This is a genomic window from Massilia sp. BSC265 (assembly GCF_000740675.1).
In the GTDB taxonomy this organism is placed as follows: domain Bacteria; phylum Pseudomonadota; class Gammaproteobacteria; order Burkholderiales; family Burkholderiaceae_D; genus Telluria.
The window spans coordinates 342884-458226 of record NZ_JPXI01000029.1; the positions used below are offsets into that span (position 1 = coordinate 342884).

The 115343-nt window shown below is 66.0% G+C and carries 96 protein-coding genes and 5 tRNA genes (2 of these 101 running past the window's edge); 47 read left to right on the top strand and 54 right to left on the bottom strand.

Annotation, left to right across the window (positions count from 1 at the left end; translation table 11 throughout):
• The 3 genes in view from MA09_RS08710 to MA09_RS08720 are tightly spaced (at most 30 nt apart) and all read right to left on the bottom strand, a layout consistent with a single transcriptional unit that may run on beyond the window.
• A protein-coding gene (locus MA09_RS08710; RefSeq protein WP_036246954.1) for an SDR family oxidoreductase crosses the window boundary here: on the bottom strand, nt 1–690 show its 5' portion. 240 nt of this gene lie to the left of the window's left edge; only the first 690 of its 930 coding nucleotides appear in the window; the start codon lies at nt 688–690; its stop codon lies off the left edge, out of view.
• Between the two features lie 30 nt (nt 691–720).
• Complete coding sequence (locus tag MA09_RS08715; protein WP_036246956.1) at nt 721–1503, bottom strand: SDR family oxidoreductase; 783 nt, start codon at nt 1501–1503, stop codon at nt 721–723.
• 2 nt (nt 1504–1505) lie between these two features.
• Complete coding sequence (locus tag MA09_RS08720) at nt 1506–1808, bottom strand: Dabb family protein (protein ID WP_036246958.1); 303 nt, start codon at nt 1806–1808, stop codon at nt 1506–1508.
• A 269-nt stretch (nt 1809–2077) separates the two neighbouring features.
• On the opposite strand from MA09_RS08720, the gene MA09_RS08725 reads away from it, so the two are divergent.
• Nucleotides 2078–3778 carry an MFS transporter gene (locus MA09_RS08725; RefSeq protein ID WP_036246960.1) on the top strand — a complete coding sequence of 567 codons (1701 nt, stop codon included), beginning with the start codon at nt 2078–2080 and terminating at the stop codon, nt 3776–3778.
• 77 nt (nt 3779–3855) lie between these two features.
• On the opposite strand, the gene MA09_RS24840 is transcribed toward MA09_RS08725, so the two are convergent.
• From MA09_RS24840 to MA09_RS08735, 3 genes are read right to left on the bottom strand one after another with little or no spacing between them, the layout of a single operon-like run.
• Nucleotides 3856–4008 carry a hypothetical protein gene (locus MA09_RS24840; protein WP_161783210.1) on the bottom strand — a complete coding sequence of 51 codons (153 nt, stop codon included), beginning with the start codon at nt 4006–4008 and terminating at the stop codon, nt 3856–3858.
• On the bottom strand, nt 4005–4541 hold the full coding sequence (locus tag MA09_RS08730; RefSeq protein WP_036246962.1) for a DUF2939 domain-containing protein: 537 nt from the start codon (nt 4539–4541) through the stop codon (nt 4005–4007). Before MA09_RS08730 ends, MA09_RS24840 begins: the two co-directional genes overlap by 4 nt.
• 1 nt (nt 4542) lies before the next feature.
• Nucleotides 4543–6630: a 3-hydroxyacyl-CoA dehydrogenase NAD-binding domain-containing protein gene (locus MA09_RS08735; protein WP_036246963.1), complete on the bottom strand. Its 2088-nt coding sequence runs from the start codon at nt 6628–6630 to the stop codon at nt 4543–4545.
• A 148-nt stretch (nt 6631–6778) separates the two neighbouring features.
• Here MA09_RS08735 and MA09_RS08740 point away from each other — a divergent pair, with 148 nt between their 5' ends.
• The 12 genes from MA09_RS08740 (at nt 6779) to MA09_RS08795 (ending at nt 17228) form a co-directional block, all read left to right on the top strand.
• A complete protein-coding gene (locus tag MA09_RS08740; RefSeq protein WP_036246966.1) occupies nt 6779–7504 on the top strand; it encodes a hypothetical protein in 726 nt (241 codons plus the stop codon).
• A gap of 87 nt (nt 7505–7591) precedes the next feature.
• Nucleotides 7592–8218, top strand: a complete 627-nt coding sequence (locus tag MA09_RS08745; protein WP_051933297.1) for an MEDS domain-containing protein — start codon at nt 7592–7594, stop codon at nt 8216–8218.
• Nucleotides 8208–10034, top strand: coding sequence for a bifunctional diguanylate cyclase/phosphodiesterase (locus tag MA09_RS08750; RefSeq protein ID WP_081897501.1), 1827 nt, complete (start codon nt 8208–8210; stop codon nt 10032–10034). Before MA09_RS08745 ends, MA09_RS08750 begins: the two co-directional genes overlap by 11 nt.
• 13 nt (nt 10035–10047) lie before the next feature.
• Nucleotides 10048–11043, top strand: a complete 996-nt coding sequence (locus tag MA09_RS08755; protein ID WP_036246967.1) for a 2-hydroxyacid dehydrogenase — start codon at nt 10048–10050, stop codon at nt 11041–11043.
• Between the two features lie 256 nt (nt 11044–11299).
• Nucleotides 11300–12781 carry a YdiU family protein gene (locus MA09_RS08760; RefSeq protein WP_081897502.1) on the top strand — a complete coding sequence of 494 codons (1482 nt, stop codon included), beginning with the start codon at nt 11300–11302 and terminating at the stop codon, nt 12779–12781.
• Nucleotides 12782–12816: 35 nt separating this feature from the next.
• Nucleotides 12817–13212, top strand: coding sequence for a peptide-methionine (R)-S-oxide reductase MsrB (gene msrB / locus MA09_RS08765; protein ID WP_036246971.1), 396 nt, complete (start codon nt 12817–12819; stop codon nt 13210–13212).
• Between the two features lie 23 nt (nt 13213–13235).
• Nucleotides 13236–13877 (top strand): septation protein A, encoded by a 642-nt coding sequence (locus MA09_RS08770; RefSeq protein ID WP_036247496.1) that lies wholly within the window; start codon nt 13236–13238, stop codon nt 13875–13877.
• The gene (locus MA09_RS08775) at nt 13867–14145 is read left to right on the top strand and encodes a BolA family transcriptional regulator (RefSeq protein ID WP_036246973.1); all 279 of its coding nucleotides are present in this window, start codon (nt 13867–13869) and stop codon (nt 14143–14145) included. Before MA09_RS08770 ends, MA09_RS08775 begins: the two co-directional genes overlap by 11 nt.
• A 137-nt stretch (nt 14146–14282) precedes the next feature.
• Entirely contained in the window at nt 14283–15062 is a 780-nt protein-coding gene (locus MA09_RS08780; protein ID WP_036246975.1) for a peptidyl-prolyl cis-trans isomerase, read from the top strand.
• An 81-nt stretch (nt 15063–15143) separates the two neighbouring features.
• Complete coding sequence (locus MA09_RS08785; protein ID WP_036246977.1) at nt 15144–15935, top strand: peptidylprolyl isomerase; 792 nt, start codon at nt 15144–15146, stop codon at nt 15933–15935.
• Between the two features lie 373 nt (nt 15936–16308).
• Complete coding sequence (locus MA09_RS08790) at nt 16309–16632, top strand: hypothetical protein (RefSeq protein ID WP_036246979.1); 324 nt, start codon at nt 16309–16311, stop codon at nt 16630–16632.
• A 122-nt stretch (nt 16633–16754) separates the two neighbouring features.
• Complete coding sequence (locus MA09_RS08795) at nt 16755–17228, top strand: hypothetical protein (RefSeq protein ID WP_036246981.1); 474 nt, start codon at nt 16755–16757, stop codon at nt 17226–17228.
• Between the two features lie 160 nt (nt 17229–17388).
• Here MA09_RS08795 and purL read toward each other — a convergent pair whose 3' ends face one another.
• Entirely contained in the window at nt 17389–21414 is a 4026-nt protein-coding gene (gene purL, locus MA09_RS08800) for a phosphoribosylformylglycinamidine synthase (protein ID WP_036246983.1), read from the bottom strand.
• 174 nt (nt 21415–21588) lie between these two features.
• On the opposite strand from purL, the gene MA09_RS08805 reads away from it, so the two are divergent.
• A complete protein-coding gene (locus MA09_RS08805) occupies nt 21589–23244 on the top strand; it encodes a response regulator (RefSeq protein ID WP_307183534.1) in 1656 nt (551 codons plus the stop codon).
• Nucleotides 23245–23293: 49 nt separating this feature from the next.
• Here MA09_RS08805 and MA09_RS08810 read toward each other — a convergent pair whose 3' ends face one another.
• Both MA09_RS08810 and MA09_RS08815 read right to left on the bottom strand, forming a co-directional pair.
• Nucleotides 23294–24037, bottom strand: a complete 744-nt coding sequence (locus MA09_RS08810) for a CPBP family intramembrane glutamic endopeptidase (protein WP_161783211.1) — start codon at nt 24035–24037, stop codon at nt 23294–23296.
• Between the two features lie 337 nt (nt 24038–24374).
• Nucleotides 24375–27974, bottom strand: coding sequence for a hydantoinase B/oxoprolinase family protein (locus MA09_RS08815; RefSeq protein ID WP_051933339.1), 3600 nt, complete (start codon nt 27972–27974; stop codon nt 24375–24377).
• Nucleotides 27975–28060: 86 nt separating this feature from the next.
• On the opposite strand from MA09_RS08815, the gene MA09_RS08820 reads away from it, so the two are divergent.
• Complete coding sequence (locus MA09_RS08820) at nt 28061–29569, top strand: NAD(P)H-hydrate dehydratase (RefSeq protein WP_036246987.1); 1509 nt, start codon at nt 28061–28063, stop codon at nt 29567–29569.
• 137 nt (nt 29570–29706) lie between these two features.
• Here MA09_RS08820 and MA09_RS08825 read toward each other — a convergent pair whose 3' ends face one another.
• Nucleotides 29707–30444, bottom strand: a complete 738-nt coding sequence (locus MA09_RS08825; protein ID WP_051933300.1) for an ABC transporter ATP-binding protein — start codon at nt 30442–30444, stop codon at nt 29707–29709.
• Nucleotides 30445–30481: 37 nt separating this feature from the next.
• On the opposite strand from MA09_RS08825, the gene MA09_RS08830 reads away from it, so the two are divergent.
• Together MA09_RS08830 and mnmH are read left to right on the top strand one after the other, a co-directional pair.
• A complete protein-coding gene (locus tag MA09_RS08830; protein ID WP_229440630.1) occupies nt 30482–31072 on the top strand; it encodes an arylesterase in 591 nt (196 codons plus the stop codon).
• On the top strand, nt 31069–32124 hold the full coding sequence (mnmH, locus tag MA09_RS08835) for a tRNA 2-selenouridine(34) synthase MnmH (RefSeq protein WP_036246991.1): 1056 nt from the start codon (nt 31069–31071) through the stop codon (nt 32122–32124). Before MA09_RS08830 ends, mnmH begins: the two co-directional genes overlap by 4 nt.
• Before the next feature lie 163 nt (nt 32125–32287).
• Here the strand turns inward: mnmH and MA09_RS08840 are convergent, their stop codons facing one another.
• The 11 genes from MA09_RS08840 to MA09_RS08890 all read right to left on the bottom strand — a co-directional run bounded on the left by MA09_RS08840 (nt 32288) and on the right by MA09_RS08890 (nt 45940).
• Nucleotides 32288–34207, bottom strand: a complete 1920-nt coding sequence (locus MA09_RS08840) for a SurA N-terminal domain-containing protein (protein ID WP_081897503.1) — start codon at nt 34205–34207, stop codon at nt 32288–32290.
• A 119-nt stretch (nt 34208–34326) separates the two neighbouring features.
• A tRNA-Asp gene (locus MA09_RS08845) sits at nt 34327–34403 on the bottom strand.
• A 19-nt stretch (nt 34404–34422) separates the two neighbouring features.
• Nucleotides 34423–34499: transfer RNA gene (locus MA09_RS08850), tRNA-Asp, on the bottom strand.
• Between the two features lie 67 nt (nt 34500–34566).
• Complete coding sequence (locus MA09_RS08855) at nt 34567–34839, bottom strand: HU family DNA-binding protein (protein ID WP_027864169.1); 273 nt, start codon at nt 34837–34839, stop codon at nt 34567–34569.
• 228 nt (nt 34840–35067) lie between these two features.
• Nucleotides 35068–37479: an endopeptidase La gene (gene lon, locus MA09_RS08860; protein ID WP_036246995.1), complete on the bottom strand. Its 2412-nt coding sequence runs from the start codon at nt 37477–37479 to the stop codon at nt 35068–35070.
• Nucleotides 37480–37736: 257 nt separating this feature from the next.
• Nucleotides 37737–39005 (bottom strand): ATP-dependent Clp protease ATP-binding subunit ClpX, encoded by a 1269-nt coding sequence (gene clpX / locus MA09_RS08865; protein WP_036246996.1) that lies wholly within the window; start codon nt 39003–39005, stop codon nt 37737–37739.
• A 160-nt stretch (nt 39006–39165) separates the two neighbouring features.
• Nucleotides 39166–39783: an ATP-dependent Clp endopeptidase proteolytic subunit ClpP gene (gene clpP, locus MA09_RS08870; protein WP_036246998.1), complete on the bottom strand. Its 618-nt coding sequence runs from the start codon at nt 39781–39783 to the stop codon at nt 39166–39168.
• A gap of 219 nt (nt 39784–40002) precedes the next feature.
• Nucleotides 40003–41343, bottom strand: coding sequence for a trigger factor (gene tig / locus MA09_RS08875; RefSeq protein ID WP_036247000.1), 1341 nt, complete (start codon nt 41341–41343; stop codon nt 40003–40005).
• Nucleotides 41344–41374: 31 nt separating this feature from the next.
• Nucleotides 41375–41461 (bottom strand) — tRNA-Leu (locus MA09_RS08880).
• A 181-nt stretch (nt 41462–41642) separates the two neighbouring features.
• Complete coding sequence (locus MA09_RS08885; protein WP_036247001.1) at nt 41643–44747, bottom strand: efflux RND transporter permease subunit; 3105 nt, start codon at nt 44745–44747, stop codon at nt 41643–41645.
• Nucleotides 44744–45940 (bottom strand): efflux RND transporter periplasmic adaptor subunit, encoded by a 1197-nt coding sequence (locus MA09_RS08890; protein ID WP_229440632.1) that lies wholly within the window; start codon nt 45938–45940, stop codon nt 44744–44746. Before MA09_RS08890 ends, MA09_RS08885 begins: the two co-directional genes overlap by 4 nt.
• Before the next feature lie 101 nt (nt 45941–46041).
• On the opposite strand from MA09_RS08890, the gene hpnC reads away from it, so the two are divergent.
• The 6 genes from hpnC to MA09_RS08915 all read left to right on the top strand — a co-directional run bounded on the left by hpnC (nt 46042) and on the right by MA09_RS08915 (nt 50975).
• Entirely contained in the window at nt 46042–46851 is an 810-nt protein-coding gene (gene hpnC, locus MA09_RS08895) for a squalene synthase HpnC (protein WP_036247002.1), read from the top strand.
• Between the two features lie 83 nt (nt 46852–46934).
• The gene (gene hpnD / locus MA09_RS08900; RefSeq protein WP_036247003.1) at nt 46935–47768 is read left to right on the top strand and encodes a presqualene diphosphate synthase HpnD; all 834 of its coding nucleotides are present in this window, start codon (nt 46935–46937) and stop codon (nt 47766–47768) included.
• Entirely contained in the window at nt 47755–49158 is a 1404-nt protein-coding gene (gene hpnE, locus MA09_RS08905) for a hydroxysqualene dehydroxylase HpnE (protein ID WP_036247005.1), read from the top strand. Before hpnD ends, hpnE begins: the two co-directional genes overlap by 14 nt.
• 45 nt (nt 49159–49203) lie before the next feature.
• On the top strand, nt 49204–49356 hold the full coding sequence (locus MA09_RS25030; RefSeq protein ID WP_200883046.1) for a hypothetical protein: 153 nt from the start codon (nt 49204–49206) through the stop codon (nt 49354–49356).
• Nucleotides 49357–49371: 15 nt separating this feature from the next.
• The gene (locus MA09_RS08910) at nt 49372–50166 is read left to right on the top strand and encodes a DUF1700 domain-containing protein (protein ID WP_036247007.1); all 795 of its coding nucleotides are present in this window, start codon (nt 49372–49374) and stop codon (nt 50164–50166) included.
• A 2-nt stretch (nt 50167–50168) separates the two neighbouring features.
• Nucleotides 50169–50975, top strand: coding sequence for a head GIN domain-containing protein (locus tag MA09_RS08915; protein WP_036247009.1), 807 nt, complete (start codon nt 50169–50171; stop codon nt 50973–50975).
• Here the strand turns inward: MA09_RS08915 and MA09_RS08920 are convergent.
• The gene (locus MA09_RS08920; RefSeq protein ID WP_036247011.1) at nt 50965–52209 is read right to left on the bottom strand and encodes a TIGR03862 family flavoprotein; all 1245 of its coding nucleotides are present in this window, start codon (nt 52207–52209) and stop codon (nt 50965–50967) included. The two genes, MA09_RS08915 and MA09_RS08920, sit on opposite strands and share 11 nt — an antisense overlap.
• Before the next feature lie 151 nt (nt 52210–52360).
• On the opposite strand from MA09_RS08920, the gene MA09_RS08925 reads away from it, so the two are divergent.
• The 5 genes from MA09_RS08925 to dctP all read left to right on the top strand — a co-directional run bounded on the left by MA09_RS08925 (nt 52361) and on the right by dctP (nt 55410).
• Nucleotides 52361–52747, top strand: coding sequence for a hypothetical protein (locus MA09_RS08925; RefSeq protein WP_036247013.1), 387 nt, complete (start codon nt 52361–52363; stop codon nt 52745–52747).
• Nucleotides 52744–52947 carry a helix-turn-helix transcriptional regulator gene (locus tag MA09_RS08930; RefSeq protein ID WP_036247016.1) on the top strand — a complete coding sequence of 68 codons (204 nt, stop codon included), beginning with the start codon at nt 52744–52746 and terminating at the stop codon, nt 52945–52947. The genes MA09_RS08925 and MA09_RS08930 overlap by 4 nt, the downstream gene beginning before the upstream one ends.
• Nucleotides 52944–53906: an alpha/beta fold hydrolase gene (locus MA09_RS08935; protein ID WP_036247018.1), complete on the top strand. Its 963-nt coding sequence runs from the start codon at nt 52944–52946 to the stop codon at nt 53904–53906. Before MA09_RS08930 ends, MA09_RS08935 begins: the two co-directional genes overlap by 4 nt.
• 17 nt (nt 53907–53923) lie before the next feature.
• Nucleotides 53924–54154, top strand: a complete 231-nt coding sequence (locus MA09_RS08940; protein WP_036247020.1) for a hypothetical protein — start codon at nt 53924–53926, stop codon at nt 54152–54154.
• A gap of 239 nt (nt 54155–54393) precedes the next feature.
• Nucleotides 54394–55410: a TRAP transporter substrate-binding protein DctP gene (gene dctP, locus MA09_RS08945; protein WP_051933302.1), complete on the top strand. Its 1017-nt coding sequence runs from the start codon at nt 54394–54396 to the stop codon at nt 55408–55410.
• Nucleotides 55411–55466: 56 nt separating this feature from the next.
• On the opposite strand, the gene moaD is transcribed toward dctP, so the two are convergent.
• The 6 genes from moaD to MA09_RS08975 all read right to left on the bottom strand — a co-directional run bounded on the left by moaD (nt 55467) and on the right by MA09_RS08975 (nt 62245).
• Nucleotides 55467–55724 (bottom strand): molybdopterin converting factor subunit 1, encoded by a 258-nt coding sequence (gene moaD, locus MA09_RS08950; RefSeq protein WP_036247508.1) that lies wholly within the window; start codon nt 55722–55724, stop codon nt 55467–55469.
• 7 nt (nt 55725–55731) lie between these two features.
• Nucleotides 55732–56952 carry a gephyrin-like molybdotransferase Glp gene (gene glp, locus MA09_RS08955; RefSeq protein WP_036247024.1) on the bottom strand — a complete coding sequence of 407 codons (1221 nt, stop codon included), beginning with the start codon at nt 56950–56952 and terminating at the stop codon, nt 55732–55734.
• A gap of 1 nt (nt 56953) precedes the next feature.
• The gene (thrC, locus tag MA09_RS08960) at nt 56954–58429 is read right to left on the bottom strand and encodes a threonine synthase (RefSeq protein ID WP_036247026.1); all 1476 of its coding nucleotides are present in this window, start codon (nt 58427–58429) and stop codon (nt 56954–56956) included.
• A 148-nt stretch (nt 58430–58577) separates the two neighbouring features.
• On the bottom strand, nt 58578–59966 hold the full coding sequence (locus MA09_RS08965; RefSeq protein WP_036247028.1) for an L-serine ammonia-lyase: 1389 nt from the start codon (nt 59964–59966) through the stop codon (nt 58578–58580).
• 57 nt (nt 59967–60023) lie between these two features.
• Complete coding sequence (locus MA09_RS08970) at nt 60024–60980, bottom strand: NAD-dependent epimerase/dehydratase family protein (protein ID WP_036247030.1); 957 nt, start codon at nt 60978–60980, stop codon at nt 60024–60026.
• 56 nt (nt 60981–61036) lie between these two features.
• The gene (locus MA09_RS08975) at nt 61037–62245 is read right to left on the bottom strand and encodes a glycine C-acetyltransferase (RefSeq protein WP_036247032.1); all 1209 of its coding nucleotides are present in this window, start codon (nt 62243–62245) and stop codon (nt 61037–61039) included.
• A gap of 226 nt (nt 62246–62471) precedes the next feature.
• Between MA09_RS08975 and MA09_RS08980 the strand changes: the two genes are divergently transcribed.
• Nucleotides 62472–63047: a helix-turn-helix domain-containing protein gene (locus tag MA09_RS08980; RefSeq protein WP_036247034.1), complete on the top strand. Its 576-nt coding sequence runs from the start codon at nt 62472–62474 to the stop codon at nt 63045–63047.
• Between the two features lie 191 nt (nt 63048–63238).
• Here the strand turns inward: MA09_RS08980 and MA09_RS08985 are convergent, their stop codons facing one another.
• The 4 genes from MA09_RS08985 to MA09_RS09000 all read right to left on the bottom strand — a co-directional run bounded on the left by MA09_RS08985 (nt 63239) and on the right by MA09_RS09000 (nt 69130).
• Nucleotides 63239–65413 (bottom strand): prolyl oligopeptidase family protein, encoded by a 2175-nt coding sequence (locus tag MA09_RS08985; protein ID WP_081897505.1) that lies wholly within the window; start codon nt 65411–65413, stop codon nt 63239–63241.
• Nucleotides 65414–65567: 154 nt separating this feature from the next.
• Complete coding sequence (locus tag MA09_RS08990; protein ID WP_081897525.1) at nt 65568–67004, bottom strand: tetratricopeptide repeat protein; 1437 nt, start codon at nt 67002–67004, stop codon at nt 65568–65570.
• A gap of 188 nt (nt 67005–67192) precedes the next feature.
• Nucleotides 67193–67840: a PolC-type DNA polymerase III gene (locus tag MA09_RS08995; RefSeq protein ID WP_200883047.1), complete on the bottom strand. Its 648-nt coding sequence runs from the start codon at nt 67838–67840 to the stop codon at nt 67193–67195.
• A gap of 24 nt (nt 67841–67864) precedes the next feature.
• Nucleotides 67865–69130 (bottom strand): Hsp70 family protein, encoded by a 1266-nt coding sequence (locus tag MA09_RS09000; protein ID WP_036247036.1) that lies wholly within the window; start codon nt 69128–69130, stop codon nt 67865–67867.
• A 129-nt stretch (nt 69131–69259) separates the two neighbouring features.
• Between MA09_RS09000 and MA09_RS09005 the strand changes: the two genes are divergently transcribed.
• The 5 genes from MA09_RS09005 to MA09_RS09025 all read left to right on the top strand — a co-directional run bounded on the left by MA09_RS09005 (nt 69260) and on the right by MA09_RS09025 (nt 74992).
• The gene (locus MA09_RS09005; protein WP_036247517.1) at nt 69260–69742 is read left to right on the top strand and encodes a DUF2244 domain-containing protein; all 483 of its coding nucleotides are present in this window, start codon (nt 69260–69262) and stop codon (nt 69740–69742) included.
• A gap of 139 nt (nt 69743–69881) precedes the next feature.
• Nucleotides 69882–70793, top strand: coding sequence for an isoaspartyl peptidase/L-asparaginase (locus tag MA09_RS09010; RefSeq protein ID WP_036247037.1), 912 nt, complete (start codon nt 69882–69884; stop codon nt 70791–70793).
• Nucleotides 70790–71665: a cyanophycinase gene (locus tag MA09_RS09015; RefSeq protein ID WP_036247039.1), complete on the top strand. Its 876-nt coding sequence runs from the start codon at nt 70790–70792 to the stop codon at nt 71663–71665. The genes MA09_RS09010 and MA09_RS09015 overlap by 4 nt, the downstream gene beginning before the upstream one ends.
• The gene (gene cphA, locus MA09_RS09020) at nt 71662–74274 is read left to right on the top strand and encodes a cyanophycin synthetase (protein WP_036247042.1); all 2613 of its coding nucleotides are present in this window, start codon (nt 71662–71664) and stop codon (nt 74272–74274) included. The genes MA09_RS09015 and cphA (MA09_RS09020) overlap by 4 nt, the downstream gene beginning before the upstream one ends.
• Nucleotides 74275–74488: 214 nt before the next feature.
• The gene (locus MA09_RS09025) at nt 74489–74992 is read left to right on the top strand and encodes an outer membrane beta-barrel protein (protein ID WP_036247044.1); all 504 of its coding nucleotides are present in this window, start codon (nt 74489–74491) and stop codon (nt 74990–74992) included.
• A gap of 205 nt (nt 74993–75197) precedes the next feature.
• Here MA09_RS09025 and cphA (MA09_RS09030) read toward each other — a convergent pair whose 3' ends face one another.
• The 5 genes from cphA (MA09_RS09030) to MA09_RS09050 form a co-directional block, all read right to left on the bottom strand.
• Entirely contained in the window at nt 75198–77828 is a 2631-nt protein-coding gene (gene cphA / locus MA09_RS09030; protein WP_036247045.1) for a cyanophycin synthetase, read from the bottom strand.
• Between the two features lie 68 nt (nt 77829–77896).
• The gene (locus tag MA09_RS09035; protein ID WP_152594603.1) at nt 77897–79360 is read right to left on the bottom strand and encodes an iron-containing redox enzyme family protein; all 1464 of its coding nucleotides are present in this window, start codon (nt 79358–79360) and stop codon (nt 77897–77899) included.
• 270 nt (nt 79361–79630) lie between these two features.
• Complete coding sequence (locus MA09_RS09040; RefSeq protein ID WP_036247049.1) at nt 79631–81400, bottom strand: thiamine pyrophosphate-requiring protein; 1770 nt, start codon at nt 81398–81400, stop codon at nt 79631–79633.
• A gap of 124 nt (nt 81401–81524) precedes the next feature.
• Nucleotides 81525–82142, bottom strand: a complete 618-nt coding sequence (locus MA09_RS09045) for an isochorismatase family protein (RefSeq protein WP_036247051.1) — start codon at nt 82140–82142, stop codon at nt 81525–81527.
• Nucleotides 82143–82284: 142 nt separating this feature from the next.
• Nucleotides 82285–83679 (bottom strand): amino acid permease, encoded by a 1395-nt coding sequence (locus MA09_RS09050; protein ID WP_307183553.1) that lies wholly within the window; start codon nt 83677–83679, stop codon nt 82285–82287.
• 590 nt (nt 83680–84269) lie between these two features.
• Here MA09_RS09050 and MA09_RS09055 point away from each other — a divergent pair.
• Nucleotides 84270–86126 (top strand): GGDEF domain-containing protein, encoded by a 1857-nt coding sequence (locus tag MA09_RS09055; RefSeq protein ID WP_229440634.1) that lies wholly within the window; start codon nt 84270–84272, stop codon nt 86124–86126.
• Nucleotides 86127–86201: 75 nt separating this feature from the next.
• On the opposite strand, the gene MA09_RS23665 is transcribed toward MA09_RS09055, so the two are convergent.
• The 3 genes from MA09_RS23665 to MA09_RS09070 form a co-directional block, all read right to left on the bottom strand.
• A complete protein-coding gene (locus MA09_RS23665; protein WP_051933305.1) occupies nt 86202–88208 on the bottom strand; it encodes an MHYT domain-containing protein in 2007 nt (668 codons plus the stop codon).
• Between the two features lie 259 nt (nt 88209–88467).
• Nucleotides 88468–89448 carry a GGDEF domain-containing protein gene (locus MA09_RS09065; RefSeq protein WP_036247055.1) on the bottom strand — a complete coding sequence of 327 codons (981 nt, stop codon included), beginning with the start codon at nt 89446–89448 and terminating at the stop codon, nt 88468–88470.
• 91 nt (nt 89449–89539) lie between these two features.
• Nucleotides 89540–89794 (bottom strand): hypothetical protein, encoded by a 255-nt coding sequence (locus MA09_RS09070; RefSeq protein ID WP_036247057.1) that lies wholly within the window; start codon nt 89792–89794, stop codon nt 89540–89542.
• Between the two features lie 204 nt (nt 89795–89998).
• Here MA09_RS09070 and MA09_RS24845 point away from each other — a divergent pair, with 204 nt between their 5' ends.
• The 3 genes from MA09_RS24845 (at nt 89999) to MA09_RS09085 (ending at nt 92355) form a co-directional block, all read left to right on the top strand.
• Complete coding sequence (locus tag MA09_RS24845; protein WP_051933343.1) at nt 89999–90235, top strand: DNA-binding transcriptional regulator; 237 nt, start codon at nt 89999–90001, stop codon at nt 90233–90235.
• Between the two features lie 192 nt (nt 90236–90427).
• Nucleotides 90428–91297, top strand: coding sequence for a protease HtpX (gene htpX / locus MA09_RS09080; protein ID WP_036247061.1), 870 nt, complete (start codon nt 90428–90430; stop codon nt 91295–91297).
• 32 nt (nt 91298–91329) lie between these two features.
• Nucleotides 91330–92355, top strand: a complete 1026-nt coding sequence (locus MA09_RS09085) for an AI-2E family transporter (RefSeq protein WP_036247063.1) — start codon at nt 91330–91332, stop codon at nt 92353–92355.
• 90 nt (nt 92356–92445) lie between these two features.
• On the opposite strand, the gene MA09_RS09090 is transcribed toward MA09_RS09085, so the two are convergent.
• Nucleotides 92446–92520: transfer RNA gene (locus tag MA09_RS09090), tRNA-Val, on the bottom strand.
• A 41-nt stretch (nt 92521–92561) separates the two neighbouring features.
• The gene (locus MA09_RS09095; RefSeq protein WP_051933306.1) at nt 92562–94628 is read right to left on the bottom strand and encodes a GDSL-type esterase/lipase family protein; all 2067 of its coding nucleotides are present in this window, start codon (nt 94626–94628) and stop codon (nt 92562–92564) included.
• Between the two features lie 186 nt (nt 94629–94814).
• Here MA09_RS09095 and MA09_RS09100 point away from each other — a divergent pair, with 186 nt between their 5' ends.
• Nucleotides 94815–95450 carry a class I SAM-dependent methyltransferase gene (locus MA09_RS09100; RefSeq protein ID WP_081897526.1) on the top strand — a complete coding sequence of 212 codons (636 nt, stop codon included), beginning with the start codon at nt 94815–94817 and terminating at the stop codon, nt 95448–95450.
• A gap of 55 nt (nt 95451–95505) precedes the next feature.
• Here the strand turns inward: MA09_RS09100 and MA09_RS09105 are convergent.
• From MA09_RS09105 to MA09_RS09120, 4 genes are all read right to left on the bottom strand, one after another.
• Nucleotides 95506–95580 (bottom strand) — tRNA-Val (locus MA09_RS09105).
• A gap of 26 nt (nt 95581–95606) precedes the next feature.
• Nucleotides 95607–96326, bottom strand: a complete 720-nt coding sequence (gene dnaQ, locus MA09_RS09110) for a DNA polymerase III subunit epsilon (RefSeq protein ID WP_036247065.1) — start codon at nt 96324–96326, stop codon at nt 95607–95609.
• Nucleotides 96327–96409: 83 nt separating this feature from the next.
• Entirely contained in the window at nt 96410–96868 is a 459-nt protein-coding gene (rnhA, locus tag MA09_RS09115) for a ribonuclease HI (RefSeq protein WP_036247067.1), read from the bottom strand.
• On the bottom strand, nt 96865–97638 hold the full coding sequence (locus MA09_RS09120) for a class I SAM-dependent methyltransferase (protein WP_036247074.1): 774 nt from the start codon (nt 97636–97638) through the stop codon (nt 96865–96867). The genes rnhA and MA09_RS09120 overlap by 4 nt, the downstream gene beginning before the upstream one ends.
• A 40-nt stretch (nt 97639–97678) precedes the next feature.
• Here MA09_RS09120 and gloB point away from each other — a divergent pair, with 40 nt between their 5' ends.
• Nucleotides 97679–98485, top strand: a complete 807-nt coding sequence (gene gloB, locus MA09_RS09125; RefSeq protein WP_036247076.1) for a hydroxyacylglutathione hydrolase — start codon at nt 97679–97681, stop codon at nt 98483–98485.
• Between the two features lie 61 nt (nt 98486–98546).
• Here gloB and aceB read toward each other — a convergent pair whose 3' ends face one another.
• Nucleotides 98547–100136: a malate synthase A gene (gene aceB / locus MA09_RS09130; protein WP_036247078.1), complete on the bottom strand. Its 1590-nt coding sequence runs from the start codon at nt 100134–100136 to the stop codon at nt 98547–98549.
• A 176-nt stretch (nt 100137–100312) separates the two neighbouring features.
• On the opposite strand from aceB, the gene MA09_RS09135 reads away from it, so the two are divergent.
• Entirely contained in the window at nt 100313–101215 is a 903-nt protein-coding gene (locus MA09_RS09135; RefSeq protein ID WP_036247079.1) for a LysR family transcriptional regulator, read from the top strand.
• Between the two features lie 114 nt (nt 101216–101329).
• On the opposite strand, the gene MA09_RS09140 is transcribed toward MA09_RS09135, so the two are convergent.
• The 4 genes from MA09_RS09140 to MA09_RS09155 form a co-directional block, all read right to left on the bottom strand.
• The gene (locus tag MA09_RS09140; protein WP_036215636.1) at nt 101330–101533 is read right to left on the bottom strand and encodes a cold-shock protein; all 204 of its coding nucleotides are present in this window, start codon (nt 101531–101533) and stop codon (nt 101330–101332) included.
• Nucleotides 101534–101908: 375 nt separating this feature from the next.
• Nucleotides 101909–102256 (bottom strand): Hpt domain-containing protein, encoded by a 348-nt coding sequence (locus MA09_RS09145; RefSeq protein ID WP_036247081.1) that lies wholly within the window; start codon nt 102254–102256, stop codon nt 101909–101911.
• Between the two features lie 23 nt (nt 102257–102279).
• Complete coding sequence (gene upp / locus MA09_RS09150; RefSeq protein WP_036247083.1) at nt 102280–102930, bottom strand: uracil phosphoribosyltransferase; 651 nt, start codon at nt 102928–102930, stop codon at nt 102280–102282.
• Between the two features lie 133 nt (nt 102931–103063).
• The gene (locus MA09_RS09155) at nt 103064–104749 is read right to left on the bottom strand and encodes an isovaleryl-CoA dehydrogenase (RefSeq protein ID WP_036247085.1); all 1686 of its coding nucleotides are present in this window, start codon (nt 104747–104749) and stop codon (nt 103064–103066) included.
• Between the two features lie 339 nt (nt 104750–105088).
• Here MA09_RS09155 and MA09_RS09160 point away from each other — a divergent pair, with 339 nt between their 5' ends.
• Together MA09_RS09160 and MA09_RS09165 are read left to right on the top strand one after the other, a co-directional pair.
• Entirely contained in the window at nt 105089–106825 is a 1737-nt protein-coding gene (locus MA09_RS09160) for a bifunctional diguanylate cyclase/phosphodiesterase (protein WP_036247087.1), read from the top strand.
• Nucleotides 106822–108315, top strand: a complete 1494-nt coding sequence (locus MA09_RS09165) for an HDOD domain-containing protein (protein WP_036247089.1) — start codon at nt 106822–106824, stop codon at nt 108313–108315. Before MA09_RS09160 ends, MA09_RS09165 begins: the two co-directional genes overlap by 4 nt.
• Nucleotides 108316–108365: 50 nt before the next feature.
• Here MA09_RS09165 and aroC read toward each other — a convergent pair whose 3' ends face one another.
• Complete coding sequence (aroC, locus tag MA09_RS09170) at nt 108366–109460, bottom strand: chorismate synthase (protein ID WP_036247091.1); 1095 nt, start codon at nt 109458–109460, stop codon at nt 108366–108368.
• 224 nt (nt 109461–109684) lie between these two features.
• On the opposite strand from aroC, the gene MA09_RS09175 reads away from it, so the two are divergent.
• Nucleotides 109685–111976, top strand: coding sequence for an EAL domain-containing protein (locus MA09_RS09175; protein ID WP_036247093.1), 2292 nt, complete (start codon nt 109685–109687; stop codon nt 111974–111976).
• 42 nt (nt 111977–112018) lie between these two features.
• On the opposite strand, the gene MA09_RS09180 is transcribed toward MA09_RS09175, so the two are convergent.
• Nucleotides 112019–112471 (bottom strand): CBS domain-containing protein, encoded by a 453-nt coding sequence (locus MA09_RS09180; RefSeq protein WP_036247095.1) that lies wholly within the window; start codon nt 112469–112471, stop codon nt 112019–112021.
• A 193-nt stretch (nt 112472–112664) separates the two neighbouring features.
• Here MA09_RS09180 and MA09_RS09185 point away from each other — a divergent pair, with 193 nt between their 5' ends.
• The 3 genes from MA09_RS09185 to MA09_RS09195 are packed head-to-tail and all read left to right on the top strand — an operon-like array spanning nt 112665 to nt 115130.
• The gene (locus MA09_RS09185) at nt 112665–113975 is read left to right on the top strand and encodes an O-acetylhomoserine aminocarboxypropyltransferase (protein WP_036247528.1); all 1311 of its coding nucleotides are present in this window, start codon (nt 112665–112667) and stop codon (nt 113973–113975) included.
• 1 nt (nt 113976) lies between these two features.
• Complete coding sequence (locus tag MA09_RS09190) at nt 113977–114828, top strand: alpha/beta fold hydrolase (protein WP_051933307.1); 852 nt, start codon at nt 113977–113979, stop codon at nt 114826–114828.
• Nucleotides 114825–115130, top strand: coding sequence for a DUF962 domain-containing protein (locus MA09_RS09195; RefSeq protein WP_036247097.1), 306 nt, complete (start codon nt 114825–114827; stop codon nt 115128–115130). The genes MA09_RS09190 and MA09_RS09195 overlap by 4 nt, the downstream gene beginning before the upstream one ends.
• A 7-nt stretch (nt 115131–115137) precedes the next feature.
• On the opposite strand, the gene MA09_RS09200 is transcribed toward MA09_RS09195, so the two are convergent.
• Nucleotides 115138–115343, bottom strand: partial view of a hypothetical protein gene (locus tag MA09_RS09200; RefSeq protein ID WP_036247099.1) — the final stretch only. It continues 559 nt past the right edge of the window; only the last 206 of its 765 coding nucleotides appear in the window; its start codon lies off the right edge, out of view; its stop codon occupies nt 115138–115140.

The window sequence follows — 115343 nt, forward strand, 5'->3', positions numbered from 1 at the left end:
CTTCTCGGTCAGCATCTGCGCAGCGACCTGGCTCGCAGTGACCTCCTCGCTGCTCTCGAGCTCTTCTGGCCGGTTGCGGTGCGACGCGTGGATCCCGGTCGGTACGAAATACGGGCACAGCACAGACACGCCGATCGGCGCACCGACAAGCTGCAGGTCGTGATGCAGCGTTTCGGTGAGCGCGACCACTGCATGCTTGGACACGTTGTAGACGCCCATTGCCGGCGGCGTCAGCAGGCCCGCCATCGATGCCGTGTTGACGATGTGCCCCTCGTAATCGCTGTCCTGTGCGGCGCACTCGAGCATCGCGCGCGTGAAGATGCGCACCCCGTGGATCACGCCCCACAGGTTGACCCCCAACACCCACTCCCAGTCCTCTTCCGAGTTTTCCCAGATCAGCCCCCCGGAACCCACGCCCGCATTATTGAATACCAGGTGCACCGCGCCGAAGCGTGCCATCGCCGAGTCGGCCAGCTCCTGCACGTGCGAACCCTTGCTGACATCGCACACCATCGACAGCACCTCGACACCGCGCGCCAGCAGCTCTTCGGTGGCGTGCTCGAGCGCCTTGGGCTGCACGTCGGCCAGCACCAGCTTCAGCCCCAAGCCGGCGGCCGTGTTGGCGAACTCGCGCCCCAGGCCGCTGGCAGCGCCGGTGATGACGGCAACCTTGCCGCGAAAGTCCTTCATGTTCTCCCCTTCCCCCTGCTTCTGATCCGATCAGACCGCCGACACGCCTCCGTCGACGGCCAGCGTCTGTCCGGTGATGTGCTTGCCCGCGTCGGACGCGAACAGCACCACCGCGCCCTTCAGGTCCTCGTCGTCGCCCAGGCGCATCAAGGGCGCATCCTTGGCCAGGTTCTCGGCGCCGAACGCGGCCAGCACGCCCTTGGTCATCCTGGACGGGAAGAAGCCCGGCGCGATCGAGTTCACAGTAATACCATAGCGGCCCCATTCGCCGGCCAGCGCACGGGTGAAATTCACCACCGCGCCCTTGGAGGTGTTGTAGGCGATGGTCTGCATGGTGCCCGGCGGATTGCCGGCCAGGCCGGCGATCGACGAGATGCTGATGATGCGCCCGTAGCGGCGCGGGATCATGGAGAGTTTGCCGACCGCCTGCGTCACCAGGAAGATGCTGCGCACGTTCAGGTCCATCACCTTGTCCCAGGCCTCGAGCGGGTAGTCCTCGGCCGGCGCGCCCCAGCTGGCGCCGGCATTGTTGACCAGGATGTCGGCATGACCGAGGCGGGCGAGGGCTTCCTGCACGAAGCCCTGCACCTGCGCTTCGTCGGAGAGGTCGGCCGCAATGGCGCTGGCCTCGATGCCGCGCTTCTGGAGGTGGGCGACGGCCGCGTCGAGCTCTTCCTGCTTGCGCGCAGAGATCACGACGCGGGCGCCCTGCTCGCCGAGGGCTTCGGCCATCTGCAGGCCGAGGCCGCGCGAGCCGCCGGTGACGATGGCGGTCTTGTTCTGGAGGGAGAAGAGTTCCTGGGTGGTGCGCATTTTTACACCTCGTAGTCCATGCACTGCCTGCCTTCCCGCACCGCCCCGATGAAGGGCACCACCGCCTTGTGCGTCGGATGGTCGATGTACGCATCGAGCGCCGCCTTGTCGGCGAACTCGGAATACAGCACCACGTCGTAGGTCGCTTCCAGCCCCGGCTGCGCCAGCACGACTTCGAACTTCAGCTGACCGGGCACGATGTTCGCGCACTCGTCCAGGCGGCGCTTCATCTCGCGCGCATTGGACAGCTTGTCCGCGCCTTCGGCCTCATCCTTCAACTTCCACATCACGATATGTTTGAGCATTCTTCCATTCCTTCATTTGGGTAATCGAGGATAGCATGATAAGTACGGTCGTTCGTAAATATGTTGACAAGTCATATTGCGCGCCGCAGCACGTCCGCCCCAGAGTGTAAACACACCAAACGCTGCTGAGTTGCTGAAGTTGCATAGCTCAACTGTAAGGCTCGTGTAAGTTTGGAGTAATTATCGTGTAAGGAAAGCGGAACACACTCCGCGACAGCTGACAAACAATCAGCATTTCCGGTGACACTAATACCTACACGGAGACACACATGGCAATCACACCCGGCATGACCGCCGGAGGGAAGGCTGCACCTTCCTCCGGCGGGCTCACCAAGGAAGAACGGAAAGTCATCCTGGCTTCCTCGCTCGGCACGGTGTTCGAGTGGTACGACTTCTACCTCTACGGCGCGCTCGCCGCGATCATCGCCAAGCAGTTCTTCATCGGCGACCCCACCACCACCTTCATCTTCGCCCTGATGGCCTTCGCGGCCGGCTTCATCGTCCGTCCCTTCGGCGCCCTCGTGTTCGGCCGGCTCGGCGACATGATCGGCCGCAAATACACCTTCCTGGTGACGATCCTGCTCATGGGCGCGTCGACGTTCCTGGTCGGCCTTCTGCCCAGCTACGCGACGATCGGGATCGCGGCGCCGATCATCCTGGTCACGCTGCGCATCCTCCAGGGCCTGGCACTTGGCGGTGAGTACGGCGGCGCGGCCACCTACGTGGCCGAGCACGCCCCGGAAGGCAAACGCGGCTACTTCACGGCCTATATCCAGACCACCGCGACCCTGGGCCTGTTCCTGTCGCTGCTGGTCATCCTGGGCACCAGGACTGTCATCGGCGAAGAAGAGTTCCAAGCCTGGGGCTGGCGCATTCCCTTCCTGATTTCGGTCGTGCTGCTGGCGATCTCGGTCTGGATCCGCCTGGCCATGAACGAATCGCCAGCCTTCGCCAAAATGAAAGCCGAAGGCAAGACCTCGAAGGCGCCGCTGACCGAGTCCTTCCTCAAGGCAAAGAACGCCAAGATCGTCTTCCTGGCCCTGGTCGGCTTGACGATGGGCCAGGCAGTGGTGTGGTACACCGGCCAGTTCTATGCGCTGTTCTTCCTCACCCAAACTCTGAAGATTGACGGCGCCACCGCGAACATCCTGATCGCGATCGCGCTGGCCCTGGCGACGCCGTTCTTCATCATCTTCGGCATCCTGTCCGACAAGATCGGCCGCAAGTGGATCATCCTGGGCGGCTGCCTGATCGCGGCGGCAACCTACTTCCCCATCTTCAAGGCCATTACCCACTACGGCAACCCCGCCCTCGAGCGCGCCATCCAGACCTCGCCAGTCGTGGTCGTGGCCGATCCGGCAACCTGCCACTTCCAGGTGGACCCGACCGGCACCAAGAAATTCCCGTCCTCCTGCGACATCGCGACCCGCATGCTGACTGCAGCCTCGGTGAGCTACAACATCCAGGAAGCACCGGCCGGCACTGTCGCCTCGATCAAGGTTGGCGAAACCACCTACCAGTCCTTCAACGCGGTCATGACGCCGGATAACCTGAACTTCGACGCTGCGTCAAAGGCCCAGGAAGACGCGCTCAAGAAACAGGTGACCGGCGCGCTGAAAACCGCAGGCTATCCGGACAAGGCAGACCCGGAGGCGATCAACAAGCCGATGCTGGTGCTGCTGCTGTTCATCCTGGTGCTCTACGTGACCATGGTGTACGGCCCGATCGCGGCGATGCTGGTCGAGATGTTCCCGACCCGCATCCGCTACACCTCGATGTCCCTGCCCTACCATATCGGCAACGGCTGGTTCGGCGGCATGCTGCCGACCATCAGCTTCGCCCTGGTGGCGTTCAAGGGCGACATCTACTACGGCCTGTGGTATCCGATCATCATCGCGCTGATCACGGTGGTCATCGGCGGCCTGTTCGTCCGGGAGACCAAGGACAACCAGATCTACGCCGACGACTGACCGGCCGGCAGCCGGACGACAAATGCCGCTGGGGCGCAGTGCACCCCAGCGGCATTTTCTTTGTCCGGCGACGAGGTCTAGCGCTTGGGCCGGTCCAGCAGCTTGCTGCTAGGCACGACCAGCAGGACCGCAAACCAGCCGATGAACTCCAGGGAGCGCCAGACGGCAGCGATGCACAGGAAATACACCAGCCATCGCGCCTCAATAAACTCACGAATCGCCGCAGTCATTCCTCGCGCAGCTCAACACCTGCCAGCTTCCAGCTCCACAGCCCGTGCCGGTCCAGCAGGAAGGCCACGCCGCCGCCCTCGGCCCGTTCGACCACCACCTGCTTCCACGACCGGTAGGACAGGTCGTAGTTGCGCTTCTCGCGCGGCGCGTCGCTGGCCGCCGGAGGCGGTCCGTCCGGCTTCGGCTGGACGCGGATATCGCCGGCCTCGAGCATCGCCATCACGCCCCGGGGGGAGACGGCGGCATCGACAACGGGGTCGATCGCGGCGAGTGCCATCGCCCTGCCGAAAGCAGCAAACGGGTTGGAACGCGGCTGCGCCAGCGCGCCGTCCGCACCAAGCCGACGCATGACCTGGACCTTGACGCTCTCGCGCAGCTTCGGAAAGTCCACGTAGCCCGACAGCGACTGGACGTCGCGCGCCTCGACGGCGGCGTGCATGCGGTACAGCTGCCAGTGCGGACTGGCCCAGGTGGCCACGGCAAGCGCGGCAATGGCGACTCCGGCGGCGATGGCGGTGGTTTTCTTCTTCATGTCAGCCGTTGAAGCCTTTCCCCTCGGCGGCCAGGCGTTCCAGCAGCGGCGCCGGCTTCCACGCCTCGCCATGGCGGCCGGCCGCATACTTGCGGACGGTGTCCAGCACCTGCGGCAGGCCGACGCTGTCGGCGTAGAACATCGGGCCGCCACGGTGCAGCGGGAAACCGTAGCCGCTCAGGTAGACCATGTCGATGTCCGAGGCGCGCAGCGCGATGCCTTCTTCCAGGATCCTCGCGCCCTCGTTCACGAGGGCATACACCAGGCGCTCGACGATCTCGGCATCCGCGATGTCGCGCCGCTCCAGCCCGATATCGCGCGAATGCCGGACGATCATGTCGTCTACCTGCGCCGAAGGATAAGCCTTGCGGTCGCCCGCCCGGTAGTCGTACCAGCCGGCGCCCGTCTTCTGCCCGAAACGGCCCTGCTCGCACAGCAGGTCGGCCGTCTTCGAATAGGCGATGTGGGGTGTTTCGACGGCGCGGCGCTTGCGGATGGCCCAGCCGATGTCGTTGCCGGCCAGGTCGCTCATCCGGAACGGCCCCATCGCGAAGCCGAAGCGCTCGATGGCGCCGTCGACCTGCTCGGGCAGCGCGCCTTCCTCGAGCAGGAAGAAGGCCTGGCGCAGGTACTGTTCCAGCATGCGGTTGCCGATGAAGCCGTCGCACACGCCCGACACCACGCCCGTCTTCTTGATCTTCTTCGACAGGGCCAGCGCCGTGGCCAGCACGTCCTTGCCGGTTTCCTTGCCGCGGACGATCTCGAGCAGCTTCATGACGTTCGCCGGGCTGAAGAAATGCAGGCCAATCACGTCCTGTGGGCGGCCGGTGAACGCGGCGATGCGGTTGAGGTCCAGCGTCGAGGTATTCGAGGCCAGGATCGCGCCCGGCTTCATGGTCTCGTCGAGCTGGCGGAACACCGATTCCTTCACGCCGATGTCTTCGAACACGGCTTCGATCACGATGTCGGCCTGGGCGATGTCGGCGTAGGACAAGGTGCCGGCGATCAGGTTCATGCGCTGCTCGCACTTCTCCTGCGTCAGCTTGCCTTTCCTGACCGTGTTCTCGTAGTTCTTGCGGATGGTCGCCAGGCCCTTGTCCAGCGCTTCCTGCTTCGTTTCGAGGATGGTCACCGGGATGCCGGCATTGGCGAAGTTCATCGCGATGCCGCCGCCCATGGTGCCGGCGCCGACCACGGCCGCCCGTTCGATCCTGCGCGCCGGCGTGTCCGCCGGCATGTCCGGCACCTTGCTGGCCGCGCGCTCGGCCATGAAGGCGTGGCGCAGGGCTTTCGATTCCGGCGTCTGCATCAGGTGCAGGAAGCGTTCGCGCTCGAATGCCAGGCCTTCCTCGAAGGGTCTGGTCACGGCAGCGGCGACGGTCTCGACGCATTCCAAAGGCGCCGGGAACGGGCCGGCCATCGCCTTGACGCGGTCGCGCGAAGCCTGGATGAAGGCGTCGGGGTTCGGGTAATCGACATCGCGGTCGCGCACCTTGGGCAATGGGCGCACGTCGGCAACCTTGTTCGCGAACGCGACGCTTGCTGCGGTCAGGTCGGTCCCGGCCGGGAAGACGTCGTCGAACAATGCCGTGCCGGCCAGCTTCTCGGACGGCACCGGCGTGCCCGACACCACCATGTTCAGGGCCATTTCCAGGCCCAGCACGCGCGGCAGGCGCTGCGTGCCGCCGGCGCCCGGCAACAGGCCCAGCTTCACTTCCGGCAGCGCGATCTGGGCGCCGGGCAGCGCGACACGGTAATTGCAGCCCAGGGCCAGTTCCAGGCCGCCGCCCATGCAGACGCTGTGGATGGCTGCGACCACGGGCTTGCTGCAGTTCTCGACCACGCGGATCAGGGTGTGCAGGGTCGGCTCCGTCAGGGCTTTCGGCGAGTTGAACTCGCGGATGTCGGCGCCGCCCGAAAAGGCCTTGCCGGCGCCGGTGAGGACAATCGCCTTGACCGATGCGTCGGCTTCGGCCTGGCGGATCGCGTCCACGGCGGCGGTCCGGGTCGCCAGGCCCAGGCCGTTCACCGGCGGATTATTCAAGGTCACAATGGCAACGCTGCCTTGCACGGTGTAGTCGGCGCTCATGTCTCTTCCTTCTCCTTTTTTGCAAGAGCCAGGCTCGGGCCCGGCAGATCCTCTTAACTATACCTCAACTAAAAGAACGTTCGTCTTATTTTCTGGCGCGACGGGATGTGCCAGAATACTGGCCTTGTCCTCACGTCACGCTGCATCTATGGAAAAACTGATTGCACAACTGATCCGGCTCTACCTCATGTCCGGTACCGAACCGGACGGCCTGGCGCAGCACCTGCTCGGGCAGCAGACGGTCAGCACGCCCCTGGTCTCGGAAGACGGCTTCACGCGCGCGATCGTCATCGACTTCCCGCGCGCGGCCGAGGACGAGACGCGCAACTGGTCCCAGCTCTGCGAGGTCGCCAATGCGCTGCAGGAAAAGCTGGACTTTCCGGCGCCCGCCGTGAGCATTACCGGAGGAAGCGCTTTCCGCCTGTGGCTGTCGCTGTACGAGCCGGTACCGATCGCCGAGGTGGGCCGTTTCCTGTCGCTGCTGCGCGCGGCATACTTCCCGGACCTGCCGTTGCACGCCAGCGGCGCCGTCGAGCTGCCACCCTGCCAGCACCGGGAAACCGGCAAATGGGCTGCGTTCATCCATCCGGGCATGGGGGCCGCGTTCGCCGGCGAAGCCGGACTGGACGTGCCGCCACCGGCCGCAGCACAGCTGGCTTTCCTGGAAGGACTGCAGAGCATCACCCCGGCCCGGTTCGAGGACGCGATGGCGGCCATGCACCGTCCGCGCGCGGCGGCGCCGGTGCACGCTCCGGTGGCCGCCCCGCCCGATGGGCTGCTGCTGAAGGATGCGACGCTGGAAGACATCGTGCGCCACCTGCATGCGCTCGGCATCGAGCCGACCTTCCGCCATGTCCTGCCCTGCCGCGGTTAATTTTTCCGGACGACCATTCCTTACAAGCGAGCAGCCCCTTGCCCGCCAGGGGTGTATCCTGTGCAGACCGGACATTGGAGGTGCCGCATGAACGACGAACGACGCCACATCTGCCTCGGCTTCACGGATGAGCGCTATCCGGAGGGGACGCACATCTGCTACCTCTACAACGACGACGAGGAGCGGCGCCGCATCCTGCCGCTGTTCGCACGTCATGCGCTGCTCGAACACGATTGCTTCAAGTATATCGCCGACGCTACGGACGGCGCCGGACTGGCGCGCATCGTCGAGGAACTCGACCTGGACAGCGCCGGGCGCGGCCTTCCGGGCTGCATCGACATCACGACCGCGAGCGACGGCTATTTTCCGGATGGCTGCTTTGATCCTGATGCGATGCTGGCACGCCTGCGTGCCGCCTACGCACAGTGTCTCGCTGCCGGCCATGCCGGCGCCAGGGTCACCGGCGAAATGTGCTGGGCCCTGCGCGGCATTCCCGGCGCCGACCGGATCGTCGAGTGCGAATCGCGGATCAACGACCTGGTCAGGGAAGTACCGGTGACCGTGATGTGCCAGTACGACCTGCGCCGATTCGACGGCGCGACGATGTTCGACGTCATGAGCGTGCATCCGGTCATCATTGTCGGCGGCTATATCCTGCGCAATCCCTTCCACCAGCATCCGGCGGCAAGACAAGGGCACCAGCATGGCCGGTGAGGGAGATCAGCCCAGCGCGACCGTGATGGGACGATTGCTGGTCATCCAGCAGGCCATCGATGCCCTGCCTGACGATGCGCGCCTTGCCGACTTTGTCAGGCGCGCGCTGGGGGGCATCCCCGGCATCGCCGACGCCCATGTCCACCTCGAGGGGCGCACGACAGCACCGACCGGGGCCATCGCCGCCCTGCTCGAGCGCTGCGGTGGCGGCGCTGGCCCGGTTCCCGTACCCAACCTGCAGCGCAACATCGGCCGCGAGGGCCATTGCTTCCCGATCCGCACACCCGACCAGCATTTCGGTTGCCTCGTCGTGCAGATCGCCGACGAACAGGCCCTGCGCCCCTACCGCGATTTTCTCGGCAATATCTCGAGCACGATCAGCCGCGTGCTCGCGACGCGCGTGTACCAGGCCCGGCTGGAGCAGCTCAACGAAGAACTGCGCCAGGCCCGCGACCAGCTCGAACTGCGGGTGGCCGAGCGCACCCGCCAACTCGAATACCACGCCACCCACGACCTGCTGACCGGACTCGCCAACCGGCCGCTCATGATCGACCGCCTGCACGCGGCCATTTCCCACGCCCGGCGCGATGCACGCGTGCTCGTGGTCGTCTACCTCGACCTCGACAGCTTCAGTTTCATGAATACCGGCCTGGGGATTGCCTGCGGCGACGCCTTCCTGCGCGAGACGGCGCACCGGCTGTGCCGCGTGGTTCCCGACTGCGACGCGGTGGCGCGCATCGGCTCGGACGAGTTCGTGATCCTGCTGTCCGGCCTGGAAAGCGTCGAGCGCAGCGGCCACTGGCTGCACGAGATGCTGGCCGCCGTGCGCGAACCGGTCCGGCTGGAAGGAAAAGACGTCGTGGTCACCGGCAGCATCGGCGCCAGCGTCTACCCCTTCGACGGTGAAGACCCGGAACTCCTGCTGCGCCGCGCCAATTCGGCCATGCACCGCGCCAAACGTTCCGGCAAGGACAGCGTCCAGTTCTACGCCAGCACGCGCGACGCCGCCGTGGCCGGACGCATGGAACTGGAAGCCGAGCTGCGCGAAGCCATCCCCGGCGGGCAGCTGGTGCTGCACTACCAGCCCAAGCTCGACCTGCAGACCGGCGCCTGGTACGGCGCCGAAGCCCTGGTGCGCTGGCAGCACCCGAAGCGTGGCCTGCTGCCCCCTGGCGAGTTCATTCCACTGGCGGAAGAGTCGTCCTTGATCGTCATTCTCGGCGAATACGTCCTGGCCCAGGCCTGCCGCCAGGCCGCGCATTGGCACCGGTCCGGCCTGGCGGGCAAGTCGGTGGCAGTCAACGTGGCTGCCCGCCAGCTGCGCGACCGGCGCATCGTCGACGTGGTCGCCACCGTGCTGCGCGACACCGGCCTGCACCCCGGCTGCCTGGAGCTGGAGATCACCGAAAGCTCGATCATGCACGACCTCGAGTACGCATCGAGCCTGATACACGAACTGAAAGCCCTGGGGATACGCATCTCGATCGACGATTTCGGTACCGGATACTCGAGCCTGAGCGCCCTGCGCTACTTCCGCGTCGACAAGCTGAAGATCGACCGCTCCTTCGTCAAGGAAATCGAAAGCGACCAGAGCGCCGCGGCAGTGGCCCTGGCCGTGATCTCCTTTGCCCGGACGCTCGGCATGCAGGTCAATGCGGAAGGCGTGGAAACACCGGGCCAGGCCAATTTCCTGCAGCAGCATGGCTGCGACGAAATCCAGGGCTACCTGCTGTCCCGCCCCTTGCCGGCCGCGCAGCTGGAAGCCTTGTACCGCGCGGGCAATCCGCCTGGCTGGCATGGAAAAGCACCTGAGTGAAAAAGGAGGAAAGATGAAGACTGCGGTATTCAGCGCACGCCGCTACGACAAGACGCTGCTGGCACGCGCCAACGGGGATGCCGGCCACGAGCTGCGTTTTGTCGAAGACCGCCTGACCCTGTCGACCGCGGGGCTGGCCGAGGGCTGCGAAGCCGTCTGCGTGTTCGTCAACGACTGCGTCGATGCCGAAGTGCTCGGCGTGCTGGCCCGGCAGGGGACCCGGCTGGTAGCCACCCGTTCCACCGGCTACAACCAGATCGACGTGGCCGCGGCCCGGCAGCATGGCATCGAGGTGGTGCGTGTCACCGACTATTCGCCGCATTCGGTCGCGGAGTTCGCGGTGGGCCTGCTGCTGGGCGTGAACCGCAAGATCGCGCGCGCCAGCGCGCGCACCCGCGACGGCAATTTCGACCTCGAGGGCTTGATGGGCTTCGACCTGCACGGCAAGACCATCGGCGTCATCGGCACCGGCAAGATCGGCCTCATCTTCGCGCGCATCATGGCCGGCTTCGGCTGCACCATCCTCGGCCACGATCCCTGGCCGAACCCGGCCTTCGGGCAGGCCGGCGGCAGCTACGTGGGGGTCGACGAACTGCTTGCGCGCAGCGACGTCGTGTCGCTGCACTGCCCGCTGACGGAAGCTACCCGGCACATCATCGATGCCGGCAACCTCGCGCGCGCCAAGCGCGGCAGCATCCTCGTCAACACCAGCCGGGGCGGCCTGGTCGACACCGAGGCCGCCATTGCGGCGCTCAAGAGCGGCCAGCTCGGCGGCCTGGCGATCGACGTCTACGAGCAGGAAGCGAACCTGTTCTTCCAGGACCTGTCCTCGACCATCATCTGCGACGACGTGATCCAGCGCCTGGTGTCCTTCCCGAACGTGATCGTCACCGGCCACCAGGCCTTCTTCACCGTCGAGGCGGTTGGGCAGATCATGCAGACCACCATCGACAGCATCACCGCCTTCGAGCGTGGCGAAGCGCTGCTCAACCGGGTGCCGCCGGCCTGAAGGCCGGACTGCGCGGCTTCGGCGCCGGGGCGCCGCACTACCACCAGCAAAGGCCGCTCGGTCCATTTCGGGTGCGCGCCCCGGTTGAACCGACGTCAATGCAGTTCGATTGCGCGCCGCAGCATGGCGTATTCGCCTGTTACCGTCTGTAAGGGCGGTGGCCGGATGCAGCCGTGCGCCGATAGAATGGGCCCGGTACGGTAGAATCCTGCCAATACCGCCTGCATCAGCGTGACCAACCACCGAAGGAGCTGCCATCACTGCCGACGAACTCCCCTTCAACAACTCCTTCGCCGAGTTGCCGCCGGCTTTTTATACCCGGCTCATGCCGACGCCCCTGCCGTCGCCCTATTTCATCGCTGCCAGCACACCCGCCGCGGCGCTGGTCGGCCTCGACCCGCAGGCGCTGGCGCAGGAGGATTTCGTCACCGTCTTCACCGGCAACAAGGTCGCGGTGCGCTCCCAACCGCTCTCGGCAGTGTATTCCGGCCACCAGTTCGGCGTCTGGGCCGGCCAGCTCGGCGACGGGCGCGCCATCGTGCTCGGCGACCTGCCGACGGCGAACGGCCCGATGGAACTGCAGCTCAAGGGCGCCGGCCTGACCCCGTATTCGCGCATGGGCGACGGCCGTGCGGTACTGCGCTCCTCGATCCGCGAATTCCTGTGCTCGGAAGCCATGGCCGCGCTCGGCATCCCGACGACGCGCGCCCTGATGCTGACCGGTTCGCACCAGCGCGTCATGCGCGAAACCGTCGAGACTGCCGCCGTCGTGACCCGCATGGCGCCGACCTTCGTGCGCTTCGGTTCCTTCGAACACTGGCTCTACCGCGGCAAGCAGGCCCAGCGCGGAGGCGATGAGCTGAAGATCCTGGCCGACTACGTCATCAAGAACTGGTATCCGGAATTCCTTGGCAGTGCGAACCCCTACAAGGAACTGCTGGCCGAGGTCACGCGCCGTACCGCGCACATGATCGCGCATTGGCAAGCGGTTGGTTTCATGCATGGCGTCATGAACACCGACAATATGTCGATCCTTGGCCTGACGCTCGACTACGGCCCCTTCGGCTTCATGGAAGCCTTCGACGCCAACCACATCTGCAACCATACCGACCAGGGTGGCCGCTATTCCTATGCCAACCAGGTGCCGGTGGGCCACTGGAACTGCTACGCGCTCGGCAATGCCCTGCTGCCGCTGATCGGCACCCCGGAAGATACCGAGGAAGCGCTCGACGCCTACCGCCCCGCCTTCGGCGCCAAGCTGGACGAACTGCTGCATGCCAAGCTCGGCCTGTTCGACGCGCGCGACGGCGACAGCGCCCTGTTCGACGACATGTTCAAGCTGCTGCAGGCCAACCATGCCGACTTCACCTTGTTCTTCCGGCGCCTGGGCGACCTGCAGCTGGACGGCGGGGTGGAACAGGACGCCCCGCTGCGCGACCTGTTCATCGACCGCGAAGCCTTCGATGCGTGGGCCGGCCAGTACCGGGCCCGCCTGCGCCTGGAGCACAGCCAGGACGCGCTGCGCCGCACCGCGATGCACCGCAGCAACCCGAAATACGTGCTGCGCAACTATCTGGCGCAGACCGCCATCGAACAGGCCCAGAACGGCGACTTCGGCGGCGTGCACAAACTGCTGGCCGTGCTCGAACGTCCCTTCGACGAGCAGCCGGAAAACGAATCGTATGCGGCCCTGCCGCCCGATTGGGCAGCCCACCTCGAGGTGAGCTGTTCTTCATGAATCAAGAGAAACAAGAAACGCAAGAGAGAACCGCCATGAACGACAAAGTGACCAAGAGCGACGCCGAGTGGCGCGCCCAGCTCGACCCGATGGAGTACCAGGTAACCCGCCACGCCGCCACCGAGCGTGCCTTCACGGGCAAGTACTGGGACCACCACGAGCACGGGATCTACCACTGCGTCTGCTGCGACACCGCGCTGTTCGAGTCCGACGCCAAGTTCGATTCGGGCTGCGGCTGGCCGAGCTATTTCAAGCCGCTCGACCCGGCCAAGGTCATCGAGAAGGTGGACCGCAGCCACGGCATGGTCCGCACCGAGATCATCTGCGCCGTCTGCGACGCTCATCTCGGCCACGTATTCGAGGACGGCCCGCCGCCGACCGGCCTGCGCTACTGCATCAATTCCGCCGCCATGCGCTTCGAACCCGCTTAAGGAAAGGCCGGGAAAACTCAATGATTAAGTTTTTGTTCGACATGCTGCCGGTGATCCTGTTCTTCGGCATCTTCAAGTATGGGGAAAACAACCAGGAATGGGCCCACGGCCTGGTCACCGACTACCTTGGTTTCCTGATCTCGGGCGGCGCGGTGCCGGCCGCGCAGTCGCCGATCCTGCTGGCGACCGCGGTCACGATCGTGGCCACGGTGCTGCAGATCGTCTACCTGCTGGCGCGCCGGCGCAAGGTCGACGGCATGCTGTGGCTGTCGCTGGGCGTGGTGGTGGTCGCCGGCGGCGCCACGATCTACTTCCACGACGAGACCTTCATCAAGTGGAAACCCACCATCCTGTACTGGGCCTTCGGCGTCGCCCTGCTGGTGGCGCAACTCGTGTACCGCAAGAACCTGATGCGTTCGGCCCTGGGCGGGGCGATGAACCTGCCGGACGCCGTCTGGAACCGCGTCCTGTATGCCTGGGCCGCCTTCTTCGTCGGGCTGGGCCTGCTGAACCTGCTGATGGCCTTCGTGGTCTTCCGTAGCGATACCGGCGCCTGGGTCAGTTTCAAGCTGTTCGGAATCACCGGCATCCTGTTCGCCTTTATCGTTATCCAATCGCTGTTCCTGTCCAAACATATCCAGGAGGATGCTCAAAATGGAAGCTAACCGTACCGAACGCCTGCGCGAGCGGCTGCAGGCCGAACTCGCCCCGTCCGTGCTGGAAATCACCGACGACTCGCACCTGCATGCCGGCCATGCCGGCGCTGCCTCCGGCGGCAGCCATTACAGCGTGAAAATCGTGTCGGACAAGTTCCAGGGCCTCACGCTGGTCATGCGCCATCGTCTTGTGTATGATGCCGTTCACGAAATGATCAACAAGGCGGAAATCCATGCGCTGGCCATTACGGCCCTCGCACCTTCGGAGCAATCCTGAAGGCCTGCCGTCCCTACTCATCTTCAGTCAGCTTTAAGAATAGTGGCCGACAATATGTAACGCGAAGTACCAGAACTTGAAGTACAAAAACTAATCAAATCTCTGTCCAAGTATCTCTTCCCACAGGAATTCCAGAAATGACTTTTAAGCCAGCACGCCTGCTGTTAGCTCTGATCGCCGTTACCGCAGCACCAGCCTTCGCGCAGAACCTCGCCGTCGTCAACGGCAAAGCCATCCCGACCTCGCGCGTCGAGGAAGCCGTCAAGCAGCTGGTCGCCGCTGGCCAGGCCCAGGACAACCCGCAGACGCGCCTGGCAATCAAGGAAGAGATGATTGCCCGCGAAGTGCTGATGCAGGAAGCCATCAAGCAGGGTTACGACAAGAAGCCGGAAGTCCGCGCCGCGCTCGACAACGCGCGCCAGGCCATCGTCGTGAACCAGCTGGCCCGCGATTACATCCAGAAGAACCCGGTGACCGATGCCGAGGTCAAGGCCGAGTACGACAAGTTCAAGGCCCAGACCGGCGACAAGGAATACCACGTACGCCACATCCTGCTCGACACCGAGGCCGAAGCGAACGCCGTGATCGCCAAGATCAAGGGCGGCGCCAAGTTCGAGGAAATGGCCAAGCAGTCGAAGGACACCGGCACCGCCAACAACGGTGGCGACCTGGACTGGGCGACCCCGTCTTCGTTCCCGCCTGAGTTCGCCGCCGGCTTTACCGGCCTGCAGAAAGGCGCCGTCACCGACAAGCCGGTGAAGACCGCGAACGGCTTCCACGTCATCAAGCTGGACGACACCCGCCCGGCCAAGCTGCCGTCGCTGGAAGAAGTCAAGCCGCAGATCCAGGATGCCCTGGCCCAGAAGAAACTGGCTGACTACCGTGACCAAATGGTCAAAAAGGCAAAGGTGCAGTAAGATGTATCACCGCCGGTGCCTTGGGGCACCGGTTCTTGCCGCCCGCGGCGAACTTTTTCGTGTTTAGATAGGACCTTAACAATGATTTTGAAGCCAGCCCGCCTGTCCTTGGCAATCAGCTTTGCCGTGACCGCGATGATCGCCGCGCCTGCATTCGCGCAGAACGTTGCTACCGTCAATGGCAAGCCCATCCCGGCGGCAAAGGTTGACCAGCTGGTCAAGCAGGTGGTTGCACAGGGCCGTGCCACCGATTCGCCGCAGCTGCGCGACGCGATCAAAAAAGACCTGATCGGCCGTGAAGTCCTGATCCAGGAAGCCGACAAGCAGGGCATCGGCGGTCGCGCCGAGGTCAAGGCAGCCATCGACAATGCCCGCCAGAGCATCATCATCAACGCGATGCTGGCCGACTACGTCAAGAAGAACCCGATTTCCGACGCCCAGATCAAGGCCGAGTACGACCGCTACAAGGCACAGGTAGGCGACAAGGAATACCACGCCCGCCATATCCTGGTCCCGACCGAAGACGAAGCCAAGGGCATCATCGCCAAGCTGAAGGGCGGCGCCAAGTTCGAAGAGCTGGCCAAGCAGCACTCGAAGGACGGCTCGGCAGCCAACGGCGGCGACCTGGACTGGGCAAGCCCGGCCAACTACGTGCCCGAGTTCTCGAAGGCCATGGTTGCCCTGCAAAAAGGCGCCGTCACCGACACCCCGGTCAAGAGCCAGTACGGCTTCCACGTGATCAAGCTGGAAGACGTGCGCCAGGCCAAGATCCCGGCCCTGGACGAAGTCAAGCAGCAGGTCGCGGAATCCCTGCAGCAGCGTCAGCTGGCGCAGTACCGCGAAAGCCTGGTCAAGAAGGCCAAGATCCAGTAATCGGGTCTTGCCGGATAAAACAAGCGCTCCCTCGGGAGCGCTTTTTTTATGCATGCGCGTGCAGCAGCGGGACGCGGATGCAGCGCTGCAGCGGGCAGGTGCCGGGCGCCGTGCTGGCAAATCAGGTAGCGGCATTTCGGAGCTCTCCTACGGCGGCGCGGAGCGTGCGCCTATTCAGCCCGCTGTCGGGTTGACTAAGATGGTCAGCAAGACCAACCGACAAGGAGGCCACCATGAGCAAAGAACAAGGCACCGAACACGGACCAGCATTGGACGGCGGACGTGAGGGCCCGGGCGGCGACATGACCTGCCCGGTGCGGGTGGAACGCCGCCGGCCGGCGGCAGCGCGGGCGCGGACCAGTCGGCCGAGCCGGTGTGGCGCTACCAGGTGCCCCCTCCCGGCAGCGGTAGCGGAACGCCTGCCGGCGAATCGAATGCCGGACACTACACACCGAATGCGGCCGGCCACGGTGGCGGGATCGTCAGCGCCCCGGCCGAAAGCAATGTCAATGCGCCCGGCCGCCCGTTGAGCGGCGCCGGCAGCGCGGCCGACCCGGCCGGCGGCACCATCGGCGGTATCCAGGCGAGCAGGGACGCCGAAGCCATGGGCGGTGCAGGGGGCGGCGGCAATCCCGGCGCAAGCGCCGCCAATGCCGACAGTAAGCCGGGCGGTTCCGGCGAGACCGACCAGGACTAGCTTTCAGCTCTGCCGTTGCGACCACGACCTGCGTCCTCTCCTACGCACGCCTGGTCGCGCGTCCTATTGAGGTCATGGCGGAGACGACTACCATCGAGCCGATACGTTAACAGGAGGACAGCATGGACAAGGATCAATCGAAAGGGGCCGCGGCCAACCAGGACACGGGCGGCCGGGACGGCCAGAAGGCCGACAACGCGTCCAAAGGCGGACTGTGGCAGTACCAGACGCCGCCGCAAGACCCGGGCGCCGGCGCAGTGCAGTCGAACTCGGCGCACTACACCGGTGGCGCCCATGGCGGCGACAGCCAGCAGGGCGACTTCCTGAAGTCCTCGCTGGAACAGAACGCGATGCCGGCAGGTGCGCCGCAGACGAGTCGCGGCAGTGCGATGGGCTCCGGTGGCGTCGATACCCAGGGCGGCAATGGTCCGGGTGCGGGCGCGCCGGGAACCGATCGGGACGGCATGCCGGGAGGCAGCGGCGGCGGTGAATCCGGCGGCGGCGGGTCATCCAACGACAAGGCTTCGGGCGCCGGCGGCGGCCAGCCTGCCCCGGTCGGCAACGGGACTCCGGACCAGCCGGTCTGGGCCACCTGAATCCGTCCCGGCCATGAAAAAAGCGCCTTCGCGGAGGCGCTCTAAGTCATGAGCCCGACGGCTCATGCAGTAGCGTGGGCGGGTGTCCCGCCCACGCGGTCAAATCACAGTGCTGCGGCCCGTGCGATTGTTCGCATCCCAACTACCCGCCCACAGCCAATCAGCCGACCCACTTGCGCGCGTTGCGGAACATGCGCATCCACGGCGACTCGTCCGGCCAGCCCGCCGGCGCCCATGAATGCACGACGGTGCGGAACACCCGCTCGGCGTGCGGCATCATCGCGGTGAAGCGGCCGTCTTCGGTGGTGACGGCGGTCAGGCCGCCCGGCGAACCGTTCGGGTTGAACGGGTAGGTTTCGGTCGCCTGGCCGCGGTTGTCGACGTAGCGCAGGGACTTCACCACCGCGTCGATGTCGCCGGTCAGCGAGAAGTCGGCAAAACCTTCGCCGTGCGCGATCGCCAGCGGTGCCTGGGTACCGGCCATGCCGTCGAAGAAGATCGACGGCGAATCCAGCACCTCGACCATGCCGAACCGCGCTTCGAACTGCTCCGACTTGTTGCGGGTGAACTTCGGCCACGCGTGTGCGCCAGGGATGATCGACTTCAGGTTGCTCAGCATCTGGCAGCCGTTGCACACGCCCAGGCCGAAGGTGTCCTGGCGCGCGAAGAAGGCGGCGAACTGGTCCGACAATTGCGGGTTGAACAGGATGGTCTTGGCCCAGCCCTCGCCCGCGCCCAGCACGTCGCCGTAGGAGAAGCCGCCCACGGCGATGACGCCATGGAAGTCCGCCAGGCTGGCGCGGCCGGCGATCAGGTCGCTCATGTGTACGTCGATGGCGGTAAAGCCGGCCTGGTGCATCACCCAGGCGGTCTCGATGTGCGAGTTCACGCCCTGCTCGCGCAGGATCGCCACGCGCGGACGCACGCCCGTTGCGATGAACGGCGCCGCGACGTTGTCGCTCAGGTCGAAAGTGAGCTTCGGCGACAGGCCGGGGTCGGTCTCGTCCAGCAGGCGCGCATATTCCTGGTCGGCGCAGTCCGGGTTGTCGCGCAGGCGCGCGATGCGCCAGCTGGTCTCGCTCCACAGGCGGTGTAGAACGCTGCGCTTCTCGCTGTAGATGACCTTGGCGTCGCGGGTGAATTCGATCACGCCGCGGTCGTTCAGCTTGCCGATGATATGGCTGCAGGCGCCCAGGCCCAGTTCGCGCAGCACCGCCATCACGGCCTGCTTGTCATCGAGACGCACCTGCAGCACCGCGCCCAGCTCTTCGCTGAACAGGGCGCGCAGGGTCATCTCGTTGCGGCGCTCGCCCACCTGCGTGGTCCAGTTCTTGGCATCGCCCCAGTCGGAAGCGTGCTCGCCTTCCATGGTCAGGATGTCGAGGTTGACCGACACGCCGGCACGGCCGGCAAAAGCCATCTCGGCCAGGGTGGCGAACAGGCCGCCGTCCGAACGGTCGTGGTAGGCCAGCAGCTTGCCCTCCTTGTTCAATCGCTGGATGGCGTTGAAGAAGGCTTTCAGGTCGTCGGCCGAATCGACGTCCGGCACGCTGTCGCCGATCTGCTGGAATACCTGGGCCAGGCTCGAGGCGCCGAGGCGGTTCTTGCCACGGCCGAGGTCGACCAGCACCAGGGCGGTGTCGCCGACATCGGTACGCAGTTGCGGGGTCAGCGAACGGCGCACGTCCTCTACCTGCGCGAACGACGAGACGATCAGCGACACCGGCGAAATCACCGACTTGTTGGCGCCGTCGTCGTTCCAGGTGGTGCGCATCGACAGCGAATCCTTGCCGACCGGGATCGACACGCCCAGCGCCGGGCACAGCTCCATGCCGACCGCCTTGACGGTGTCGAACAGCGCGGCGTCCTGGCCCGGCTGGCCGCAGGCCGCCATCCAGTTGGCCGACAGCTTGATGTCGCCGATCTCCTTGATCGGCGCGGCAGCGATGTTGGTGATCGCCTCGCCCACGGCCATGCGGCCCGAGGCTGCGGCGTCGATCACGGCCAGCGGGGTGCGCTCGCCCATCGCCATCGCCTCGCCCACGAAGCCTTCATAGGACATGGCGGTGACGGCGCAGTCGGCCACCGGCACCTGCCACGGACCGACCATCTGGTCGCGCACGGTCATGCCGCCCACGCTGCGGTCGCCGATGGTGATCAGGAAGGATTTATCCGCCACGGTCGGCAGCAGCAGCACGCGGCGCGCGGCTTCCGCCAGCTCGATGCCGGTCAGGTCGATGGCCGGGAAGTCGTACTTGACGTGCTCGACTTCGCGCAGCATCTTCGGCGGCTTGCCGAGCAGGACGTCCATCGGCATGTCGACCGGATAATTGTTGGCCTGCGGGTCGATCACACGCAGCTGACGCTCCTCGGTCGCAGTGCCCACGACTGCATATGGGCAGCGCTCGCGCGCGCAAATCGATGCAAATTTATCAAGGTCCATCGGCGAAATTGCCAACACATATCGCTCCTGCGACTCGTTGGACCAAATTTCCTTTGGCGCCATGCCCGACTCTTCGAGCGGGACCTTGCGCAGGTCGAACAGCGCGCCGCGCTTGGCGTCGTTGACGATTTCCGGGAAGGCGTTCGACAGGCCGCCCGCGCCCACGTCGTGGATCGAGATGATCGGGTTGTCCGCGCCCATCTGCCAGCAGCCGTTGATGACTTCCTGGGCGCGGCGCTCCATCTCCGGGTTGCCGCGCTGGACCGAGTCGAAATCCAGGTCGGCGGTGTTGGTGCCGGTGGCCATCGAGGACGCGGCCGAGCCGCCCATGCCGATGCGCATTCCCGGGCCGCCCAGCTGGATCAGCAGGCTGCCGACCGGGATCTCGTCCTTGTGGGTATGCTCGCTCGAAATGTTGCCGATGCCGCCGGCGATCATGATCGGCTTGTGGTAACCGTAGACGCTGCCGGCCGCGCCGACGTTCTGCTCGTAGGTACGGAAGTAACCGCCCAGCACCGGACGGCCGAACTCATTGCTGAAGGCGGCGCCGCCGAGCGGGCCGTCGATCATGATCTGCAGCGGCGAGGCGATGCGCTCCGGCTTGCCGTAGGCAGCGTCCACACGGCCGGCGGCGCCCAGCGTGACGTCGGAGGCGTTCTCCCACGGACGCTGGGCATCCGGCAGCAGCAGGTTCGAGACCGTGAAGCCGGTCAGGCCCGCCTTCGGCTTGGCGCCGCGGCCGGTCGCGCCCTCGTCGCGGATCTCGCCGCCGGCGCCGGTCGAGGCGCCCGGGAACGGGGAGATCGCGGTCGGGTGGTTGTGGGTCTCGACCTTCATCAGGATGTGGGTCAGCTCCGTCGAAGGCGCATACTCCTGGCCCTGGCGCGGGAAGAAGCGCGTCACATTGGCGCCTTCGATGATCGAGGAGTTGTCGCTGTAGGCGACGACGGTGCCACGCGGGTTCAGCTGGTGGGTGTTCTTGATCATCTGGAACAGCGAGCGGTCCTGCTTGACGCCGTCGATGATCCAGTCGGCGTTGAAGATCTTGTGGCGGCAGTGTTCGCTGTTCGCCTGCGCGAACATCATCAGCTCGACGTCGGTCGGGTTGCGCTGCGCGCGGGTGAAAGCGTCGTGCAGGTAGTCGATCTCGTCGACCGACATCGCCAGGCCCAACTCAAGGTTGGCGCGCACCAGCGCCGCACGCCCCTCCCCGATCACGTCCACGGTCTCGAGCGGACGGCCGGCGAGTTCGTCGAACAGGCGCTGCGCTTCGTCGGCGTTGCGCAGCACGGTCTCGGTCATGCGGTCGTGCAGCAGCGCGGCGACCGCCTGCACCTCCTGCTCGCCCAGCTTCTTCGGCGCGCCAATGCCGGTGCCGAGGATGCCGCCCTTGAGCACGACGGTGTAGCCGACGCCGCGTTCGATGCGGTGCACGTGCTGCATGCCGCAGTTGTGGGCGATGTCGGTGGCCTTCGAGGCCCACGGCGAGATCGTGCCCAGGCGCGGGATGACGAAGAACTCTTCGGTCACGCCTTCATACAGCGTCTGCGCTGCAGGCTCGCCATAGGTGAGCATGGCGCTCAGGCGCTCGGTATCGTCAGTGCTCAGCGCTGCGCTGCTGTCGATGAAGTGGAAGAAGCGGGCCTGGACTGCAGCAATCGATGGTGCGACGGCTTGGAGTTGCGACAGGAGGCGTTGGCTACGGAAGGCGGACAGGGCGTTGGAACCCGGCAGAATCAACATGGCTGAGAAGTTGGTTGATGCAGCGTCGCTGCTAGGGTGGAAGATAGCCCGCTATTATACAGTGTCACCAAGCAGCGTTGCATTCCTACCAGTCGAGACCTTGTAGAACGGACATTTCTTGATCCAGCAGGAACTTATCGGTATTGTAAGGGCTACATCACGGCAAAGAGGTGCATGGGCACCAAACAGGAACAGAGCGAGATGCAAGAGAATGCGAACCTGACGGTCCTGATCGTCGACCCCAACGGCGGCATGCGCGCCAGCCTGCAGAACATGCTGAACCAGGCCGGCATCACCAAGGTCGAGTCGGCGATCAATGCGAGCACCGCGATCAAGCAGCTCGCCAAACGCGGCTACGACATCATTCTCTGCGAGTACGATCTGGCCGGCCCTTCCGGCGACGGCCAGGACGGCCAGCAGCTGCTGGAAGACCTGCGCCACCACCGGCTGATCACGGCCTCCACCATCTTCATCATGCTCACCTCCGAAGGCGTGTACGACAAGGTCGTCAGCGCCGCCGAGCTGACCCCGACCGACTACGTGCTCAAGCCGTTCACGGTGGAGATGCTGAGCACCCGGATCAAGCGAGCGCTGGAACGCCGGACCGCCCTGCTCCCGGTCTGGCAGCTGGCCGCGCAAGGCAAGCCGATCGAGGCCATCCGCGCCTGCGGCAGCGCCGCCATCGCCAGTCCGCGCCATGCGCTCGACTTCCTGCGCCTGAAGGCCGAACTGCACGTCTCGGTGGGCGAACACGCACAAGCCGGCGCCATCTACCGCGACGTGCTGGCCGAGCGCCCCCTGGGCTGGGCCGGCCTGGGGCTGGCGCGCACCATGCTCGCGCAAGGAGCGGTCGGGGACGCGCGCGACACGCTGGAGGCGCTGGTGCAGGCCAATCCGCGCTTGATGGCCGCCTACGACCTGCTGGCGCGCTGCCACGAGCGGTTGGGCAGCACGGGCGATGCGCAGAAGGTGCTGGAAGAAGCGGTGTCGATCTCGCCGCACATGGTACGCCGCCTGCGCAAGCTGGGCGAAGTCGCCTTGGAAAACGGCGACGCCGACGCGGCCGAGAAGTCCTTCAAGCAGGTGGTGAGCAAGGCGCGCTATTCCGAATTCCGCAACCCGGAAGACCATGTCAATCTGGTCAAGGCGATGGTCACGCGCGGCGACGTGGCGGGTGCCGGCGGCGTGATCCGCGACATGGAGCGCTCGATGCGCGGCAGCGCGAACATCGATGCCTGCAAGGCCTATTCGAACGCCCTGCTGCAGGAAAAGATGGGCAACGTCAGCGCCGCCATCGCCGAGCTCTCTACTGCGGTGAGCGCGGCGCGCACCAGCAGCAGCCTGTCGCCGAACCTGAAGATCGGCCTGGCCCAGGCTTGCCTAGAGCACCGGATGGACGAGCAGGCTTCCAACGTCATGATGAGCGTGATGGGCGATGCCACCGGCCAGGTGACGGTGGACCAGGCCATGGGCGTCTTCGTGCGTGCGGGCCGTCCCGACCTCGCCGACGGCATGGGCCAGCAACTGCGCGCCCAGGCCCAGATCCTGCTCGGCGTGGCGGACGAGAAGCGCAACATGGGCGACGTGCGCGGCGCGGTCCAGACCCTGCTGGAAGCGCTGCACATGGCGCCGGGCAACCTGCAGGTGATGGTGGCCGTTGCCGGGGGCATCCTGCGGCAGGTGAACGAGCTGGGCTGGGATCATGCGCTCGCCGAGGTGGCGAACGAGCAGATCGAGCGGCTGAGGGCCATGGATGCCGGGCATCCCCGGCTGGCGGCGCTTACCGAGGAATTCCAGCAGGCCAAGCGCAAGTACGGTATCTCGACCTAGGCACGACGCGTATCCCGCCGCCAGCCCGTGGGTGGCGCCGGCCGTGCCGCTAGCTGCGCATCCGGGCAGGCCGCATCACGATCACAGCGCAGGCCAACAGGACGAGGTGGGCAGTACTCGAATAGAACGGCGCCAGCGCCGGCTGCGCGACGTCGGTCCGGGCGAAGGCATCCAGCAGGCCGTTGGCCAGGTTCCAGCCCCAGTGCAGGCCCACAGCGGCCCACAGGGTGCGCGTGCGGTAGAGCGCCGCCGCGTATGCGAGTCCGAAGCAGAACAGCCTGAACCACTCCACCGGCCCCTCATGCAGGCGGTAGATGTGGTTCAGCACGTACAGCCCGGCCGAAACCACGACGAACATCCAGTGCTGCCCCAACTGCGGGAAGGCGCGCAGCACCAGCCCGCGCGTCAGGATGTCTTCCGCGGTCGACGCAATGAAGGTCGAGAAGGCGAGGAAGGCAAGCGTACCGAGCAGCGCCGTGCCGGGCTGGAGGTCCACCCATGCAAAGGTGTAGACGCCGGCGTAGGTGCCGACCGTGAGCGTAGCGAGCTTCGCCATGATCGCCAGAACTAGCCCGAGCGCAAGCAAGCGCAGCCAGCCCGGCTGTGCGTCCAGGTACCAGGCACGCATGCCGTCGAAACCCAGCCAACGCGAACCCCACCAGGCAAGGGGCGGGAACAGGAGCAGCAGGAAGGGGTTCCCAAGGGCCTGCGGCAGTTGGTAGGACAGGACCAGCACGGCCGCGACCAGCAGCAGGCGTGTAGGGCGCGGGGGTGCAATGGAAGAAGGGGTCAAGGTCTGCATCGGTTGGCCGGATGTGGGCAAATCGCCCGTTGTCTCGGGAATGCCGCGAAGAATACCGTTTTCGTCCACGTCCCGCACGGGCCATGCGACGAACTGCGTGAAGCGTGGCGTGAACCGGATGCCGGCGGCGATATCGACGTACCTGCATTCCCGCAGACGCCAGGCTGTTTCCGATGGCGCGCCTGTCCGGACAGTTTCGCCATCCACGCTGAGTTGCCCGGCATCGTCACCAGGTTCGGAGCCGCACCGGCGAACATGCGGCCGGGCCGCATGAACACATGAACACCCGCGCGACCGGATGCGTCCGTCGCCGAACCAGGCCGCCGTGCTAGGACCGGCCGTAGCCTCCACCTCCCGGCGTTTCGATCACGAACAAGTCACCCGGATGCATCCCCACCTTGCCGACGTGACCGAGGACCTCGACCGTCCCGTCGGCTCGCTGCACCTCGTTCCGCCCACGCTCGCCGGGCTCGCCGCCGGCCATGCCGAACGGCGCATGGATCCGGTTATTCGACAGGATCGCCGCCGTCATCGGCGCCAGAAAGCGCAGCTTGCGCACCCCTCCGTTGCCACCGCGCCAGCGTCCCGCCCCGCCCGAACCGTGCCGGATCGCGTAGCTCTCCAGCCGCACCGGGAAGCGAAACTCGAGAATCTCCGGATCGGTCAGCCGCGAGTTCGTCATGTTGGTCTGCACCACGTCCGTGCCGTCGAAACCCTCGCCCGCCCCCGAACCGCCCGAGATCGTCTCGTAGTACTGGTAGCGCGCATTCCCGAAGGTGAAGTTGTTCATCGTGCCCTGGCTGGCTGCCATCACGCCCAGCGCGCCGTATAGCGCATTCGTGATGCAGGTCGAGGTCTCGACGTTCCCCGACACCACCGAGGCCGGATAATGCGGGTTCAGCATCGAACCCGGCGGGATAATGACCTCGAGCGGCTTGAGGCAGCCGGCGTTGAGCGGAATGTCGTCGTCCACCAGGGTGCGGAACACATACAGCACCGCCGCCATGCACACCGCCGAGGGCGCGTTGAAGTTGTTCGGCAGCTGTCCCGAGGTGCCGGTAAAGTCGATCTCCGCGCTGCGGCTGTCGCGGTCGACGCGGATTGCCACTTCGATCCGCGCGCCGTTATCGAGCTCGTAGCTGAACCGGCCGTCCTTCAGCGCCGAGATCACGCGGCGCACGGCTTCCTCCGCGTTGTCCTGCACATGACCCATGTAGGCGCGCACCACATCCAGGCCATAGTAGCCCACCATCTTGTGCAGCTCCTCGACGCCCTTCTGGTTGGCCGCCACCTGGGCGCGCAGGTCGGCCATGTTCTGGTCCGGATTGCGCGCCGGGTAGCGTGCGCTGCTCAAGAATTCCCGCGCTTCCTGCTCGCGCAACACGCCGTCAAGGCCGTCGACGAGCTTGAAGTTGTCGATCAGGACGCCTTCCTGGTCGATGTGATCCGAATCCGGCGGCATCGAGCCCGGCGTGGTGCCGCCGATGTCCGCATGGTGGCCGCGCGAGCCGACGTAGAACAGGATCTGCTCGCCCGCCTTGTCGAACACCGGCGAGATCACGGTGACGTCCGGCAGGTGCGTGCCGCCGTGGTACGGATCATTCAGCACGTAGACGTCGCCCGCCTTCATCCGGCCCGCATTCCTGCGCATCACGCTCTTGATGCTCTCGCCCATCGACCCGAGGTGCACCGGCATGTGCGGCGCGTTGGCTACCAGATTGCCGTCGGCATCGAAGATCGCGCAGCTGAAGTCGAGGCGCTCCTTGATGTTGACCGAGTAGGCCGTGTTCTGCAGGCGCAGGCCCATCTGCTCGGCGATCGACATGAACAGGTTGTTGAAGATCTCGAGCATCACCGGGTCGGCCGTGGTGCCGATGGCGCGCCGCTCGGGCAGCGCTTCCACGCGGCGCAGGACCAGGTGCTTGTGCGGCGTGACCTGTGCCTGCCAGCCCGGCTCCACCACCGTGGTGGCATTCGCTTCGGCGATGATCGCCGGCCCGCGCACGATGTCGCCCGCTCGAATGGCCTCGCGCAGGAACACACCGGTATCAAGCCACGCCCCGCCGCTGAACATGCGTACCAGCTCATCCGGGGCCGGCCGGCCCCCTTCCGGCCCTTGCTGCGCGGCGGCCTCGAGCGGCGCGTCGGAACGTCCGATGGCTTCTACGGACACCGCTTCCACCACCAGGCCGCGCGAGGGCATCAGGAAGGAATAGCGGCGCTTGTAGGCCTGCTCGAACGCGGCATGCATGGCATCGTCCGCGCCGAAGGGCACGACGATGGCCGAATCCGTCCCCTCGTAACGCAGGTGCACCCGGCGTACCAGTTCGATGCGGTCCGGTGTCACGCCCTGCCGCAGCAGTTGGTCGCGCGCACTGGCGCCGAGGGCATCGAGACGAACCGCAAGCACGTCGCTGCCGGCATCCTTCAGGCGCAGCTCGACGGCCTGCTCGCGCATCGCGGTCTGATCGGCCAGGCCCATGCCGTAGGCCGACAGCACCCCGGCCAGCGAATGGATGAACACCGTCTTCATGCCCAGCGCGTCCGCCACCAGGCAGGCATGCTGGCCGCCGGCGCCGCCGAAGCTGGTCAGCGCGTATCCGGTCACGTCGTGGCCACGCTGCACCGAGATCTGCTTGATCGCGTTGGCCATGTTGCCGACCGCGATCTGGATGAAGCCCTCGGCCACTGCTTTCGGTGTCGGCACGCTGCCCGTGGCACGGCCGATTTCCTGCGCCATTGCGGCGAATCCGGCGCGCACGGCCTCCAGGTCGAGCGGCTCGTCGCCGTTTTTGCCGAACAGGCGCGGGAAGTGCTGCGGCTGGATCTTGCCGAGCATGACGTTGCAGTCGGTGACCGCCAGCGGGCCGCGGCGGCGGTAACTGGCCGGGCCCGGATTGGCGCCGGCGCTGTCCGGGCCGACACGGTAGCGCGTGCCGTCGAAGTGCAGGATCGAACCGCCGCCGGCGGCCACCGTGTGGATGCTCATCATCGGCGCACGCATGCGCACCCCCGCCACCTGGGTCTCGAAGACGCGTTCGAACTCACCCGAAAAGTGCGAGACGTCGGTTGAGGTGCCGCCCATGTCGAAGCCGATCACGCGGTCGAAGCCGGCCAGCCGGCTGGCCCGCACCATGCCGACGATGCCGCCGGCGGGCCCGGACAGGATGCTGTCCTTGCCCTGGAAGGCGCGCGCATCGGTCAGGCCGCCGCTCGACTGCATGAACTGCAGGTTCACGCCCGGCAGCTCGCCCGCGACCTGGTCGACGTAGCGGCGCAGGATGGGAGACAGGTAGGCATCGACCACGGTCGTGTCGCCGCGCGCCACCAGCTTCATGAGCGGGCTGACCTCGTGCGATACCGATACCTGCGTGTAGCCGATCTCGCGCGCAATCCGGGCGGTGACCGCCTCGTGTTCCGTGTAGCGGTAGCCGTGCATGAAGACGATGGCGATCGAGCGCAGGCCGCGGTCATAGGCCTGTCGCAGGCTTGTACGGGTGGCCGCTTCGTCCAACGGTTGCACGACCTCGCCGTGCGCGCCCATGCGCTCGTCGACTTCGATCACCTCGGCATACAGCAGTTCCGGCAGCACGATGTGGCGATCGAACAGGCGCGGACGGTTCTGGTAGGCGATGCGCAGCGCGTCGCGAAAGCCCCGGGTGATGGCCAGCACGGTCGGCTCGCCCTTGCGCTCGAGCAGCGCGTTGGTGGCCACCGTCGTGCCCATCTTGACGGCTTCCACCAGGGCCACCGGTACGGGCTCGCCCTGCGCGACACCCAGCAGGTGCCGGATGCCGGCCACGGCCGCGTCGCGGTACTGTTCGGGGTTTTCGGAGAGCAGCTTGTGCGTGACCAGCTGCCCGTCGGGCCTGCGTGCCACGATGTCGGTGAAGGTGCCGCCGCGATCGATCCAGAACTGCCAGTCCATGTACATACCCCTTGCCGCTTCATCCAAAACATCTATTGTAGTCCGGGCGCGCGACTGTTTTGGCGAAAATGCATGACAATACGATCATGGAAAACCAACTCGACAATCAGCTCTATAGCGTCGCGCAGCTGCGCGAGATCGAACGCGCGGCCTATGCGGAGCTCGCACCTGGAACACTCATGCGGCGCGCCGGCGAGGCCGCAGCGAAATTCGCGCTCGAACTGCTGGGCGGCAAGCGCGACCTGCCGGTGCTGCTGCTGGCCGGCCCCGGCAACAACGGCGGCGATGCGCTGGAAATGGCGGCGGTGCTGGCGGACGCCGGCGTCGATGCGACCGTGCTGCACCTACCTGGACAGCGTGAAACATCGGACGAAGCTGCGAGCGCGCACGAACGCGCGCGTGACGGCTCGGTCGGCTTCATCGACATGCTGCCCCCTGGTGCGCAATGGGGCCTGGTGGTCGACGGCCTGTTCGGCATCGGCCTGGCGCGCCCGATCGACGGCGAATACCGCGAGCTGGTGGCTTCCCTCGACAGCCTGCGTTGCCCGATCCTGGCGCTGGATGTGCCCAGCGGGCTGGACGCCGACACCGGCACCGTCATCGGCCCGGACGGTATCGCGGTGCGGGCGACACACACCATCACCTTCCTCGGCGACAAGCCGGGCCTGCACACGGCCGACGGACGCGACCACGCCGGGCAGGTGCGGGTCGAGGCGCTTGGGCTTGCACCGGAACACTTCCCCGCCCCCATTGCCCGTCTCGGCTCGGCAGACGCATTCGCGCATCGCCTGGCGCCACGCCGGCACAACAGCCACAAGGGCAGCTTCGGCGACGTGGCCGTGATCGGCGGCGCCCACGGCATGGCCGGCGCGCCCGTGCTCGCCGCGCGCGGCGCCCTGTTCGCCGGCGCCGGCCGCACCTTTGTCGCGATGATCGATCCCGGCCCCGGCTTCGACAGCGTGCAGCCGGAGATCATGTTCCGGCTGGCGGACGAGTTCGAATTCGACAAGCGCACCCTGGTGATCGGGCCCGGCATGGGGGGCTCGGCCACTGCCATGCGGCTGCTCGCGAAGGCGCTGGACAGCGACAGCCCCTTGGTGATCGACGCCGACGCCATCACACTGATCGGCGCCAGCCCCGACCTGCTGGGACGCCTGGCGCAGCGCAGCACCCCGGCGGTGCTCACGCCCCACCCGCTCGAAGCCGCGCGCCTGCTCGGCATGACGGCGGCGGCGATCCAGGCCGACCGCCTCGAGGCCGCACGCGAAATCGCTTTGCGGACCAATGCGGCGGTGATCCTGAAGGGCTCGGGATCGGTGATTGCGCGGCCGGATGGCGCCTTGCTGATCAACCCGACCGGTAATGCGGGCCTGGCCACTGCGGGCAGTGGCGACGTGCTGGCGGGGATGTGCGGTGCGCTGCTGGCGCAGGGCTGGCCGGCCTGGGAAGCGGCGGCAGGCGGCGCCTGGATCCACGGCGCCGCGGCCGACCTGCTGGTCGCGCACGGCGTGGGACCGATCGGCATGACGGCCGGTGAACTGCCGGCTGCGGCACGGGCGGTGCTGAACCTGCTGGTTGCCGAGAACCTGGGTTAATGTAGGGTGGGCAGGTTTCCTGCCCACGCGGTGAGCGTGCGTAGCGAGATCATGGAGCGCGAGATCGGAAGCAATCCGGATCACCGCGTAGGCGTTTGCAATTCCTCGCATTGCTCGGAATTGCCCCGCCCACCCGACTAGGCCAGGCGGCCTGCCGCAATCGTGATGGTACGGCCGCAACGGGCCGCCATCGCAGGATCATGCGTGACCAGCACGAGGGTCGAGCCGCGCTCGCGGTTCAGTTCGAACATCAGCCCGATGATGGCTTCGCCGGTGGCGGCGTCGAGGCTGCCGGTCGGCTCGTCCGCGAACAGCAGCGGCGGCTCGGTGACGAAGGCACGCGCGAGTGCCACGCGTTGTTGTTCGCCACCGGACAGATACTTGGGGTAATGGCGCAGGCGGCTAGACAGGCCCACGCGTCCCAGCATGGCCTCGGCTTTTGCACGCGCGTCATTGTCGCCACGCAGTTCCAGCGGCAGCATCACGTTTTCCACTGCATTCAGGTGGGCCAGCAACTGGAAAGACTGGAACACGAACCCCAGCTTGGCCTTGCGGAAGGCGGCGCGGCCGTCCTCGTCGAGCGCGAAGATATCGGTGCCGTCGAGCACGACCGTCCCGCTCGAAGGGGTGTCCAGGCCGGCCAGCAGGCCCAGCAAGGTCGACTTGCCCGAGCCGGAGGCTCCGACGAGCGCGAGCGTCTCGGCCGGTTGCACGGTAAAATCGATGTTTTGCAGGATGGTGAGTTCGCCGCTGGCGTCCGCCACCCGCTTCGACAGGCCGCTGACCGCGATCGCCGCTGGCCGGCCTGCCGGCGCAGCATCCGATGTCGAACCATTCGTCGCACCATTCTTGAACACCTCGGGGTTATCACGCATGCTAGCCATTCTTAAAAAATTGTCTCTCGTAGCGTTCATGACGCTGGCCGCGTCGGGCAGCGCCTATTCTGCACCAAAAACCGTCCTCGTGGTGGGCGACAGCCTGTCGGCCGAGTATGGCATCACGCGCGGCACCGGCTGGGTGCCGCTGCTCGAACAGAAGCTCAAGGCCGAGAAGATTCCCGCCAAGGTGGTCAACGCGAGCATCAGCGGCGAGACCACGATCGGCGGCCGCACCCGCCTGCCGGCCCTGCTCGACCAGCACAAGCCGAACATCGTCGTGCTCGAACTGGGCGCCAACGACGGCCTGCGCGGCCTGCCGGTGGCCTCGGCCGAGGGCAACCTGCGCGCGATGGTCGACATGGCGCAGCAGAAGAACGCGCAAGTCCTGCTGGTGGGCATGCGCATGCCGCCGAACTACGGCCGCGCCTACACGGAGAGCTTCTTCAACATGTTCAAGAAGCTGTCGCTCGAGACCAAATCTCCGCTGGTGCCCTTCATGCTGGAAGGCGTGGCGGAGAAGCCCGCCCTGTTCCAGGCCGACCGCCTGCACCCGACCTCGGCGGCCCAGCCCATCATCCTGAACAACATCTGGCCGCACCTGGCGGCCCTCCTGAAAAAACAATGAAATACCCAGCCGTCCTGAGCTTCGCCGACATCCTTCCCGAACTCGATACCTTCGACACCATCATCGACGCGCGCAGCGAGTCGGAATATGCGCTCGACCGCATCCCCGGCGCGATCAACGCGCCGGTGCTGGACGACGAGCAGCGCATCAAGGTGGGCACCCTGTACAAACAGGTCGGCGCCTTCGAAGCGAAGAAAGTCGGAGCCCCGCTGGTGGCCGCAAACATCGCCCGCCACATCGAGGGACTGTGGGCGGACAAGCCGCGCGACTGGAAGCCGCTGGTGTACTGCTGGCGCGGCGGTAACCGCAGCGGCTCGATGGCGCACATCCTGGCCAAGATCGGCTGGCCGGTGGTGCAGTTGGATGGCGGCTACAAGGCCTACCGCGCGCACGTTGCAAGCGCGCTGGAGAACCCGCCGGAGGTGGACTTCCGCGTGGTCTGCGGCACCACGGGCAGCGGCAAGAGCCGCCTGCTGGAAACCCTGGACCGCCTGGGCGCGCAGGTGCTCGACCTGGAAAAGCTGGCGGCACACCGTGGCTCGGTGCTGGGCCACCTGCCGGACGAACCGCAGCCGACCCAGAAGATGTTCGAGAGCCAGATTTGGGACAAGTTGCGCCACTTCGACCCGTCCCGCCCCGTGTTCGTGGAATCCGAAAGCAAGAAGGTCGGCAACCTGCGCGTGCCGGAAGCGGTAATGGCGCGCATGCGCGCCTCGCCCTGCATCTCGCTGTCGCTGTCGCGCGAGAACCGGGTCCGGCTGCTGATGGAAGACTACGAGCATTTCTGCAAGAACCCGGACGCGCTTACCGGCCAGCTGGCGCACCTGGTGCAGCTGCACGGGAACGACAAGATCAGGGCCTGGCACGACATGGCCAACAACGGCTTGATGCCGGAGCTGGTGGACCAGCTGCTGGTGGAGCATTACGATCCCGCTTACCTGCGTTCGATCGACCGCAATTTCGTGCAGTTTCCAAAGGCGGAGGTGCTCGAGTTGAACGATATCGGCGAGGATGATTTCGTCGGGGCGGCGCGCCGATTGCACGCAGCTTGAATCGCCCAAGCCGCACGCATCCGTCATGCCGTTGATTTTACGGTAGGGTGGGCGGGTTCCCCGCCCACCCTACGATTGATAACTCGGAAACCGCCCGATTCGGGGCAACAAACAAAAAGCCCGACTGCTCGCACAGCCGGGCTTTTTTACCACTTGGTCAGGATTACTCGCCGTCGGTCTTCGTGCCAAGCTGCGACGCGTTCACGTTGATCTTGGCCTTGGCCTTGGTCTTCAGTGCTTCGACGTAGTTGAACAGCTCCGCCTGGCCCACCAGGCCCGAGATCTGCTGCGCTTCCTGCTTGCGGCGATTCAGGTCCGGGTTGGCCGGCTGCGACACCTTGTTGATGCGGTACACGCCGTAGCCCTGGCCCGGGATGTCCACGCCGACGTAGGCCGGCAGCTTGGTCGTATCCGCCTTCAGCACCGCGATCGCAGCCGTGGTGTTGATAGTCGGTTCCTGGCTGCGGGTCACGACCTTCGGCTCGCCGAAGCCGGCCGCATCGCCCGATGCCTTGGCTGCGGCCAGCTTCTGCTCGCCGGCGGCGCGTGCCAGGCGCGCCGCCTCTTCCAGCGTCACGCGCTGGCGGATCACGGCGTCGACCTCAGGCAGCGGGCGCTTGGTGGCCGGCTTGAACTCGACCACGCGGCCCGAAATCAGCACGCTCGGCGAGACTTCCACGGCCTCCGTGTTGCGCTTGTTCTTGACGGCGTCCGTGCCGAACAGCGCGGCGAGGAACTTCTCGTTGTTGAACGGCGCCTGGCCCAGCTGCGGGTTCGGCTTGCGGGTCAGGCCGTCGACGGTCTCGATCTTCAGGCCCAGCTTGTCGGCCACCGGCTTCAGGCTTTCCGCCTGCTCGTACACCATGTTGGTGAAGGTCTCGGCCATTTCCGAATAGCGCTTCGACATCTTCTGCTTCTTCAGGTCGGCAGCAATCTCCTCCCTCGCGTCAGCCAACGGCTTCTGCGCGGCCGGCTTGAGCGAGGTGACGGTGATGATGTGGTAGCCGAATTCCGATTGCACCACGCCGCTCACTTCGCCCTGCTTGAGCGCGTAGATCGCGTCTTCCACCGGCTTGACGAAGGTGCCCTTCTCGACCACGCCGAGGTCGCCGCCGGCCTGGGCCGAGCCCTGGTCCTGCGACTGCGCCTTGGCGATTTCGCCGAAGTTCGCCGGGTTCTTGCGCACCTCGAGCAGCACCGCTTCGGCCTTGGCCTTGGCGGCGGCCTGGTCGGCCGGCTTGGCGTCGCGCGCCACGTTGATCAGGATGTGGGCGGCGGTGCGCTGTTCCGGCGTGGTGTAGCTCTTGACGTTCTTGTTGTAGTACTCGGCGATTTCAGCATCGCTCACCTGCACCTGGCTCTCGACCGCGGCGGCATCGAACACGACGTACTCGGCCTTCACCTGTTCGGGAATCGTGAACAGCTGGGCGTTCTTGTCGTAGTAGGCCTTGACCATCGCGTCCGTGACCTTGACCTGTGGCAGGAACTGCGCGACCGGGAACAGCATCTCCTGGACTTCGCGCTCCTGGTCGCTGATGCTCGACAGGCGCTCGCTCACGGAGCGCGGCGCGAAAGCGGTGGCCTGGATCGAGCCGGTGAGCTGCTCCAGGGTCAGGTCGCGGCGCAGCCGCTGGTCGAACATCGCCGGGGTCATGCCCTGCGCGGCCAGGGCGGCCTTGTACTGCTCCATGTCGAAGCTGCCGTCCGGCTTGCGGAACTGCTGGAACTCGCCGATCCGCTTGGCCAGCGCGGCATCGCCCACGGTCATGTGGCTGCGCGCAAGCTCGGCGTTGATGGCGCGTTCGGCCACCAGGTTGTTCAGGATCGCCTGCTTGGCTTCCGATGTCTCGAACATCTTCTGGTCGAACTGCGGACCCATCATCTGGCGCGCCTGGTCGATCTGGCGGCGCTGGGCTTCTTCCCACTCCTGCTGGGAGACCTTCTGGCCCGCCACGGTGGCCACGGCGGTATTGGCGTCATTGTTCTGGTAGCCCTCTACCCCGAGAAGCACGAATGAAGGAATAACCAGGAGCAACAGAATCCCGTACATCCATCGCTTGTGGTTCCGAATAATTTCAAACATGGTCAGCCATTCAAGTTTGAGAATGCTTTAACAGCACAGGTTAAAAAAAAAGGCGAACTCGCGTTCGCCTCTTCTCGTCTTCCGAAGCCCTTTCAAGGTCTCTGGATCTTACTGAATTCTGGCGGAGCGGACGGGGCTCGAACCCGCGACCCCCGGCGTGACAGGCCGGTATTCTAACCAACTGAACTACCGCTCCAGACATATGTTGTGGATGTTGGCGGAGCGGACGGGGCTCGAACCCGCGACCCCCGGCGTGACAGGCCGGTATTCTAACCAACTGAACTACCGCTCCAACAAGAATTCACTACATCGCATTACCTTTGCAGGTAGTGCCTCTGCGTGTCACCGCAGAGAAGGCATTAGTTTACAGCATCTTTCAGAGCTTTACCAGCCTTAAATTTCGGAACCTTTGCAGCTGCAATCTTGATCGGTTCCTTGGTGCGCGGGTCGCGGCCGGTACGTGCGGCGCGCTCGCCCACGGTGAAGGTGCCGAAGCCGACCAGCGTGACGCTGTCGTTCTTTTTCAGCGACTCGGTCACGGCTCCGATCATGGCGTCGAGAGCACGCGTCGCCGAGGCCTTGGTAATGTCCGCGGACTTCGCGATTTCTTCGATCAGTTCTGTCTTGTTCACTCTAACCCTCGTTTATACGTTGGACGCCGGAGCGCCTTCCTGCAAAAGTGCAAGCCGGTATTAAACAAGGGCAACATTGGTCTGTCAAGCAACATCCGTGGTGGGTGGTATCAGTTGTGTGCAGATGCCACCGTTCGGCTGCCCCGCTCGCTTGCTGGTGCGCGCGCAAACAAGAACAGGCGCCGAAGCGCCTGCTCTATCGATCGACTCGGTTGAACGCTGCTGCGATCAGTGCTTGACCACGTCGGTCGAGCCTTCCGCGGCTGCGGTCGGGGTCACGGCAACAGGTGCCGCCGCCACTTCCGCCACCGGCTCCGGCTGGCGTTCCAGCGCGATTTCAAGGACTTTCTCGATCCAGCGTACCGGCACGATCTCGAGCTTGTTCTTGACGTTGTCCGGGATGTCGGCCAGGTCCTTCACGTTCTGCTCGGGGATCAGGACCGTCTTGATGCCGCCGCGATGCGCCGCCAGCAGCTTCTCCTTCAGGCCGCCGATCGGCAGGACTTCGCCGCGCAGCGTGATCTCGCCGGTCATCGCCACGTCGGCGCGCACCGGGATGCCGGTGAAGGCCGAGACCAGCGCCGTCGTCATGCCGATACCAGCCGACGGACCATCCTTCGGGGTCGCGCCTTCCGGCACGTGGATGTGGATGTCGGTCTTCTCGAACACCTCGGCCTTGATGCCCAGGCGCGCGGCGCGACTGCGCACCACGGTGCGGGCTGCTTCGATCGATTCCTTCATCACGTCGCCCAGGGTGCCGGTGCGGATCACCGCGCCCTTGCCCGGCACGTTGACGGCTTCGATGGTCAGCAGGTCGCCGCCCACCTCGGTCCATGCCAGGCCGACCACCTGGCCGATCTGGTTTTCCTTCTCGGCCACGCCGAAGTCGTAGCGGCGCACACCCAGGAACTTGTCCAGGTTCTTGGCCCCGACCGTGATGCGCTTCTCGCCTTTGGTGAGAAGCAGCATCTTGACGACCTTGCGGCAGATCTTCGAGATTTCACGCTCGAGCGAACGCACGCCGGCTTCGCGGGTGTAGTAACGGATGATGTCGCGGATCGCCGATTCCTCGACCTTGATCTCGCCTTCCTTCAGGCCGTTGTTCTTGATCTGCTTCGGCAGCAGGTAGCGCTGCGCGATGCTGGTCTTCTCGTCCTCGGTGTAGCCCGACAGGCGGATCACTTCCATACGGTCGAGCAGCGCCGGCGGGATATTGAACGAGTTCGAGGTCGCCACGAACATCACGTCCGACAGGTCGAAGTCGACTTCGACGTAGTGGTCGCTGAAGGTGTGGTTCTGCGCCGGGTCGAGCACCTCGAGCAGGGCCGAGGAAGGATCGCCGCGGAAGTCCGCACCCATCTTATCGATCTCGTCGAGCAGGAACAGCGGGTTGCGCACGCCGACCTTGGCCAGCGATTGCAGCACCTTGCCCGGCATCGAGCCGATATAGGTACGGCGGTGGCCGCGGATCTCGGCCTCGTCGCGCACGCCGCCCAGTGCCATGCGCACGTACTTGCGGTTGGTCGCCCGGGCAATCGATTCGCCCAGCGAGGTCTTGCCGACGCCTGGAGGACCGACGAAGCACAGGATCGGCGCCTTCAGCTTGTCGACGCGCTGCTGCACCGCGAGGTACTCGAGAATGCGTTCCTTGATCTTGTCGAGGCCATAGTGGTCGGCTTCCAGCACCTGCTGGGCCTTTTCCAGGTCGATGGTGACCTTCGACTTCTTCTTCCACGGCAGCGACACCAGCGTGTCGATGTAGTTGCGCACGACGGTGGCTTCGGCCGACATCGGCGACATCAGCTTGAGCTTCTTGATCTCGGCCTGCGCCTTCTCCAGTGCCTCTTTCGGCATCTTGGCGGCGATAACCTTCTTCTCCAGCTCTTCGATGTCGGCGCCTTCTTCGCCTTCACCCAGTTCCTTCTGGATGGCCTTGACCTGTTCGTTCAGGTAGTACTCGCGCTGCGACTTCTCCATCTGGCGCTTGACGCGGCCACGGATGCGCTTCTCGACCTGCAGGATGTCCAGTTCGCCTTCCAGCTGGCCGAGCAGGTGCTCGAGGCGCTTGGCGACATTGAAGATCTCGAGGATGACCTGCTTCTGCTCGAGCTTGAGGGGCAGGTGCGCGGCGACGGTGTCGGCCAGGCGGCCGGCGTCGTCGATGCCCGCCAGCGAGGCGAGGATTTCCGGCGGGATCTTCTTGTTCAGTTTGACGTACTGGTCGAACTGCTGGACGATGGCGCGGCGCATGGCCTCGACTTCGGAATCGTCGCCGATTTCCGAAGCAACCGGGGTCAGCTCGGCCGTGAAGTGGGTGGCGCCGTCAAGGATGTGATCGATGCGCGCGCGCTGGGCGCCCTCGACGAGCACCTTCACGGTACCGTCAGGGAGCTTGAGCATTTGAAGAATATTGGCCACGCAGCCGATCTCGTAGATGTCTGCGGCGGAAGGTTCGTCTTTGGCGGCGGCTTTTTGAGCGGCCAGCATGATGCTCTTGCCCTGCTCCATTGCGGCTTCGAGGGCCTTGATGGATTTCGGACGGCCGACGAACAGAGGTATCACCATATGCGGGAACACGACCACGTCGCGCAACGGCAGGAGAGGCAGCGTCGTTTGCTCGGTTAATTTCGAAGTTGTCATGGCATACCTTATAGAAAGCGTGTTGCTGAACTTGGGCCCCGCAACGCCAAATCTCAAGAGCGCTGCAGTAAATAATTTCTACGAGTAAAAAAATATCAATGGCCGTTCCAATAAAACCCGCGTTTCAAATGAAAAAGCCACCGCTGGGCTTCCCCGGCGAGTGGCTTTTCGATTGAAGCCTGCGTCTTTTATTGAAGTAAATTGTACCTTCAAGAATCCGTAGGGCAAGACTTTTGTGGCAAGAGTGCGCGCTTTTTTCAGTTTTCGCCGGATGCTTTCGGCGTTTCGCTGTAAATCAACAAAGGTTTTGCAGCATTCGTGATCGTATTTTCATCGATCACGACTTTCACCACATTCTGCTGGCTCGGCAATTCGTACATCACGTCCAGCAAAGCGTGCTCGAGAATCGAACGCAGTCCGCGGGCGCCGGTCTTGCGCGCCAGCGCCTTGCGCGCGATCGCGTGCAAGGCCGCAGGACGTATTTCGAGTTCGGCGCCTTCCATTTCAAGCAGCTTCGAGTACTGTTTAATCAAAGCATTCTTCGGCTCGATCAGGATCTGGATCAGCGCTTCTTCCGTGAGCTCGCTCAAGGTGGCTACGACAGGCAGACGACCGACCAGTTCCGGGATCAGGCCGAACTTGATCAGGTCTTCCGGTTCGGCTTCCATCAGGATTTCGCTGTTGGCGCGCTCGGTCTGGCTCTTGACCGTGGCCGCGAAACCGATACCGCTCTTTTCCGAACGGTTCTGGATGATCTTGGCCAGGCCGTCGAAGGCGCCGCCGCAGATGAACATGATGTTGGTCGTGTCGATCTGGACAAAGTCCTGGTTCGGGTGCTTGCGGCCGCCCTGCGGCGGCACCGAGGCCATCGTGCCTTCGATGAGCTTGAGCAGGGCCTGCTGCACGCCCTCGCCCGACACGTCGCGGGTAATCGACGGGTTGTCCGACTTGCGCGAGATCTTGTCGATCTCGTCGATGTAGACGATGCCGCGCTGGGCCTTCTCGACTTCGTAGTTGCAGCTTTGCAGCAGCTTCTGGATGATGTTCTCGACGTCTTCGCCGACATAGCCGGCTTCGGTCAGCGTGGTCGCGTCGGCAATCACGAAGGGGACGTTGAGCATGCGCGCCAGGGTCTGGGCCAGCAGGGTCTTGCCGGAACCGGTCGGGCCGACCAGCAAGATATTGCTCTTTGCCAGTTCGACGTCGTCCTTCTTGCCCAGGTGCTTGAGGCGCTTGTAGTGGTTGTACACCGCCACCGACAGGATGCGCTTGGCCGTCTGCTGGCCGATCACGTACTGGTCGAGCAGTTCGGTGATTTCGTGAGGCGTCGGCAGATCGGACTTGGCGCCCGCCACCGATTCGACATTGGAAGTCTCGTCGCGGATGATGTCGTTGCACAGGTCGATGCATTCATCGCAGATGAACACCGACGGTCCCGCGATCAGCTTCTTGACTTCGTGCTGGCTCTTTCCGCAGAACGAGCAGTACAGAAGTTTTTCGCCGCTGGAGGATTTTTTGTCAGACATGGGGCAGGTAATTTAATGAATTGCAATGAATATATCGCTAATACGGGTACGCAACAAGTGCGCACACGAACATGCTACCCGAAATAAAAACGAAACGCCCGAACGTACTTCCGCCCGGGCGTTTTTTGGCAACACCTTGGCGGTGTCGCAACGTCTTTCTTTACGCGCGGTTGGTGAGCACGCGGTCGATCATACCGTACTCGACGGCCTCTTCCGCGGACATGAAACGGTCGCGGTCGGTGTCCTTGTGGATCTGATCGATGCTCTGGCCGGTGTTCTCGGCCATGATGCGTGCCAGGCGCTCGCGCAGGTACAGGATTTCCTTGGCCTGGATCTCGATGTCCGAGGCCATGCCCTGCGAACCGCCGGACGGCTGGTGGATCATGACGCGCGAATTCGGCAGCGAGAAACGCTTGCCCTTGGCGCCGGCAGCCAGCAGGAAGGCGCCCATCGAGGCGGCCAGGCCGGTGCACAGGGTGGAGACGTCCGGCTTGATGAAGTTCATCGTATCGAAGATCGCCAGGCCCGCCGAGACGGAACCGCCCGGCGAATTGATGTAGAGCGAGATGTCCTTGTCCGGATTCTCGCTCTCCAGGAACAGCAGCTGGGCCACGATCAGGTTGGCCATCTGGTCGTTGACAGGGCCGACCAGGAAAATGACGCGCTCTTTGAGGAGGCGCGAGTAGATGTCATAGGCGCGCTCGCCGCGGCCGCTTTGTTCGACCACCATCGGCACGAGGCCGAGTGCTTGGGTATCCAATGCCGGATTACGAATCATACCTGTCTCGTTCCTTGTAAATAGGGGTTCAGAAATCCAATGTTAGCAGGTGCGCGTGGTTTGCACAGACACGTAGGGTGGGCGGGTCCCCCGCCCACGAGGTGATCGCTGCCGGCTCCGATCTCGGTTTCGATGATCTTGCCGCTAACTATCACCGCGCGGGCGGCGAAGCCGCCCACCCTACGATTAGACCACAACAGCCTTGCTGGCTGGCATTCATTAACCCTGGACGTTGCCGCCCATCAGTTCATCGAAAGCGATAGTCTTGCTGCTGACCTTCGCCTTGCCGAGGACGTAGTTAACGACGTTTTCTTCCAATACAAGAGCCTCCACTTCGGCCAGGCGGCGGCGGTCGCTGTAGTAGTACTTCAGGACTTCCTTCGGATCTTCGTAGCTCTGCGAGAAGTCTTCGATCTGGGCCTTGACCTGCTCCTGGGTTGCCTGCAGGTTGTTATCCGATACCAGCTGCGACAGGATCAGGCCCAGGCGCACGCGACGCTCGGCCTTGTCGGCGAACATCTCCGGCGGGAAGGGCATGGCCTTGACGTCCATGCCACGCTGCATCATGTCCTGGCGGGTCATTTCGGCCAGGCGCTCCGAGTCCTGCTGGATCATGGCCTTCGGCACGTCCAACTCGGTGGCCTTGACCAGCGCGTCCATCACGGCTTCCTTGTTGCGGGCCTTGATGCGGGCGTTGACTTCACGCTCCAGGTTGGTCTTGATGTCTTCGCGCATCTTCTCGATCGAACCGTCTTCGATGCCCAGCGACTTGGCAAACTCCGCGTCGACTTCCGGCATGTGGGCCCATTCGAGCTTGTTCAGGGTGATGGTGAACTCGGCAGTCTTGCCGGCCACGTCCTTGCCGTGGTAATCCTCGGGGAAGGGCAGCGGGAAGGTCTTGGCTTCGCCGACTTTCAGGCCGACGGTCGCGGCTTCGAATTCCGGCAGCATGCGGCCTTCACCCAGCACGAATGCGTAGTTCTCGGCCTTGCCGCCGGCGAACTCTTCGCCGTCGATCTTGCCGACGAAGTCGACGGTGACGCGGTCGCCGTTGGCAGCCACGGCCTCGCCGCCGGTGCCGTGCTCGCCCTCTTCACCCTTGGTGTGGTAGTGCACGCGCTGCTTGCGCAGGATATCGATGGTCTTGTCGATTTCGGCGTCGGTCACGTCGGCAGCGACGGTTTCGACCTCGACGTTGGCGAGGTCGCCGATCACGACTTCCGGGTAGACTTCGAAGGTCGCATCGAAAGCGAGCATGCCTTCCGGTGCGTCCTCTTTCGGCTCGATTTTCGGGAAGCCGGCAACACGCAACTGGTTCTCGTTGGCGGCGTCGTTGAACGCACGGCCGACCTTGTCGTTCAGCACATCCGATTCGATCTGGTAACCGTATTGCGCAGCGACCATCTTGAGCGGCACCTTACCTGGGCGGAAGCCCGGGGCCTTTGCCGTCTTGGCCTGCTTCTTGAGGCGCTTTTCGACCTCGCTACGGACGTCAGCTACCGGAAAAGTGATCGTCAAGCGACGCTCGAGTTTACCCAGGGTTTCGACTGCAGTTGCCATTGTAAAAATCGTCCAAAAAAATAATTATTCGTGGTGCGAGGAGGGGGACTCGAACCCCCACACCATTGCTGGCGTCAGGACCTAAACCTGGTGCGTCTACCAATTTCGCCATCCTCGCGCAGGATTGCATTTTTGCCACAAAAACAAAGGGCGCCCGACAGTGAAACCGGCCGCCCTGCACTCCTCTGTTTAGGGGCTACAACTTCAATCAATTATTTTACTGGATTTTCTGACACTATTGGGGCGTTTTTTGCTCTGCGTGCGGGGATGGCAGCTCATCTATATGGAGGAACCCTGCTTCACCCCTGCGCGATTGTCGGCCCCGCCGGCTTCTTTACCCGGAACCACGCCGCATACAGCGCCGGCAGGAACAGCAAGGTCAGCGCGGTCGCCACCAGCAATCCACCCATGATGGCCACCGCCATCGGCCCCCAGAACACGGAGCGCGACAAGGGGATCATCGCCAGGGCCGCCGCCGCGGCGGTCAGCAGGATCGGCCGGCAGCGCCGCACCGCCGCCTCGACGATCGCATTCCATGCCTCCGCCCCGGCGGCGATGTCCTGCTCGATCTGGTCGACCAGGATCACGGAATTCCGGATGATCATGCCGAACAGCGCGATCACGCCCAGGTTGGCGACGAAGCCGAAGGGCCGGTCGAACGCCAGGAGCGCCATCGCCGCACCGGCGATGCCCAACGGCCCGGTGAGGAAGACCAGCAGCGAGCGCGAGAAGCTGTGCAGCTGCAGCATCAGGAGCGTGAACACGATGAACAGCACCAGCGGCACGTTGGCCATGATCGACGCCTCCGCATCGGAACTGTCGGCCGCTGCGCCTTCCACCTCGAGGCGGTAACCTGCCGGCGGCTTGGCGCGGATCGCCGCCAGCTTCTCGTCCACCTGGGCGGTAACGGTCGGCCCCTGGATGCCTTCGACCACGTCCGACTGGACCATGATCGCCCACTCGCGCCCCTCACGCCATACCACGCCCGGCTCCCACGCGAACCGGACCCGGGCCACCTGCCCGATCGGCACGGCCCCGCCGCTGCCGGTGGGGACCAGGGCTTCCGACAGGCGGGTAATGGTCGAGCGCTCCTCGATCGGCTGGCGCACCACGATGTCGATCAGGCGATTGGTCTCGCGGAACTGTCCCACCGGGGTGCCGCTCAATGTGGTGTTGATGACGCGCCGCACCGACTGCGAGGTGACGCCGAGCGCGCGCAGCTTGTCCTGGTCGAGGTCGAGGCGCAGCACCTTGACCGCCTCGTTCCAGTTGTCGTTGACGCCGACCGTGTTCGGGTTGGCGCGCAAGACCTCCTTGACCCCGTCGGCCACCTTGCGCACGATGCCGATGTCCGGCCCCAGTACCTGGAACTGCACCGGATAGGCCACCGGCGGCCCGTTCGGCAGCAGTTTCACCCGCCCGCGGACCTCGGGGAAGTCGGTGCGGAAGGCTTCCTCGATCTTCAGGCGCAGCGCATCGCGTGCGACGGCGTCCGCGGGCAGGACGACCAGCTGCGAAACGTTCGACTGCGGGAAGATCTGGTCCAGCGGCAGGTAGAAGCGCGGGCTGCCGGTGCCGACATAGCTGGTCACGCTCTGCACGCCCTCCTGCTTTTGCAAGAATGCTTCGAAGCGCTTCACGACCGCCTCGTTCGCGGCGAAGCTCGTGCCCTCCGGCGACCACATCTCGACCATCAGTTCGGGACGGCTGGAATCGGGGAAGAACTGCTTCTCGATGAAGTTGAAGCCGAACACGCCGAGCGCGAACACGCCCAGGCTCAGCGCGATCGTGGTCTTGCGCCACTCGACACACCAGTTGACCAGCCGGCGGAAGCGTGCATAAGCCGGGCTGTCGAATACGTCATGCGAGGATTCGCCATGATCATGCGGCTTCACCTTCAGCAGGACGTAGCCGATGTAGGGCGTGAACACCACCGCCGCCACCCAGGAAATGAGCAGGGCGAGCGCGTTCACCGAAAACATGGTGAAGGTGTATTCGCCTGCGGCCGACTTGGCCAGGCCGATCGGCAGGAAGCCGGCCGCCGTGATCAGGGTCCCGGTGAGCATCGGTATCGCGGTCGAGGTGTAGGCGAAGGTGGCCGCCTCGAAGCGCGACAGGCCCTCTTCCATCTTGCGCACCATCATCTCGACCGCGATGATGGCGTCGTCCACCAGCAGGCCGAGCGCGATGATCAGGGCGCCGAGCGAGATCTTGTGCAGCGAGATGTCGAGCACCCGCATGAACAGGAAGGTGATCGCCAGCACCAGGGGAATGGTCAGCGCGACCACCAGGCCGGGGCGCACGTCGATGCGCAGCTTCGGCTTGGTGTGCAGGCCGAGCGAGATGAAGGACACGGCCAGCACGATGATCACCGCTTCGGCCAGCACCTTGATGAATTCGTCGACCGAGGCGGTGACGGCCTGCGGCTGGTTCGACACCCGTTCCAGCTCGATACCGACCGGCAGCTGCGAGCGGATGCGCGCCACGGTCTCGTCCAGGCCCTCGCCCAGCCTGATGATGTTACCGCCCTTCTCCATCGACACGCCCAGGCCGATGACTTCCTTGCCGTTGAAGCGCATCTTGTCCCGTGGCGGATCCTGGTAGCCGCGCACTACCGCCGCAAAGTCGCCCAGCCGGAACGTCGTGTTCCCGGCGCGCAGCTGCAGGTTTTCCAACAGATCGAGGCTCTTCAAGGCGCCGGTGACGCGCACCTGCAGGTTGTCGGTGGGCGTTACCAGCACGCCGCTGGCCTCGACCCCGTTCTGGGTAGCGATCTGGTTGACGATCTGCTCGAAAGGCACGCCCAGCTGGGCGAACTTCTTGCTGGAGAATTCGATATAGATCTTCTCGGCCTGCACGCCGAACTGCTCGACCTTCGAGACCAGCGGCACTTTCAACAGTTGCTGGCGCACGAAGTCGGCATAGTCGCGCATCTCGGCCTGGGTGAAGCCGTCGCCGGACAGCGCGAAGATCGAGCCGTAGGTGTCGCCGAATTCGTCGTTGAAGAAGGGGCCGACCACCCCCTGCGGCAGGCTTGCACGCATGTCGCCGATCTTCTTGCGCACCTGGTACCAGGTCGGCGCGATTTCAAGGGGCGGCGTCGACTCGCGCAACTCGAGGATGATGGTTGTCTCGCCCGGCTTGGAAAAGCTGCGGATGCGGTCGATGTAGGGCGTTTCCTGCAGCTTCCTTTCGAGGGGGTCGGTCACCTGCTCGGCCATCTGGACGGCGGTCGCACCCGGCCAGACGGCGCTGACCACCATGGCGCGGAAGGTGAAGGGAGGGTCTTCGTCCTGGCCCAGTTGCTGGTAACTGAGGATGCCGCCGATCAGCAGGGCGGCGATCAGGTAGCGCATGAGCGGGATGTGTTCCAGCGCCCAGCGCGACAGGTTGAAACCCCTCATTGCCCGCCCCCGTCGTTGCCGGCGGCGGTGCCGGCGCCGACTGCGGCGGCCTCGGTATCGCCGCGGCGCGCAACGTCGGCCGTCAGGATCCGCACCTTCTGGCCCGGCTTGAGCAGGTGCACGCCGGCCGTTACCACGGTCTGCCCGGGCTGTACGCCGCCGGAGAGCAGAATGTCGTTGCCCGACTGGCCCGCCACCTGCACGGGGAGAAGCCGCACCACCGCTGCGGCGGACCGACCGTTCTCGACCACCCAGACGCTGGTCGCGCCCTTGTCCTGCACCAGCGCGCTGAGCGGCACCCGCAGCGTGGACGCATTGGACCTGCCGCCGGTCGTCATCTCCACGGTCGCCGTCATCCCCAGGCGGATGTCGGGACGGGCCGGGATCGACACCTTGACCGTATAGGTACGGGTGGCGGGATCGGCCACCGGCGAGACCTCGCGGATCTTGCCGGGAATGGCTTCGTCGCGCTTGGCCCACAAGCGCACGCTGACCTCGCTGGCCTGGCGCAGCTCCTCGACCCGGTCCTCGGGGATGCCGATCACGACCTCCTTCTCGTCGGTGCGGGCCACGCGCACCACCGGTGCGCCGGCGGCGACCACCTGGCCGACTTCGGCGTCGACCGCCGTGACCACGCCGTCGGTGTCCGATTCCAGGTTGGCATAAGCGGCCTGGTTCGACTGGCCGCGGAAGCCTGCCCGCGCCGCATCGACATTCGCCTGCGCGGCGCGCAGGGCCGCCTGCTTGGCGTCCAGGACGGCCTGGCTGACGAAATTCTGGGCGCGCAGGTTCTGGTGGCGCTGGTAGTCGGCCTGGGCGAGGTCGCGTTCGGTCTCCGCAGCGCGCAGGGTAGCGCGCGCCTGGGCCTCGGCCAGGCGCAGGTCCTGCGGATCGAGACGCAGCAGCACCTGCCCGTCCTTGACGTTGGCGCCCACGTCCACCTTGCGCTCGACGATCTTGCCGCCCACCCGGAAGCCCAGGCGCGATTCATAGCGCGCACGGACGTCGCCCGAAAACTCGACGCGCTCGCCGCCATTGCCTGCGGCCAATTGGATGACGCGCACCGGACGTACCTCCTCGGGCCTGGGGGCCGGCTTGTCGCAGCCGGCCAGCAGGGACAGCAGGGACAGCAGGGACAGCGACAGCGCGGCATATGCAATGCGGGTAGGGCGAAACTTCGGAAGTGCGAACACGTGTAGTCCCTTGTCGATTGTGCCAAGTTGGGGCAATTGTAATCAAGCAATTATAATCACCGGAAGAGCCAGAAACCCGACATGAGAGTCAACAGTCAACTATGCCAGTCGAGCATTACGAGAACTTCCCGGTTGCCTCCATCCTGCTGCCGCGCCGCCTAGTGCCGGCGGTGGAGGCCATCTACGCCTTCGCGCGCAGCGCCGACGACATCGCCGACGAAGGCGACGCCGCGCCGCCCGAACGGCTGGCCGAACTGGAGCGCTATGGACGTGAGCTCGAGGCCATCGAACGTGGCCATACACCCGCAGACCCGATGTTCAGGCAGTTGGCCGGCGTGGTACGCGAATTCCGCCTGCCGGTGTCGCCGATGCACGACCTGTTGTCGGCCTTTCGCCAGGACGTGACCACGACCCGCTATGCCGATTACACCGCCCTGCTCGACTACTGCCGGCGTTCGGCCAATCCGGTGGGGCGCTTGATGCTGGAACTGTACGATGCCGTCGACGAGCGCAACCTGCGCGATTCGGATGCGATCTGCACCTCGCTTCAGCTGATTAACTTCTGGCAAGACGTGGCGATCGACCTGCCCAAGGGCCGCATCTACCTGCCGCTGGAAGACCTGGAGCGCCACGGCGTCTCGGAAGCGGAACTGGCCACAAGCCCCTCCACGCCGGCCTGGCGTGCCCTGATGCGTTTCGAGGTCGAGCGCGCCCGCGCCCTGATGCTGAGCGGCAGCCCGCTGGTGCACCGCCTGCCGGGCCGCATCGGCTGGGAACTGCGCCTCATGGTGCAGGGCGGCTTGCGCATCCTGGAAGCCATCGAGAAGGCCGAGTACGACGTGTTCCGGCGCCGTCCGACGCTGGCGCCGGCCGACTGGATCGTGGTCGGGTGGCGCGCGCTGCGGATGTGATCCCTTCACCCTACGAGCACTGCGCATCGGCTAAGATAGCGGATTCGCATCGCATACCAATAGCATTTCGCACCAACAAATACATGTCCCCCGACGAATACTGCCAGCAAAAGACGGTCCAAAGCGGCTCCAGCTTCTACTACAGCTTCCTGTTCCTGCCGCCGGAGCGCCGCCGTGCGATCACCGCGCTGTACGCCTTCTGCCGCGAGGTCGACGACACCGTCGATGAGACCTCGGACGCCTCGGTCGCGCGCATCAAGCTGGCCTGGTGGCGCACCGAGGTCTCGACCATGTACAAGGGCACGCCGACGCACCCGGTGACGCAGGCGCTGCAGCCGCACATCGCGTCCTACAGGCTGGAAGAGCAGCACCTGCAGGCCATCATCGACGGCATGGAGATGGACCTCGACCAGAGCCGCTACCTGGACTATGCCGGCCTGCAGAAATACTGCTGGCGGGTGGCGGGCGTGGTCGGGATCCTGTCGGCCAGCATCTTCGGTTACACCAACCCGCAGACCCTGGCCTATGCCGAGAAGCTCGGCCTGGCCTTCCAGCTGACCAACATCATCCGCGACGTCGGCGACGATGCGCGCAAGGGCCGCATCTACATCCCGGTGAATGAGCTGCAGCAGTTCAACGTGACCGCAGCCGACATCCTGAACTTCCGCCACAGCGAGAAGTTCGAGGCCTTGATGCGATACCAGAACGAGCGCGCCCAGCGCACCTACGACGAGGCACTCGGCCTGCTGCCCAAGGAAGACCGCCGCGCCCAGCGTCCCGGCCTGATGATGGCCGCGATCTACCGCACCCTGCTCGACGAGATCGCACGCGACAACTTCCAGGTGCTGAACCAGCGCATCTCGCTCACGCCGCTGCGCAAGCTGTGGCTGGCCTGGAAGACCTATGTCCGCACCTGAGGGCGGCTTGCGGGTTGCCGTGGCCGGGGGCGGCTGGGCCGGCTGCGCCGCTGCCGTGGAACTGGCGGCCGGGGGCGCCCGGGTCACGCTGATCGAAGCCGCACGCAGCCTCGGCGGACGCGCCCGCGGCGTCGCGGTACAAGGCAAGATGCTCGACAACGGCCAGCACATCCTGCTGGGCGCCTATGGCGAGACCCTGCGCCTGTTGCGCCTGGTAGGCATCGATCCGGGCCGGGCCCTGCTGCGCCTGCCCGTGCAGATGCGCTATCCCGAGGGCAGAGAGGGCATGGACTTCGTCGCGCCGCGCTGGCCGGCGCCGCTGCACCTGGCCGCCGCCCTCGTTCGCGCCAAAGGCCTGGCCCGCGAAGACAAGATGGCCCTGGCGCGCTTCACCACGGCCGCGCGCTGGATGGGCTGGGTGCTCTACAACGACTGCACGGTCGACGAGCTCCTCGAGCGCTTCGACCAGCCCGCGCGCCTGAAGCGCCTGCTGTGGCATCCGCTGTGCATCGCCGCGCTCAACACCCCGCCGCAGCGTGCCTCCGCCAAGGTCTTCCTGGCGGTGCTGCGCGACAGCCTGGGCGCCAAACGCCGTGCGGCCTCGGACATGCTGCTGCCGCGCATGGACATGGGCGCCCTGTTCCCGCAGGCGGCGGCGCGCTTCGTCGAAGGCCATGGCGGCAAGGTGCTCAGCGGCGTGAAACTGACGGCCGCCAGCCCGACGGCGACCGGCTGGCGGCTCGCCCTGTCCGGCGGAGCGGAGGAATTCGACGCGCTGGTGCTGGCCACGCCCGCCACGCAATCCGCCACCATCCTGGCGCCGCACGCGCCGGAACTGGCGGCGCAGCTCTCCGCGCTGGCCTACGAACCGATCGCCACCTGCTACCTGCAATACGACCCGTCGGTGCGCCTCGCCCTGCCCTTCTACGCCCTGCTCGACGACCCGGCGCACGGCCGCTGGGGCCAGTTCGCCTTCGACCGCGGCCAGCTCGACGCCGGCCAGCAGGGCCTGCTGGCGGTCGTGATCAGCGCCGCCGCCGCCGCCGCCGGGCACGACCAGGAAGACCTGGCCGGCCTGATTGCCGCCCAGCTGGCCCGCGACCTGCGACGGCCGGAACTGGCGGCGCCGCAGTGGTCGCGGGTGATCACCGAGAAGCGCGCCACCTTTTCCTGCACCCCGGACCTGGTTCGCCCCGGGAACGAAACGGCGCTGCCCGGCCTGGTGCTGGCGGGTGACTACACGGCCAGCGACTACCCGGCGACGCTCGAGACCGCCGTGCAGAGCGGGGTAGCGGCCGCCGCGCTTATCCGTTCCTACGACAAGCTGCCCCCAGAAAAACGCAGACTGTCGCACACGGGCAGCGCGCCGGCGCGTCCTTCCGTAAGCTAACAGCATCGAAACAGGTCTTACGGATTGAACATCAACATGAAGCACATGAGCAACTTCGAAGTCGGCTTGCGCGCCCTGGCCCTGGTGGCCGTCGTGGCCTTCAGCACGGCCGTGCTGGTCCAGCCTGAACTCATCGGCGGCTCCGCGCCGGCGACCGCGCTGGCGATCGGCTCGATTCCGGCCATTACGCATCACTGACTGGAACGGCAGCACATGGGCAAACTGGAATATCTCGACGCGCTCAAGCGGGCCATGAGCGGCCTGCCGCCGGAGATCCAGGCCAAGACCCTGGCCTGGTACGAGCAGCGCTTCGTGGACGGCGTGGCCGCGGGCCGCACTGAAGCGAGCATTGCCGAGGAACTGGACGACCCGCGCAAGATCGCGGTGACGCTGCGCGCAAACGCCCACATGGATGCGTTCAAGGAAAAGAAGACCCCGGCCAATGGGCTGCGCATGCTGCTTGCCGGCGCCGGCCTGCTGGTGTTCAACCTGTTCATGGCAATTCCGGCAGCCGTGTTTGCCTCGCTGCTGGTCGCGGCCTACGGCACCGCCCTCGGCATCTACGTTTCGGGCATCGCGGTCACGGCCAGCGGCCTGGCAGGAGCGAGCGAACTGGTCCTGAACAATCCACTCCACCGGATCGAAATCATGGAGAACGGCGAGCGGCGTGAAAGGATCGAGAACAGCCGCACCCGGGTCTCGATCGGCAAACAGGGCATCCACGTCTACGAGGACGAGGCGCCGGAAGACACCGGGCTCGAGGACAGCCCGAAGGACGTCGCCAAGTCAGAGAGGGTGATCCGGCGCGCCGAGAAAGTCGCCGGCGCCGGCATCCAGATCACTACCGACATGGACGGCGAGTCGCGCACCACCCAGACCCTGGTCGGTTTCGCCATGGTGCTGGGCGGGATCCTGCTGTTCCTGCTGTCGCTCGTCGTCACCAAGTACACCTTCCTCGGCCTGAGGCGCTACGTGAAGATGAACCTGTCGCTGTTGAAGGGAGCCTGAGCATGCGGGCATTGCTGAAAGTCGGATTCAGCCTCTTGATGCTGGCCTTCGTGCTGATCTGCCTGAGCTATGCGGTGCTGCGCGCCAACGGCGTGGCCGCGGCCAGCGAAGGGCGCCAGATGGCAAGCGAGAAGCGCGAAGTCCCGGCCGGCGTCACCGCAATCGACCTCGACGGCCCGATCGACCTCACCGTCCGCTACGGCGCGGCGCCCTCGCTCGCGGTGCGCGGCGAGGCGCGCCTGCTGAAGAACGTCGACGTGAGCGCGGACGGCGAAGTCCTGCACATCGGCATCCGCGGCATGGTGCTGGGCCACCGCCGCCCCCTGGAAGTCGAACTGGTGCTCCCGAGCCTGGCAAGCGTCAAGATCGACGGCAGCGGCGACAGCACGGTCAACGGATTCTCGGGTGAGCGCATCGAAGTGCGCATGCAAGGTTCGGGCAGCCTGCGCTTCAATGGCCGCTTCCGCCAGGTCGATGCCGCCCTGAGCGGCAGCGGCGAACTGGACCTGAATGCAGGCTCCTCGATCGAACGCTTCGATGCGGTGCTGACCGGCTCCGGGCACATGACCATCGTGGGCGGCGCGCGCGAACTGCACACCAATGCCAGCGGCTCGGGCGAACTCGATGCGCGCCACCTGCGCGCCGAGAAGGTCGAGGTCAGCCAGACCGGCTCCGGCCAGAGCACGGTGCATGCCCGCGAGAGGGTCGCGGCCTCGATCTCGGGCAGCGGCGACATCGAAGTGGGCGGCAATCCGGCCGAGCGCAGCGTCAGCCGCACCGGCAGCGGCGCGGTTACCTTTACCGAGTAAGACCGAGCCAGGCCAGCGCGTCGCGCCCGGCGGCGCGGCCGCTGCCGAAGCAGGCGGTGAGCAGGTAGCCGCCAGTCGGCGCCTCCCAGTCGATCATCTCCCCCGCCACGAACACGCCCGGCAGCGCGCGCAGCATCGCGCTGTCCCCATCCAGCGCTTCGAAGCGCACCCCGCCTGCGCTGCTGATCGCCTCATCGATCGGGCGCGGGCCGCGCAACACCAGCGGCAAGGCCTTGAGCGCGGCCGCGAGCTTCGCCGGATCGGCGTACGCTTCCTTCGGCAGGCATTCGTGCAATAGGCCGGCCTTCACGCCCTTGATGCCGAGGCGGCTCTGCAGGTGGCTCGACATCGAACGCGAGCCGCGCGGACGCGCCACCTCTTGCGCGACGCGCGCCGCGTCGAGGTCGGGCAACAGGTCGAGCCAGATGGTGGTGTCGCCCTGCTCCGCGATCTGGTCGCGCAGCGGCGCCGAAACGGCATACACCAGGCTGCCTTCGATCCCGCCTTGCGTGACGACGAACTGGCCCTGGCGCTTTTCCATGACGCCACCGGCCCCACGCCAGGCGATCGCGACGGTGGTGAGCGGCGCGCCCGCATGCCTCTCGCTGAAATGCGCACTCCAGTCGACGTCGAAGCCGCAGTTGGATGGCACCAGCGGAGCCACCTCGACGCCAAGGTCCGCCAGCAGCGGCGCCCAGGCGCCGTCCGACCCGAGCCGCGCCCAGCTGGCCCCGCCCAGGGCCAGCACGGTGGCGTCGGCATCGACCAGGAGCTCGCCTTCCGGCGTCGCCATGCGCAGGCGGCCGTCCTGCCATCCGAGCCAACGGTGCCGCATGTGGAAGCGCACGCCCGCTTCGCGCAGGCGGTGCAGCCAGGCGCGCAGCAGGGGCGCGGCCTTCATCTCAAGGGGGAAGACGCGGTTGGATGTGCCGACGAAGGTACCGATGCCGAGGCCGTGGATCCACTCGCGCACCGCCTGCGGGTCGAAGCCGTCCAGCCAGCGTCCGACCTCGCGCTCACGGCTGCGATAGCGGCTGCGGAAAGCCGGCAGCGCTTCCGAATGGGTGATGTTCATGCCGCCTTTCCCGGCCAGCAGGAACTTGCGGCCGGTCGATGGCATCGCGTCGTACACATCCACCCGCACGCCGCCCGCGGCCAGGGTTTCGGCCGCCATCAGGCCGGCGGGGCCGCCGCCGATCACGGCGACGCGTTGTGGTTGGGTGGGCTGGGTCATCGTGATTCAAGGCATGCGGCGAACGGGGAGGAGCGGCATTGTAGTCGAGTTTGCGCCTTGCATAAAATGCGGGCCCCGATGTAAAGGGAGCTTGACATGTCATGTTTGCTTGACTACGATGTAAAGCATACTTTACTTCATGGAGGATGTCATGCATGAAAAGCGGGTCGGCAAGGCCTATATGCGCGAGCTGATGGGCTCGTTGGCGCTCTACATGGTGCTGCTGTTTGCCGCCATCCGCTGGGGCCGCCCGATGGAGGAAGGCGTGGCGCGTACCCTGGTGCTGCTGTCGCCGATGATCGGCTTCGGCCTGGCCTTGTGGGCCATCGCGCGTCATTTCGGGCGGATCGACGAATACGTGCGGATGCGCCTGCTGGAAACCATCGCGCTCGCAGCTGCGATTACCGCCGGTCTGACCTTCTCCTACGGCTTCCTCGAGACGGCCGGGTACCCGAAGCTGTCCATGTTTACCGTGTGGTGCGTCCTGTGCGGCTCCGTGGTCGTGGTCCAGCTTGCACGCAAGCTGCTCGACCGATGAACAACCATATCCGAACCCTGCGGGCCGAGCGCGGATGGAGCCAGGCCGAACTGGCCGACATGCTCGACGTCTCCCGCCAGAGCGTGAATGCGATCGAGACCGGTCGCTACGACCCGAGCCTGCCCCTGGCCTTCGCAATCGCCAGGCTGTTCCAACGACCGATCGAATCGATCTTCATTCCAGACCAGGAGTCAGCATGAAAGCATCCCTGATGTTCGCAGCACTGTCCGGCCTTGCCGGCAGCAGCCTCGCCCCCATGGCCGCCGCCCAGGCGCCGGTTCCCGTGGAAGCATCCAACCGCTTCGCCGCCCAGCCGGCACCGGCCGAACGCTTCGAGATCAAGGGCATGCTGGTCGAGCGCCACGGTACCGGCCCGCGTGCGCTGGTGCTGGTCCCGGGCCTGTCCAGCGGCGGCTGGGTGTGGGGACAGATGGTGCGCGATTTCGCCCCGACCCACACGGTCTACGTCGTGACCCTGCCCGGCTTCGATGGCCGCCCGCCGCTCGGCGGTGACACCTTCGGCGATCCCTTCGACGCCGCCAGGGGCGCGCTGACGGAGCTCATCGCCTTGCGCAAGCTGTCGAAACCGGTGCTGATCGGGCACAGCCTGGGCGCGACGCTGGGGCTGGCGCTGGCCCAGGACCTGCCGGAGAGGATCGGCGGCGTCGTCGCCATCGACGGCTTGCCGGTGTTCCCGCGCACCGAGGACATGTCGCCGGAGCAGCGCACAGCCATGGCAGACGGCATCCGCAAGCAGATGGCGGCGCTCGCCGGGCCGGCTTTCGCATCCCAGCAGCACCAGTACATGCGCAGCATCGGGATGGTCGACCTGGCCAAGGCCGACGATGCGGCAAAGCTCACCGCGCGCAGCGATCCGGCGGCTGTGGCGGCCTATATGGGCGCGGTGCTGTCGCGCGACCTGCGGCCCGGCCTGGCAGGCGTCAAGGCGCCGGTCCTGATGCTGGTGCCCTACTTCGCGCCCGATGCCGTGGTCCTGAATGACATCACCATCGGCGACAAGCTGGCGTATTATCGGGAGCTGATGAGCGGCACCCCGCGCCTGCAGGTCGAGGCCATCGACAAGGCACGCCACTTTGCCATGATCGACCAGCCGGAAGCGGTAGCCGACGCCGTCCGCGGTTTCCTCAAACAGTTGTGAACCACAAGGAGAGAGTGATGCAAAAGCTGATCTACTGGAGCGGGCAGTACCTGCTGGCGGCCAGCTCGATGTTCGCGCTGCTGGTGTGTATCGATGTGTTCCTGCGCGGCGAAGCGCTTGAAACCGGCTGGCGCGAATCGCTGGCCTGGTCGGTGCTGGCGGCTGCCATCTTCATCGGCTCGCGCTACTACAGGGCCGAGCGCGACGCGACCTGCGCGATGTGCCGCCATCCCGACACCAAACGCTGATTCGTCGACCTCCAAGCCGTATCAAGACGGACCCGGGATGGTAAAGCCATACTGCCGCCCTGGGATATGCATGCATTTGTCATATCCATAAGATTCTGCTTGACAATACATGTAACAGGAATATTCTTGTACACGCTATAACGAACGATGGCGCCCGCTCGACGAGGTCGGCCACGATTCGTCTAGGCTCCGTTTCAACATCTTGGAGGATGTGTATGTCGGTAATGACAAGGGCAGCAATGACCCGTAGAACGATGCTGGGCGCAATCGCGTCCAGTCCATTCTGGATGCAGTCCGCATGGGCGCAGCCAAACAACCTGAAAATCTCGCACCAGTTCCCGCGCGCCAGTCTTGCCGAAGGCGATTTCCGTGACCGCCTGTGCCGCATGTTCGCGGCCAGCGTCGAACGGCGCACCCGCGGCGGCCTGAAGTTCTCGATCCATCCGGCCGCCAGCCTGATGGCCCCCAACGCCCAGATCGGCGCGCTGCGCAGCGGCGGCCTGGACATGGCCCTGGTGCCGCTGTCCTACGCCGGCGCCGAGGCGCCCGAGGCCAACATCGGCCTGATGCCAGGCCTGGTCACCTCGTACCAGCAGGGCTATGCGTGGAAGAATGCGCCGGTCGGCCGCGAGCTGACCCGCATCCTGAACGAACAGGGCCTGGTGGTGGTCAGCTGGATCTGGCAGGCCGGCGGCGTCGCTTCGCGCGGCAAGCCGATCGTGCATCCGGAAGACGTGGCCGGCCTCAAGGTGCGCGGCGGCTCGCCCGAAATGGACCGCCTGCTGCTCGATGCCGGCGCCACGGTGGCCAGCATGCCGTCCACCGACATCGCGGCCGCGATGCGTGACGGCAGGCTCGATGCGGCATTGACCTCGTCGACCTCGCTGATCTCGTTCCGCCTGCAGGGATCGACGCGCGCCCTGACCACGGCACGCGGCGGCGCCTACTGGTTCATGTTCGAGCCGCTGATGATGTCGCGCACCGTGTTCGACCGCCTCACCAAGGAGCAGCAGGCCGCGGTAATGGCCGTGGGCGCCGAACTGGAAGGTTTCGCGCTCAAGGCCGCGCGCGCCGACGATGCGGCGGTGGCCTCGGTGTATGCGAAGAGCGGCGCCCAGATCGTCGACCTGAATGCGGAAACGCTGCGCAAGTGGCAGGCGGTGGCGCGCACCAATGCATGGCGCGAGTATGCCGAGCGCAGTGCCAACTGCGCCAGGCTGATGGAACTGGCGGAGCAGTCGATCGCGATGATCTAGTCGCTGTTCGTAGGGGTGATCTGGTCCAGTGGACCAGATCACGCTAGCCGACCAGCCTACCCGCCCGTCACGGGCGGGAAGAACGCCACTTCGGCACCGTCCAGCACGGGCGTGTCCGGACCGCACATCACCTGCTGGTGCGCCATGCGCACCGCACGGTCATGGCCCAGTGCCTCGGCCCATGATCCGCCACGCGCGGCGAGCAGCTCGCGTACCCCGCCGACCGTCGCCACGCCCTCCGGCAGTTCCAGGCTCTCCTGGCTGGCGCCCAGCTTCTCGCGTACCGACGCAAAATACTTCAATGTGATTTTCATGTGCATTCTAATGCTGCAGTTCGGCGAACGGGATGAAGCGCACCAGGTCGCCCTCGGCAATCGTCTGGCCCGGCGGATTGTCCACCAGCCCGTCGCCCCAGACGGTCGAGGTCAGCACGCCCGAGCCCTGGTTGGGGAACAGGTCGAGCCCACCGGCCGCGTTCACGCGTACGCGCAGGAATTCGTTGCGGCGGTCGCCCTTCGCCAGCGTGAAGTCGGCGCGCATGGTGTAGCCGCGCGGCTCCACCGGTCCACTCACGCCCTGCAGGCGCAGCAGGAAGGGCCGCACGAACAGCAGGAAGGTGATGAAGCTCGACACCGGGTTGCCCGGCAGGCCAATGAAGAAGCAAGCGCCTTCTTCTCTTCGCACCTCGCCGAATGCCAGCGGCTTTCCGGGCTTGACGGCGATCTGCCACATGTCCAGGCGCCCTTCCGCTTCGACCGCCGGCTTGATATGGTCTTCTTCGCCCACCGACACGCCGCCCGAAGTGATGATCAGGTCGTGTGCTTGCGCTGCCTTGCGGAGCGTTTCGCGGGTTGCTTCCAGCGAATCCGGCACGATGCCGTAGTCGGTGAATTCGCAGCCGAAGTTCTCGAGCAGGCCGCGCAACGTGAAGCGGTTCGAATTGTAGATGGCGCCGGGCGCCAGCGGCTCGCCCGGCATGGCCAGTTCGTCGCCGGTGAAGAAGACCGCGACGCGCACCCGGCGCGCTACCTTCAGGCTGGCCAGGCCCACCGACGCGGCCAGTCCCAGTTCCTGGCTGCGCAGGCGGGTGCCGGCCGGCAGGATGACCGAGCCAGCAGAGACATCCTCGCCGATACGGCGAATCCATTCCCCGGCGCGCGGCGCATGGCGCACCGTGACGCTATCGCCGATCGCCTCGCACTGCTCCTGCATCACGACGGCATCGGCCCCGGGTGGGATCAGGGCGCCGGTGAAGATGCGGGCAGCCGTGCCCGCCTCGAGCGGCTCGCCGACGCTGCCGGCGGGGATGCGCTGGGTCACGCGCAGGGTGGCGCTGCCGCTTTCGCAGTCTGCCGCGCGCACAGCATAGCCATCCATCTGGGTGTTGTCGGCCGAAGGCACATCGATGGTCGCGTGCAGGTCTTCGGCCAGCACCCGGCCGTTGGACTCGAGGGTCGGCACGGTCTCGCTGCCGAGCACCGGCCGCACCGCATCGAGCAGCTGGCCGAGGGCCTCGCGCACGGACAGCATGGGCGGCTTCATCTCACAGCCCCGTATGCTGAGCGATGTAGGACTTCATGGCATCCACGCTTGGCTGCATGACGACGAAGCGCTGCGGGAGCGATTCGATGTCCTCGAAGCCGGCCGGGCGCTCGGCATCCTGGCCCAGGGCTTCCAGGATGGTCTCGTTGAATTTCGCCGCCAGCGCGGTTTCCAGCACGATCATCGGCACGCCCGGCTGCATGTGCTCGCGGGCGACCTTGATGCCGTCGGCGGTGTGGGTGTCGATCGTGATGCCGTAGTCGTCGGCCACGTCGCGGATGGTCGCAAGCCGGTCGGCGTGGGTCGACTTGCCCGACGCGAAACCGTACTGGCCGACCAGTTTCCATTCGTCGCCATCGCTGCCCGGAGCACCCGACAGGTCGAAGCCGCCATGGGTGTCGACCTTGCGGAACAGCGCATGGGTGCGCTCCGCATCGCGGCCCACCAGTTCGTAGACGAAGCGCTCGAAGTTCGAGGCTTTCGAAATGTCCATCGAGGGGCTGCTGGTGTGGTAGGTCTCGGCAGGTTTACGCACGCGGTACACGCCGGTGCGGAAGAATTCGTCGAGCACGTCGTTCTCGTTGGTGGCGGCCACCAGCTTGTCGATCGGCAGGCCCATCATGCGCGCGATGTGGCCGGCGCAGATATTGCCGAAGTTCCCCGACGGGACGGTGAAGGACACCTTCTGGTCGTTACTGGTGGTAGCAAGCAGGTAACCGCGGAAGTAGTACACCACCTGGGCCACGACGCGCGCCCAGTTGATCGAGTTGACGGTGCCGATCTTGTGGCGCGCCTTGAAGGACAGGTCGTTGGAGACGGCCTTGACCATGTCCTGGCAGTCGTCGAACACGCCTTCGACGGCGATGTTGAAGATGTTCGGGTCCTGCAGGCTGAACATCTGGGCGGTCTGGAAGGCGCTCATCTTCTTGTGGGGGGACAGCATGAACACGCGCACGCCGCGCTTGCCGCGCATCGCGTATTCGGCGGCGCTGCCGGTGTCGCCCGAGGTGGCGCCGAAGATGTTCAGTTCATCGTTGTTCCTGGCCAGCGCATACTCGAACAGGTTGCCGAGCAGTTGCATCGCCATGTCCTTGAAGGCCAGGGTCGGGCCGTTCGACAGGGCCTGCAGGACCAGCTTGCCCCCTTCGCCATCTTCGAGGACGCGCAGCGGGGTGATGTCGGCGCTCGACTCGTCGGCGCGGGCGTTGCGGTAGACCTCGGGAGTATAGGTCTTCGCGGTCAGGGCGCGCAGGTCTTCGTCCGGGATGTCGGTGGCGAACTTGCGCAGGATTTCGTAGGCGAGTTCGGCGTAGGAGAGCTTGCGCCAGGCGTTCAGCTCCTCACTGCTGACCTGCGGGTATTCGGCGGGCAGGTACAGGCCGCCGTCCGGGGCGAGGCCCGCGAGCAGGATGTCGGAAAAGCGCTGGGGATTGCGTGCTGCGGACGCGCTGGTTGCGCGGGTGGAGACGTAATGCATACGGGTAGGGATCCGGTTGGGGCCAAAGTTGAACTTTTATTATAGCGCCCGAATCGGATTGTATGCTGTGGTGCAAAAAAAGCGGGGGGCTGCGATGCGGAACCGGGATGCGGTGCCGCCGGCACCCCACCCCGGTTTGACGCTCAGGTCAGCACGCCGCGTGGTTCACCGTCACCACGTGCACGGCGAGGCCGCCGAGCGAGGTCTCCTTGTATTTCACCTGCATGTCCGCCCCCGTCTGCCGCATGGTCTCGATCACGTTGTCGAGGCTGACGAAGTGGGTGCCGTCGCCTTTCATGGCCAGCGATGCCGCGGTGATCGCCTTGATCGCGCCCATGCCGTTGCGCTCGATGCAGGGGATCTGCACCAGCCCGCCGATCGGATCGCAGGTCATGCCGAGGTGGTGCTCGATGCCGATCTCGGCCGCGTTCTCGATGCGCTCGTTGGAGCCGCCGAGTGCGGCCACCAGACCGGCCGCCGCCATCGCGCAGGCCACGCCGACCTCGCCCTGGCAGCCGACCTCCGCGCCCGAAATCGACGCGTTCTTCTTGCACAGCATGCCGATGGCGGCGGAGGTGAGCAGGAAGTCGCGGATGCCCTTGGCCGGATCGCTCGGGCGGCAGTCTTCGGCGTAGTAGCGCAGCACTGCCGGGATGATGCCGGCCGCGCCGTTGGTCGGCGCGGTGACGACACGGCCGCCTGCGGCGTTCTCTTCGTTGACGGCCATCGCGTACAGGGTCACGTGGTGCGTCGCATCATGCGGCAGTTCGTTGACGCGCTTGCCCTCCGTACAGTGCGCCTGCTTCCACAGCTTCGCGGCGCGGCGCTTGACGTTCAGGCCGCCCGGCAGCTGGCCTTCGGTGACGAGGCCGTGGGCGATGCAATCGCGCATGACCTGCCAGATGCGGTCCAGGCCCGCGTCCAGCTCGGCCTCGCTCATGCGCGCCAGTTCGTTCGCGCGCAGCATGTGGGGAATCGACAGGCCGTGCTCGCGGCCCAGGGCCAGCAGCTCGCTCATGGTGCTGAACGGGAAAGGCACCTGCAGCGCGGACGGTTCCGCCGCGCGGTGCTGGCTTTCGCCAGCCGCGGTGATGAAGCCGCCGCCAACCGAGTAGTAGATGCGCTCGACGATGCTGCCGTCCGCCAGCTTGAGCACGAACTTCATGCCGTTCGGATGCTCGGGCAGGGTCGATTGCTTGTGCCACACCAGGCCCGTGCGGTACTGGAACGGCACTTCCTTCGTGCCCAGCAGCCTCAGGACGCCATCCATCTCGGCTTCGGCCAGCGTGTCCTCGACCGACTCCGGGTCGACGCCTTGCGGCGTCTCGCCCATCAACCCCAGGATCACCGCCTTGTCGGTCGCATGGCCGACGCCGGTCAGCGCGAGCGAACCGTACAGGTGCGCCTCGACGCCGACCGCTTCCTCCAGCGAACCGCACTCCAACAGGAAGCGGCGCGCCGCCACCATCGGGCCTACCGTGTGGGAACTCGACGGTCCGACACCGATCTTGAACAGATCAAAAACACTCATGTCCATCTTTTGTCTCGACTCTTCAGTTTTTTATTATTGTGGTGATTGCAAACGCCGGTCCGCTTATGCGGTGACACCGACGTCGATGTTCTTCAGCATATCGGCGACCATCTCTTCCACGCCGATGCGCGCCTTCCACCCCCAGTCAGCGGCCGCACGGCCGTCGTCCAGGCTCTTCGGCCAGCTGTCGGCGATCTGCTGGCGGCTATCCGGCTTGTAGGCGATCTCGAACCCAGGCACGGCCCGCTTGATGGCGGCGGCCAGTTCACGCGGGTTGAAGGAGACGCCGGCCACGTTGTACGAGGAACGGATCGCGACCTTCTCGCTCGGGGCCTCCATCAGCTCGATCGTGGCGCGGATCGCGTCCGGCATGTAGATCATCGGCAGCGTGGTTTCCGGGCCCAGGAAGCACTCATAGGTCTCGCCCTTGAGCGCCGAATGGAAGATCGCGATGGCATAGTCGGTGGTGCCGCCGCCCGGAGGCGACTTGAAGCTGATGATGCCGGGGTAGCGGATGCTGCGCACGTCCACGCCGTACTTGCTGTGGTAGTACTCGCACAGGCGCTCGCCGGCCAGCTTGCTGATGCCGTAGATCGTGGTCGGGTCCATGACCGTGTACTGCGGGGTCGACTCGGCCGGCGTGTTCGGGCCGAAGGCGGCGATCGACGAAGGCCAGAACACCTTCAGCGGCTTGCCCGCCTCGCCACGTTCGCGCGCGACTTCCAGGATGTTGAGCAGGCCATCCATGTTCAGCGTCCATGCCTTCAGCGGCGCCTTTTCGCCGGTGGCCGACAGCAGCGCCGCCAGCTGGTAGACCTGCGTGACGCCTTCGCTGTCGATCAGCGCGGCCAGGCGCTCGCGGTCCAGCACGTCGAGCTGGGTGTAGCGCGCCGCGCCGTAGACGTTGGTGCCGCCGATGTCCGATGCGATCACCCTGTCCGGGCCGTGCTGTTCGGCCAGGGCGGTGACCAGTTCGCTGCCGATCTGGCCGTTCGCGCCGATGATGAGGATGCGTTCCATGTGTGTTCCGTTCTATCTTGTTATTGGTATTACTGCGCCTATTACTGCGCGCGGTTTTACCGCGCGCTCTTCAGGATGCCCAGCTCGCGGCCAGCCTGCTCGAAGGCGGCCAACACCTTGTCGAGCTGTTCGCGGGTGTGCGCCGCCGACAGCTGGACGCGCACACGCGCCTGGCCCATCGGCACCACCGGGTAGAAGAAACCCGACAGCAGCACGCCCAGCTCGAACATGCGGGCCGCGAATTTCTGTGCGACCGGCGCGTCGAACAGCATGACCGGCACCACCGGATGGGTGCCCGGCTTGATGGTGAAGCCGATGCGCTCGATCTCCTTGCGGAAGTATGCGGTGTTATCCATCAGGCGGTCGCGCAGTTCGGTCGACTTCGAGATGCGCTCCAGCACCGCTAGGGAAGCGCCGGCGATCATCGGCGCCAGGGTGTTCGAGAACAGGTAGGGGCGCGACTTCTGGCGCAGGGTTTCGATGACTTCCTTGCGGCCCGAGGTGAAGCCGCCCATCGCGCCGCCCAGGGCCTTGCCAAGGGTGCCGGTGATGATGTCGATCTTGCCGATGACGCCGCAATGTTCATGCGTCCCGCGGCCGGTCTTGCCCATGAAACCCGAGGCATGCGATTCGTCGATCATGGTCAGGGCGCCGTATTTCTCGGCCAGCTCGACGATTCTATCCAGCTGGGCGATGGTGCCGTCCATCGAGAACACGCCGTCGGTGACGATGATCTTGTGGCGCTTGCCCGCTTCGGTAGCGGCGACCAGCTGCTTTTCCAGATCAAGCATGTCGTTGTTGGCGTAGCGGTAGCGCGCGGCCTTGCACAGGCGGACGCCGTCGATGATCGAGGCGTGGTTCAGGGCGTCCGAGATGATGGCGTCGTTCTCGTCGAACAGCGGCTCGAACACGCCGCCGTTGGCGTCGAAGGCGGCGGCGTACAGGATGGTGTCCTCGGTGCCGAGGAATTCGGACAGCTTCTGCTCCAGTTCCTTGTGCACGGTCTGGGTGCCGCAGATGAAGCGCACCGAGGACAGCCCGTAGCCGTATTTTTCCAGCGCCGCGGCGGCGGCCTGGGAGGTCTGCTCGTCGCCGGACAGGCCCAGGTAGTTGTTGGCACACATATTGATGAGCGTGCGGCCGTCCTGGGACACCACCTCCGAACCCTGGCGCGAGGCGATCACGCGCTCCGGCTTGAACAGGCCGTCGCTGCGCAGCGTCTCGAGTTTCGATTGCAGGCCGCTATAGAATGCTTGGTCGCTCATGTGTCCCTACTCCCAGAAAATGTGATTAGACTGCGCCGGCTTGACCGCTGGTCGGCGGATGTTGTACCGTTGGATCCGTTCGATGTGCAAAACTGAGTTCTATATGTCGAACGAAAATTCAATATATTGAATCTTACGCCTGGCAACTGAACTTGGCAAGCCATCGCCGCAGTACAGGCGCCAGCACCGGCATCTATACAGGCTCCACACAGGCTCAAAACAGGCAATGACCAAAACTCTAACAAATAACGCCCCGCCCGAAGTTGGCGCCACGCTACAACGCCTGCGATTGGCGCGCGGCCTGACCCTTGAAGATTTGTCACGGATCGCGGGAGTGTCGAAGTCGATGCTGTCCCAGATCGAGCGCGAGAAGGCCAATCCCACCATCGCCATCACCTGGCGCCTGGCCAATGCCCTGGGCGTCGAGATCGGCGAACTGCTCTCGTCCGAGGTGCGGTCCGTGGACCTGATCCGCGTGGTGGACGCCCACGAGACCCCCACCCTGCCCGGCGCCCACGCCGGCTACTCGCTGCGCATCCTGGGACCGATGGACCTGGCGGGCAAGTACGAGTGGTATGAACTGACCCTGGCGCCGGGGGGCGAATTGAAGTCCCAGGCCCACGATCCGGGGACCAGCGAGCACCTGACCGTCATTAGCGGGTCGATCGAGCTGGAAGTGGGGACGGAGAAGAAGAAGATCAAGCATGGAGGCACGGCGCGCTACCCGGCCGATCATGACCATGTAATCAGGAATGCGGGGAAGACGGAGGCCAAGGCGCTGTTGGTAGTCGTGCAACGGTAGGATGGGCAGGTTTCCTGCCCACGCGTTCAAACCCGGGTAGTACTGCCCGTACGGCTATTCGTGCTGCGACGATCACCGCGTAGGCGTTTGTAATTCCGGACATTGCCCGAAATTATCCCGCCCACCGGACAAAAAAGGCAACGGCCGCCGGATCGCTCCGAGCGGCCGTTGTCGTTTGGTCAGCCTATGGCTTATTTGCTGCCGCCAACCGCCTGGGCAGTCGCCTCGCCCATCTTCAGCTCACGCACCAGGAAGCCCCAGCGATCGGCCACTTCCTCGATCTGCTTGGTGGTCGGCTTGCCCGCGCCGTGGCCCGCCTTGGTCTCGATGCGGATCAGGATCGGCGCCGCACCCGCCTGCGCAGCCTGGGCCGCCGCCGCGTACTTGAAGCTGTGCGCCGGCACCACGCGGTCGTCGTGGTCGGCCGTGGTCACCATGGTCGCCGGATAACAGGTGCCCGGCTTCAGGTTGTGCAGCGGCGAGTACTTGACCAGGGCCTTGAACTCTTCCGGATTCTCCGACGAGCCGTAGTCCGAGGTCCAGGCCCAGCCGATGGTGAACTTGTGGAAGCGCAGCATGTCCATTACGCCCACAGCCGGGATGGCCGCGCCGAACAGCTCCGGACGCTGGGTCATCGCCGCGCCCACCAGCAGGCCGCCGTTGGAGCCGCCGCCGATCGCCAGCTTGCTCGGCGAGGTCACCTTGTTGGCGACGAGCCATTCGGCCGCGCCGATGAAGTCGTCGAACACGTTCTGCTTCTGCAGCTTGGTGCCGGCCTGGTGCCAGGCTTCGCCGTACTCGCCGCCGCCGCGCAGGTTGGCCACCACGTAGACGCCGCCCATCTCCATCCAGGCCAGGTTGGCCGGCGAGAAGCCAGGTGTCATCGCAATGTTGAAGCCGCCGTAGCCGTACAGGTAGGTCGGGTTCTGGCCGTCCAGCTTCAGGCCCTTCTTCGAGACGATGAACATCGGGACCCTGGTGCCGTCCTTGCTGGTGAAGAACTGCTGGCGGGTCTCGTAATCAAGCGGGTTGAAGTCGACCTTCGGCTGTCTGAACACGGTGCTCTGGCCGGTCTTGAGGTTCAGGCGGTAGATCGTGGTCGGGGTGGTGAAGCCGGCGAACGAATAGAAGGTCTCGGTCTCGCCCCGCTTGCCCGACAGGCCGCCCACGGTGCCGATGCCCGGCAGCTTCACTTCGCGTACCAGCTTGCCCTTGAGGTCATGCACGCGCACGACGCTGCGTGCATCCTTCAGGTATTCGAGCACGAGCTGGTTGTTGATGATGTCGGCGCCGGCCAGGGTGTCGGCGCTTTCGGCCACGATCTCTTTCCAGTTGCTTTCCGCCGGATTGTTCACGTCGATCGCGACGATGCGCTTGCGCGGCGCCTTGCGGTCGGTGCTGAAGTAGAAGACGCTGCCGATGTTGTCGATGAAGTCGTAGCCGGCGTCGAAGTTGTCGATCAGGTCGACCACCTTCGAATCGGGCTTGGACAGGTCCTTGTAGGACACGCGGTACTTCGGCGCCGTACCCTTGGTCGTCGTGATGATCAGGTAGCGGCCGTCATCGGTGGTGCTGCCGCCGAAGCCCCATTCCTTCTGGTCCGGGCGGTCGTAGACCAGGGTGTCGGCGCTTTGCGGCGTACCGATGCGGTGGAAGTAGAGCTTCTGGAAGTAGTTCACGTCGGCCAGCTTGGTCGCTTCCTTCGGCTCGTCGTAGCGGCTGTAGAAGAAGCCCTTGCCGTCCTTGGTCCAGGCGGTGCTGGAGAACTTGACCCACTTGACATGGTCGTCGAGGTCCTTGCCGGTCTCGATGTCGCGTACGCGGATCTCGTTCCAGTCCGAGCCCGAGGCCGCGGTGCTGTAGGCCAGCAGCTTGCCGTCCGGGCTGACGGCGGCGCCGGCCAGGGCGACGGTGCCGTCGCTGGACATGGTGTTGGGGTCGAGCAGCACGCGGGGGCTGTCCGTCAGGCTTTTCTGGGTGTACAGGACAGACTGGTTCTGCAGGCCGTCGTTGCGCGAATAGAAGTAGCGGCCGCCCTCCTTGCCCGGCACGCTGTAGCGCTCGTAGTTCCACAACTTCGTCAGGCGCTCGCGGATCGCCGCGCGCTGCGGGATCTGCGCCAGGTAGGCCTGGGTCACCTTGTTCTGGGCGGTCACCCATTCCTTGGTTTCAAGGCTGTTCGCGTCCTCGAGCCAGCGGTAGGGATCGGCCACCGTGGTGCCGTGGTAGTTGTCGGTATGGTCGACCTTCTTGGAAACCGGGTAGGTCAGCGAAGGGCCATTTGCCGGGCAGCTTTGTGCCAGCGCCGTATTGGCGCCGAAGGCCGCGGCCAGCAGGGCGACGAGCGTTGCGTGTCTCAGGGTCATGTCGTTCTCATGTTCGCGTTATTCATGGGGGTCGGCTTGCGCCGACGGCCATCATAACGCGAATTGCCGGGCTCGGATATGCGACCGACGGGGCCGGAACGACATGCCGCGGACCGCTCGTCGGTGACTCAGCACCGCCGGCAGCCTACCGCGCCTATTGGCGCGGCAAGCCCTGGCTGGGCGAGCCCTGGCGAACGCTACCCTGGCGCGTGGAAGCCATGCCGCGCTGCTGGCGGCGCGCAGCCCGGACGCGGGAGGCCAGCGCACGCGCCCAGGTTCCACCGGTGCCGGCCAAGCGGCCCGCGACACTGCCGCGCGAGCGGCGGTTTTCCTGGCCCGCGCCGGCGGCCAGCAGCATCCACATATAGGCCCGCAGGGGGTCGCGCTCCACGCCGCGCCCGCTGTTGACCATGCCGCCCAGGTTGTACTGGGCCAGCGCATGGCCCTGCTCCGCGGCCTGCCGGTACCAATAGGTGGCGAGGGTGTCGTCGTGCGGCACGCCCTGGCCGTTGGCGTACAGGACGCCGAGGTTGTTCTGGGCGCTGGCGTCGCCCTGCTGGGCCGCACGCCGGTACCATTCGGCGGCGCGCGCTTCGTCGCGCGGCACGCCGTCGCCCTTGGCATACATGACCCCGAGGCTGAACTGGGCATTCGCCGCGCCCTGCTCGGCGGCGCGCAGGTAGTACTCGAGCGCGCGGCCCGCATCCCGGCAGCTGCCGCGCCCGGCGGCATACATGACGCCGGCACAGTACTGCGCCTGCACGTGCCCGCGCGCGGCCGCCCGGAGGAAGCATTCCAGCGCCCGCTCGTCGCCGCCGGAGCCGTGGCCGGCCGCCAGCAGCGTACCGAGCCCATAGTGGGCCTCGGCGTCGTCCTGGGCGGCGGCCCGTTCGAGCCAGGCGATGGCACGGGCAGGGTCTCTCGGCACGCCATGCCCGTGGGCGTAGGCCAGGCCGAGGAAACGTTGCGCCATCGTGATGCCCTGCGCCGCCGCCTCGCGGAACCAGCACACGGCCTGGGCGTCGTCGGCCTCGACGCCGTCGCCGCGGCGGTACATCAGCGCGAGGTTGAGCTGGGCCTGCCCGTGCCCCTGGCGCGCGGCCTTGCGGAACCAGGCCATCGCCAGCGGATGACTGACCGGGGCCCCCAGTCCCTGCAGGTAGCATTCGCCCAGCAGGTTCTGGGCACTGGCGAGGCCCTGCTCGGCGGCGCGGTAGAACCAGCCGAAGGCGACCTCGTGCGACTGCTGGACGCCGCGCCCCTTGCGGTAGAGCTGCCCGAGGTTCTGCTGGGCTGCCGGATCGCCCTGCGCGGCGGCGCGGCCGAACCAGAGCGCGGCCAGTTCGTCGCTGCGCGCCGCGCCGCGGCCGTTGCAGTACATGGCGCCCAGGTGGTTCTGCGCGGTGGCCAGGCCCTGGCGGGCGGCGCGCTGCATCCATTCGAGCGCGCGCACGTCGTCGCGCTCGACGGCCTCGCCGTGCTTGTAGAGCAGGCCGAGGTTGAACTGTGCGTAGGGATCGCCGCGTTCGGCGGCGGGCAGGAACCACTGGAAGACTTCGTGTCCCTCGCGGGCGGCGTTCTGACGGTTCATCACTACCCCCTTGCGGCCCTCGGCGCCGTTCAACATCGGCGGGATGGAGAAGCCCCCGCCGTTGTTAAAATTTTAAGGATAGCGTCGCGCGCGTGGTTTGCGTCCGCACAATCGTCGGGACGTCACATGCGTGCAAGGATGTGGTATTAGGACAGCGCCTGTCGCGCGTGCGCTGTTGCGCCGCTGCTTCAAGCGGCGCCGCGCTCGCGCTCGAGGCTGGCGTATTTCTCGAGGAAGACCGGCACCTTGGCAGCGGCCAGCTTGTTCACCGAAACCAGCAGGTCCGGCGCCACCTGCGCCAGTCCGTGCGCCGTGCCGAGGTGGCGCGCCGCGTGCAGCAGCACGTGGGCCGCCACTTCGGCGTCGGCCTCGGCCCGGTGGGCCGCGCCCTTGAACGCGATGCCGAGGCGGTTCGAGAGGTTCCCGAGCTTGTAGCTGGGCAGTCCGGGGAACAGGCGGCGCGCCAGCTTGAGCGAACACACCAGGCCGCAGTGCCCGGTCGGGCGGCCGATGCGCCAGCCTTCGGCCTTCAGGAACTTCTCGTCGAAACTGGCGTTATGGGCCGACAGCGTGTCGCCGCCGATGAAGTCGAGCAGCTCGGCCACCACCCTCTGGTTCGGCGGTGCACTGTCCACCATTTCCTGGGTGATCCCGGTGAGCTGGGTGATGAACGAAGGGATGCGCACGCCGCAGTTCACCAGCGAGACATAGCGCTCGCGGATCTCGCCACCGACGATGCGCAGCGCCGCCACTTCGGTGATGCGGTCGCCCATCTCGGGCGACAGGCCGGTGGTCTCGAAGTCGAGCATCACGATCGGGCGTTCAAACACACTCATCTTGCGTCCTCAGTATCTATCAGCTTATCCGAACTTGCGCAGCGCATCGAGCGCGAGGCCCGCGCCGATGCTGCCGAACAGGTCGCCCTCGACCTTGCGCGCACCCGGCACCAGCGCAGCGATCCGTTCGCGCAGCAGCGACACGCCGCTCGAGCCACCGGTAAAGAAGACCGTGTCCACCGCACCCGCTTCCACGCCGGCCTCCGAGAACAGGCGCAGCACCGTGGCGCCGACGCTGTCGACCAGCTGGCCGATGGCGGCCTCGAAGCCCTCGCGGGTGACGCTCAGGGTTTCCGCTGGCGCCAGGCGATCGAGGGCCAGTGTGAATACCGGGCTGCCGGACAGCCCGATCTTGGCCGCCTCGACCTGGATCGCCAGCCAGTGGCCGGCGCGCTCGTCGATCAGCTTCTGCAGGCGCACCAGCTTGGCCGGCTCGGCGGCGTCGCGCACCAGGTCGGCCAGCTGGGCGACGCTCTTGCGCGTATACGCCTGGTTGATGGTGTGCCAGGTCGCCAGGTTGAAATAGTAGCTGGACGGGATGGCGGCGCCGGACAGCAGGCTGCTGCCGTAGCCGAGCAGCGGCATCACGCTTGCCAGGCTCAGGTACTTGTCGAAGTCGGTCCCGCCGATGTGCACGCCGCCGTTGGCGAGGATGTCGTCGCGCCGCTCGATGCGTCCGGCACGCTGGGGACCGAGGCGCACCAGCGAGAAATCGGAAGTTCCGCCGCCGATGTCGGCGATCAGGACCAGTTCCTCGCGGTCGATCTGGGATTCGTAGTCGAAGGCGGCGGCGATCGGCTCGTATTGGAACGAGATCTCGCGGAAGCCCACGGAGCGCGCCACCTCCTCCAGGGTGTCCTGGGCGCGCCGGTCGGCTTCCACGTCGTCGTCGATGAAGAACACCGGGCGGCCGAACACGGCACTGTCGAATGGACGGCCGGCCTGGCGTTCGGCGCGGCGCTTGACCTCGCCGATGAACTGCCCCAGCAGGGCCTTGAACGGCAGCGCACGCCCCGCGACTTCGGTCTGGCCGTCGATCAGGCTGGTGCCTAGCAGGCTCTTCAGGGAGCGCATCAGGCGGCCCTCGTAGCCTTCCAGGTACTCGGCCAGCGCGGCGCGGCCATACGTCACCTGTTCGTCGTCGGCGTTGAAGAACACGACCGAGGGCAGGGTCGTCTTGCCGTCTTCCAGCGCCAGCAGGCTGCCGCCGCCTGGCTGGAAGCTGGCGCCGGGGAGCCAGCCGACGGTGGAATTGGAGGTGCCGAAATCAAGGCCGCATGCGAGCGCCATAGGAAACTTATCAATGGAGGGGGCGGTATGGTAACAGATATGCGACGGTTTTCCCCGTCCGGGCGATGCCTTTTTCCTGGCTGTGGCAAACTCGTACACACCGGTATGTACAACACGACAGCGACGACCATGGACCGTGCACCGGCCGAATGGCTGATGAAGCGTAACTGCTCGATGACGCCGCGCCAGGCGCTGCTGGTCTACGCACTGCTGTGCGCGGCCACGCTCGGCATCGCGCTGGTCTTTACCTGGCGCGGCGCCTGGATGGTGCTTGCCTTCGCGCTGCTCGAGACCGGGGCGGTGGGCGCCGCCCTCCTGCACTACTGCCGCCATGCGCTCGACCACGAGCGCATCCGCCTGGAGCGCGGATGCCTGCTGGTCGAACAGGCGGACGGCGCCAGGCTCTCGACGGTCCAGCTCGACCCCAGCCACGCCCGCGTCAGCCTGCCGGACGCCGGCATGCGCACCCTGGTCGTGATCGAAGCGCGCGGGGTGCGTGTCGAGATTGGGCGTTATCTGACACCCTCCGCGCGCCTGGAACTCGTCCACGCCCTGCGCGCGGCACTGGGCGGGGCGTCCCTCCTGTACGCCGCTCCCGGGCGTTCCCGCTAATTTTCTGTAAGTTACTTCTTACACAAGCACGGCAACTGTACCGATTTGGTGCACGCACGCCCGTGCGGATAATGCTGGAATTAACCGCGTGACAACAACGCGCATCTTGCAACGCACAATACCAAGGACCACGAACCCCATGAGCAATCCCCAACAGGCTGGCGCGGTCGTCGTGCACGGCGGCGCAGGCGCACCGAAGGAAAACGAAGACGGGTGCGTATTGGCCGCGCGCCGCGCGCTGGCGCAACTGGAAGCCAACGGCGACGCCCTCGATGCCGCCATCCTCGCCGTCACCACGCTCGAGGACGACGGCCGCTTCAACGCCGGCAGCGGTTCTTCGCTCGGCCTCGATGGCGAAACCATCGAGATGGATGCCGCGATCATGGACACCCGCGGGCGCCTCGGTACGGTCGCCTGCGTGCGCGACGTGAAGAACCCGGTCAAGCTGGCGCGCGCCATCGCGGACACGCCGCACGTGATGCTGGCCGGCGAAGGCGCGCAGCGCTTCGCACGCTCGGTCGGCATCCCGGGCGGCGCGCCGATTTCCGAGCACCAGCGTGCCCAGCATCGTGAGCTGATGAAAGAACTGGCCGGCTCGGTCCCGGCAATGCCCGGCGTCGACAACCGCATGTTCGAGCGCCTCTGGAACTACAAGACACCGCTGCAGCTGCCCAAGTCGCGTGCCTGCGACACGGTCGGCGCCGTGGTGCGCGACCCAAGCGGTCACTTCGCGGTGGCCGTCTCCACCGGCGGCTCGGCACCGAGCCTGCTGGGCCGGGTGGGCGACAGTCCGATCATCGGCAGCGGCTTCTATGCCGGTTCGCTCGGCGCCATCGCCGCAACCGGCGTCGGCGAACACATCATTCGCCATCTGCTGGCGCGCACCGTCTACGGCTGGATCGAACACGGGATGGCGCTCGACGAAGCACTCAAGCGCGGCGTCGACCTGTTCGACAAGAACGTGGAAGTAGGACTGATCGGCGTCACCCGCACCGAGGCCGCATCTTATGACAACCAGGGCATGCCCTATTCCAAAATGACCCAACGATGAGCGAACACCAATACAGAAACGGCCACCTCGTCATCATCGGCGGCGGCGAGGACCGCAAGCACGACATGGAAATCCTGAAGCGTTTCGTCGAGCTTGCCGGCGGCACGGAGGCGAACATTGTCGTGATCACCGCGGCCAGCACCATCGCGGACGAGATGTGGAGCATCTACGACGAGGCTTTCGGCACGCTCGGCGTGACGCGGCGCAGTCACCTGATGATCGAGAGCCGCCAGGACGCCAACAGCGAGGCGTTCGTGCGCCAGGTCGACGACGCCACCGGCATCTTCATGACAGGCGGCGACCAGAAGCGCCTGCTGGCCCTGATCGGCGGCAGCGCCCTCGACGCCGCGATGCATGTCGCGCTGAAGGTGCGCGGCGTGACCATCGGCGGCACCAGCGCTGGCGCCTCCGCCATGTCCGGCCACATGCTGGCCACCGGCCGCGTCGAGCTGCACCCGGAAAAAGGATCGGTCAGCCTGGGCGCCGGCCTCGGCTTCCTGCACCGCGTGGTGGTGGACCAGCATTTCTCGGAGCGGCAGCGACTCTCGCGCCTGCTCAGCGTCGTCGCGCAGAACCCCTATTTGCAAGGTATCGGCATCGACGAGGACACCGCCCTGGTGGTCGATATCGGCGTCGGCATCGAGGTGCTCGGCCAGGGCGCCGTGACCATCGTCGACGGACGCACCATGATCACCAACGTTGCCGACATCAAGGACCGCGACACGCCGGAACTGATCGACGTGCGCCTGCACCTGCTACCGGCCGGCAGCAGCTACCAGCTGCCCACGGGCGCAACCGAGCCCGGCAAGGGCCTGCCGCCGCCGCTGCTCGATTTTTTGGAAAATGTAACGAAACGGAACCCGCTTTCATGAAGATCAAGGAAAAACGCCTGCTGCGTGGCCCGAATCTGTACGCCGCCAGCCCCTGCCTGATGGCAGTCATCGACGATGGTATCACCAACGAATCTGGCAAATACGCGGGTTTCGCGGCGCGCCTGTTCGACCTGCTGCCCGCCCTGCCGCCCGACGCCGCCGTGCGCCTGGCGGACGACGCCCTGCTGGTCGAGGCGATCGAGCCGGTGGTCATGGAACTGCAGCGCCTGGCCGGCGCACCCGGCAGCTTCGGCGCCACCCTGGCCGTGGCCGGCGCCCCGCGTACCCGCCGCGTCGTCTGCGGCTACGGCACCGAGCAGGTGGCCGAGGCCGCCCTGCGGGTGGCGGTCGATCTGGTCCAGGCGGCAGCGCACGACCGCCCCTACGACTTGGGCAAGGCCGTGCAAGAGCTGCACGAGATTGCCGAGGATTATGCGATCGGCACCAGCACCAATGCCGTGGTGCAGGCGGCCCTGCGGCGCGGCATCCCGGCCCTGCGCCTGACCGACGAGGCCAACCTGTTCCAGCTCGGCTGGGGCAGCCGCCAAAAACGGCTTCAAGCAACGATCACCGGCGCCACCAATTCGATCGCCGTCGGCATCGCCAGCGACAAGCAGCTGACCAAGGCGCTGCTGGAGGTGGCCGGCGTCCCGGTCCCAGCGGGCAGCGTCGTCTCCACCGAGCAGGAAGCGCTGCGCGCCGCCCGCCGCCTGTCCGGCCCGGCCACCGTCAAGCCGCTCGACGGCAACCAGGGCAAGGGCGTGACCACCAACTGCGGCACGCCGGAAGAAGTGGCCCGCGCCTTCGCCCACGCCCGCAAGTATGGCCGGAGAATCATTGTCGAGGAACACCTGCAGGGCCGCGACTACCGCGTGCTGGTCACCGGCCGCAAGGTGGCCGCCGCTTCGTGGCGCCGTCCGCCCTGCGTGGTGGGCGACGGCCAGGCGACGGTCCGCGAACTGGTCGAGATAGAGAACCGCAACCCGGCGCGCGGCGAAGGCCACACCAACATCCTCACCAAGATCCCGATGGATGCCTTGGCCGAGGAAACCCTGGCCAAGCAGGGCTACACCTTCGACACCGTGCTCGCCAGCGGCGTGACGGCCGACCTGCGCGGCAACGCCAACCTGTCCACCGGCGGCACCGCCGAGGACGTGACCGACCTGCTGCCGGAAGAAACGCGCGACATCTGCATCCGTGCCTCGCGCACCATCGGCCTGGACATCGCCGGCATCGACATCGTCTGCCAGGACATCTCCAGGCCCCTGCGCGAGCAGAAGGGCGGCATCATCGAGGTCAACGCGGCGCCCGGCATCCGCATGCACCAGTACCCGAGCCGCGGTACGCCGCGCGATGCCGGCGCGGCCATCGTCGACGCGCTGTTCGGCGAATGCGACGGGCGCATCCCGACCGTGGCCATCACCGGCACCAACGGCAAGACCACGACCTCGCTCCTGATCGCCCATGCCGTGCGCCAGAGCGGCCTGCGAACCGGCGTGACGACCACCGAAGGCGTGTATGTCGACGGCGTTCTCACCACGAAGGGCGACTGTACCGGTTACCGCTCCGCGCGCAGCGTGCTCTCGAGCCCGGAGGTCGATTTCGCGGTGCTGGAGACGGCGCGCGGCGGCATCCTCAAGCGCGGCCTGGCCTACGACCGCGTCGACGTATCGGTGGTGCTGAACGTCTCGAGCGACCACCTGGGCCTGGACGGCGTCGAGACCCTCGACGACCTGGCCAAAGTCAAGGCGGTGGTGGCCCACCGTGCCTCGCGCGCCGTCGTGCTCAATGCCGAGGACGACTACTGCGTGGCAATGGCCGACGAGCTGCGCGACGGCGTGGAAGTGATCTACTTCTCCCTGGACGCCGACAACCCGACCCTGCTGCGCCACCTGGAAAATGGCGGCCGCGCCGTCTACTTGCAGGACAACGCGCAGAACATGACCCTGGTGCTGGCCAACGGCGCCCGCCACGAGGCGCTGGTCGACGCGCGCGAGATGCCGGTTTCGCTTGGCGGCGCGGCGCGCTACAACATCGCCAACGCGCTGGCGGCGGCCGCCGCCCTTACCGCCCACGGCTTCGGTAACCTCGAGATCGCGGACGGCCTGCGCAGCTTCGTGTCCGACGCCAAGCACAACCCGATGCGCTCGAACGTGTTCGACGTCGATGGCGTCACCGTGATCGTCGATTATGCGCACAACTGCGCCGCCTACGCAGCGCTGGCCGAGAGCGCACGCGCCATGACGCCCGGCCGCCTGGTCGGCGTGGTGGCGGCGCCCGGAGACCGCCGCGACGCCGACCTGGTCGACATCGGGCGCACCTGTGCGGCCGGATTCGATGACCTGGTGGTGTTCGAGACCGAGAACCGCGGGCGCCCCGACGGCGAAACCGCCGCGCTGCTGGTGCGCGGCGCCAAGCTGGGCAAGCTGGCCGACGATTCGCTCAGCGTCGTCCTGGCCTCGCACCAGGCGATCCGACACGGGCTGTCGCTGTGCCAGCCGGGCGACGTGCTGGTGTTCGGCTGCGGCACCACGCTGTCGGAACTGACCGATGCGCTGCGTCCGGACAAGCCGGAGCTGGCGCGCAGGATCGAGGCAGAAGCGATCTGATTCCTCCCTGTCTCCGCACGAAAAGCGCCCTGCACCGGGCGCTTTTTCTTAAGCTGGTCTTAAATTGATGATCTCTTGGCCATTTATCCGTCCGACTTTTGCATTTCGTTACAAATTGCTATGTTAATGCGCTCGTTCAACTGATACCTTGCTCATCCGTAACCTGGCCCGCTGCTCACGACAGTGGACCGGATCGAATTCGGAAGGAAAAGGTATGCAGAAAGTGTTGGCTGTTCTCTTCGCAGGCATGGCATTCGCGGGCGGCGCCCAGGCTGTCGAGCCGGTGCGCGGCACGCCGCAAGCCTATGCCGGAGTCGGCGTCTCCGGCGTCGACTATGTCGGCGCAGCGACCAAGGCCAGCCCCAAGGTGTTCGGCGGTGTCCAGTTCGGCAAGCAGTTGGCGGTCGAGGGCGGCGCCGTCGACCTGAAGAACGGCTACGGCATGTACATCGCCGTCAAGCCCAGCATCCCCTTGACCGACAAGCTGAGCGCCTACGGCAAGGTCGGCGTGGCGCAGACCCGCCGTCCGGCCCTGCCTCCTCCGGCGCCCAGCGCGCTCGGCAAGAAGAGCGAAACCGGCGCCTACGGCGCCTTCGGCCTGCAGTATTCGATTACCCCGAACGCCGCCGTCACGGTCGAGTACGAGCGCCTGCCCAGGGACAAGCCGAGCGTGCTCAAGCCGAACGTCTTCACCCTGGCGCTGCAGTTCTTCTTCTGACAGCCTGAAAAAGAAGCGGCCCGCAGGCTAATGCCGGTCACTTAAGAGGCGCCGCTCATCCGTAGGGTGGGCGGGTCTCCCGCCCACGCGGTCAAATCACAGTACTGCAGCCCGTACGATTTTCGTATCTTAACTATCACCGCGTGGGCGTTTGTCATCCCGGGCATTGCCCGGCATTACCCTGCCCACCCTACAACAGCGACGATCACACCTGCGCGGCCACCAGGTCCGCACTCTCCGGGTCGTTCACCCGCAGCGCGTCCACGAACACCTGCAGCGAAGAACCGCAGGCGAATACCAGCACATCGCCCGGTTGGCACAGGCTCAGTCCGTGGCGGATCGCCTCGCCCACGTCGATCACGCGGTGCAGCGTGTCGCTCATCCCGGCCGTTTCTTCCGCGCCGCCGAGGATCAAGTCCACCGCCTCGCCCACCTCGCGCCCGCGGCTCTGCGACTCGTAGACCACCAGTTCGTCGAAGCGTTCGCCGCACACGCGCCCGACATCGCGCAGGTCTTCGTCGCGGCGGTCACCCGGCGCGGTGACGATGCCAACCAGCTGTCCCGGCAGCAAGGCGCGCGCCATCTCGGCCATCGCCTTGTAGGCAGCCGGGTTATGCGCATAGTCGACGATCACGGTCACGCCGCGGATGTCGAACATGTTGGTGCGCAGCGGATTGGTGCGGCCGTTCGACACAAAAGTCGACAGGCCGGTGGCGATCTGCAGGTTGGTGAAGCTGGCAGCCATCAGGGCCGCCGCCGCTGCCAGGCTGTTGGCGATATTGAAGCGGGCGCGGCCGCCGAAAGCGACCGGCATGCTTTCGACCCGCACCAGTTCCTGGTGCAGGTTGCCGTCGGCGACCACCACGGCATTGTCCTGCAGGTAGACGCCGCGTCCGCCGTCTTCCAGGTGCTGCAGGAAGACCGGGTTTTCCGGGTCCATCGAGAAGTACACGATCTCCGCTTCCGGCTTGGCCCGGCGCCCCATGGCCACGCACAGCGGATCCTCGGCATTGAGCACGACGGCGCGCGATGCCGAGGTAGCCACCACCGCCTTGACCTGGGCCAGGTCTTCTACCGTGTCCACACCGTCCAGGCCGAGGTGGTCGGCGGCGATGTTCAGCACCACGCCGACGTCACAGCGGTCGAAGGCCAGGCCGCGCTTGAGGATGCCGCCGCGCGCCGTTTCCAGCACCGCAACCTCGACATCGGGCGAGCCGAGCACGGTGCGCGCCGACCAGTAGCCGGTGCAATCGCCCTTGGCGACCTGCTTGCCGTCGATGAAGACGCCCTCGGTCGTGGTCACGCCGGTCACCTTTCCCGCCAGGCGCACCGTGTGCGCGATCAGGAGCGTGGTGGTGGTCTTGCCGTTGGTTCCGGTCACCGCGATCAGCGGGATGCGACCGTCCGAATCGCCCATCAGGCCCTGCACGATGGCGTCGCCCGCGTCGCGCGGTTCGCCTGCACTCGGGTACTGGTGCATGCGGATGCCGGGCGCCGCATTCACTTCGATGACGGCGCCGCGCTGGGCCTCGAGGGGCAGCGCGATGTCGCGGCAGACGATGTCGATGCCGGCCACGTCCAGGCCGATCTTGCTTGCTGCGCGCACGCACAGCAGGCGGGTCGATTCCGGCAGCAGGTCGGTCACGTCCTCGGCGGTGCCGCCGGTGGACAGGTTGGCGTTGCCGCGCAGTTCGGCGGTGACGCCGACCGGCAGCACGGAATCGACCTCGAAGCCCTGCTTGCGCAGCATGTCGGCGGCATGGTCGTCGAGCGCGATCTTGGTCAGGATGTTGGTGTGGCCGGCGCCGCGCGCCGGGTTCTGGTTCTCGCGGTCGACCAGTTCGCGCACGGTGGCGACGCCGTCGCCGACCACGTGGGCCGGGCGGCGCATCGAGGCTGCCGCCACCTGCCCGCCGGCGACCAGCACGCGGTAGTCGCGGCCTTCGACGAAGCGTTCGACGATGATCCGGCGGCCATACTGGCGCGCGAACTCGAAGGCGCGCGTCACCTGTTCGTCGTCGCGGCAGTCGACCGTGACGCCCTTGCCCTGGTTGCCGTCGAGCGGCTTGACCGTTACCGGCGCCTTCATGCGGGCCGCGGCGCGGCAGGCGTCCTCCACGGTCGAGACCACCGAGCCTTCCGGCACCGGCACGCCGGCTTCCTTGAGCAGGGTCTTGGTAAGCTGCTTGTCGCTGGCGATCTTCACTGCGATGAAGCTGGTGTCGCCGGTGGTGGTGGCCTGCAGGCGCTTCTGCTTCACGCCCCAGCCCAGCAGGAACAGGTTGGCGTCCTCGGTGATGCGCTGCGTCGGGATGCCGCGCTCGTGCGCCGCGGCCAGCACCGCCGCGGTGCTGGTGCCGATGGCGTGGCGCGCAGCAATGCCGCGCAGCTCGTCCAGGCGCGGCGCCAGGTCGAAGGCATCGCCGCGGCCGAGGGCCGTCACCAGGTCCACCGCCAGCTGGAAGGCCGGCTGGACCAGTTTCTCGGATTGATAGGCGCAGACGATGCGAAACACGCCCGGACGGCCCGACACGGGACGCGTGCGCCCGTAGCTGGCTGGCGCATCGGCCTGCGTCTGCAGGTCGAGTGTCACCTGCTCGATCACGCGGCCGAGGTAGGTGCCTTCGCGCAGGCGCTGGGCGAAGCCGCCACGCTGGCCGATCGGCAGCAGCTCGCCCTGCAGCGAAGGCAGCGCAGCGAGCAGTGCATCGTTGAAACCGGGGATGTCTTTCGACGAAATGCCGTACAGGTCCTGCAGGTCGATCACGCTCAGCAGGCAGGGAGAGTCGGCGTGGACGTTGGGTCCACGCAGGAAGCGCTGTTCCAGGATTTGCACGAGTAGATCCTTGTAATAGTTGTAAGCGTGCCGAGCGCAGGCGCGGCACGCGGAAAAGCGGTTTGCGGTCAGGCCTCGAACAGCCGCGTGTACATGCGGGTGGCCATCAGGCCGACCGCCGTGTGGTGGATCTCGGGCGACATCAGCCCCCCCAGCAGCTGCATCGCCTCCTGCTTGCCGGCGACTGCAGCCACTCGCTCCTCCAGCAGCCGGAGCTCGTTGTCGGGCGCCTCCAGGCGCGGATGGCGGCGGATCAGGCCGCGCTCCGGGAAAGCGGCGCTGCGGTCGAGCTGCTGGCCCAGGTTGTCCAGGGTGCGCTGGCGTGCGCGCCAGGTCAGGGTCCGTGGTCCCTCTGCCCGCTTGCCGTCGGGCGCCGACATGATCCAGTCGCGCAGCACCTGCTGCTCGTAAGCGTTGAAGACGCCGAACATCTCGGCCTTCTCGCCGTGCACCAGGCGCCAGAAGCGGCTGTGCTCGACCTCTTCGCCGCGCTTGATCCAGCCCGCCTTCTCGAGCGCCGCCAGGAAGTCCGGAATCTGCGAAGGCAAGGCCAGCCAGTCGTTGACCGAGCGGCCCGCGACACGGCAGTAATCCGAGTGCATGTTCTTGCCAACACCGCTCTTGGCGGCCAGGATGTCCACCAGTTCGGCCTGCAGGTCGAACTCGGCGATGCTCGAGGTGGTGCTGGTGCCGATGTCGTTCAGGCGGTAGCCGTCGAGCACGCGACGGTAGAAGGCATCGCGGTCGCCCACGCGCGGCATCAGCTTCCTCAGGGCCTGGACCGCCTTCTGCGCGTGGCCGGTGGCGGCGTTGTCGACGGTGACGTGCAGCGTGAAATAATACGGGTCGATGCCGAACTCGTTCAGCTCGTACGAGGTGATGAGCAGGTGCAGCGGCAGCTGCTCGTAGCCGAGGTTGTAGCCGATCACCTCGGGCAGGAAGTGTTCGGTGTTGTGGCCGAGCGCGAGCTGGATGGCGCCCTGCACGAAATGTTCGTCGTCGAGCCCCTCCCAGCCTTCGCAGCCGTGGGTGGCCAGCAGCTTGCGGTAGATGGTGACGTGGTTCTTGTCCGGCACGCCTTCGCCGAGTTCCTCGAGGTAGGTCTTGATCAGCTCATGGTAGGCCGGGTTGTCCCAGTGCTTGAGCAGGCCGTAGAGCCAGGCGCCGTCGACCAGCTTGGTCGGGGCCACCGCCTTGATGAAGTACAGGGCGTGGGCGCGGCAGGTGAAGTAGCGGCGCGGCGCGCCGTTCTTGCGTGCGGCGAGGTACTCGCGGTACTGGACGCCGACGGCATCCGTACGCTCCTCGACCCAGGCCGCAAGCGCGGCGAGGTTCGACGACGGATCGGACGGCAGGTCGACCGGCAGCGCCTGCACGGCGGCGATCTGGTCGGCGACATAGGCACGCGCCTCGTCCGCATGCGCGCGCGGATTCTCGTACAGCGACAAGTACAGCGACTTCGAGCGTTCCCGGGTGGCGGGAACGCCGGGTACCGCGACGTTGGTGGCGCCTTCTAAAAGCATCGAATTCATGGTCTCGGATCGTATCGGGCACCTCGAAAACCTACTGCGCGTTGCACTAACGGTCTGCGATGCTCGCTGTACACCTGTACAGCTGCGCTTCTCGACCGTCAGTGCTGCCGCTCGCAGCGGTTTTCGAGCCGCCCTGTTGTTAGTCTCATGGGACGATTGCAACATTATCCAGCCTGAACTATTTACACAAAATCGGTAGCAGCGCTGTGAGTATGTAAGATAGGGATTACAAAATTACAAAAGCAGGACAGAAAAAAACTTATCAACTGGTCAAGATCCACCCTGCGCGTCCGCGCCGCGTCGCACGTCCCCTGCCTCGGCATCCCCCTTCGCGATCGCTTCCTCATATTGCCGGCGCTGCTGCTCGACCGTCTGCGGCGGCAGCGGCGGGATGTTCGGATCCACCACCGCTTCCAGCACGAAGGGCTTGTCGCACGCCAGGGCCCGTTCCCAAGCGGCGCCCAGCTGCTCCGGGTCGTCGACCCGCTCGCCGTCCAGGCCGAGCATCCGGGCATACTCGGCGTAAGAGAAATCGGGCAACTGCTGGGAGGGCTGGAACTTTGGCTCGCCCTGCATGCCGCGCTGCTCCCAGGTGACGAAGTTCAGGTCGCGGTTGTTCAGCACCAGTACGACGAAGGCCGGGTTGGTCCAGCCTCGTTGCTTCCAATGCCAGGCCACCGACATCAGGCCGTTGATGCCGGTCATCTGCATGGCGCCGTCGCCCGCCAGCGCGATCACCGGGCGATCGGGATGGGCGAGCTTGGCGGCCAGCGCATAGGGCACGGCCGAGCCCATGGTCGCGAGCGTGCCGGACAGCGAAGCCAGCATGCCTGGGCGCACCTCCAGGTGCAGCGCATACCAGGCCGCCACCGAGCCGGAATCGCCGGCCAGGACCACACCGTCCGGCAAGCGCGGCGACAGCTCCGTGAACACCCGCTGCGGATTGACCGGTGTGGCCGGTTCCAGCGCCTTGTCGAGCAGCTCGCGGCGGCTCGCGGCGGCATCGTGCTCGATCCGCTCGCGCCAGGAGCGGTCCTGCTTGCGTTCGAGATGGGGAATCAGGGCGCGCAGCGTGGCCTTGGCATCCCCTTGCAAGTTGGCCTCCATCGGATAGCGCAGGCCCAGCATGCGGCCGTCGATGTCGACCTGGACAGCGCGCGCCTGCCCTTCCGGCGGCAGGAATTCGGCATACGGGAAGCTCGACCCCACCATCAGGAGGGTATCGCAGTCCTGCAGCATGGCATTGCTGGCCCGGGTGCCGATGATGCCGACCGAGCCGGTAACAAAGGGCAGCCCGTCCGCCAGCACCGCCTTGCCCAGCAGGGCCTTGGCCACGCCCGCGCCGAGCAGCTCGGCCACCTCGGCCAGTTCGTCGTGCGCGCCTTGGGCGCCGGCGCCTGCCAGGATCGCCACCTTGCTGCCGGCGTTCAGGATGGCCGCCGCGCAACGCAGCGCGTCCTCGGGTGGAACGAGCGCACGGCTGGCCGCACCGACGCCGCTGAAGGTGTAGCCGTGCTCGCGCGGCGGGCATGGAACTGCGTCTTCTTCCTGCAGGTCGTTTGGCAGGATGATGCAGGTAACGCAGCGCTCGCTGAGCGCGATGCGCACCGCTCGGTCGACCAGGTGCCGCACTTGTCCGGTCGACGCCGCCATCTGCACATACTCGCCGGCAACGTCCTTGAACAGGGTCGTCAGGTCGACTTCCTGCTGGTAGTGTGCGCCCAGGGCGGCGCGCTTTTGCTGGCCGACGATGGCGACCACCGCCTGGTGGTCGAGCTTGGCGTCGTACAGTCCGTTGAGCAGGTGGATCGCGCCGGGACCCGAGGTGGCCAGGCACACGCCCACCTCCCCGGTGAACTTGGCGTGGCCGCAGGCCATGAAGGCCGCCATCTCCTCATGCCGCGTCTGGACGAACTCGACGGCCTGCTGGCGCCCGAAGGCAGCCATGATGCCGTTGATGCCGTCGCCCGGATAGCCAAAGATGCGCCGCACGCCCCATTGGCGCAGGCGTTCGAGCAGAAAGTCACCGACTGTTGCCATGCAATCCTCCCGATGGACCGGCCCGCCGGGTGGCGGGCAAGGAAACCAGCAAGCAAGGGCAGGCTACGGCCTTCGGCCGGGCCGCAGCGTACGCTGGCGCGCATAGCATGGCCAGTCAGATTGCCTAGGGCTGGGCACCGAGCTCCACGTCGGCCACCAGCTGGCCGGCGGACAGCCGAACCGGCACCGCGCCCTTGGCCAGCATGCGCGTAATGGCCCGGTCGCGGTCGCCGGGGGCCACTTCGACGGCGCGGGTCGCCTCCGGCACCAGCAGCACCTGGAAGCCGGCGTCGATCCCGTCCAGCACCGTGTTGAGCACGCAGTAGTCGGTCGCCAGGCCGCACACGGCCAGCCGGGTGACGCCGTCGGCCAGCATGCTGCGTGCCAGGCCGGTGCCGTTGAAAGCGGAATAGGCATCCTCGCCAGCGCTCAAGGCCTTGGAGACCACGATCGCCTCCTCGGGCAGGCGCAAGGCCTGGCTGAACATGGCCCCTTCGGAGGCCGCCACGCAATGCGGCGGCCAGGGCCCGCCCTGGGCCGTGAACGAGCAGTGATCCTCCGGATGCCAGTCGCGCGAGGCGTACACGGGCAAGCCGCGCCCGTGGTACAGGTCGATGAGGGCGTTGGTCGGGGCGATGACGAGGTCGCCGCGCGGCACGGCCAGCGCACCGCCGGGAAGGAAGTCGTTCTGGAGGTCGACGATCAGGAGGGCGTCGCCCTTGCCGAGCACGATGGCGCTCATGGAAACAGTCTCCGTGAAAGCCGCGGCCCGGGATGGGCCAGCGAGTCGGGCCAAGCTTAACACGGCGGATGGTCCCGCGCCGGAACGGAAACGCCCGGCCACCTTGCGGGGCCGGGCGTTCCGGGATGCTGCTGGCGCGCGATTACTGCTTGTTCAGCAGCGAGCGCTGGCGCGCATACAGGAAGTACACGGCCAGTCCGATCGCGATCCAGACCAGGAAGGCCACCCAGGTGTGCCAGCTCAGGAAGGACATCAGGGTCAGGCAGAACACGACGGCCAGCCCCGGGATGACCGGCACGCCCGGGCAACGGAAGGCGCGCGGCAGGTCCGGACGCTTCTTGCGCAGGATGATCACGGCCACCGAGACCAGCGAGAACGCCGCCAGGGTGCCGATGTTGACCAGCTCTGCCAGCACGCCCAGCGGCACCACGGCGGCGATCAGGCCGAACACGATGCCGACCATCCAGGTGGCGAAGTATGGGGTGCCGTACTTCGGATGCACTTCCGACAACTTGGCCGGCAGCAGGCCATCGCGCGACATCGCGAACAGGATGCGGGTCTGGCCGTAGGCCATCACGAGCATCACGGTGCTCATGCCCAGGATCGCAGCCAGGTCGACGAAGCCGGCGACCCAGTTCTGGCCGGCATACTGCAGGGCCAGCGAGACCGGGTGGTCGACGCCCTTGAAGTTCATGTACGGCACGATACCGGTCATGATGGCAGCGACGATCACGTACAGCACGGTGCAGACCGCCAGCGAACCGAGGATGCCGATCGGCAGGTCCCTGGACGGGTTCTTGACTTCCTCGGCGGCCGAGGTGACGGCGTCGAAGCCGATGAAGGCGAAGAAGACCAGGGCAGCGGCGCTCATCACGCTGCCGAAGCCAAAGGGCATGAAGGGCTGCCAGTTGTCAGGCTTGACGTAGCCGATGCCGACCACGATGAACAGGATCACGACGCCGGTCTTGATGACCACCATGACGTTGTTCATGCGCGCCGACTCACGCACGCCCATCGACAGGATCCAGGTGAGGAAGAGCATGATCAGGAAGGCCGGCAGGTTGAACACGGTGTCCACGCCCGGCTGCGCGCCTGGCGCTGCCCGCAGCGCTTCCGGCAGCACGAAGCCGAATCCGCCCATCAGGGACTGGAAGTAGCCCGACCAGCCAACCGCGACGGTCGAAGTGGCAAGGCCGTATTCGAGCAGCAGGTCCCAGCCGATCATCCAGGCGACGATTTCGCCCAGGGTGAAGTAGCTGTAGGTGTAGATCGAGCCGGCCACCGGTACGCTCGAGGCGAATTCGGCATAGCAGAGCGCGGCGAACGCGCAGGCCAGCGCGGCGACGACGAAGGAGAGGGTCAGTGCCGGGCCGGCGGTGACGGCGCCGGTACCGGTCAGGACGAAGATGCCGGTGCCGATGATGGCGCCGATGCCCATCATGACCAGGTCGAGCGGGCCAAGCACTTTCTTGAGGCCGCCCGGCTTCTGGGCAGCCGCGACCATCGTGTCAAGATTTTTGGTTCTGAAAAGACTCACTACTTGTTCTCCAATCAAAAAATAGTTTGGTTCCGCGTCTTGTGTTTGCGCTGCACCGTATGCCATGCGCGCTGGCCATCCGGCCGATAAACCGCATGCCTGACCCGTGAACCGACTGTCGCCTACTGCCGCTCCTGCTCTGCCGAAAGCCGCAGACCTGACATTATCACCAGATTGCTGGTCGGAATCAAAGTAAAGTGATGAAAACCGATCAATTCTTTTATTTCAACTCAAAAACGACGGCCGTCGTATATACAGCACCGCCGCTCTCCATTGCTTGATTTCCACAAGTCAACAGAACATAATCGTCCTGTTGCCGCACCCAGCGGCCCGGATCGGCGCGTCCTCCCAGCCGCGTTTCACACCTCCCGACCATTTCTGCAGCTGCGCACCATGACGACTCGACAGGCATCCCACTCGGCGGTGCGCACCAGGCGGCGGCGCCTGCCAGCCCTGCTGCTGGCGCTGGCGTGCGTCACGGCGCCCCCTGGGGTGCGCGCGGGCAATGCCGGACCGCTCACGGCTGAACTGCGCCTGGGCGAACTGGGCCAACTGCCGAGCGCAGCAATCCCGATGCGCGCGCACGCCTGTTGCAAGAAGCGCCCGCGTTCACCGTGGGGGCGCCCTACCCCGTCCACGTCGCCTACCTGCGCCTCCTGCGGCGCATCCACCTCGACGCCGGCCGGCTGGCGGACGGCTATGCGGTCGACGAGCGCATCATCCGGCTTGCCGCTGCCGAGGGCGATACCCTGCAGGTGGCGCTGGCCAGCCTCGGGCGGGTGCACAAGCGCCTGAACGACAACGACCCGCCCGCCGCGATGGCCTTGCTGGAAGGGCTTAACAACCAGTACCGCGATCAGCACAATACCGAGTTCGCCGCCAATGCCGAAATGGCCTATGGCGCGATCTACAACGCCACCGGCCAGCACGACCGCGCCCTGGCCCACTACCTGCGCGCACTCGAACTGGTGCAGCACACGCCCAGCCTGTGGAGCCCGCGCGAGGCCGACGTGCGCCTCGCGCTGGCGCGCTTGTACGTCAACAGCGGCAACCCGCTCAAGGCACTCGAGACCACGCGTTCCTACCGCGAAGCACGCACCGCCGCGGCGCTTCCGCCGCGGGTCGAAGCCCTGACCTACTTCCTCGACGGGCGTGCCTACGTGACGCTGCACCAGCTGGCCCAGGCGCACGCTGCTTTCGAGCGCGCCTTGGTACTGGCGCGCAAGCATGACCTGCGCTGGATCGAGGCGAATGTGCTGGGCAACGTCTCCGATGCATATCTGAGAGCCCAGCGCTACGTCGAGGCCGAACACGCCGCCCGGACCGCGGTCGCGCTGTCCGAAGCGGTGACCGACCAGAGCATCATCCAGATGGTCTATGCCAACCTGGGTTTCGCCCTGTTCGGCCAGGGCCGGATGACGGAAGGAACGGGCTACATCGACCGCACCACCCAGGAGCTGCGCAAGGCCGGCGCCATGCTGGCCGTATCGAACATCCTGGCCGAGAAAGGCGAGGCCCTGGAACGGGCCGGCCTGCACAAGCAGGCGCTGCAGACGGTGCGCGAGCGCGAGAAGATCCAGGAATCGCTCGAACTGGAGCGCCGCAACAAGGCTTTCGCCGCCCTGCAGGAACAGTTCAACGCCAAGCAGCGTGCGGCCCAGATCGAGCGCCTGCGCCAGGAGAACGCGGTCAAGGATGCCGAGATCGACAACCGCAACCTGCGCCTGGCCCTGGCTTCGCTCGGCGCCGGCATCGCTCTGCTGCTGTCCGGCTTCGTGTTCATGCTGTACCGGAAGTCGCAGCGGACCAGCCTGCGCCTGGCAGAGCTGAACGCCGAGCTGGCGCACCGCTCGGCGCACGATCCGCTCACCGGCCTGTTCAACCGTCGTTCTTTCGTGGACCGCATGCGCGCCAAGCAGGCGGCCTCGGACGATTGCTTTACCCTGCTCGACATCGACCACTTCAAGCGCATCAACGACCAGCACGGCCATGCCGCCGGCGACGCGGTGCTGGTCGAGGTTGGGCGCCGCCTGAACGAGGTGGTGCGCGGGTCGGACATGGTTCTGCGCTGGGGCGGCGAGGAATTCCTCGTGTATTCGCAGGGCGTCAGCGAGGCCCAGCGTCCCCTGCTGGTGCAGCGCATCCTGAACGCGATCGCCGGCGCGCCGGTGGTGCTGGAGGACGGCACGGCGCTGCAGGTCAGCGCCACCGCCGGCGCGGTCCCGCTGCCGATCCACGCCACTGCGGGTTCGGGCGAAGCTTTTGGCTGGGAGCAGGCGATCGCGCTGGCCGACCGCGCGCTCTACAAGGGCAAGGAAGCCGGCCGCAACCGCGCCTTCATCGTCGAGGGTGTCGACGGTTCGGCCATCGGCCAGGGCCAGGAACAGGAACGCAAGCCCCAGTTGCATCTGGTGCTGCCGGACATGTTCTGGCAGCCGGCCCGGTAGATACCGTCTCGGATTCCGCCCACGCGGTGATCGCCAGCGGCTCGTTTTCGCGCCGGATGATCTTTCTGCAAACTATCACCGCGTGGGCGGCGTCGCCGCCAACCCGACGCCCAGCGCTGCGCGCCCTGCCATCCCGACCACCGTTTGCAGCAGCACTGCCGGGCGTAGCGGCTTGGCCAGGTATTCGTCGAAGCCGGCCTCCAGCGCACGCTGCTGGTCTTCGCGGCGCGAAAAGGCGGTCAGCGCGATCGCCGGTACGCCGGCCAGGCTCTTGTCGCGCTCGGCACGGATGTGCCGGATCAGCTCGAAGCCGTCCATCAAGGGCATGCCGATGTCGCTGATCAGGAGGTCGGGACGGTGGCGCTCGGCCATGCGCAACGCGTCGCCGGCGCTGGTCGCGGTGACGATCCGGGCCCCGGTTTCCGACAGCACCTGCTGTACCAGCTCCAGCGAATCGCGTTCGTCGTCCACCACCAGGAGCGTCAAGCCGGCCAGGCTGCCGTGGGCCGGGACGAGAGCGTCTTCGGCCAGGGCGGCCGTCGGCGCCGCTTGCTGCTCGGCCAGGGGGCCGCCCTGGTGGATTGGCAGGTGCACGGTGAAGGTGGCGCCGCGCCCCGCCCCGCCGCTGGCGACCGTGATGGTGCCGCCCTGCAGCTCGACCAGCTGGCGCGCGATGGCCAGGCCCAGCCCAAGGCCGCCATGGCGCCGCGCGGACGAGGAATCGGCCTGGCGGAAGCGGTCGAACACATAGGGCAGGAACTCCGGATCGATGCCGATGCCCGAGTCGGCCACGTCGATCGCGACCTCGTCGCCCTCGCGCCGCACGCTGACAGCCACCCGCCCGCCCGACTCGGTGAACTTGATGGCGTTCGACACCAGGTTCGACATCACCTGCTGCATGCGCCCGGGGTCGCCCAGCACCGGGCCGGCGTCATAGTCGACCTCGGCCACCAGCTGGATTTGCTTGCCGAGCGCCGCCGGACGCGCGGTCTCGAGCGCGGCATTGACAAACTCGGCCGGCGTCACGGCTCTTGCTTCTACTCGAATTTTGCCGGCGATCAGGCGGCTCATGTCGAGCATGTCCTCGATCAGCTGCGACTGGGCGCGCGCGTTGCGTTCGATGGTCTCCAGGCCGCGGCGCAGCATCGCCTCGTCGCGGTAGCCCTGCAGCAGCAGCTGCGACCAGCCCAGCATCGCGTTCAGCGGCGTGCGCAGCTCATGCGACAGGGTAGCCAGGAACTCGTCCTTCAGCTGGCTCAGGTGCTCGGCCTCGACCCGCGCCTTCTGCTCGCGCAGGTATAGTTCGTGGCGCTCGGCGGCGGTCTCGAGCGAGGCTGCCAGGGTACGGTTGCGCGCCTCCAGGCGGGTGTCGAAGACAGCCGCCAGCAGCGCGATACTGAGCACCGCGAAGGCGGCCACCGCGACCAGGATCGCCAGGTGGTCCTGGTTGACGCCGTTGTCGGCAGCACGGCAGACGCTGGCGGCGTCGAAGTGGGCCGCCGCCATGCCGGTATAGTGCATGCCGGCAATGGCGCCGCCCATGACGATGGCAGCGCCCAGCTGCACCAGGCGCGGGTGGCGCACACTCTCGTTGAGGCGGAAGCCGATCCACAAGGCCCCGGCAGAAGCGCCGATGGCGATCGCCACCGATGCCAGGAACAACACGGGATCGTAGCGGATAGCCGGATCCATGCGCATGCCCGCCATGCCGGTGTAGTGCATGGCATTGATGCCGAGGCCCATCAGGATTGCGCCCCAGACCAGGTGGCGCCCGGCCAGTTCGCGGTGGCGCAGTTGCCATAGCGCGAGGCCGGACACGATGACGGGCAGCAGCCAGGAGATGAAGGTGATCCAGGGGTCGTAGGCCAGCGGCATCGGCAGGCGGAAGGCCAGCATCCCGATGAAGTGCATGGCCCAGATGCCGCTGCCCATGGCGAAGGCGCCGCCGGCCATCCAGGCATGCGGCGCGTAGCCGTGCGAGCGCTTGACCCGCATCGCCAGGCTCAGCGCCGTATAAGAGGCGAAGATCGCAGCCAGGATCGAGAGGAGCACCAGCGATGGTTGGTAATGGCCGATCAGCATAGGAGGCAATGGAATCCCTTCGTGTCCGCACCAGCGCAGCGGCAAGACTGGCGATCCGAGTGTACACGACGCAAGCCGGTCTTGCCGCTATTGAATCCGACGGGTTCGGCAAGCCCGCCCGTGACACCGTCCGGGCCCGGGGTTCGATTCCGTACGTCAATTTTACTGGAAGCCTGCGCGCTTGCGCTGCGGCGATCCACAGGTCCCACAGGATTCCGGCGGGGAATAAGCGGCTTGTACAAGCAGGATGCCGGCTGCACTACGCGGCGACCGGAACGTCGCCGTCGACCACCACCCGGTCGCGGCCGCCGCGCTTGGCGGCATACAATGCCTTGTCGGCCGCCTCGATCAGCTGCGCCGGCTCGGCCAGGCGCTCGGGCTCGAAGGCGGCGACTCCGATGCTGAGGGTCACGTAGGGCCGCAGCGCCGCCGGCGCGTGCGGCATGCCGAGCGAGGCCACGTGCTCGCGGATCGCGTTCGCATGGGCGCGCGCCTGCTCCGCCGTGGTGTCCGGCAGAATCGCCGCGAACTCCTCGCCGCCATAGCGCGCGGCCACGTCGGCGGGCCGCTTGCACATGAAAGCGAGAGCCTGCGCCACCGCGGTCAGGCAGGCGTCGCCCTCCTGGTGGCCGAAATGGTCGTTGTAGGCCTTGAAGGAATCGACGTCCATCAAGAGCAGCGCCAGCGCGCCGCCGTTGCGCTGGGCGCGGCGCAGCTCGCGGTCGAGGGCGACGTCGAAGTGGCGGCGGTTGGCGATGCCGGTCAGGCCATCCACATAGGAACGGGCGCGCAGCGATTCGGCATGGTCGAGCAGGCGCCGTTCGCGGTCGTTCGCGCCGCTGACGTCGCGGATCTCGATCAGGCAGAAACGCTCGCCGCCTTCGCTGAAGGGCGTGACGCTCACCGCCTGTTCGATGCGAGCGCCGTCGAAGCTGCCCGCCTCGCGCAGCGGAAACGGGGCGCGGCCGCTCGACGGCGGGATGGTGGTTCCGGTCTCCTCGGTCAAGGCCGCCAGCACCGCCGACTCCACCCGCGAGCCGCGCAGTTCGGGGTAGACGTCGAACAGCGAACGGCCGCGCACGCGCGCGGCCGCGTACCCGGAGCGCGGCACCATCCAGCCGTTCCACAATACGATGCCGTGGCCGGCGTCGAGCACGACCAGGCCGGAGTTGACGAGGTTGACGGCGCGCGCGGCGAAACTGCTCGCAACGGCGCTGGCCGGATCGGTCTTGTTATTCATCGCCGGGCAGGTAGGATCTCAAAATGATAACAGAAAGAAACTTCCGGATCATACCCGAGTTTGCGCGTCCGTTGGCCTTCTCCTATCCCCGTCACGCTGCCGTCTTCGCTGCCGCTGCGGCCGCCCGGAGCGTGGCCAAGGAATCGGCGGCGAGATACGCCAGGTCGCAGCGGAACACCTCTCCGCTTGCAGCCTGCGCGACGCCGCCGCGCACCGTGTCGACCATGGCGGCTGCGCCGCGCCACCAGCGTCCCTCCCACAGCGGGCGCCCAACCACGTCCTCGCGCGGCAACTGGCACGGCGCCAGCGCCTGGCGGTTCGCCTCGAGCGCCGTGCCGCCTAGCATTTCAGGAAGTTTCCTGTGTCAAAAGTTCAATTTACAAAAAGTGCATCTCCGTGATTTTTCGTGAGCCTTGGAGCCTCTCTTTCCGGCTACGATCAGGTCTTTGGTGCGGTCAACCAGGCCGCAAGCGAGATTGACATGGGCGAACGAGAGGGACAATCAATGGCTGGCAAGATGGGTGAAGAATTCAGTGTGGACACCGGCGTAATGGACCTGGCGGCGCAGCAGGTGGCCCACAACGCGCCCTGGCCGGCCGCGCCGCACGAACTGCGCCGCCTGCGTATCCGCAAGCGCGAAAGCCAGGAGAAATTCTGGAGCCGCTTCGGCGTCACCCAGTCCAGCGGCAGCCGCTTCGAGACCGGCGTCGTGATTCCGCCGCCGGTCGCCATCCTGCTGCGCCTGTACGTCAACGGCACACTCAAGGACGAAGACCTGCACGGCTGAGCCGTTTTCCGCACCACCCGGCCCTTCCGCAGGGCCGCAAAAACCCCTGTCGAGGGCGTGACTCCCAGATTCCTGAAGTAAGGTTTCGAATTTCTTCGCTTTTCCCGGACCAGCCGGGTGCGTTATCCTTATGGCTGAGCAGGACTGGCCGCCCGGCCGTCCTGCCGCTATCGATCAACGCACACCGGAACCATGAAACGCATCGTCCTTCTCATCGCGACCAACCTCGCCATCATGCTGGTGCTGGGCATTTCGGCCAGCCTGCTGGGCGTGAACCGCTTCCTTACCGCCAACGGCCTGAACCTCGGGGCCCTGCTCGCCTTCGCCGGCCTGCTGGGCTTCGGCGGCGCCTTCATCTCGCTCCTGATCTCCAAGCCGATGGCCAAGTGGTCGCTAGGTGCGCGCGTGATCCGGCAGCCCTCGAACGGCACCGAAGCCTGGCTGCTGGCCACCGTTGCGGCCCAGGCCCAGCGCGCCGGCATCGCCATGCCGGAAGTCGCGGTGTACGACGGCGAGCCGAATGCCTTCGCCACCGGCGCCTCGAAGAACGCCTCGCTGGTGGCGGTGTCCACCGGCCTGCTGGCCTCGATGACGCAGGACGAAGTCGAGGCCGTGCTGGCGCACGAGGTCGCGCATATCGCCAACGGCGACATGGTGACGCTCACCCTGATCCAGGGCGTGGTCAACACCTTCGTGATCTTCCTGGCCCGCGTGGTAGCCTATGCAGTGGACAGCTTCCTGCGCAAGGACGAGGAAAGCAGCGGTCCCGGCATCGCATACACCATCACTGCCATCGTTTGCGATATCCTGTTTGGTATCCTGGCCAGCATCATCGTGGCCTGGTTCTCGCGCCAGCGCGAATACCGCGCCGACCGCGGCGCCGCGCAGATCATGGGCACGCCGCGCCCGATGATCGATGCGCTGGCCCGCCTGGGCGGGTTTGCGCCCGGCGCGCTGCCGAAGAACATGGCCGCAGCCGGCATCGCCGGTGGCGGCGTGATGTCGCTGTTCAGCAGCCACCCGTCGTGCGAAGAGCGTATTGCCGCGCTCCAGCACGCCTGACAATCAAACCATAAAAAGGGGACCGGGCCAGGATGCGCTACTCGTCACTCGTGCTGCCGGCGCTGTTTGCAATCGCGCTGGCGCTGCTGCTGCAGCATTTCCTCGGCTCGCTGGCCTGGGCCGGCCTGCTGGCGGTCATTACCTGGCCGCTGCATGAGCGCCTGCAGGCGCGCGGACTGCCGCGCATGGCCAGCGCCAGCGTCCTGCTCGGACTGCTCATTTTTTGCTTTGTCGGCCCTTCGCTCCTCCTGGTCAAGGCGCTCGGCAACGAGCTGGTCGGCATCCAGCGCCTGCTGGCCGAATTGAACGAAGTCGGATTGCCGGCGCCGGCCTGGCTCAAGGCGATTCCCCTGGTCGCGGAACGCATCCTCGCCTGGTGGGACGAGCATCTCGCCGTGCCGGGCGGGCTGAATGCGCTGATCCAGACCACGCTGGGCGGCGTCATGCCGCACCTCACCGGCGCTGCGCGCTTCTGGGGCTCGGTGATCCTCGCCAACGCACTGTACCTGTTCCTGACCCTGCTGACCCTGTTCATCCTCTACCTGCACGGCCCGGCCGTGGTGCGCTACGTCGACGGCGCCGGCGAGCGCCTGCTGCCCGAGCATTACCCCAACCTGCGCCGCATCCTGCCACTGTCGGTGCGCGGCACCGCGCTCGGCCTGTGCTCGATCGCGGTGCTCGAAGGGATCGTTCTCGGCGTGGCCTACTACATCGCCGGCGCCCCGGCACCGGCGCTGCTGGGCGTGATCACCGGCTACCTGGCCCTGATCCCGGGCGGCGCCCCGCTCTCCTTCACCATGGTCTCGCTGCTGCTGCTCGGCCAGGGCAATGCGGGCGCCGCGCTCGGCCTGTTCACCTGGGGCGCGGTGGAGCTGTTCATGGTCGACAAGTTCATCCGGCCGAAACTGATCGGCCACCGCGTCAACCTGCCTTTCCTGGCCGTGCTGTTCGGCTTGCTGGGCGGGGTGTCGACGATGGGCGTGATCGGGCTGTTCGTGGGTCCCTTCATGATGGCCGTGCTGTTCAGCTGGCTGCGCGAAGGACAGGCGAACGCTTAGGTGTTGCGGACGGCGCGCATCGCGCGCCGCCGGCGCCGAGCCGGATGCAAAAAGGCCCGCGACGTTTCCGTCGCGGGCCTTTTCATGTCCTGGTGGGAAGTGCAAGTTTCGAACTTGCGACCCCTGCAGTGTGAATGCAGTGCTCTACCCCTGAGCTAACCTCCCGAGTGCGCATATTATACGGTCTCTATTGAGATTCATCAATATCAAACCGGATTATCGCTCTCCGTTTTCGGCGGCTGCCCCAGCACCCACATGAAGTACAGGGCCTTGGCGGCCTTCGCGCGGCTCACCAGGGCCTTCGGCTCCAGCAGGCGGCCGTTGACCATGCGGCCGCGCTCGATGCCCGCTTCCGAACGGAGCAGTCCGAGTTCGTAGGCCTCACGCAGCCGGGCGACGTATTGGGCTGACACCTCGCCGGTGTCGAGCAGGCGCGCCCAGCCGACCAGCGGGTAGTACATCGCGCCCTGCGCGCCGCTGTCGAGGTTGGGGTCGTAGCCCGGCGCACCGGGAACCACGGTCTTGCCATTGTAGTCGGTCATGTATGCCGGCCTGTCGGTGAAGCGCGCCCGGTAAGCGTCGAGCAGGATCACGCCCATCAGTTCGCGCGAGAGCGGCCCGTCGGCATATTGCGCCAGGGCGCCCTGGGGCAGCCGCATCACGGTGCCGAGCGCCGCGGCGAATTCGCGCACCCCCATCGTCTGCTGCGGATTGAACCTGCCCTGCGCATCGGTGCGCAAGGCGCCCAGCTGCAGCAGCTTCTCGATCTGGTCGCGGTAATACGCGTCCTCGCCGGCCACGATGTCGCGCGCGATCTCCGGATGGATCGCAGACCAGTCGCCGGAGGCGATCGCTGCCTGCACCTCGGTCCTGAGCTGGCCAGCGATGCCGGATGCAAGCTTGTTGCCCTGCGCCGCCAGCCGCGCCAGTTCGCCCACGACCATCCGCGCGTACTGCTTCGACAGCGACTCGCGGAAGTGGGTGCCGTCGATCTTGTTCGCCGGATGGCCGTTGGCGTAGCTGCCGTCGTTGGTCTTGCCTGGCGTCTCGCCGGCTTCGATCGCCATGACCATCGGGATGATCCCGGTGCTGCCCACCTGGTTGTAATAGTCCAGGCTGGCCGCGTTCAGGTCCAGTACCGTGACGCCATGCGCAGCGCCCAGCCTTTTCAAGAGCTCGGGGATGCGGCGCTTGGTGAAGGAATTGACGTAGGGTTCGCCGGGCCGTGCATTGCCGTTCACCCGCGACATGGGCGTCACGAATACCGGCAGCATGCCGCGCGCGCGGATCGCCGGCAGGTAGAACTCGGTAATGAAGGTCTCGACCATGGCCTCGGTCGATCCGCGTCCGAAGCGGCGCGCCTCGTCGAGGCTTTCGTCGTTATGGCCGAACTGGATCATCACGACGTCGCCGACGTGGCCATCCATCAGCAGGTCGTTCAGCCGGCCTTCGGCATAGGCGTTGCGGAATGACCTGCCACCCATCGAATAATTCAGCACCCTCACCTTGCGCGGGTCGAACAGCTTGTCGAAGACCTGGCCCCAGCCGCTCATCGGTGCCTCGTCGAAGGTATAGGACTTGACGGTGGAATCGCCCAGCGTGTAGATGGTGGGCAGCGTGCCGGCGGCCCTCGGCTTCGGGGCAATCGGCGTGATGGCGATTTCCTCGATCCCGACCGGCGTGTTGGTCCGCCTCGGCTCGATTTCGATATCGAGGAAGCCGCGCCCGTTGACGTAGCGGTAGCTCCATTCCCTTCCCTGCGCCGACACCGCCGTCCGGTTGGGCAGCAGGCTGGCGGCGTCCCAGAACACGCCGGGCGCCAGGCGGCTCGCCTGCATGCCGGTAACCGAGACGATGGCATCGTCGACGCTGGACGTGGTCCTGACCCGGATCGCGTAGGCGCCCGGGGCGGCCTTGATCCGGAAGGCCATGCCGAAGTTGTTGTAATGGTCCTTCTCGAAGCCCTTCTCCGCTTCGAAGGCCGGCTCGCTGATGAAGAAACCCTTGCCGTCGCTGCGAATGCCGCTCGTGTGCACGGCGCGCGCGGGCAAGGCGCCGGTCAGGTCGACGAAGCCGTAGCCACGGGCGGAGTCGTACAGGGGCGCGCCGGTGCGCTCGTTCCACTTGACCTGGACGGCGCCGGGCGTGGCCTTGTTCGTGAAGTTGAAACGCAGCGTGGTTGGCTGTGCCTGCGCCGCCAGCGCCGGCACGACGACCAGCAGGCCGGCCAGTAGGCTGCGCAGCCTGGCGCCGTGATGGATAGGGATGCTCATATTGTTGTTCCTGCTGAGGTTGTACGATGACTCATCAGTGGAACATAGCAGAGCCGCCCCTGAAACTCAAGCGACAAGCCGCAGGCACAGCGCTTGCGTCGCCAAGTCATCGTACATCTCAAGGCGCGCCTGCTCGGCGCGGATGGGGTAAGCTTGCAGCTATCGTTCCACCAACAGGAAGCCACCGTGACCGAGCATCAATCCACGTCCGCTGCGGCCGCAGGCATTCCGGCCTCGCCACTACGGCGAAGCCTGGTGCGGGGCACGGCCGCCCTTGCCGGCGCCTCGCTGGCGCCCGCGCTGATCCTCCCGACGCACGCTTGCGCCGTGCGGCTGCCGACCGTGCCTTATGTGTCCACGCCGCCAGACGTGGTGCGGCGCATGCTGGCCCTGGGACGGGTCGGCCGCGGCGACACGGTCTACGACCTGGGTTGCGGCGACGGCCGCATCGTGATCGAGGCGGCGCGGCGCCGTGGCGCACGCGGCATCGGGATCGACCTCGACCCGGTGCGCATCCGCGAAGCGCGCGAGAATGCGCGGCGCGCGGGCGTGGAGCAGCGGGTCAGCTTTCGCCAGGCCGACCTGTTCTCGACCGATTTCAGTTCAGCCACCGTGGTGATGTTGTACCTGCTGTTCGAGGTGAACCTGAAACTGATGCCGCAGCTGTGGCGCCAGCTGCGCCCGGGCAGCCGCGTGGTGTCGCACGACTTCCATATGGGCGCGCAGTGGCCGCCCGAGCAGATCGTGCGGCTCCGCGACAAGACCCTGTACGCCTGGACCATTACGCCCGACCTCAGGGCATATGCGACGGGGCAGGCCTGAAAACAAAAAAGACGTCGATCGCTCCCGCGATCGACGTCTTTCTCATGTGAATTCCTGGTGGGAAGTGCAAGTTTCGAACTTGCGACCCCTGCAGTGTGAATGCAGTGCTCTACCCCTGAGCTAACCTCCCGAAGCGAGGCGTATTATGCCACAGGATCACTCGGCCGTCGACCCTGCGGGCGAATAATTCCGCCAGACGCAGCTGCCTTTGACATTCTTGTCCAAGCCGGCCAGTACCTCCTCGTGCGCCGCGAGTTCATCCTGGCTGGCTGCCAGCACAATGATCTCGCCCAGCGGGCCGGCATCGACCAGTTCGCCTCCGGAGCTCGTCTCGACCGCCACGTCCATGGTCAGCGAGTTCTGGCCACGTGTCATCGCCAGGTAGACGTCGGCCAGCAGCTCCGAGTCGAGCAATGCGCCGTGCAGTTTGCGGTGGGCGTTCGAGATTTCGTAGCGGTCGCACAGGGCATCCAAGGAGTTGCGCTTGCCCGGGTGCAATTCCTTGGCCTGCACCAGGGTGTCGATCACGCCGGAGCAATGGTCGGTGAACGGCGGCAGGCCGAGGCGCTGGAATTCGTGGTTCAGGAAGCCCAGGTCGAAGGGTGCGTTGTGGATGATCACTTCGGCGCCCTGCACGTATTCGCGCAGCTCCTCGACGATCTCATGGAACTTCGGCTTGTCGCTGAGGAATTCGGTGGTGAGGCCGTGGACCGCCAGCGCCGCCTCGTCCGAATCGCGTTCGGGATTGATGTAACGATGAAAATTATTGCCGGTCAGCTTGCGGTTCACGATCTCGACGCAGCCGACCTCGATGATGCGGTCACCCGTGCGGGGATTCAGGCCGGTGGTTTCGGTATCGAGGACAATCTGGCGCATGGGCATGACGAGTGAGTTGAAGCGGATTGCAGTATAGCAAACCGCAGCGCCCGTCGAAGGCCTCGGTCGGTCCTTGACGCGAATTAGCGACGCACCGAGGCTGCGCCGCGGTTGGCCAGCACGTCGGCGCGCTCGTTGCCCGGATGGCCGTTGTGGCCGCGCACCCAGCGCCATTCGACCGCGTGCTGCTGCTGCGCCAGGTCGAGCGCCTTCCACAGGTCGTCGTTCTTCACCGGTTCCCTGGTCGAGGTCTTCCAGCCGCGCGCCTTCCAGCCGTGGATCCATTCGGAGATCCCCTTTTGTACGTACTGGCTGTCGGTGTGCAAGACGACCTCGCATGGCCGGTTCAGTACGCCGAGAGCTTCGATCACGGCGCGCAGTTCCATGCGGTTGTTGGTGGTGTTCGGCTCGCCGCCGAAGATTTCCTTTTCATGGCCATTCGAGACCAGCAGGGCGCCCCATCCGCCGGTGCCGGGATTGCCCTTGCAGGCGCCGTCGGTGAAGATTTCCACCTTCGTTGGATTCGTTTGTGTTTCGCTCATTCTCTGTTCGCCGCCGGCACTGCTTGCGCCCGCTTGTTCGTTTTCTTGTTCCATGCAGGTCCGATGATGTGCATGCCCTTGACCCGCTTGATGGCGTGGACCACGTACACGGCGCCCAGGTAAGGCCACCAGCGCCGGCCGGCCGACTCCATCATCGAGAACCGGCTCAGCCAATGGGCCGTCCGGCACGGCGGCGCATAGCAGCCGAAGTGACTACGCGTGGCGCCGAGATTCAGCAATTTTAACCAGTCCTTCAGGCGCGGCATAGAGATGAACTCGCCGGAGGCCGGCAGGTAGCCGTTGCGCGTCACCTTGCCCACGCCCTGGCGCATGCCCCACAGGCTGGCCGGGTTGAAGCCGCAGATGATCAGCTGCCCTTCCGGGATCAGGACGCGCTCGACCTCGCGTAGCACCTGATGCGGCTCGGCGGCGAACTCGAGCACGTGCGGCAGCACGACCAAGTCGATGCTGTGCGAGGCGAAGGGCAGCTCTTCGAAGTCGAGGGCCACCGCGATCTGCTTGCCGCCGGCGGCGAAGGCGAGTTCGTCCGCGCTGGATGTGCGGATCGCCGCCTGCCACTTGTTGGGCATGCGGCTGGCCGCCAGCGCGTCCAGCTGGGGTACGCCGATCTGCAGCGCATTGAAGCCGAAGATGTCCACCGTAAGCTCATCCAGGCAGGCCTGCTCGAAGGCGCGCACGTAGGCACCCGCCGGCGATTGCAGCCAGTGGTCGAGCGCTATAATGGATTTTTCCGATGCTGCGCTGTCCATGCCACCCCTTCAGCCTTCCCTTTGTTCACCTGAATCCACCATGACGAGCCATCCGCGCCAGGACCTGTCGGTCCTCACCGTTCCCGCCTTCAACGACAATTACCTGTGGGTGATCCATGATGGCGCCCATGCGGCAGTGGTCGACCCGGGCGATGCCGGCCCGGTCCGCGACGCGCTGGCCGAACACCATCTTACCCTGACTGCCATTTTACTCACCCATCATCATGCTGACCATATCGGTGGCGTCTCCGCGCTGCTGGAATGGTCGCAGGATAGTGTACCGGTGTTCGGGCCGCGCAACGATGGCATCGAAGGTATCACGCAGGCACTGGGCGAAGGCGAGCGCATCACCGTGCCCGGACTGGAGCTGGAATTCGAGGTGCTCGACGTGCCGGGCCATACCCTGGGACACATCGCCTACGTGCGGCGCACGCCGGGCGCGCACTGGCTGTTCTGTGGCGACACCCTGTTCGCCGGCGGTTGCGGCCGCCTGTTCGAAGGCAGCCCGGGACAGATGGCGGACTCGCTCGCCAAGCTGGCGGCGCTGCCGGACGACACGCTGGTCTATTGCGCGCACGAATATACGGTGTCGAACCTGCGTTTTGCGCAGGCGGTCGAGCCCGATAACCAGGGCCTGGCACTGCGCATGCGGGACGCAAGCGAGAAGCGCGGCACCCGGCTGCCGACGGTGCCGTCGACGATCGGGCTGGAGCGTGGGACAAATCCCTTCCTCCGCTATACCGAGCCGGGAATCATGAAGAGCCTGGTGCAGGCCGGCAGGCTGGAGGAAGGCGCGTCGCCGGTCGAAGCATTCGCGGCGCTGCGCGAGTGGAAGAACGTGTTTTGAATGTGGACAGTGGCCGGCATGGCGTGATCTGGTCCACTGGACCGGATCACGCGCATGAACATCAGATTTCTTCGTACAGCGGCAAGGTCAGGAACTCCGCAAACGTATCCGAGGTCGACATCTGCTCGAAGATCTCGGCCGCGCGCTGGTAGCTCGGGTTATCCCCATTCGGTGCCACCGCCTTCACCTTGGCCAGTTCCTCCGGAATCATCGCGCGCACCATCTCGGCGCTCACCTTGCGGCCATCCTCCAGCACGCCTTTCGGCGTACGGATCCATTGCCACACCTGCGAGCGGCTGATCTCGGCGGTCGCCGCATCTTCCATCAGGTTGTGGATCGGCACGCAGCCATTGCCTGCCAGCCAGGCGCCGAGGTAGTGGATGCCGACGTTGATGTTGTAGCGCAGGCCTTCCTCGGTGATCGGCGTTTCCGGCTTGAAGTCGAGCAGCTCGGCTGCCGTCACGTTGACATCCGGCCGCTGCTTGTCGATCTGATTCGGGCGCTCGCCCAGCACCTTCACGAACTCGGCCATCGCCAGGTCCACCAGGCCCGGGTGCGCCACCCAGCCGCCGTCGTAGCCATCCGTCGCGTCGCGCGCCTTGTCGTTGCGCACGCCACCCATGGCGATTTCGTTTCTGGCCGGGTCGTTCTTGATCGGGATCAGTGCCGACATGCCGCCGATCGCCGGCGCGCCGCGCTTGTGGCAGGTTCTCAAGAGCAGCAGCGCATAGGCGCGCATGAAAGGCGCCGTCATCGTCACCTTGGCGCGGTCGGCCAGGCAGAAGTCCTTGTCCAGCTTGAACTTCTTGATGCACGAGAAGATGTAGTCCCAGCGGCCCGCGTTCAGACCGGCGCTGTGCTCGTGCAGCTCGTACAGGATCTCGTCCATCTCGAAGGCCGCGAGGATGGTCTCGATCAGCACGGTAGCCTTGATGGTGCCGCGCGGCAGGCCGAGTTCTTCCTGGGTCATCAGGAAAATGTCGTTCCAGAGGCGCGCTTCCAGGTGCGATTCCATCTTCGGCAGGTAGAAGTACGGCCCGGCGCCGCGCGCCAGCTGTTCTTTTGCGTTGTGGAACATGAACAGGGCGAAGTCGAAAATGCCGCCGGAAACGCGCTTCCCGTCCACCAGCACGTGCTTCTCGTCCAGGTGCCAGCCGCGCGGACGCACCACCAGCGTCGCCACCTTCTCGTTCAGTTGGTAGGTCTTGCCGTTCTGCTCGAGCGAGATGGTGCGGCGCACCGCGTCGCGCATGTTGAGCTGGCCGGTGATCTGGTTGTCCCAGTTCGGGGTGTTCGAATCCTCGAAGTCGGTCATGTAGCTGTCGGCGCCCGAGTTCAGCGCATTGATGACCATCTTGCGCTCGACCGGACCGGTGATCTCCACGCGGCGGCACTCCAACGCTTGCGGGATCGGCGCGATCTTCCAGTCCCCCTCGCGGATGTGGGCAGTCTCGGGCAGGAAGTCCGGCCGTTCGCCAGCATCGAGGCGGCGCGCGCGTTCGGCACGGGCCGCCAGCAGCTGCTGGCGGCGCGGCTCGAAGGCGCGCGACAGCTTCGCGACCAGGTCGAGGGCCTCTAGCGTCAGGATCTGTTCGTAACCAGGCTTGATCTCGGCGGTGATCTGCATGCCGGCGGGGGTGGCGATCGTCATTGCTCAACTCCTGTAGGTGGGAAACCGTTTGCACGCCTCAGGCCGCGCGTCGGTACAGCAACGGGCGCCTTGGCGTTTGTCATAGCATCAAGTATATTCACTTACAGATAGCTAAACGATACATTTTCTCACTACATCTGTGCCTTTTTGTATCAAATCAGGAGCGGTGACAGGCAATGGACAAGTTCAGGCAGATCTCGACCTTCGTCGAAGTGGTGGCACGCGGCAGCCTGTCGGCGGCAGCGCGTGCCGAAGGGATCGCGCCGGCCATGATCGGGCGGCGCATCGACGCGCTGGAAGCGCGGCTCGGCGTCAAGCTGCTGCAGCGAACCACGCGCCGCCTGGCGCTCACCGACGAGGGCGCAGCCTTCCTGGAAGATTGCCAGCGCATCCTGACCGAACTCGAGGAGGCCGAATCCGCCACTGCCGAGCGCAGTGCGCGCGCTACCGGGCGCCTGGCCGTGTCGGCCCCGGCCGGATTCGGGCGCCAGCACGTGGCGCCCCTGCTCCCTTCCTTCCTGGCCGAGCACCGCGAGGTGACCGTCAACCTGAACCTCACCGACCGCCTGGTCGACGTCGTCGGCGAAGGCGTCGACGTGGCGATCCGCATCGCCAGCCTCACCGACTCGAACCTCGTCGGCACCAAGCTGGCAGACAACCACCGCGTCGTGGTCGGCACGCCCGCCTACTTGAAACGCCATGGACGGCCGCGGGTGCTGGCCGACCTGGCGAAGCACAACTGCCTGGCGATCAGCAGCGAAGGCAGCCAGCGTGGCTGGACCTTTCTCGACAACGGCAAGCCGGTCACGCTGAAGGTCGGCGGCAACATGGAGTGCAACGACGGCGCGGTGCTGCACGCCTGGGCACTGGCCGGCAAGGGCCTGGCATGGCGTTCGATGTGGGAAGTGGGAGCGCAAATCGCGGCGGGTGAACTGTGCACGGTGCTGGATGAGTTTGCCGCGCCCGGCAACGACATTTACGCCGTATTTGCTCAGCGACGGCACCTGCCTTTACGGATCCGCGCCTTTGTCGACTTCCTGCGCCGCAGCTATTCTCAGCCGGAATACTGGCGGATTTGACGACCATGCATGCAGCATGGGCAGAAACCGACGGGGAACAGCCAAGGAAGAGCAGAATCGGGGCAAAAAAAATCCCCGGCTATCCGGGGATTTTTTGCCATCGCTGGAGAGCGATTACAGCGGCTGGATGTTCGCGGCCTGCTTGCCCTTCGGGCCGGTGGTCACGTCGAACGAAACGCGCTGGTTCTCTTGCAGCGATTTGAAGCCGGTGCTCTGGATTGCCGAGAAGTGTGCGAACAGATCTTCGCCGCCTTCATCAGGAGTGATGAAGCCGAAACCCTTCGAATCATTGAACCATTTAACGATGCCAGTTGCCATTACAATTTCCTATTTCAGTTAAGTTGGGCTTGCGCCCGTTTAAGATCGTTTGAAGAAGCAAGAAAGGAATGACAGACAGACTGCACTACCACCTACAACCCAACGATCCCGCATTATACCGAATAAAACCGGCGGGACACCCACTTTGCGCTATAAAAAAGCAGATATCCACAACATTTTCCATAAAAATTCTCATTTTCAACTTTTATGGTCGTGTTTTTGATTCGGCAGTAAGGAAAATATAGGGCATCGAGTGGCTGGAAATTTGTGCGACATCAAACGATCCGGCAATGATTTATTGCGTTCTTGCATTGCGGCACGAACGCGAACAAGCTAGCGCCTTGCTTCGTCGCCCCGACCCGCCTCGCACAATCATCAGGCCATGCTGCGTGGATCGCGCCGTGCCGCCTCGACGAAGAGATGCAGTTCGCCGACCCACGCGGCCCATTCGCTGGCCGCGACGGCGTCGAAGGTGGTCAGGACGCGCAGGCGCTGCTCCAGCGCACGCGCACGCTGGCCCAGGCTGCGGTAGCCGAAGGTGACGGCGGAGCCGGCCACCGTATGCAGCATCGCCTGCAGCTCGGCTGCGGTCGCCGCGGGCTGCGCGGGCTCGAGTTGGGCGCCGAGCCCGGCGAGCCGCTCGAGGGTGGCGGGCAGCCGGCTGGAGAAGCCGGCGTTCGCCGACGCCAGGCGCGAGAAGAAATGTCGGTCCGCCGCGTGCATACCCACCCTCCTCGCGCTTGTTTTTACTTGGTGCCGAAGATGCGGTCGCCGGCGTCGCCCAGGCCCGGAACGATGTAGGCATCCTCGTTCAGGTGCGAGTCGAGCGAGGCGACGTAGACCTTCACGTCCGGATGCGACTTCTGGAACACCTCCACGCCTTCGGGTGCGGCCACCAGGGCCAGGAACAAGATATGCTCGCTCGGCACGCCGCGCTTCTTCAGCACGTCGACGGCATGGACCGCCGAATTGCCGGTGGCGACCATCGGGTCGCACAGGATGAAGGTACGCTCGTTGGTGTCCGGCAGGCGCACCAGGTACTCGACCGGCTCGTGGGTTTCCGGGTCGCGGAACACGCCGATGTGGCCGACCCGTGCCGAGGGCACCAGTTCGAGCAGGCCGTCGCTCATGCCGATACCGGCGCGCAGGATCGGCACGATCGCCAGCTTCTTGCCGGCGATGACCGGCGCCTCGATCGTCACCAGGGGCGTCTGCACGGTGCGGGTGGTGAGCGGCAGGTCGCGCGTGATCTCGTACCCCATCAAGAGCGTGATCTCCCGCAGCAGCTCGCGAAAGGTGCGCGTGGACGTATCGTGCTCGCGCATGTGCGACAGCTTGTGCTGGATGAGCGGGTGGTTCAGGATGAAGAGGTTGGGAAAGCGCGGATCTTGTTTCATGGTCGGTAGCAAACTGATTTTGTGTGAAGCCTGGACCGGCATTATCCCAGCCGCGCGCCGGTTTGTCCTTTTTTTCTGCACATTTCGACAAGAAACCGCGCAGGGGTGGGTTCTACGCCTCCCTGGCCTGTCTTCAGCCGCAGTCCAGCGCCCGGGCCAGGATCGCCCCGCAGTCGCTCGACGCCGGCAGCCGGCCGAAGGCGCCGCCCGGCTCGCTGGCGATGCGCGACGCGACGAAGGCACCCGAGACGTAGCCCGGCGCATGGCGCAGCAGCAGCGCCGCCTGCACCGCCAGCACCAGCCGTTCGGCCAGGCGCCGCGCGCCACCCTCGTTCCGGGCCAGGGCCGGCAGTTCGTCGAGCAGCTGCGCGGCATAGGCGCCGAATCGGCCGTCGAGCCCGGCGGCCGGTTCCAGCTCGGCGGCAAGCGCCTCGCGCGCTTCCGGGAGCGACTTGCCGAGCGCGCGCAGCAGGTCCAGGCACATGACGTTGCCCGAGCCTTCCCAGATCGAGTTGACCGGCAGCTCGCGGTAGATGCGCGCCAGCGGCCCATCCTCGACATAGCCGTTGCCACCCATGACCTCCATCGCCTCGGCCCCGAAGGCCGGGCCGCGCTTGCAGATCCAGTACTTGCCCGCCGGGGTCAGGATGCGCCCCAGCAGGGCCTGGGCCGGATCGCCGTCCTGGTCGAAGCAGCGTGCGAGCCTGAGCGCGAACGCGGTCGCGGCTTCCGATTCGAGCGCCAGGTCGGCCAGCACGTTCTGCATCAGGGGCTGCTCGCTGAGCAAGCGCCCGAAGGCGCTGCGGCCGCGCGCATGGTGCAGCGCATGGCACAGTGCCGCGCGCATGATGCCGGCGCTGCCGAGCACGCAGTCGAGCCGGGTATGGCCGCCCATCTCGAGGATGGTCGGGATGCCGCGCCCCGGAGCGCCGAGCATCCATCCGACCGCGCCCTGGAATTCGACCTCCGCGGAGGCGTTGGAGCGGTTGCCCAGCTTGTCCTTCAGGCGCTGCACCCGGATCGGGTTGCGGCTGCCGTCCGGCAGGAAGCGCGGCACGAAGAAGCAGCTCAGCCCCCCGCTCCCGCCTTCGTCGGCCTGGGCCAGAACCAGGTGGGCATCCGACTGCGGCGCCGAGAAAAACCATTTATGGCCGACGATGCGCCAGGCGCCCTCGCCCTCGGCGCCGAAGCGCTCCCTTGCCTCGTCCGGCAGCATCGGCTCGGCGCGGGTCGTGTTCGTCCGCACGTCGCTGCCGCCCTGTTTTTCGGTCATGCCCATGCCCACCAGGGCGCCGCGCTTCCGTGCCACCGGCAACGAGCGCGGATCGTATTCGCTCGACAGGATCTTCGGCAGCCAGGAGGCCGCAAGCAGCGGCGCGCGGCGCAGGGCCGGCACCGAGGCGAAGCTCATCGTTACCGGGCACTGGGTGCCGTTCTCCACCTGCCCGAAGAGCAGGTACTGGGCCGCGCGTGCGACCTGGGCACCCGGGCGCGGATCGACCCAGGGGGCGGAGTGGGCGCCGGCCCCGATCAGGAGGCGCATCAGCTGGTGCCAGGCCGGGTGGAACTCGATGTCGTCGACCCGGTTGCCCATGCGGTCGTGGGTGACCAGGCGCGGTCCGTGGGCATTTGCCAAGCGGGCCAGGTCGAGGGTCTCCGCACGGCCAAGCTCGGCGCCCAGCGCGTCCAGCCCGGCGCCGGCCCAGCCCGCCCCCTCGCGCTCGACTGCCTCGCGCAGGGCTGTGTCGCAGCGGAACAGGTTCACGTCCGCGAAGGGAGCGGCCTGATTCAGCACCTCGTGCGTGTCGAAGCGATTCATTTCTAGCTCTCTCTTCCGTTATAGATCACGGGCACTGCGGCCAAGTGTTGCAACCGAGCCTCATCGCAAGACCAGGAATCACCGAATAATTTGCTGCGAAGCAATAATCGGCGACAATAGCAGCTGATATAAATTGCCTCAGCAGCAACGCTAACGCAAAGCTTTGGGACGGCAAGCCACTGCGACAGCGCAAGAACGGAAACTACCGAACGGGCTCTTGTGATTTCTAATGCTGTTCGGAATCTTTCGATGCTACAGTCACACTGGGTTTGGTAGACTTGCACGATTTACACGTAGCCTGTCAGCACGTGCCAGCAACAACAAGGCAGACATTAAAGAATGCACACCAGTTCCACCGCCGCCAAATTCGCGCCGAGCAAGCAGCCAGGCTCGCTGCTCGACAGCCTGCTCGAAGCGGCCGGCGACATCGTGTTCCGCGTGACCCTCGGCGGCCAGGTGCGCGCCGCCAGTCGTCGGGCACTGACCCTCACCGGCGTGGCACCCGGCGGCCGGCCCCTGGTGTCGCTGGTCCATGACGTCGACCAGCAGGCCCTGCGCACTGCCCTCCTCAACGCCGGCACCAGCGGCGGCGGCCCGGAGCTGGTCGAGGCACGCTTCCGCTGCAACGAACGCGACATCTGGTTCGAATTGCGCATCGGCCTGGTCGCCTCCGGCGACGACGCCCCGCTGCTGGTCGTCGGCCGCGACCTGTCGGCCCAGCACGCCACCGAAGAACGCCTGCGCCACATGGCGACCCACGATTCGCTCACCGAGCTGCCGAACCGGGTGCTGCTGTCCGACCGCATCCGCATGGTGATCGCCAACGCGCGCCGTTCCGGCCAGGGCTTCGCGGTCGCCACCATCGGCCTGGACGGCTTCAAGAAAGTCAATGACGGCCTCGGCCACGCGGTCGGCGACGCGGTGCTGCGCACGGCCGCGGGACGCCTGCGCCGCACCCTGCGCGACAGCGACACGCTGGCGCGGGTCGGCGGCGACGAGTTCGTCGCCGTCCTGCCGGGGTCCGCCAGCGAGGCGCAGATCAAGCTGGTCACGGGACGGCTGATGGCCGCGCTGCAGTCGCCCTTCGAGATCGACGGCCACACCATCTACCTGGCCGGCTCGATCGGCGTGTCCTTGTATCCTGATCATGCCGAAGACGAAGTGCGGCTCGTGACCCTGGCCGACACCGCCATGTCGCGCGCCAAGGAAACCGGCAAGGCACGCGCCGTCACCTACAGCCCCAGCGACCAGGGCCCGCCCGAGCACGACATCTCGCTCGAGGCCGCGATGTTCAATGCGGTGCGCGAGGGCGAATTCCAGCTTTATTACCAACCGATCGTGGATGCGCGCAACCGCACCATCGAAGGCTTCGAGACCCTGATGCGCTGGAAGCACCCGAGCCTCGGCATGGTGCCCCCTGTCCGCTTCATCCCGATCGCGGAAACCAACGGCTTGATCAACCTGCTGGGCGCCTGGGCGCTGAAGGCGGCCTGCATGCAGATCCGCCAGTTCGAGGAAGCGGCCGGCCGCGAACTCTACATCTCGGTGAACATCAGCCCGCGCCAGTTCAGGAACGACAAGTTCCTCACCGTGCTGGACGATGCGCTGGCCCTGTCCGGCACGCCGGGCAGCAAGCTGGTCCTCGAGATCACCGAAGGCACGCTGATGGTCGATCCGGTGCACGCCGAATCGGTGCTGGGCAAGATGGCCGAGCGCGGCGCGCGCATCGCGATCGACGACTTCGGCACCGGCTATTCGAGCCTGGCCTACCTGAAGCGCTTCCCGATCTCGGTGCTGAAGGTCGACCGGGCTTTTGTGAAGGACCTGCCGGGCGCCGAGAAGGACGCGGCAATCTGCAACGCGGTGCTCGACCTGGCCAAGCACCTCGACCTCTCGGTGGTGGCCGAAGGGGTGGAGACCGAGGCGCAGCTGGCCTGGCTGGACCGGCTGGGCTGCCAGTACGTGCAGGGCTACCTGACCGGCAAGCCGATGCCGGCCCACGTGGCCCTGACGGCGCTGAAAGAGAATCTTTATACCGAATTACTGCCGCACGACTTACGGGCGGTCCAATCATGACGCTACTATCCGACACCCCGCGCTCGCACCTGGCCGAAGCCACCCTCTCCCTGCTGTGGGAGCGCATCCGCAGGCAGGGCGACATGCCGGGCTTCACCAAGGCCATCAACGCCATCCTCGCCTCGATGCGCGGCGAAGACGAGCGCGAATTCTCGATGACCCAGACGGTACTGTCGGACCCGGTCCTGACCCAGAAGGTGCTGCGACTGGCCAACAGCGGCATGTACTCCGCTTTCGGCCAGCGCATCAATACGGTGTCGAAGGCGGTGCTGGTGCTCGGCACCGATGCGATCGGCCACCTGGCGCTGGGTTTGAAACTGATCGAGGAGTTGAGCAAGTCCACGCCGGACACGCAAAGCGCCCACATCGAGATGGAGAAAGCGGTCCTGGCCGGCATGGTGGCCCAGCAGGTGGCGGCAAGCGCGGTGTCGCGCGACCCCGAGGAAGCCGTGGTGTGCTCGATCCTGCATTCCCTGGGGCGCATGATGATCACCTTCTACATGCCGGAACGCTGGGTCCAGCTCCTCGAGGCCGGCGGCGCCGGCCGCGAGGAGCTGGCGGCCGTGGCCCTGCTCGGCCTGTCGCTGGAAGACATCGGTCGCGCCACGGCCGAACACTGGGGCCTGCCGGGCAACCTGGTCGCCGGCATGCGCCGGGTCGAACCGGGCGAGCGCGGCGAAGAATTCGGCCATGACGACTGGCTCGCCGCGCTCGGCACCATGTCGACCCGGGCCGCGGACGCCCTGTGGCACGACGATGAAGCGGCGGCCGGCCGCGTGGCGGCCCTGGCCGAGAGCTTCGCGCCGATGCTGGGCGTGGAGCCGACCGGCCTGCTCGGCGCGATCGACAAGGCGCGTGAGATCGCCGCCGCGGACCTGACCATCGCCCCGCTCGCGAAGCCGGCCGAGAAGCGCGCCAAGCTGGCGGCCGCGACACGCAAGCGCATGGCCGGCAACAAGGTCCTGATGAGTGGCGTGGCCGACATGCGCGACGCCGGCGTGAAGGCGACGCCGGGCCAGATGATGTCGATGGCGCTCGAGACGATGCACAAGGGCCTGTCCTTCACCCGTTCCTTCGCTTTCCTGCGCAACCGCCGCGAGGGCCGCTACGCAGCGCGCCTGGGCCTGGGCGAAGGCAGCAAGGCGCTGCTCCCGAACCTGGTGTTCGACGACGCCTACGAGCCGAACGTGTTCCACGCGGCGCTGGGGAGCGATCGCGTGATCTTCATCGAGAACGCCCGGGACGCCAAGTTTACGGCCAAGTTGCCGGGCTGGTGGAAAGGCACGCTGAACGAAGCGCGCTGCTTCGTCGTGATCCCGCTGTGCGCGCACGGCCAGCCGGCCGGCTTCATCTATGGCGATTGGGACGACAGCTTTCCGCAAGTGGTGCTGAGCCAGACCGAGTTTTCACTGCTGAACGATTTGCGCGGACTGGTGGTCAGGACCGTGGAAAGGCGCCACCAGGTGGAGGCGGTCGCGACGCGGGTGTGAGATGCGGATCGCGGGCGCCCATGGCGCCCGAACCCGCTCCTGGCAGAGCCTTAGCCGAGCTTCGGCGTCCCCACCTTCACATCCCCGCACTGCGCACGGTGCATCAGCGCATGGTCGATCAGCACCAGCGCCAGCATCGCTTCGGCGATCGGCGTCGCACGGATGCCCACGCAGGGATCGTGGCGGCCGAAGGTCTCGACCATCACGGGATTGCCGTCCTTGTCGATCGAACGGCGGGGCGTACGGATCGACGAGGTCGGCTTGATCGCAATCGACACCGTGACGTCCTGGCCGGTCGAAATACCGCCCAGCACCCCGCCTGCATTGTTGCCGACGAAGCCTTCGGGCGTGAGTTCGTCTCCATGCTCCGAACCTTTCTGCGCCACCGAGGCGAAACCGGCGCCGATCTCCACCCCCTTGACCGCATTAATTCCCATCATCGCGTACGCGATGTCGGCGTCGAGCTTGTCGTAGATCGGCTGGCCCCAGCCGACCGGCACCCCGCGCGCCACCACGTCGATGCGCGCGCCGATCGAGTCGCCGGCACGGCGCAGCTCGTCCATCGCCGCTTCCATCCGCGCCAGCAGCTGCGCGTCCGCCGTGGCGGCGAAGAAGGGATTCGCATGCACGTGCTCGAAGGACTGGAACGGCACCACGATGTCGCCCAGCTGGCGCATGCAGCCGAAGAACTCCGTGCCGTGCTGCTCGCGCAGCCATTTCTTCGCGACCGCACCGGCGCCGACGATGGGCGCGGTCAGGCGCGCCGAGGAGCGGCCGCCGCCACGCGGGTCGCGCACGCCGTACTTGTGCCAGTAGGTGTAGTCGGCATGGCCTGGGCGGAAAGTCTCGGTGATGTTGCCGTAGTCCTTGCTGCGCTGGTCTTCGTTCTGGATCAGGAGCGCGATCGGCGTGCCCGTCGTCACGCCCTGGTACACGCCCGACAGGATCTGCACCCGGTCTGCTTCCTGGCGCTGCGTCACGTGGCGCGAAGTGCCGGGCTTGCGGCGATCGAGTTCGGGCTGGATGTCGGCTTCGGAGAGCGCCATGCCGGGCGGGCAGCCGTCGATGACACAGCCGATGGCCGGGCCGTGCGACTCGCCGAAAGTGGTTACGGAGAACAGCTTGCCAAAGGAGTTGCCGGACATGGTGGGTCGGTTTTCAAAATGGTGGGTTTGTCATTCTACCAGCATGGCGGCTGCATGGCAGAAGAGCGCCAGGCCAGGATGACTCTCGCAATTCTGTTCGGCCCCGCCGGAGATGGTTGCCACACAGATACATTTTTGTCGACTCAGCCAGTTTGAAGACTTCCTAATAAGCAATTGCATATATACTGATGCATCAAGAGACCAGCCAACTGGAGATGTAGCGCATGTCTGCCCCGACGCCGCCCTCAGGCACACCGACGCAAGCAAGCGGCGACCGAGACGACCTGATCTTCGCCGACGAGGCCGACCTGTCCTTGCCCTCGCCAATCCGCACGGCGGGCGCGGCCACCTGGCGCATCCTCGTCGTGGACGACGACGCCGACGTCCATTCGACCACCAGCTTCGCATTGAAGAACGTCGAGATGCAGGGCCGGCCGCTGGAATTCCTGCACGCGTACTCGGCGCGCGAAGCGCGCGCCATCCTCGAGCAGCAGCCCGACATCGCCGTGGTCCTGCTGGACGTCGTGATGGAGCGGCCCGACGCCGGCCTGCAACTGGTGCGCCAGATCCGCGAAGAACTCGGCTTGATCGAAGTGCGCATCATCCTGCGCACCGGCCAGCCGGGCTATGCGCCCGAGATCGAAGCCATCCGCGGCTACGACATCAACGACTACCGTACCAAATCGGAACTCACCCGCACCAAGCTGTACACGGCGGTTGCCGCCGCGGTGCGCTCCTACCAGCAGCTGCGCGCGCTCGACGCCAGCCGCTCGGGCCTCGAGCAGATCGTTTCGGCCGGCGCCCAGCTGATGGCCCTGCACGGCGTGCGCGACGTGGCCCAGGGCGTGCTGCGCCAGGCCGCCGCCCTGCTCGGCCTGGCTCCCGCCGGCGTGCTGTGCGTGCGCGAAAGCGGCCAGGGCCGCCCCGACATCCTGCACGTGGTCGCGGCGGCCGGCGAGCATGCCCGCCTCGAGGGCCGCGAACTGAGTCCCCAGCGCTACCCAAGGCTGGCCGACGTGGCCGCCCGCACCCTGGGCGCGCGCGCCGGCCTCGAGGCCGATGGCTGGCTGTCCTTGCATTTCCCCGGCAAGGCGGGCCGCGATTTCGTCGCCTGCATCCCCTTCGAAGGCCAGGTCGGCGACATCGAGCGCCGCCTGCTCGACGTCTTCGCCAGCGTGGTGGCCGTCGGGCTGGACAACGTCGAACTGGTCACGCACCTGCACCAGGCGGCCTTCCGCGACCAACTCACCGGCCTGCCGAACCGCACCCGCCTCGTCGAGCTGCTCGACGCCCTGCTCGCCGGCCCGCAACGCGACGCCGCCACGCTGGCCCTCGTCGACCTCGACCACTTCGCCGAGACCAACGACGCGCTGGGCCACCATTTCGGCGACCTGCTGCTGGTGGCCGTCGGCAAGCGCCTCAAGTCCCGGCTCAAGGACGACAAGGGGCGGCAGCTCGAAGTGGCGCGCATCGGCGGCGACATCTTCTGCGTGCTGGGCGATGCGGGCGCAGTGCAACCGGCCGCGATCCAGGCCCTGTTCCGCGTGCCTTTCCACATCGACGGCCAGGACGTGCAGGTGTCGGCCACCCTCGGCCTGGTGCGTCTTGGCGAACACGACGGCAGCGGAGCCGATGCGCTCAAGGATGCCGACATCGCGCTCAAGCGGGCCAAGTCCCAGCAGCGCGCCGGTCACTTCTACTTCTCGCGCAGCATGGGCATCGAGATCCGCGAGCGGGTGCGCATGATGCACGCGCTGCGCAGCGGCTTCCAGCGCGGCGAACTGTTCCTGGCTTACCAGCCGCAGGTCGACCTGGCTACCAACCGGCCCTTCGGCGCCGAGGCACTGCTGCGCTGGCGCCTTGAAGACGGGCGCCTGGTGGGGCCCGACCGCTTCATTCCGATCGCCGAGTACTCGGGCCTGATCGTCGACATCGGCGAATGGGTGCTGCGCCAGGCCCTGGCCGAACTGGTACGCCTGCGCGCCGTCGGCTACCTCGGCTTCACCATGTCGGTTAACGTCTCGCAGGTGCAGTTCCGCCATCCGCAATTCGTGGACATGCTGCGCCGCGCGCTGGATGCGACCGGCGCGCCGCCCGAGTTCGTGGAACTCGAAATCACCGAATCGATGGCGATGGAAGAGCCGGCGCTGCTCATCGAAAAACTGGCGCAGGTCAAGCGCACCGGCGTGTCGATCGCGATCGACGACTTCGGCACCGGCTTCTCTTCGCTGTCGCACCTGCAGCGCCTGCAGGTGGATCGCCTCAAGATCGACCGCACCTTCGTTACCGAGATCACCGGCTCGGCGCGCGGCAGCAGCATTGCGGAAATGGTGATCCAACTGGGCCGCAACCTGGACCTGTCGGTCATCGCGGAAGGCGTCGAGGACGAGCGCCAGGCGCACATCCTGCGCACGCTGGGCTGCCCGCTGGCGCAGGGCTTCCTGTTCTCGCGGCCGCTGTCGCCGGAGGCGCTGATCGCGTGGCTGGGCAACCAGGCGTTGATCGAGGCCGCATGACGCCTTTGCAGGGTAGGCAGGCGTCCTGCCCACCCTGCGACATCAATCCTCGGCGACCTGCTCGGCCGGCCAGTCGCGGATATACGCCTTGAGCATCCGGTTCTCGAAGCTCTGCGCCTCCAGCACCGCCTTGGCCACGTCGTAGAACGAGATCACGCCCAGCAGGGTGCGGGCATTCATCACCGGCAAGTAGCGCGCGTGCTTTTCCAGCATGATGCGGCGCACCTCGTTGACTTCGGTATCCGGGGTCACGGTGATCGGGCTGTCGTCCATCACCTTGCGCACGGTGCCGTTGCCGAGCGTTCCGCCCTGCGCGTGCAGCTCCTTGATCACTTCGCGGAAGGTCAGCATGCCGACCAGGTCGCCGTACTCCATGACGACCAGCGAGCCGATGTCCTTTTCCGCCATCGTCGCGGCCGCCTGTAGCAGCGGCATGTCGGGTGTGACGGTATAGAGGATTTCGCCTTTCACCTGCAGGATCTCGGAGACTTTCATGGTGGCCACCCCGTCCGGTTGGTTTGCGATTGCAGCAATATTTGTATAACTCATAACTCTGACTGTAGCCGATGCCCGCCAAAAAATCCAGCCTTGCACCAATTTAGGGAAGCGCAATGTTGCGAAAGCGGAAATCAATGCTAGGATGCCGGCCATCGCGTTATTAGGCGCATTCGATAAAACGGTCAAGACGATGAGCGGTCCCCAATACCCCGGCTTCGACACGCTGGCCCTGCACGCAGGCAGCGCGCCGGACCCGGCCACCGGCGCGCGCGCCACGCCGATCCATTTCACCTCCTCCTTCGCTTTCAGGGATTCGGAGCACGCGGCGGCGCTGTTCAACCTGGAGCGCGCCGGCCATGTGTACACGCGCATCTCGAACCCGACCAATGCGGTGCTGGAAGAGCGTATCGCCGCGCTCGAAGGCGGCGTGGCCGGCATTGCCACCGCCAGCGGCCAGGCCGCAATGCACCTGGGCCTGGCGACCATTCTCGGGGCCGGCGCGCACATCGTCGCATCGAGCGCGCTGTACGGCGGCTCGCACAACCTGCTGCACTACACGCTGCGCCGCTTCGGCATCGAGACCACCTTCGTGAATCCGCGCGACCTCGACGCCTGGCGCGCCGCGATCCGCCCGAATACCAAGGTCCTGTTCGGCGAGACCCTCGGCAATCCCGGCCTCGAGGTGCTGGACATCCCGTCGGTCGGCGCCATCGCCCATGCGCACGACCTGCCCCTGATGGTCGACGCGACGTTCACGACGCCCTGGCTCCAGCGTCCCTTCGAGCTGGGCGCCGATCTGCTGTTTCATTCGGCCACCAAGTTCCTGTGCGGCCACGGCACCGCGATCGGCGGCCTGCTGGTGGACGGCGGCACCTTCGACTGGGAGGCCGCCCATGCGCGCAGCGGGCGCTTTCCGGAACTGTGCGAGCCCTACGAGGGCTTCCACGGCATGGTCTTCGCGGAAGAGTCGACCGTCGCGCCGTTCGCCCTGCGCGCGCGCCGGGAAGGCCTGCGCGATTTCGGCGCGGCCATGAGCCCCCATAACGCCTTCGCCATCCTGCAAGGGATCGAAACGCTGGGCCTGCGCATGGACCGCCACGTGGCCAATACCCGCCGCGTGGTCGAGTATCTCCTGTCCCATCCGGCGGTCGCATCGGTCTCGTATCCGGAACTGCCGTCACACCCCGACCATGCGCTCGCCGGACGCCTGCTGCCGAAGGGCTGCGGCGCCGTGTTCACCTTCAACCTGAAAGGCGACCGCGCAGCGGGGCGGCGCTTCGCCGACAGCCTGCAGGTGTTCTCGCACCTTGCCAATGTGGGCGACGCCAAGTCGCTGGTGATCCACCCGGCCTCGACGACGCATTTCCGCGTCCCGGCGGACCAGTTGGCAGCAAGCGGCATCCTGGAAGGCACGATGCGCCTGTCGGTCGGGCTGGAAGACCCGGACGACTTGATCGAGGACCTGAAACGCGGGCTCAAGCTGGCCCAGAAGGGAAGCTGAGATGCAGTTGGAAATCAATGGCGCCAGCGCCTACGCCTACACCGGCGGCAAGGCCTTCGATCGGTCGCTGCCAGCCATCGTGCTGATCCACGGCGCCCAGAACGACCATTCGGTCTGGGCCCTGCAGAGCCGCTACCTGGCGCACCACGGCCATGCGGTGCTGGCCGTCGACCTGCCGGGCCACGGCAGGAGCAGCGGCCCGGCACTCGCCAGCGTCGAAGCGATGGCGGACTGGATCCTGGCCCTCTTGAGAACGGCAGGGGTGAGCCGCGCGCTGCTCGCCGGACACAGCATGGGTTCCTTGATTGCGCTGGAGGCCAGCCGCCGCTCCCCGGAAACGGTGGCCGGGCTGGCCCTGCTGGGTACGACCTGGCCGATGAAGGTGTCCGACGCCCTGCTCGAAACGGCACGCACCGACGAAGCGGCGGCCATCGACATGGTCAACATCTGGTCGCATTCGTCGATCGCGCACAAGCCGTCCTGCCCCGGGCCGGGCTTCTCGGTGATGGGCGGCGCGCGGCGCCTGATGCAACGGATGTCGGCGCGCAACCCGGCGCAGTTGTTCTACACCGACTTCAGCGCCTGCAACGGCTACGCCAACGGCGAAGCGGCCGCCGCCGCGGTTCGCTGCCCTACCCTGTTCGTATTCGGCAAAAAGGATGTGATGACGCCGCCCCGTTCGACGAAACTGCTGACCGCTGCGATCAAGCATGGCAAAATCGTCAACGTGGATGCCGGCCACCAGATGATGGCCGAAGCGCCCGACGCGGTGCTCGATGCGTTGGCATGCTTCGCCGCGTCCGTCCGATACCAGGAACCACAGGAAACACAGGAAACCGAGGAGACGCCATGACGGCACGTTTCGCCAGCTTCGCGGAGTTCTATCCTTACTACCTCACCCAGCATGCCGACCGGCGCTGCCGGCGCGCCCACTTCATCGGCACCTCGTCGGCGATCGCCTCGATCGCCCAGTACATCGACAGCCTGAACGCCTGGTGGCTGCTGTTCGCGGTGGTCAGCGGCTACGGCGGGGCCTGGATCGGCCACTTCTTCTACGAGAAGAACAAACCGGCTTCGTTCTCCCAGCCCTGGTATTCGTTCCGCGCCGACTGGGTAATGTACTGGCAGATGCTGACGGGCAAGCTCAGCTGGTAAGCCATCCTCAGACTTTCTCGTGCCACGTGGCCTTCGATGCATACGGCCCGGCGTACTCGCACAACAGGCTGTCGTATTCCGCCAGCGGCTTGCCCTTTTCCGACAGCACGTAGTGGAACTGCCTGCACGGCAGTTCGCCGATCGGGTGGGCGCCGGTCGCGGTGACCGTGCCGTCGTACTGGTTGCCCTTCCACGTCAGGCTCTCGCCCTGCT

What these genes read in the sequence shown, in the direction of transcription:
- MA09_RS09120 (WP_036247074.1), bottom strand. Translation starts at nt 97,638, where the DNA reads ATGGACAGCGCAGCATCGGAAAAATCCATTATAGCGCTCGACCACTGG.
- MA09_RS08920 (WP_036247011.1), bottom strand. Translation starts at nt 52,209, where the DNA reads ATGACCCAGCCCACCCAACCACAACGCGTCGCCGTGATCGGCGGCGGC.
- MA09_RS08725 (WP_036246960.1), top strand. Translation starts at nt 2,078, where the DNA reads ATGGCAATCACACCCGGCATGACCGCCGGAGGGAAGGCTGCACCTTCC.
- MA09_RS09045 (WP_036247051.1), bottom strand. Translation starts at nt 82,142, where the DNA reads ATGAGCGCCATCGTGCTCGGCAAGGGCGACGCCCTCCTGATCGTCGAC.
- moaD (WP_036247508.1), bottom strand. Translation starts at nt 55,724, where the DNA reads ATGAAAATCACATTGAAGTATTTTGCGTCGGTACGCGAGAAGCTGGGC.
- MA09_RS09000 (WP_036247036.1), bottom strand. Translation starts at nt 69,130, where the DNA reads ATGGCGCTCGCATGCGGCCTTGATTTCGGCACCTCCAATTCCACCGTC.
- dctP (WP_051933302.1), top strand. Translation starts at nt 54,394, where the DNA reads ATGACCCGTAGAACGATGCTGGGCGCAATCGCGTCCAGTCCATTCTGG.
- aroC (WP_036247091.1), bottom strand. Translation starts at nt 109,460, where the DNA reads ATGTCCGGCAACTCCTTTGGCAAGCTGTTCTCCGTAACCACTTTCGGC.
- MA09_RS08820 (WP_036246987.1), top strand. Translation starts at nt 28,061, where the DNA reads ATGGAAAACCAACTCGACAATCAGCTCTATAGCGTCGCGCAGCTGCGC.
- MA09_RS09065 (WP_036247055.1), bottom strand. Translation starts at nt 89,448, where the DNA reads ATGAATAACAAGACCGATCCGGCCAGCGCCGTTGCGAGCAGTTTCGCC.
- MA09_RS08840 (WP_081897503.1), bottom strand. Translation starts at nt 34,207, where the DNA reads ATGTTTGAAATTATTCGGAACCACAAGCGATGGATGTACGGGATTCTG.
- MA09_RS08925 (WP_036247013.1), top strand. Translation starts at nt 52,361, where the DNA reads ATGCATGAAAAGCGGGTCGGCAAGGCCTATATGCGCGAGCTGATGGGC.
- hpnD (WP_036247003.1), top strand. Translation starts at nt 46,935, where the DNA reads ATGTCCCCCGACGAATACTGCCAGCAAAAGACGGTCCAAAGCGGCTCC.
- hpnE (WP_036247005.1), top strand. Translation starts at nt 47,755, where the DNA reads ATGTCCGCACCTGAGGGCGGCTTGCGGGTTGCCGTGGCCGGGGGCGGC.
- MA09_RS08940 (WP_036247020.1), top strand. Translation starts at nt 53,924, where the DNA reads ATGCAAAAGCTGATCTACTGGAGCGGGCAGTACCTGCTGGCGGCCAGC.
- lon (WP_036246995.1), bottom strand. Translation starts at nt 37,479, where the DNA reads ATGACAACTTCGAAATTAACCGAGCAAACGACGCTGCCTCTCCTGCCG.
- mnmH (WP_036246991.1), top strand. Translation starts at nt 31,069, where the DNA reads ATGAAATACCCAGCCGTCCTGAGCTTCGCCGACATCCTTCCCGAACTC.
- MA09_RS09040 (WP_036247049.1), bottom strand. Translation starts at nt 81,400, where the DNA reads ATGGCAACAGTCGGTGACTTTCTGCTCGAACGCCTGCGCCAATGGGGC.
- aceB (WP_036247078.1), bottom strand. Translation starts at nt 100,136, where the DNA reads ATGACGATCGCCACCCCCGCCGGCATGCAGATCACCGCCGAGATCAAG.
- MA09_RS09190 (WP_051933307.1), top strand. Translation starts at nt 113,977, where the DNA reads ATGCAGTTGGAAATCAATGGCGCCAGCGCCTACGCCTACACCGGCGGC.
- purL (WP_036246983.1), bottom strand. Translation starts at nt 21,414, where the DNA reads ATGTTGATTCTGCCGGGTTCCAACGCCCTGTCCGCCTTCCGTAGCCAA.
- MA09_RS09085 (WP_036247063.1), top strand. Translation starts at nt 91,330, where the DNA reads ATGCGCTACTCGTCACTCGTGCTGCCGGCGCTGTTTGCAATCGCGCTG.
- upp (WP_036247083.1), bottom strand. Translation starts at nt 102,930, where the DNA reads ATGAAACAAGATCCGCGCTTTCCCAACCTCTTCATCCTGAACCACCCG.
- MA09_RS08985 (WP_081897505.1), bottom strand. Translation starts at nt 65,413, where the DNA reads ATGACCCTGAGACACGCAACGCTCGTCGCCCTGCTGGCCGCGGCCTTC.
- MA09_RS08805 (WP_307183534.1), top strand. Translation starts at nt 21,589, where the DNA reads ATGGGCACCAAACAGGAACAGAGCGAGATGCAAGAGAATGCGAACCTG.
- MA09_RS08995 (WP_200883047.1), bottom strand. Translation starts at nt 67,840, where the DNA reads ATGAGTGTGTTTGAACGCCCGATCGTGATGCTCGACTTCGAGACCACC.
- gloB (WP_036247076.1), top strand. Translation starts at nt 97,679, where the DNA reads ATGACGAGCCATCCGCGCCAGGACCTGTCGGTCCTCACCGTTCCCGCC.
- MA09_RS09160 (WP_036247087.1), top strand. Translation starts at nt 105,089, where the DNA reads ATGCACACCAGTTCCACCGCCGCCAAATTCGCGCCGAGCAAGCAGCCA.
- MA09_RS09165 (WP_036247089.1), top strand. Translation starts at nt 106,822, where the DNA reads ATGACGCTACTATCCGACACCCCGCGCTCGCACCTGGCCGAAGCCACC.
- MA09_RS08915 (WP_036247009.1), top strand. Translation starts at nt 50,169, where the DNA reads ATGCGGGCATTGCTGAAAGTCGGATTCAGCCTCTTGATGCTGGCCTTC.
- thrC (WP_036247026.1), bottom strand. Translation starts at nt 58,429, where the DNA reads ATGCATTACGTCTCCACCCGCGCAACCAGCGCGTCCGCAGCACGCAAT.
- MA09_RS08730 (WP_036246962.1), bottom strand. Translation starts at nt 4,541, where the DNA reads ATGAAGAAGAAAACCACCGCCATCGCCGCCGGAGTCGCCATTGCCGCG.
- MA09_RS09180 (WP_036247095.1), bottom strand. Translation starts at nt 112,471, where the DNA reads ATGAAAGTCTCCGAGATCCTGCAGGTGAAAGGCGAAATCCTCTATACC.
- cphA (WP_036247042.1), top strand. Translation starts at nt 71,662, where the DNA reads ATGAAGATCAAGGAAAAACGCCTGCTGCGTGGCCCGAATCTGTACGCC.
- MA09_RS08935 (WP_036247018.1), top strand. Translation starts at nt 52,944, where the DNA reads ATGAAAGCATCCCTGATGTTCGCAGCACTGTCCGGCCTTGCCGGCAGC.
- MA09_RS08775 (WP_036246973.1), top strand. Translation starts at nt 13,867, where the DNA reads ATGGAAGCTAACCGTACCGAACGCCTGCGCGAGCGGCTGCAGGCCGAA.
- hpnC (WP_036247002.1), top strand. Translation starts at nt 46,042, where the DNA reads ATGCCAGTCGAGCATTACGAGAACTTCCCGGTTGCCTCCATCCTGCTG.
- MA09_RS08970 (WP_036247030.1), bottom strand. Translation starts at nt 60,980, where the DNA reads ATGGAACGCATCCTCATCATCGGCGCGAACGGCCAGATCGGCAGCGAA.
- MA09_RS09015 (WP_036247039.1), top strand. Translation starts at nt 70,790, where the DNA reads ATGAGCGAACACCAATACAGAAACGGCCACCTCGTCATCATCGGCGGC.
- tig (WP_036247000.1), bottom strand. Translation starts at nt 41,343, where the DNA reads ATGGCAACTGCAGTCGAAACCCTGGGTAAACTCGAGCGTCGCTTGACG.
- MA09_RS08825 (WP_051933300.1), bottom strand. Translation starts at nt 30,444, where the DNA reads ATGCGTGATAACCCCGAGGTGTTCAAGAATGGTGCGACGAATGGTTCG.
- dnaQ (WP_036247065.1), bottom strand. Translation starts at nt 96,326, where the DNA reads ATGCGCCAGATTGTCCTCGATACCGAAACCACCGGCCTGAATCCCCGC.
- MA09_RS08740 (WP_036246966.1), top strand. Translation starts at nt 6,779, where the DNA reads ATGGAAAAACTGATTGCACAACTGATCCGGCTCTACCTCATGTCCGGT.
- MA09_RS09175 (WP_036247093.1), top strand. Translation starts at nt 109,685, where the DNA reads ATGTCTGCCCCGACGCCGCCCTCAGGCACACCGACGCAAGCAAGCGGC.
- MA09_RS08965 (WP_036247028.1), bottom strand. Translation starts at nt 59,966, where the DNA reads ATGGACATGAGTGTTTTTGATCTGTTCAAGATCGGTGTCGGACCGTCG.
- MA09_RS09035 (WP_152594603.1), bottom strand. Translation starts at nt 79,360, where the DNA reads ATGAATTCGATGCTTTTAGAAGGCGCCACCAACGTCGCGGTACCCGGC.
- MA09_RS08815 (WP_051933339.1), bottom strand. Translation starts at nt 27,974, where the DNA reads ATGGACTGGCAGTTCTGGATCGATCGCGGCGGCACCTTCACCGACATC.
- MA09_RS08745 (WP_051933297.1), top strand. Translation starts at nt 7,592, where the DNA reads ATGAACGACGAACGACGCCACATCTGCCTCGGCTTCACGGATGAGCGC.
- clpP (WP_036246998.1), bottom strand. Translation starts at nt 39,783, where the DNA reads ATGATTCGTAATCCGGCATTGGATACCCAAGCACTCGGCCTCGTGCCG.
- MA09_RS23665 (WP_051933305.1), bottom strand. Translation starts at nt 88,208, where the DNA reads ATGCTGATCGGCCATTACCAACCATCGCTGGTGCTCCTCTCGATCCTG.
- MA09_RS08910 (WP_036247007.1), top strand. Translation starts at nt 49,372, where the DNA reads ATGGGCAAACTGGAATATCTCGACGCGCTCAAGCGGGCCATGAGCGGC.
- MA09_RS08980 (WP_036247034.1), top strand. Translation starts at nt 62,472, where the DNA reads ATGACCAAAACTCTAACAAATAACGCCCCGCCCGAAGTTGGCGCCACG.
- rnhA (WP_036247067.1), bottom strand. Translation starts at nt 96,868, where the DNA reads ATGAGCGAAACACAAACGAATCCAACGAAGGTGGAAATCTTCACCGAC.
- MA09_RS08930 (WP_036247016.1), top strand. Translation starts at nt 52,744, where the DNA reads ATGAACAACCATATCCGAACCCTGCGGGCCGAGCGCGGATGGAGCCAG.
- MA09_RS08785 (WP_036246977.1), top strand. Translation starts at nt 15,144, where the DNA reads ATGATTTTGAAGCCAGCCCGCCTGTCCTTGGCAATCAGCTTTGCCGTG.
- MA09_RS09140 (WP_036215636.1), bottom strand. Translation starts at nt 101,533, where the DNA reads ATGGCAACTGGCATCGTTAAATGGTTCAATGATTCGAAGGGTTTCGGC.
- MA09_RS25030 (WP_200883046.1), top strand. Translation starts at nt 49,204, where the DNA reads ATGAGCAACTTCGAAGTCGGCTTGCGCGCCCTGGCCCTGGTGGCCGTC.
- MA09_RS08780 (WP_036246975.1), top strand. Translation starts at nt 14,283, where the DNA reads ATGACTTTTAAGCCAGCACGCCTGCTGTTAGCTCTGATCGCCGTTACC.
- MA09_RS08990 (WP_081897525.1), bottom strand. Translation starts at nt 67,004, where the DNA reads ATGAACCGTCAGAACGCCGCCCGCGAGGGACACGAAGTCTTCCAGTGG.
- MA09_RS24845 (WP_051933343.1), top strand. Translation starts at nt 89,999, where the DNA reads ATGGACCTGGCGGCGCAGCAGGTGGCCCACAACGCGCCCTGGCCGGCC.
- clpX (WP_036246996.1), bottom strand. Translation starts at nt 39,005, where the DNA reads ATGTCTGACAAAAAATCCTCCAGCGGCGAAAAACTTCTGTACTGCTCG.
- MA09_RS08720 (WP_036246958.1), bottom strand. Translation starts at nt 1,808, where the DNA reads ATGCTCAAACATATCGTGATGTGGAAGTTGAAGGATGAGGCCGAAGGC.
- MA09_RS09185 (WP_036247528.1), top strand. Translation starts at nt 112,665, where the DNA reads ATGAGCGGTCCCCAATACCCCGGCTTCGACACGCTGGCCCTGCACGCA.
- MA09_RS08830 (WP_229440630.1), top strand. Translation starts at nt 30,482, where the DNA reads ATGACGCTGGCCGCGTCGGGCAGCGCCTATTCTGCACCAAAAACCGTC.
- MA09_RS09095 (WP_051933306.1), bottom strand. Translation starts at nt 94,628, where the DNA reads ATGAGCATCCCTATCCATCACGGCGCCAGGCTGCGCAGCCTACTGGCC.
- MA09_RS09010 (WP_036247037.1), top strand. Translation starts at nt 69,882, where the DNA reads ATGAGCAATCCCCAACAGGCTGGCGCGGTCGTCGTGCACGGCGGCGCA.
- MA09_RS08735 (WP_036246963.1), bottom strand. Translation starts at nt 6,630, where the DNA reads ATGAGCGCCGACTACACCGTGCAAGGCAGCGTTGCCATTGTGACCTTG.
- MA09_RS09195 (WP_036247097.1), top strand. Translation starts at nt 114,825, where the DNA reads ATGACGGCACGTTTCGCCAGCTTCGCGGAGTTCTATCCTTACTACCTC.
- MA09_RS08755 (WP_036246967.1), top strand. Translation starts at nt 10,048, where the DNA reads ATGAAGACTGCGGTATTCAGCGCACGCCGCTACGACAAGACGCTGCTG.
- htpX (WP_036247061.1), top strand. Translation starts at nt 90,428, where the DNA reads ATGAAACGCATCGTCCTTCTCATCGCGACCAACCTCGCCATCATGCTG.
- glp (WP_036247024.1), bottom strand. Translation starts at nt 56,952, where the DNA reads ATGAAGCCGCCCATGCTGTCCGTGCGCGAGGCCCTCGGCCAGCTGCTC.
- MA09_RS08975 (WP_036247032.1), bottom strand. Translation starts at nt 62,245, where the DNA reads ATGAGCGACCAAGCATTCTATAGCGGCCTGCAATCGAAACTCGAGACG.
- MA09_RS09145 (WP_036247081.1), bottom strand. Translation starts at nt 102,256, where the DNA reads ATGCACGCGGCGGACCGACATTTCTTCTCGCGCCTGGCGTCGGCGAAC.
- MA09_RS08715 (WP_036246956.1), bottom strand. Translation starts at nt 1,503, where the DNA reads ATGCGCACCACCCAGGAACTCTTCTCCCTCCAGAACAAGACCGCCATC.
- MA09_RS08795 (WP_036246981.1), top strand. Translation starts at nt 16,755, where the DNA reads ATGGACAAGGATCAATCGAAAGGGGCCGCGGCCAACCAGGACACGGGC.
- MA09_RS09005 (WP_036247517.1), top strand. Translation starts at nt 69,260, where the DNA reads ATGGACCGTGCACCGGCCGAATGGCTGATGAAGCGTAACTGCTCGATG.
- MA09_RS09025 (WP_036247044.1), top strand. Translation starts at nt 74,489, where the DNA reads ATGCAGAAAGTGTTGGCTGTTCTCTTCGCAGGCATGGCATTCGCGGGC.
- MA09_RS24840 (WP_161783210.1), bottom strand. Translation starts at nt 4,008, where the DNA reads ATGACTGCGGCGATTCGTGAGTTTATTGAGGCGCGATGGCTGGTGTAT.
- MA09_RS08750 (WP_081897501.1), top strand. Translation starts at nt 8,208, where the DNA reads ATGGCCGGTGAGGGAGATCAGCCCAGCGCGACCGTGATGGGACGATTG.
- MA09_RS09155 (WP_036247085.1), bottom strand. Translation starts at nt 104,749, where the DNA reads ATGAATCGCTTCGACACGCACGAGGTGCTGAATCAGGCCGCTCCCTTC.
- msrB (WP_036246971.1), top strand. Translation starts at nt 12,817, where the DNA reads ATGAACGACAAAGTGACCAAGAGCGACGCCGAGTGGCGCGCCCAGCTC.
- MA09_RS09070 (WP_036247057.1), bottom strand. Translation starts at nt 89,794, where the DNA reads ATGCTAGGCGGCACGGCGCTCGAGGCGAACCGCCAGGCGCTGGCGCCG.
- MA09_RS09135 (WP_036247079.1), top strand. Translation starts at nt 100,313, where the DNA reads ATGGACAAGTTCAGGCAGATCTCGACCTTCGTCGAAGTGGTGGCACGC.
- MA09_RS08885 (WP_036247001.1), bottom strand. Translation starts at nt 44,747, where the DNA reads ATGAGGGGTTTCAACCTGTCGCGCTGGGCGCTGGAACACATCCCGCTC.